The 112,380-nt window shown below is 65.9% G+C and carries 113 protein-coding genes and 1 riboswitch (1 of these 114 cut by a window edge); of the genes, 64 read left to right on the top strand and 49 right to left on the bottom strand.

The window, feature by feature from the left end; translation table 11 throughout:
• The 5 genes in view from AC4ELS_RS14310 to AC4ELS_RS14290 are tightly spaced (at most 10 nt apart) and all read right to left on the bottom strand, a layout consistent with a single transcriptional unit that may run on beyond the window.
• Nucleotides 1-21: the 5' portion of a ferredoxin gene (locus AC4ELS_RS14310; RefSeq protein WP_055110659.1), read on the bottom strand. Its footprint begins 174 nt before the window's first position; only the first 21 of its 195 coding nucleotides appear in the window; it begins with the start codon at nt 19-21; its stop codon lies beyond the left edge, outside the window.
• A gap of 5 nt (nt 22-26) precedes the next feature.
• A complete protein-coding gene (locus AC4ELS_RS14305; protein ID WP_499047835.1) occupies nt 27-1,232 on the bottom strand; it encodes a cytochrome P450 in 1,206 nt (401 codons plus the stop codon).
• 9 nt (nt 1,233-1,241) lie between these two features.
• Nucleotides 1,242-2,048, bottom strand: coding sequence for an alpha/beta fold hydrolase (locus AC4ELS_RS14300; protein WP_499047833.1), 807 nt, complete (start codon nt 2,046-2,048; stop codon nt 1,242-1,244).
• Nucleotides 2,049-2,058: 10 nt separating this feature from the next.
• Nucleotides 2,059-4,065 (bottom strand): MMPL family transporter, encoded by a 2,007-nt coding sequence (locus AC4ELS_RS14295; RefSeq protein WP_064887873.1) that lies wholly within the window; start codon nt 4,063-4,065, stop codon nt 2,059-2,061.
• Nucleotides 4,058-5,650 carry a Na+/H+ antiporter gene (locus tag AC4ELS_RS14290; RefSeq protein ID WP_064887869.1) on the bottom strand — a complete coding sequence of 531 codons (1,593 nt, stop codon included), beginning with the start codon at nt 5,648-5,650 and terminating at the stop codon, nt 4,058-4,060. The genes AC4ELS_RS14295 and AC4ELS_RS14290 overlap by 8 nt, the downstream gene beginning before the upstream one ends.
• 42 nt (nt 5,651-5,692) lie before the next feature.
• Here AC4ELS_RS14290 and AC4ELS_RS14285 point away from each other — a divergent pair, with 42 nt between their 5' ends.
• Genes AC4ELS_RS14285 through AC4ELS_RS14260 form a run of 6 tightly spaced genes read left to right on the top strand, consistent with a single transcriptional unit; the run spans nt 5,693 to nt 9,836 of the window.
• Complete coding sequence (locus AC4ELS_RS14285; protein ID WP_082941935.1) at nt 5,693-5,995, top strand: UBP-type zinc finger domain-containing protein; 303 nt, start codon at nt 5,693-5,695, stop codon at nt 5,993-5,995.
• A 24-nt stretch (nt 5,996-6,019) separates the two neighbouring features.
• Nucleotides 6,020-7,303 carry a formate-dependent phosphoribosylglycinamide formyltransferase gene (purT, locus tag AC4ELS_RS14280; protein ID WP_064887883.1) on the top strand — a complete coding sequence of 428 codons (1,284 nt, stop codon included), beginning with the start codon at nt 6,020-6,022 and terminating at the stop codon, nt 7,301-7,303.
• A 7-nt stretch (nt 7,304-7,310) separates the two neighbouring features.
• On the top strand, nt 7,311-7,766 hold the full coding sequence (locus tag AC4ELS_RS14275) for an Rv0361 family membrane protein (RefSeq protein WP_448444150.1): 456 nt from the start codon (nt 7,311-7,313) through the stop codon (nt 7,764-7,766).
• Nucleotides 7,763-8,176 carry a rhodanese-like domain-containing protein gene (locus AC4ELS_RS14270; RefSeq protein ID WP_448444148.1) on the top strand — a complete coding sequence of 138 codons (414 nt, stop codon included), beginning with the start codon at nt 7,763-7,765 and terminating at the stop codon, nt 8,174-8,176. The genes AC4ELS_RS14275 and AC4ELS_RS14270 overlap by 4 nt, the downstream gene beginning before the upstream one ends.
• Nucleotides 8,177-8,196: 20 nt before the next feature.
• Nucleotides 8,197-9,411, top strand: a complete 1,215-nt coding sequence (locus AC4ELS_RS14265; protein ID WP_448444146.1) for an O-succinylhomoserine sulfhydrylase — start codon at nt 8,197-8,199, stop codon at nt 9,409-9,411.
• 11 nt (nt 9,412-9,422) lie between these two features.
• Nucleotides 9,423-9,836, top strand: a complete 414-nt coding sequence (locus AC4ELS_RS14260; protein ID WP_463794672.1) for a hypothetical protein — start codon at nt 9,423-9,425, stop codon at nt 9,834-9,836.
• Here AC4ELS_RS14260 and AC4ELS_RS14255 read toward each other — a convergent pair.
• Nucleotides 9,833-10,696: an SDR family oxidoreductase gene (locus AC4ELS_RS14255; RefSeq protein WP_498886150.1), complete on the bottom strand. Its 864-nt coding sequence runs from the start codon at nt 10,694-10,696 to the stop codon at nt 9,833-9,835. The two genes, AC4ELS_RS14260 and AC4ELS_RS14255, sit on opposite strands and share 4 nt — an antisense overlap.
• A gap of 73 nt (nt 10,697-10,769) precedes the next feature.
• On the opposite strand from AC4ELS_RS14255, the gene AC4ELS_RS14250 reads away from it, so the two are divergent.
• The 4 genes from AC4ELS_RS14250 (at nt 10,770) to AC4ELS_RS14235 (ending at nt 13,858) form a co-directional block, all read left to right on the top strand.
• Nucleotides 10,770-11,849 (top strand): class I SAM-dependent methyltransferase, encoded by a 1,080-nt coding sequence (locus tag AC4ELS_RS14250; protein ID WP_499047850.1) that lies wholly within the window; start codon nt 10,770-10,772, stop codon nt 11,847-11,849.
• A gap of 87 nt (nt 11,850-11,936) precedes the next feature.
• Entirely contained in the window at nt 11,937-12,440 is a 504-nt protein-coding gene (locus AC4ELS_RS14245; protein WP_498886147.1) for a GNAT family N-acetyltransferase, read from the top strand.
• Nucleotides 12,437-13,537, top strand: a complete 1,101-nt coding sequence (locus AC4ELS_RS14240) for an LLM class flavin-dependent oxidoreductase (RefSeq protein ID WP_064961027.1) — start codon at nt 12,437-12,439, stop codon at nt 13,535-13,537. The genes AC4ELS_RS14245 and AC4ELS_RS14240 overlap by 4 nt, the downstream gene beginning before the upstream one ends.
• Nucleotides 13,538-13,555: 18 nt before the next feature.
• Complete coding sequence (locus AC4ELS_RS14235) at nt 13,556-13,858, top strand: hypothetical protein (protein WP_064961028.1); 303 nt, start codon at nt 13,556-13,558, stop codon at nt 13,856-13,858.
• On the opposite strand, the gene AC4ELS_RS14230 is transcribed toward AC4ELS_RS14235, so the two are convergent.
• Nucleotides 13,855-14,595: an MBL fold metallo-hydrolase gene (locus tag AC4ELS_RS14230; RefSeq protein WP_498886144.1), complete on the bottom strand. Its 741-nt coding sequence runs from the start codon at nt 14,593-14,595 to the stop codon at nt 13,855-13,857. The two genes, AC4ELS_RS14235 and AC4ELS_RS14230, sit on opposite strands and share 4 nt — an antisense overlap.
• Before the next feature lie 35 nt (nt 14,596-14,630).
• On the opposite strand from AC4ELS_RS14230, the gene fgd reads away from it, so the two are divergent.
• Complete coding sequence (fgd, locus tag AC4ELS_RS14225; RefSeq protein ID WP_448444134.1) at nt 14,631-15,641, top strand: glucose-6-phosphate dehydrogenase (coenzyme-F420); 1,011 nt, start codon at nt 14,631-14,633, stop codon at nt 15,639-15,641.
• A gap of 1 nt (nt 15,642) precedes the next feature.
• Nucleotides 15,643-16,605, top strand: coding sequence for an endonuclease/exonuclease/phosphatase family protein (locus AC4ELS_RS14220; protein ID WP_064887844.1), 963 nt, complete (start codon nt 15,643-15,645; stop codon nt 16,603-16,605).
• A 2-nt stretch (nt 16,606-16,607) separates the two neighbouring features.
• Here AC4ELS_RS14220 and AC4ELS_RS14215 read toward each other — a convergent pair whose 3' ends face one another.
• Entirely contained in the window at nt 16,608-17,369 is a 762-nt protein-coding gene (locus AC4ELS_RS14215; RefSeq protein WP_064961031.1) for a GntR family transcriptional regulator, read from the bottom strand.
• A 212-nt stretch (nt 17,370-17,581) separates the two neighbouring features.
• Here AC4ELS_RS14215 and AC4ELS_RS14210 point away from each other — a divergent pair, with 212 nt between their 5' ends.
• The 4 genes from AC4ELS_RS14210 to AC4ELS_RS14195 are packed head-to-tail and all read left to right on the top strand — an operon-like array spanning nt 17,582 to nt 23,731.
• Nucleotides 17,582-19,138, top strand: coding sequence for an APC family permease (locus AC4ELS_RS14210; RefSeq protein WP_064887840.1), 1,557 nt, complete (start codon nt 17,582-17,584; stop codon nt 19,136-19,138).
• A 16-nt stretch (nt 19,139-19,154) separates the two neighbouring features.
• A complete protein-coding gene (locus AC4ELS_RS14205) occupies nt 19,155-20,474 on the top strand; it encodes an aspartate aminotransferase family protein (RefSeq protein WP_064961121.1) in 1,320 nt (439 codons plus the stop codon).
• 51 nt (nt 20,475-20,525) lie between these two features.
• Complete coding sequence (gene pta / locus AC4ELS_RS14200) at nt 20,526-22,604, top strand: phosphate acetyltransferase (protein WP_064887834.1); 2,079 nt, start codon at nt 20,526-20,528, stop codon at nt 22,602-22,604.
• Nucleotides 22,601-23,731, top strand: a complete 1,131-nt coding sequence (locus AC4ELS_RS14195; protein ID WP_499047830.1) for an acetate kinase — start codon at nt 22,601-22,603, stop codon at nt 23,729-23,731. Before pta ends, AC4ELS_RS14195 begins: the two co-directional genes overlap by 4 nt.
• Nucleotide 23,732: 1 nt before the next feature.
• Here the strand turns inward: AC4ELS_RS14195 and AC4ELS_RS14190 are convergent, their stop codons facing one another.
• Genes AC4ELS_RS14190 through glnX form a run of 3 tightly spaced genes read right to left on the bottom strand, consistent with a single transcriptional unit; the run spans nt 23,733 to nt 28,332 of the window.
• Nucleotides 23,733-26,012: a serine/threonine-protein kinase PknG gene (locus AC4ELS_RS14190; RefSeq protein ID WP_064887828.1), complete on the bottom strand. Its 2,280-nt coding sequence runs from the start codon at nt 26,010-26,012 to the stop codon at nt 23,733-23,735.
• Nucleotides 26,012-26,980 (bottom strand): glutamate ABC transporter substrate-binding protein, encoded by a 969-nt coding sequence (locus tag AC4ELS_RS14185; protein WP_419186621.1) that lies wholly within the window; start codon nt 26,978-26,980, stop codon nt 26,012-26,014. The genes AC4ELS_RS14190 and AC4ELS_RS14185 overlap by 1 nt, the downstream gene beginning before the upstream one ends.
• Before the next feature lie 32 nt (nt 26,981-27,012).
• Nucleotides 27,013-28,332, bottom strand: coding sequence for a protein kinase G-activating protein GlnX (gene glnX, locus AC4ELS_RS14180; RefSeq protein ID WP_064878210.1), 1,320 nt, complete (start codon nt 28,330-28,332; stop codon nt 27,013-27,015).
• Nucleotides 28,333-28,464: 132 nt separating this feature from the next.
• Between glnX and AC4ELS_RS14175 the strand changes: the two genes are divergently transcribed.
• A complete protein-coding gene (locus AC4ELS_RS14175) occupies nt 28,465-28,971 on the top strand; it encodes an NUDIX hydrolase (RefSeq protein ID WP_055110634.1) in 507 nt (168 codons plus the stop codon).
• On the opposite strand, the gene thiE is transcribed toward AC4ELS_RS14175, so the two are convergent.
• Nucleotides 28,955-29,626: a thiamine phosphate synthase gene (gene thiE / locus AC4ELS_RS14170; protein WP_499047827.1), complete on the bottom strand. Its 672-nt coding sequence runs from the start codon at nt 29,624-29,626 to the stop codon at nt 28,955-28,957. The two genes, AC4ELS_RS14175 and thiE, sit on opposite strands and share 17 nt — an antisense overlap.
• Nucleotides 29,627-29,665: 39 nt before the next feature.
• Nucleotides 29,666-29,780, top strand: a riboswitch (TPP riboswitch).
• Between thiE and thiO the strand changes: the two genes are divergently transcribed.
• The 6 genes from thiO (at nt 29,771) to AC4ELS_RS14140 (ending at nt 34,372) form a co-directional block, all read left to right on the top strand.
• Nucleotides 29,771-30,787 (top strand): glycine oxidase ThiO, encoded by a 1,017-nt coding sequence (gene thiO, locus AC4ELS_RS14165; RefSeq protein WP_499047825.1) that lies wholly within the window; start codon nt 29,771-29,773, stop codon nt 30,785-30,787. Its footprint overlaps the riboswitch before it by 10 nt.
• Nucleotides 30,784-30,984, top strand: a complete 201-nt coding sequence (gene thiS, locus AC4ELS_RS14160) for a sulfur carrier protein ThiS (RefSeq protein ID WP_055110632.1) — start codon at nt 30,784-30,786, stop codon at nt 30,982-30,984. The genes thiO and thiS overlap by 4 nt, the downstream gene beginning before the upstream one ends.
• Complete coding sequence (locus AC4ELS_RS14155) at nt 30,977-31,774, top strand: thiazole synthase (protein WP_499047823.1); 798 nt, start codon at nt 30,977-30,979, stop codon at nt 31,772-31,774. The genes thiS and AC4ELS_RS14155 overlap by 8 nt, the downstream gene beginning before the upstream one ends.
• An 80-nt stretch (nt 31,775-31,854) precedes the next feature.
• Nucleotides 31,855-32,625 (top strand): SGNH/GDSL hydrolase family protein, encoded by a 771-nt coding sequence (locus AC4ELS_RS14150; protein ID WP_499047821.1) that lies wholly within the window; start codon nt 31,855-31,857, stop codon nt 32,623-32,625.
• A gap of 47 nt (nt 32,626-32,672) precedes the next feature.
• Entirely contained in the window at nt 32,673-33,617 is a 945-nt protein-coding gene (locus AC4ELS_RS14145; protein WP_064878313.1) for an ABC transporter ATP-binding protein, read from the top strand.
• Nucleotides 33,614-34,372 (top strand): ABC transporter permease, encoded by a 759-nt coding sequence (locus AC4ELS_RS14140; protein ID WP_064961037.1) that lies wholly within the window; start codon nt 33,614-33,616, stop codon nt 34,370-34,372. Before AC4ELS_RS14145 ends, AC4ELS_RS14140 begins: the two co-directional genes overlap by 4 nt.
• A 7-nt stretch (nt 34,373-34,379) precedes the next feature.
• Here AC4ELS_RS14140 and AC4ELS_RS14135 read toward each other — a convergent pair whose 3' ends face one another.
• Nucleotides 34,380-35,093 (bottom strand): slipin family protein, encoded by a 714-nt coding sequence (locus AC4ELS_RS14135; RefSeq protein ID WP_499047819.1) that lies wholly within the window; start codon nt 35,091-35,093, stop codon nt 34,380-34,382.
• Nucleotides 35,094-35,432: 339 nt separating this feature from the next.
• Here AC4ELS_RS14135 and AC4ELS_RS14130 point away from each other — a divergent pair, with 339 nt between their 5' ends.
• The 5 genes from AC4ELS_RS14130 to AC4ELS_RS14110 all read left to right on the top strand — a co-directional run bounded on the left by AC4ELS_RS14130 (nt 35,433) and on the right by AC4ELS_RS14110 (nt 41,045).
• Nucleotides 35,433-36,938, top strand: coding sequence for a M28 family metallopeptidase (locus AC4ELS_RS14130; RefSeq protein WP_448444100.1), 1,506 nt, complete (start codon nt 35,433-35,435; stop codon nt 36,936-36,938).
• Nucleotides 36,935-38,371 (top strand): M28 family metallopeptidase, encoded by a 1,437-nt coding sequence (locus AC4ELS_RS14125; protein WP_064878227.1) that lies wholly within the window; start codon nt 36,935-36,937, stop codon nt 38,369-38,371. Before AC4ELS_RS14130 ends, AC4ELS_RS14125 begins: the two co-directional genes overlap by 4 nt.
• Nucleotides 38,372-38,455: 84 nt before the next feature.
• A complete protein-coding gene (locus AC4ELS_RS14120) occupies nt 38,456-39,523 on the top strand; it encodes a type III polyketide synthase (RefSeq protein ID WP_236734614.1) in 1,068 nt (355 codons plus the stop codon).
• The gene (locus AC4ELS_RS14115; protein ID WP_064961042.1) at nt 39,523-40,032 is read left to right on the top strand and encodes an isoprenylcysteine carboxyl methyltransferase family protein; all 510 of its coding nucleotides are present in this window, start codon (nt 39,523-39,525) and stop codon (nt 40,030-40,032) included. The genes AC4ELS_RS14120 and AC4ELS_RS14115 overlap by 1 nt, the downstream gene beginning before the upstream one ends.
• Nucleotides 40,029-41,045, top strand: a complete 1,017-nt coding sequence (locus AC4ELS_RS14110) for an NAD(P)/FAD-dependent oxidoreductase (RefSeq protein WP_064961043.1) — start codon at nt 40,029-40,031, stop codon at nt 41,043-41,045. The genes AC4ELS_RS14115 and AC4ELS_RS14110 overlap by 4 nt, the downstream gene beginning before the upstream one ends.
• Here AC4ELS_RS14110 and AC4ELS_RS14105 read toward each other — a convergent pair.
• Nucleotides 41,026-42,300, bottom strand: a complete 1,275-nt coding sequence (locus tag AC4ELS_RS14105) for a uracil-xanthine permease family protein (protein WP_064878235.1) — start codon at nt 42,298-42,300, stop codon at nt 41,026-41,028. The genes AC4ELS_RS14110 and AC4ELS_RS14105 overlap by 20 nt on opposite strands.
• 63 nt (nt 42,301-42,363) lie before the next feature.
• On the opposite strand from AC4ELS_RS14105, the gene AC4ELS_RS14100 reads away from it, so the two are divergent.
• Nucleotides 42,364-42,537 (top strand): hypothetical protein, encoded by a 174-nt coding sequence (locus AC4ELS_RS14100; RefSeq protein ID WP_499047816.1) that lies wholly within the window; start codon nt 42,364-42,366, stop codon nt 42,535-42,537.
• 33 nt (nt 42,538-42,570) lie between these two features.
• Here AC4ELS_RS14100 and AC4ELS_RS14095 read toward each other — a convergent pair whose 3' ends face one another.
• Genes AC4ELS_RS14095 through AC4ELS_RS14085 form a run of 3 tightly spaced genes read right to left on the bottom strand, consistent with a single transcriptional unit; the run spans nt 42,571 to nt 44,971 of the window.
• Nucleotides 42,571-43,803, bottom strand: coding sequence for an APC family permease (locus AC4ELS_RS14095; RefSeq protein WP_448444093.1), 1,233 nt, complete (start codon nt 43,801-43,803; stop codon nt 42,571-42,573).
• Nucleotides 43,804-43,827: 24 nt separating this feature from the next.
• Entirely contained in the window at nt 43,828-44,466 is a 639-nt protein-coding gene (locus tag AC4ELS_RS14090; RefSeq protein WP_499047814.1) for a PaaI family thioesterase, read from the bottom strand.
• Nucleotides 44,435-44,971 (bottom strand): flavin reductase family protein, encoded by a 537-nt coding sequence (locus AC4ELS_RS14085; RefSeq protein WP_499047812.1) that lies wholly within the window; start codon nt 44,969-44,971, stop codon nt 44,435-44,437. The genes AC4ELS_RS14090 and AC4ELS_RS14085 overlap by 32 nt, the downstream gene beginning before the upstream one ends.
• Nucleotides 44,972-45,096: 125 nt before the next feature.
• Here AC4ELS_RS14085 and AC4ELS_RS14080 point away from each other — a divergent pair, with 125 nt between their 5' ends.
• Complete coding sequence (locus AC4ELS_RS14080; RefSeq protein ID WP_064878240.1) at nt 45,097-45,762, top strand: PadR family transcriptional regulator; 666 nt, start codon at nt 45,097-45,099, stop codon at nt 45,760-45,762.
• 27 nt (nt 45,763-45,789) lie between these two features.
• Here the strand turns inward: AC4ELS_RS14080 and AC4ELS_RS14075 are convergent, their stop codons facing one another.
• Complete coding sequence (locus AC4ELS_RS14075) at nt 45,790-47,493, bottom strand: 3-ketosteroid-delta-1-dehydrogenase (protein WP_448444086.1); 1,704 nt, start codon at nt 47,491-47,493, stop codon at nt 45,790-45,792.
• Nucleotides 47,494-47,595: 102 nt separating this feature from the next.
• Here AC4ELS_RS14075 and AC4ELS_RS14070 point away from each other — a divergent pair, with 102 nt between their 5' ends.
• Both AC4ELS_RS14070 and AC4ELS_RS14065 read left to right on the top strand, forming a co-directional pair.
• The gene (locus AC4ELS_RS14070) at nt 47,596-48,741 is read left to right on the top strand and encodes a 3-ketosteroid-9-alpha-monooxygenase, oxygenase component (RefSeq protein ID WP_448444084.1); all 1,146 of its coding nucleotides are present in this window, start codon (nt 47,596-47,598) and stop codon (nt 48,739-48,741) included.
• A gap of 2 nt (nt 48,742-48,743) precedes the next feature.
• Nucleotides 48,744-49,022: a hypothetical protein gene (locus AC4ELS_RS14065; protein WP_064878246.1), complete on the top strand. Its 279-nt coding sequence runs from the start codon at nt 48,744-48,746 to the stop codon at nt 49,020-49,022.
• 17 nt (nt 49,023-49,039) lie between these two features.
• On the opposite strand, the gene AC4ELS_RS14060 is transcribed toward AC4ELS_RS14065, so the two are convergent.
• From AC4ELS_RS14060 to AC4ELS_RS14040, 5 genes are all read right to left on the bottom strand, one after another.
• Nucleotides 49,040-49,663 carry a TetR/AcrR family transcriptional regulator gene (locus AC4ELS_RS14060; protein ID WP_499047810.1) on the bottom strand — a complete coding sequence of 208 codons (624 nt, stop codon included), beginning with the start codon at nt 49,661-49,663 and terminating at the stop codon, nt 49,040-49,042.
• A 59-nt stretch (nt 49,664-49,722) separates the two neighbouring features.
• Nucleotides 49,723-50,166, bottom strand: a complete 444-nt coding sequence (locus AC4ELS_RS14055) for a nuclear transport factor 2 family protein (RefSeq protein ID WP_064961051.1) — start codon at nt 50,164-50,166, stop codon at nt 49,723-49,725.
• A 19-nt stretch (nt 50,167-50,185) separates the two neighbouring features.
• Nucleotides 50,186-50,968, bottom strand: a complete 783-nt coding sequence (locus AC4ELS_RS14050) for an SDR family NAD(P)-dependent oxidoreductase (protein ID WP_499047808.1) — start codon at nt 50,966-50,968, stop codon at nt 50,186-50,188.
• Nucleotides 50,969-50,985: 17 nt separating this feature from the next.
• Entirely contained in the window at nt 50,986-52,062 is a 1,077-nt protein-coding gene (locus tag AC4ELS_RS14045) for a hypothetical protein (RefSeq protein WP_448444072.1), read from the bottom strand.
• A 131-nt stretch (nt 52,063-52,193) separates the two neighbouring features.
• Nucleotides 52,194-52,811 (bottom strand): TetR/AcrR family transcriptional regulator C-terminal ligand-binding domain-containing protein, encoded by a 618-nt coding sequence (locus tag AC4ELS_RS14040; RefSeq protein ID WP_499047807.1) that lies wholly within the window; start codon nt 52,809-52,811, stop codon nt 52,194-52,196.
• Nucleotides 52,812-53,014: 203 nt separating this feature from the next.
• Between AC4ELS_RS14040 and AC4ELS_RS14035 the strand changes: the two genes are divergently transcribed.
• The 5 genes from AC4ELS_RS14035 to AC4ELS_RS14015 all read left to right on the top strand — a co-directional run bounded on the left by AC4ELS_RS14035 (nt 53,015) and on the right by AC4ELS_RS14015 (nt 56,866).
• Entirely contained in the window at nt 53,015-53,410 is a 396-nt protein-coding gene (locus tag AC4ELS_RS14035) for a VOC family protein (protein WP_499047805.1), read from the top strand.
• A gap of 124 nt (nt 53,411-53,534) precedes the next feature.
• Nucleotides 53,535-54,047, top strand: coding sequence for a TetR/AcrR family transcriptional regulator (locus tag AC4ELS_RS14030; protein ID WP_499047804.1), 513 nt, complete (start codon nt 53,535-53,537; stop codon nt 54,045-54,047).
• A gap of 101 nt (nt 54,048-54,148) precedes the next feature.
• Nucleotides 54,149-55,024: a phytanoyl-CoA dioxygenase family protein gene (locus AC4ELS_RS14025; RefSeq protein ID WP_498886102.1), complete on the top strand. Its 876-nt coding sequence runs from the start codon at nt 54,149-54,151 to the stop codon at nt 55,022-55,024.
• Nucleotides 55,021-55,950, top strand: coding sequence for an LLM class flavin-dependent oxidoreductase (locus tag AC4ELS_RS14020; RefSeq protein WP_499047802.1), 930 nt, complete (start codon nt 55,021-55,023; stop codon nt 55,948-55,950). Before AC4ELS_RS14025 ends, AC4ELS_RS14020 begins: the two co-directional genes overlap by 4 nt.
• A gap of 43 nt (nt 55,951-55,993) precedes the next feature.
• Nucleotides 55,994-56,866 (top strand): phytanoyl-CoA dioxygenase family protein, encoded by an 873-nt coding sequence (locus AC4ELS_RS14015; protein WP_499047801.1) that lies wholly within the window; start codon nt 55,994-55,996, stop codon nt 56,864-56,866.
• On the opposite strand, the gene AC4ELS_RS14010 is transcribed toward AC4ELS_RS14015, so the two are convergent.
• The 3 genes from AC4ELS_RS14010 to AC4ELS_RS14000 are packed head-to-tail and all read right to left on the bottom strand — an operon-like array spanning nt 56,859 to nt 61,342.
• Complete coding sequence (locus AC4ELS_RS14010) at nt 56,859-59,237, bottom strand: PEP/pyruvate-binding domain-containing protein (RefSeq protein ID WP_499047799.1); 2,379 nt, start codon at nt 59,235-59,237, stop codon at nt 56,859-56,861. The two genes, AC4ELS_RS14015 and AC4ELS_RS14010, sit on opposite strands and share 8 nt — an antisense overlap.
• 3 nt (nt 59,238-59,240) lie before the next feature.
• Nucleotides 59,241-60,218, bottom strand: coding sequence for a TIGR03617 family F420-dependent LLM class oxidoreductase (locus AC4ELS_RS14005; protein ID WP_448444056.1), 978 nt, complete (start codon nt 60,216-60,218; stop codon nt 59,241-59,243).
• Nucleotides 60,215-61,342, bottom strand: a complete 1,128-nt coding sequence (locus AC4ELS_RS14000) for an Rv3169 family protein (protein ID WP_448444054.1) — start codon at nt 61,340-61,342, stop codon at nt 60,215-60,217. The genes AC4ELS_RS14005 and AC4ELS_RS14000 overlap by 4 nt, the downstream gene beginning before the upstream one ends.
• 43 nt (nt 61,343-61,385) lie before the next feature.
• Here AC4ELS_RS14000 and AC4ELS_RS13995 point away from each other — a divergent pair, with 43 nt between their 5' ends.
• Entirely contained in the window at nt 61,386-62,030 is a 645-nt protein-coding gene (locus AC4ELS_RS13995; RefSeq protein WP_448444052.1) for a TetR-like C-terminal domain-containing protein, read from the top strand.
• Nucleotides 62,031-62,047: 17 nt separating this feature from the next.
• Here AC4ELS_RS13995 and AC4ELS_RS13990 read toward each other — a convergent pair whose 3' ends face one another.
• The 3 genes from AC4ELS_RS13990 to AC4ELS_RS13980 are packed head-to-tail and all read right to left on the bottom strand — an operon-like array spanning nt 62,048 to nt 64,356.
• Nucleotides 62,048-63,037 (bottom strand): LLM class flavin-dependent oxidoreductase, encoded by a 990-nt coding sequence (locus tag AC4ELS_RS13990; protein WP_448444050.1) that lies wholly within the window; start codon nt 63,035-63,037, stop codon nt 62,048-62,050.
• Nucleotides 63,034-63,420: a nuclear transport factor 2 family protein gene (locus tag AC4ELS_RS13985; RefSeq protein ID WP_448444048.1), complete on the bottom strand. Its 387-nt coding sequence runs from the start codon at nt 63,418-63,420 to the stop codon at nt 63,034-63,036. The genes AC4ELS_RS13990 and AC4ELS_RS13985 overlap by 4 nt, the downstream gene beginning before the upstream one ends.
• A gap of 9 nt (nt 63,421-63,429) precedes the next feature.
• Entirely contained in the window at nt 63,430-64,356 is a 927-nt protein-coding gene (locus AC4ELS_RS13980) for a helix-turn-helix domain-containing protein (protein ID WP_499047796.1), read from the bottom strand.
• Nucleotides 64,357-64,414: 58 nt separating this feature from the next.
• On the opposite strand from AC4ELS_RS13980, the gene AC4ELS_RS13975 reads away from it, so the two are divergent.
• The 4 genes from AC4ELS_RS13975 to AC4ELS_RS13960 are packed head-to-tail and all read left to right on the top strand — an operon-like array spanning nt 64,415 to nt 68,720.
• Nucleotides 64,415-65,662 (top strand): sulfotransferase family protein, encoded by a 1,248-nt coding sequence (locus AC4ELS_RS13975; protein ID WP_448444044.1) that lies wholly within the window; start codon nt 64,415-64,417, stop codon nt 65,660-65,662.
• On the top strand, nt 65,662-66,912 hold the full coding sequence (locus tag AC4ELS_RS13970) for an MBL fold metallo-hydrolase (protein WP_498886092.1): 1,251 nt from the start codon (nt 65,662-65,664) through the stop codon (nt 66,910-66,912). Before AC4ELS_RS13975 ends, AC4ELS_RS13970 begins: the two co-directional genes overlap by 1 nt.
• Nucleotides 66,909-67,658, top strand: coding sequence for an SDR family NAD(P)-dependent oxidoreductase (locus tag AC4ELS_RS13965; protein ID WP_448444040.1), 750 nt, complete (start codon nt 66,909-66,911; stop codon nt 67,656-67,658). The genes AC4ELS_RS13970 and AC4ELS_RS13965 overlap by 4 nt, the downstream gene beginning before the upstream one ends.
• Before the next feature lie 51 nt (nt 67,659-67,709).
• Nucleotides 67,710-68,720, top strand: a complete 1,011-nt coding sequence (locus tag AC4ELS_RS13960; RefSeq protein WP_499047794.1) for a zinc-dependent alcohol dehydrogenase — start codon at nt 67,710-67,712, stop codon at nt 68,718-68,720.
• 10 nt (nt 68,721-68,730) lie between these two features.
• Here the strand turns inward: AC4ELS_RS13960 and AC4ELS_RS13955 are convergent, their stop codons facing one another.
• From AC4ELS_RS13955 to AC4ELS_RS13915, 9 genes are all read right to left on the bottom strand, one after another.
• Entirely contained in the window at nt 68,731-69,669 is a 939-nt protein-coding gene (locus AC4ELS_RS13955) for an alpha/beta hydrolase (RefSeq protein ID WP_448444036.1), read from the bottom strand.
• A 1-nt stretch (nt 69,670) separates the two neighbouring features.
• Nucleotides 69,671-70,534, bottom strand: a complete 864-nt coding sequence (locus AC4ELS_RS13950; protein WP_499047791.1) for an SDR family oxidoreductase — start codon at nt 70,532-70,534, stop codon at nt 69,671-69,673.
• Nucleotides 70,531-71,016 carry a polyketide cyclase gene (locus AC4ELS_RS13945; RefSeq protein WP_463794733.1) on the bottom strand — a complete coding sequence of 162 codons (486 nt, stop codon included), beginning with the start codon at nt 71,014-71,016 and terminating at the stop codon, nt 70,531-70,533. Before AC4ELS_RS13945 ends, AC4ELS_RS13950 begins: the two co-directional genes overlap by 4 nt.
• A 68-nt stretch (nt 71,017-71,084) precedes the next feature.
• Nucleotides 71,085-72,146, bottom strand: coding sequence for an acyl-CoA dehydrogenase family protein (locus tag AC4ELS_RS13940; RefSeq protein ID WP_498886083.1), 1,062 nt, complete (start codon nt 72,144-72,146; stop codon nt 71,085-71,087).
• Entirely contained in the window at nt 72,143-73,258 is a 1,116-nt protein-coding gene (locus AC4ELS_RS13935) for an acyl-CoA dehydrogenase family protein (RefSeq protein ID WP_498886081.1), read from the bottom strand. Before AC4ELS_RS13935 ends, AC4ELS_RS13940 begins: the two co-directional genes overlap by 4 nt.
• The gene (locus AC4ELS_RS13930) at nt 73,243-74,019 is read right to left on the bottom strand and encodes a crotonase/enoyl-CoA hydratase family protein (RefSeq protein ID WP_498886079.1); all 777 of its coding nucleotides are present in this window, start codon (nt 74,017-74,019) and stop codon (nt 73,243-73,245) included. The genes AC4ELS_RS13935 and AC4ELS_RS13930 overlap by 16 nt, the downstream gene beginning before the upstream one ends.
• Nucleotides 74,016-75,446 (bottom strand): aldehyde dehydrogenase family protein, encoded by a 1,431-nt coding sequence (locus tag AC4ELS_RS13925; RefSeq protein ID WP_498886077.1) that lies wholly within the window; start codon nt 75,444-75,446, stop codon nt 74,016-74,018. The genes AC4ELS_RS13930 and AC4ELS_RS13925 overlap by 4 nt, the downstream gene beginning before the upstream one ends.
• 12 nt (nt 75,447-75,458) lie before the next feature.
• Nucleotides 75,459-76,565, bottom strand: a complete 1,107-nt coding sequence (locus AC4ELS_RS13920) for a zinc-binding dehydrogenase (RefSeq protein ID WP_498886076.1) — start codon at nt 76,563-76,565, stop codon at nt 75,459-75,461.
• Between the two features lie 11 nt (nt 76,566-76,576).
• A complete protein-coding gene (locus AC4ELS_RS13915) occupies nt 76,577-78,163 on the bottom strand; it encodes an acyl-CoA synthetase (RefSeq protein ID WP_498886075.1) in 1,587 nt (528 codons plus the stop codon).
• 103 nt (nt 78,164-78,266) lie between these two features.
• Between AC4ELS_RS13915 and AC4ELS_RS13910 the strand changes: the two genes are divergently transcribed.
• The 3 genes from AC4ELS_RS13910 (at nt 78,267) to AC4ELS_RS13900 (ending at nt 82,072) form a co-directional block, all read left to right on the top strand.
• On the top strand, nt 78,267-80,192 hold the full coding sequence (locus tag AC4ELS_RS13910; RefSeq protein WP_498886073.1) for a flavin-containing monooxygenase: 1,926 nt from the start codon (nt 78,267-78,269) through the stop codon (nt 80,190-80,192).
• Entirely contained in the window at nt 80,189-81,076 is an 888-nt protein-coding gene (locus tag AC4ELS_RS13905) for an SDR family NAD(P)-dependent oxidoreductase (RefSeq protein WP_499047790.1), read from the top strand. Before AC4ELS_RS13910 ends, AC4ELS_RS13905 begins: the two co-directional genes overlap by 4 nt.
• 369 nt (nt 81,077-81,445) lie before the next feature.
• A complete protein-coding gene (locus AC4ELS_RS13900) occupies nt 81,446-82,072 on the top strand; it encodes a hypothetical protein (RefSeq protein WP_499047788.1) in 627 nt (208 codons plus the stop codon).
• A 265-nt stretch (nt 82,073-82,337) separates the two neighbouring features.
• On the opposite strand, the gene AC4ELS_RS13895 is transcribed toward AC4ELS_RS13900, so the two are convergent.
• On the bottom strand, nt 82,338-83,318 hold the full coding sequence (locus AC4ELS_RS13895; protein ID WP_499047786.1) for a Dabb family protein: 981 nt from the start codon (nt 83,316-83,318) through the stop codon (nt 82,338-82,340).
• Between the two features lie 100 nt (nt 83,319-83,418).
• Here AC4ELS_RS13895 and AC4ELS_RS13890 point away from each other — a divergent pair, with 100 nt between their 5' ends.
• Nucleotides 83,419-84,624, top strand: a complete 1,206-nt coding sequence (locus AC4ELS_RS13890) for an NADH:flavin oxidoreductase (RefSeq protein ID WP_499047784.1) — start codon at nt 83,419-83,421, stop codon at nt 84,622-84,624.
• Here AC4ELS_RS13890 and lipP1 read toward each other — a convergent pair.
• The 6 genes from lipP1 to AC4ELS_RS13860 form a co-directional block, all read right to left on the bottom strand.
• A complete protein-coding gene (lipP1, locus tag AC4ELS_RS13885; protein ID WP_448444007.1) occupies nt 84,601-85,524 on the bottom strand; it encodes a LipP1 family hormone-sensitive lipase in 924 nt (307 codons plus the stop codon). The genes AC4ELS_RS13890 and lipP1 overlap by 24 nt on opposite strands.
• Nucleotides 85,521-86,378 carry an IclR family transcriptional regulator gene (locus AC4ELS_RS13880; RefSeq protein ID WP_499047782.1) on the bottom strand — a complete coding sequence of 286 codons (858 nt, stop codon included), beginning with the start codon at nt 86,376-86,378 and terminating at the stop codon, nt 85,521-85,523. The genes lipP1 and AC4ELS_RS13880 overlap by 4 nt, the downstream gene beginning before the upstream one ends.
• A 188-nt stretch (nt 86,379-86,566) precedes the next feature.
• Entirely contained in the window at nt 86,567-88,033 is a 1,467-nt protein-coding gene (locus AC4ELS_RS13875) for an FAD-dependent oxidoreductase (RefSeq protein ID WP_448444005.1), read from the bottom strand.
• A complete protein-coding gene (gene bphC / locus AC4ELS_RS13870) occupies nt 88,030-88,938 on the bottom strand; it encodes a biphenyl-2,3-diol 1,2-dioxygenase (RefSeq protein ID WP_499047780.1) in 909 nt (302 codons plus the stop codon). Before bphC ends, AC4ELS_RS13875 begins: the two co-directional genes overlap by 4 nt.
• A gap of 13 nt (nt 88,939-88,951) precedes the next feature.
• Nucleotides 88,952-90,133 carry an acyl-CoA dehydrogenase family protein gene (locus AC4ELS_RS13865; protein ID WP_064878292.1) on the bottom strand — a complete coding sequence of 394 codons (1,182 nt, stop codon included), beginning with the start codon at nt 90,131-90,133 and terminating at the stop codon, nt 88,952-88,954.
• Between the two features lie 98 nt (nt 90,134-90,231).
• Nucleotides 90,232-91,296: a 2Fe-2S iron-sulfur cluster-binding protein gene (locus AC4ELS_RS13860; RefSeq protein WP_499047778.1), complete on the bottom strand. Its 1,065-nt coding sequence runs from the start codon at nt 91,294-91,296 to the stop codon at nt 90,232-90,234.
• A gap of 146 nt (nt 91,297-91,442) precedes the next feature.
• Here AC4ELS_RS13860 and AC4ELS_RS13855 point away from each other — a divergent pair, with 146 nt between their 5' ends.
• Genes AC4ELS_RS13855 through AC4ELS_RS13835 form a run of 5 tightly spaced genes read left to right on the top strand, consistent with a single transcriptional unit; the run spans nt 91,443 to nt 95,978 of the window.
• Nucleotides 91,443-93,041 carry a flavin-containing monooxygenase gene (locus tag AC4ELS_RS13855; RefSeq protein ID WP_499047848.1) on the top strand — a complete coding sequence of 533 codons (1,599 nt, stop codon included), beginning with the start codon at nt 91,443-91,445 and terminating at the stop codon, nt 93,039-93,041.
• Nucleotides 93,041-93,844, top strand: a complete 804-nt coding sequence (locus AC4ELS_RS13850; RefSeq protein WP_499047776.1) for a mycofactocin-coupled SDR family oxidoreductase — start codon at nt 93,041-93,043, stop codon at nt 93,842-93,844. Before AC4ELS_RS13855 ends, AC4ELS_RS13850 begins: the two co-directional genes overlap by 1 nt.
• Nucleotides 93,841-94,674 carry a mycofactocin-coupled SDR family oxidoreductase gene (locus AC4ELS_RS13845; protein ID WP_499047774.1) on the top strand — a complete coding sequence of 278 codons (834 nt, stop codon included), beginning with the start codon at nt 93,841-93,843 and terminating at the stop codon, nt 94,672-94,674. The genes AC4ELS_RS13850 and AC4ELS_RS13845 overlap by 4 nt, the downstream gene beginning before the upstream one ends.
• 26 nt (nt 94,675-94,700) lie before the next feature.
• Nucleotides 94,701-95,195: a nuclear transport factor 2 family protein gene (locus AC4ELS_RS13840; protein ID WP_499047773.1), complete on the top strand. Its 495-nt coding sequence runs from the start codon at nt 94,701-94,703 to the stop codon at nt 95,193-95,195.
• Nucleotides 95,196-95,204: 9 nt separating this feature from the next.
• Nucleotides 95,205-95,978 (top strand): hypothetical protein, encoded by a 774-nt coding sequence (locus AC4ELS_RS13835; protein WP_499047771.1) that lies wholly within the window; start codon nt 95,205-95,207, stop codon nt 95,976-95,978.
• A gap of 29 nt (nt 95,979-96,007) precedes the next feature.
• Here the strand turns inward: AC4ELS_RS13835 and AC4ELS_RS13830 are convergent, their stop codons facing one another.
• Nucleotides 96,008-96,859 carry an IclR family transcriptional regulator gene (locus AC4ELS_RS13830; RefSeq protein ID WP_498886059.1) on the bottom strand — a complete coding sequence of 284 codons (852 nt, stop codon included), beginning with the start codon at nt 96,857-96,859 and terminating at the stop codon, nt 96,008-96,010.
• Between the two features lie 118 nt (nt 96,860-96,977).
• On the opposite strand from AC4ELS_RS13830, the gene AC4ELS_RS13825 reads away from it, so the two are divergent.
• Nucleotides 96,978-97,622: a TetR/AcrR family transcriptional regulator gene (locus AC4ELS_RS13825; RefSeq protein WP_064878299.1), complete on the top strand. Its 645-nt coding sequence runs from the start codon at nt 96,978-96,980 to the stop codon at nt 97,620-97,622.
• Here AC4ELS_RS13825 and AC4ELS_RS13820 read toward each other — a convergent pair.
• Nucleotides 97,619-98,497 (bottom strand): alpha/beta fold hydrolase, encoded by an 879-nt coding sequence (locus AC4ELS_RS13820; protein ID WP_498886056.1) that lies wholly within the window; start codon nt 98,495-98,497, stop codon nt 97,619-97,621. The genes AC4ELS_RS13825 and AC4ELS_RS13820 overlap by 4 nt on opposite strands.
• A gap of 231 nt (nt 98,498-98,728) precedes the next feature.
• On the opposite strand from AC4ELS_RS13820, the gene AC4ELS_RS13815 reads away from it, so the two are divergent.
• The 8 genes from AC4ELS_RS13815 to AC4ELS_RS13780 are packed head-to-tail and all read left to right on the top strand — an operon-like array spanning nt 98,729 to nt 107,917.
• On the top strand, nt 98,729-99,499 hold the full coding sequence (locus AC4ELS_RS13815) for an MlaE family ABC transporter permease (protein ID WP_055110583.1): 771 nt from the start codon (nt 98,729-98,731) through the stop codon (nt 99,497-99,499).
• Nucleotides 99,496-100,353 (top strand): MlaE family ABC transporter permease, encoded by an 858-nt coding sequence (locus AC4ELS_RS13810; protein WP_064878301.1) that lies wholly within the window; start codon nt 99,496-99,498, stop codon nt 100,351-100,353. The genes AC4ELS_RS13815 and AC4ELS_RS13810 overlap by 4 nt, the downstream gene beginning before the upstream one ends.
• Before the next feature lie 12 nt (nt 100,354-100,365).
• Nucleotides 100,366-101,553, top strand: a complete 1,188-nt coding sequence (locus AC4ELS_RS13805) for an MCE family protein (protein WP_499047769.1) — start codon at nt 100,366-100,368, stop codon at nt 101,551-101,553.
• Nucleotides 101,550-102,581, top strand: a complete 1,032-nt coding sequence (locus AC4ELS_RS13800) for an MCE family protein (RefSeq protein ID WP_448443984.1) — start codon at nt 101,550-101,552, stop codon at nt 102,579-102,581. Before AC4ELS_RS13805 ends, AC4ELS_RS13800 begins: the two co-directional genes overlap by 4 nt.
• Complete coding sequence (locus AC4ELS_RS13795) at nt 102,581-103,663, top strand: MCE family protein (protein WP_064878335.1); 1,083 nt, start codon at nt 102,581-102,583, stop codon at nt 103,661-103,663. Before AC4ELS_RS13800 ends, AC4ELS_RS13795 begins: the two co-directional genes overlap by 1 nt.
• Nucleotides 103,660-105,117 carry an MCE family protein gene (locus AC4ELS_RS13790; protein ID WP_499047767.1) on the top strand — a complete coding sequence of 486 codons (1,458 nt, stop codon included), beginning with the start codon at nt 103,660-103,662 and terminating at the stop codon, nt 105,115-105,117. The genes AC4ELS_RS13795 and AC4ELS_RS13790 overlap by 4 nt, the downstream gene beginning before the upstream one ends.
• Nucleotides 105,114-106,349, top strand: coding sequence for an MCE family protein (locus tag AC4ELS_RS13785; RefSeq protein WP_499047765.1), 1,236 nt, complete (start codon nt 105,114-105,116; stop codon nt 106,347-106,349). The genes AC4ELS_RS13790 and AC4ELS_RS13785 overlap by 4 nt, the downstream gene beginning before the upstream one ends.
• The gene (locus tag AC4ELS_RS13780; RefSeq protein ID WP_498886050.1) at nt 106,349-107,917 is read left to right on the top strand and encodes an MCE family protein; all 1,569 of its coding nucleotides are present in this window, start codon (nt 106,349-106,351) and stop codon (nt 107,915-107,917) included. Before AC4ELS_RS13785 ends, AC4ELS_RS13780 begins: the two co-directional genes overlap by 1 nt.
• 86 nt (nt 107,918-108,003) lie before the next feature.
• Here AC4ELS_RS13780 and AC4ELS_RS13775 read toward each other — a convergent pair whose 3' ends face one another.
• Nucleotides 108,004-108,516: an Rv2253/PknI dimerization domain-containing protein gene (locus AC4ELS_RS13775; protein WP_448443976.1), complete on the bottom strand. Its 513-nt coding sequence runs from the start codon at nt 108,514-108,516 to the stop codon at nt 108,004-108,006.
• Between the two features lie 190 nt (nt 108,517-108,706).
• Between AC4ELS_RS13775 and AC4ELS_RS13770 the strand changes: the two genes are divergently transcribed.
• The 4 genes from AC4ELS_RS13770 (at nt 108,707) to AC4ELS_RS13755 (ending at nt 110,896) form a co-directional block, all read left to right on the top strand.
• Nucleotides 108,707-109,039: a hypothetical protein gene (locus tag AC4ELS_RS13770; protein WP_174554334.1), complete on the top strand. Its 333-nt coding sequence runs from the start codon at nt 108,707-108,709 to the stop codon at nt 109,037-109,039.
• Complete coding sequence (locus AC4ELS_RS13765) at nt 109,005-109,490, top strand: Rv2576c family protein (protein WP_498886048.1); 486 nt, start codon at nt 109,005-109,007, stop codon at nt 109,488-109,490. The genes AC4ELS_RS13770 and AC4ELS_RS13765 overlap by 35 nt, the downstream gene beginning before the upstream one ends.
• Before the next feature lie 96 nt (nt 109,491-109,586).
• Nucleotides 109,587-110,264 carry an Rv1363c family protein gene (locus AC4ELS_RS13760; RefSeq protein ID WP_448443972.1) on the top strand — a complete coding sequence of 226 codons (678 nt, stop codon included), beginning with the start codon at nt 109,587-109,589 and terminating at the stop codon, nt 110,262-110,264.
• A complete protein-coding gene (locus AC4ELS_RS13755; protein ID WP_448443970.1) occupies nt 110,261-110,896 on the top strand; it encodes a twin-arginine translocation pathway signal in 636 nt (211 codons plus the stop codon). The genes AC4ELS_RS13760 and AC4ELS_RS13755 overlap by 4 nt, the downstream gene beginning before the upstream one ends.
• Before the next feature lie 34 nt (nt 110,897-110,930).
• Here AC4ELS_RS13755 and AC4ELS_RS13750 read toward each other — a convergent pair.
• Nucleotides 110,931-112,380 (bottom strand): DUF222 domain-containing protein (locus AC4ELS_RS13750; protein ID WP_499047763.1); only part of this gene is annotated, 1,450 nt, incomplete at its 5' end.

The following is a 112,380-nucleotide window of genomic DNA, read 5'->3' as shown; positions in this document are numbered from 1 at the left end:
CCGATCTGCTTCTACTTTCATGGCGCTCACCACGTTACCGCCAACGATTTGAGCCCGTAGATGAAGTGGAAAGACCGGTAGGCGACGTCCTCGAACGGCTCTGCCAGCGCGAGGTTCGGGAACCGTTGCAGGAGGGCCGGGAAGGCGATCCGCATCTCCATGCGGGCCAGCGGAGCACCGAGGCAGTGGTGCACGCCGTGGCCGAAAGCCAGATGCCCGGGCGCGCCGCGGCGGATGTCGAGCAGGTCGGGGGTGTCGATGAAATCGGGGTCCCGGTTGCCCGCGGGTAGGGAGGCGAAGACCAACTCGCCGGCCGGTATCCGCACGCCGGCAACGTCGACCTCGGTGGTCGTGAAGCGCGGGATGGCGTTCTGGACGATGGACAGCCAGCGCAGCAGTTCCTCGACGGCGGGGCCGACGGCATCCGGGTCGTCGCGCACGGCCGCCAGTTGATCGGGATGGCGCAGCAATGCCAGAACACCCAGGCCCAGCATGTTCGACGTGGTCTCATGCCCGGCGAGCAACAGCAGCCCAGCGATGCCGACGAGCTCGTCGTCGGACAGCTCGCCACCATGGTCGCGGACCAGCATGCCGAGAATGTCTTCGCCCGGATCCTGGCGGGCTCGCAGGACGAGGCCACGCATGTAGTCGCGGCTCTGCTGTTGCAGCGCAAGACGTTCCGCGATGGACAGGGACAGGTCGAGCTGGTGCGTGGAGCGGTCCTGAAAGTCGTCGCGGTCCTCGTAGGGCACCCCGAGCAGCTCGCAGATCACCAGCGACGGGATGGGCAGCGCAAAGTCGGCCACCAGATCCGAGGGTGGGCCGGCCGCTGCCATCGCATCGAGTCGGGAGTCGACGATCTCGACGATCCGAGGTTCGAGACGTTTCATCCGGCGGATGGTGAACTCCGCGGTGAGCATGCGTCGCAGCCGCTGGTGGTCAGGCGGGTCAAGTCCCAACAGGTTGCCGGCCCGGGCGCTGGCCAGTTCTTCCTCGGACATCTGGGGCGCCCCGGGCAGGGCGAAACCGGGTGGTCTGCTGTTGGAGAACCGCTCGTGGTCACTCAACACCGCCTTGACGTCCTCGTGGCGGGTGATCAGGTACACGGGATTGCCGAGCGCGCTGATGACCTTGCGTACCCCGTCGGTCTCACGGATCTCACGCAGGTCTGGCGTCGGGTCGAAGGCATTGCGCCGCATGTGTACTGGCGGCAGCGTGATCGGCCCAGTCATGCCCCGACGCTACCCGCGTGCCAGGAAATCCCTGATCAACGTGTTGACGAGGCGGGGATTCTCCAGTGCGGCCAGGTGCGCGACGCCGTCGAGCACCGTCACGTCCGCGCCCGGAATGGCGTCGGCCATCGCGATGGTCTCCGTAAGCGGGAACGTGGCATCTTCGGCACCGGCGACCACGAGGACGGGTGCTTTCACGCGAGAGAACAGAGCCCGCTGATCCGGCCGGCGCGGCACCACGCTCGTCACCGCCCAGGCAGCGGAATCGACGTCGACGCGGTGCACGGCATCCCGCACGAAGGCGACCACTTCGGGACGTGTGTCAAATGTCGTCGGGCCCAGGAAGGCCGCGAGGACCGGGCGGGTGAGTGGACCGCGGATTCCCCTGAGCGCTTTGGCCATCCGCAGCAGCAGGCCGTACTCGAGCTTTTGCCCGCGCCCGGCGGGCGACGCCGTGCAGTTCATCAACACGGCGCGCCCGATGCGGTCCGGGTGCAACGCCGCGAACGTCCCACCGATCATCCCGCCCCAGGAGTTGCCGACGAAGTGGGTGCGTTCGACGCCGACACTGTTGAGGATGTCGGCGACGGTGGCTGCGCAGTCGGTGAAACTGAATGGGGCCGTCAGCTTTTCGCTGCCGCCGTGGCCGGGTGGGTCGACGACGATGACCCGGTGGTCGGGTTCGAACTCCCGCATCTGGCCGGCCCACATGTCCCCGGTCATCAGCAGGCTGGGCCAGAACAGGACCGCGTCGCCGTCGCCGCGGACCTGGACGCGGAGACGGCCGAGTTTCGTCGGGACTCGCAGCTCCTGCACATCTGCCAAGTTAGCGCTCGGCGTGCAGACCCGGCCACCAGATGCGGGGGCCGATCAAGGTGAACAGCGCGGGGATGATCACTGTGCGGACCACGAAGGTGTCCAGCAGGATGCCGAGCCCGACGATGATGCCCAGCTGCGTCAGCACGATGAGCGGCAGGACGCCCAGCACGCAGAACACCGCCGCCAGCACCACACCGGCACTGGTGATCACTGCGCCGGTGGCCGACACCGCCCGCACGATGCCCTGTCGGGTGCCGAACTCGGGGGTCTCCTCACGGGCCCGGGTCACCAGGAAGATCGTGTAGTCCACGCCGAGGGCCACCAGGAACAGGAAGGCGAACAGCGGGGTGCTGTTGTCCAGGGCGGGGAATCCGAACAGGTGGACGCTGGCCCAGCCGCCCAGTCCGAGCGCGGCCAGTGCACTGAGCACCGTCACCCCGACCAGCACCAGCGGCGCGAACACGGACCGCAGCAGGAGGTAGAGCACCGCCAGCACCACCGCGAGGATCGCCGGGATCACCACGAGGCGGTCGCGCTGGGCGGCCGCGGCGGTGTCCCTGGCCTGGGCATCGGACCCGCCCACGAGCGCGCTGGGGTCCGCCGCGTGCACCGAATCACGAAGGGCATCAATGGTTTCGAAGGCCTCATCGGAGGCGGGTTCGCCCTTGAGGACCACCGACCACTGGCTCAGGCCGGAGGGGGACTGACCGGCAGGTGAGGCGGAGACGACGCCGGGAGTATCGGTGATCGCCCGCTGCACCGCACCGCCCTTGGCGGTGGAGGCGATGACGCGGGTGGGATCGGTCAGGCCGCTCGGGAAGTGCGCGGCCAATGTCTGATAGCCGGTCACCGATTCGGCCTGTACCCGGAACTGCTCGGTCTGCGTCAGCCCGATCGGGGTGGACAACAGGGCGGTGCACAGGAGGGCCAGGCCGGCCAGCGAGACCAGAGCCACCCGGGCGGGTTTGCGGGCCACCGAGTCCGCAATTCGGTGCCAGATACCGGTTTCGGTCAGCGGTGTGGCGCCGACCTGGGGAATGAACGGCCAGAACAGTCGTTTGCCGCACAGGGCCAGCAGCGGTGGCAGCACGACCAGGACGAAGATCGCGGCGACCACCAGACCCGACGCGGCCTGCACGCCGAGACTGCGGTTGCTGGGCGCCGAGGCGAACAGCAAGGTCAGCAGGGCCAGTACGACGGTCGCGTTACTGGCAACGATCGCCGGGGCGGCGGCCCGTACCGCGACCACCAGAGCTTCGCGGTGCTGCTCGGTGCGCCCCAGTTCCTCCCGGTACCGCGAGATGAGCAGCAACGCATAGTTGGTGCCCGCACCGAACACCAGCACGCTGGTGATTCCCGAGGTGGAACCGTCCGGGCTGAGCCCGAGTCCGGAGGCCACCGCGGTGCCGACGACGGCGCCGACGCGGTCGGCAAAGGCGATCACCAGCAGCGGCACCAGCCACAGAACCGGTGAGCGGTAGGTGACGATCAGCAGCAGGGCCACCACGGCCGCGGTCACCGCGAGCAGTGTGATGTTCGCTCCGGCAAATGAATTGGCGATGTCGGCGCCGAACGCCGGGCCGCCGGTGATCTGGGCCCGAAGCTCGGCAGGCAGGCCGTCGTTCGCGGTGGTGCGCAAATTCTTGACGGCGTCGTTCAGTCCGAAGCCGGACAGGTCGGCCTTCAGTGGCACGGTGACCACCGCGGCCTTGCCGTCGTCGGAGACGGTCAACGGCGGCCCGGGTGCGTCGGTCATCCGGTGGCGCGCATCGGCGGTGGCGTCGACGTCGCCCATGGTGAGTTCGGCGCCGTCGGCGCGGGTCACCACCAGGATCGCCGGAACCTGATCTCCACCGGGAAAGTCGGCCCGCAGCGCGTCGGCCCGCGCCGACTCGGCATCAGCCGGGACAGCGACCGGTGACTGCGAGGCGGCGTCGCCGCCGCTGAGCAGGCCCAGGAGCGCGCCGGAGACGATCACAACCAACACAGCCAGCCACGCCAGACGCCTAATCACGGTTCAGTGTCGCCTCTTCCAAGTCGAGCCCATGGAGCACAGTACGCAGGACCTCGTCGTCGATGTGGCCGGCATCGCGCTCGGCGATGAACGTGTCCCGTTCGGCGGCAAGCATTTCCAGGCGCAGCCGACGGAATGCCGATGTCGGGCTCTCACCGATGTCGGCGTCGTCGCGGCCCAGACGCTCCCAGGCGGCGTTGCGGCGGCGGGTGTTCCAGGCCCGCAACACGTCGGCGGCGCGCTGGGGCACGTCTGCGGTCGCCGACTGCTCGGCAAGCAACTCATCGAGTCGCTCGGCCGCGGCGCGGGCGGCCTTGTCCTGCGCGGCGGCGGTGGCGATCGCATCGCTGTGTGCCTCGTCGCCCTGGGCGCCGAGGACCCGGATGAACCACGGCAGCGTCAGGCCGTGCAGCAACAGGGTCCCGACCACGACCACAAAGGTCAGGAACACCAACTGCGGGCGGCCCGGGAACGGATCGCCGGACAGCGTGGTGGCTGGGACACCGAACGCTGCGGCCAGGGACACGACGCCACGCATACCCGCCCAGGCCACAACGAACACCTGGGCTCGCGGCGGTTCGGGTTCGTGGTCGCGGATCCGCTTGGACAGCAGGCGGGGCAGATAGGTGGTCGCGTAAACCCACACCATTCGCACCCCGATCACCGTGACGAGCACGGCGGCCGACGAGATGGCGAGCGTGGCCGCCGAGATTCCGGCCAGCTCGCTGATCACCTTCGGCAGCTGCAGGCCGATCAAGAGGAACGCGAATGATTCCAGGATGAGCTGCAGCGCCTTCCACACCGCCTTGTCCTGCAGCCGGGTGGCATAGCTGGCCTGGGACTCACGCTGGCCCAGCAGCAGAGCGGCCACCACCACGGCGATCACGCCCGAGCCGTGGATCTCCTCCGCCAGCAGGTAGGTGAAGAACGGCGCCACCAGGCCGATGGCGCTCTCGACCAGCGGATCGTCGAGCCGGGTGCGGATGAAGTTCACCACCATCCCGATCACCCAGCCCACCACCACGCCGCCGACCGCGGCCAGGGCGAACGTGCTCAGCCCGCCTCGCCAGGTGGCAGCGGTGCCGATGGCCGCGCCGAGAGCGACCTTGTAGGCGGTCAGCGCGGTGGCGTCGTTGAGCAGGCTCTCCCCGCCCAACAGCGTCATGGTGCGCCGCGGCAGCCCGAGCCGGCGGCCGACGGCGGTTGCCGACACGGCGTCTGGCGGGGCCACGATCGCGCCGAGGGTCAGGGCCGCGGCGATGGTGAGTTCGGGCACGATGTGGAAGGCGACGATGCCGACGACGAATGTGGTGGCCAGCGGAAGCCCGACGGCCAGGAACCCGATGGGGCGGATGTTGCGGCGCAGCGCCACGTAGCTGCTCTCCAGTCCCGCCGACCACAGCAGCGGCGGCAGGATCACGAAGAGCACCAGGTCGGGGTCCAGGTGTACGTCGTGGAAGCCGGGTAACGCGCTGCCGGCCAGGCCGGCCACCACCAAGGCCAGCGGCGCGGAGACGTCGAAGCGGCGCGCTACGGCGGCCAGCAGGATTGCGGCCACCAAGGCCGCCAAGAGTGAGGCACCCACGCTGTCAGCCCTCCTTCGTGTGCTTGCTTATCCTTGGTCAACATGTTGAGGAGATCACGGCGGCGCGAGCACAACCCGGCGCCTCGCACCTGTGAGCATCTGAACGCGGAGGTTGCCGAGCCGCATCCCGTGACCCCTGGTCGATGCCAGGAATGTGAGGAAGACGGCGAGGACAACTGGGCGCATCTGCGGATGTGCATGACGTGCGGTCACGTCGGTTGCTGTGACTCAAGTCCGCATCAGCATGCCACCAAGCACTTTCACCAGAGTGGCCATCCGGTGATGCGCTCGGCAGAACCCGGGGAGAGCTGGCGTTGGTGCTATATCGACCACCGGGTCGGGTGACGATCTGGCAGGCTGGTGCGTGCGATGAGTGAATCGATTGAGGACGCGCAGACTGATGACCTGACGGATGATCAGGTCGACGGTGCCGAAGAGGCTCCGTCCCCCAAGCCCACGGAGTCCCCCAAGCCCACCGATCCGGCGGCGACGGTGCTGCTGCTGGGTTCGGGTGAGTTGAGCCGGGAGCTCGCGCTGGCCTTTCAGCGGCTGGGCGGAGTCGTGGTCGCCGCGGACCGCTACTACGCCCCCGCGCACGGCGTCGCGGACCGCTCTGCGGTGATCAAGATGAATGACGCAGAGGAACTCGCTGCGCTGATCGAGCGGGAGCAGCCGCGCTACGTGGTGGCCGAGTCCGGTGTCATCGCTGCTGACGCGCTCGTCGCGGTGGCGGAGCGGGGCGGCATCGAGGTTCTGCCCACACCGCGCAGCATTCGGCTCAGTCAGGACCGCGAGGGTCTGCGCCGCCTGGCGTCGGACGAGCTGGGCCTGCCCACGGTGCCGTTCTGGTTCGCCGGGTCGGTCGACGAGCTGACCGCGGTGGCCGAGCATGCCGGTTTCCCGCTGGTGGTCAAGCCGGTGGTGGGCGCGCAGCGCGACGGGGAGTCGGTGATGCTGCGGTCCGACGACGTCGAACCGGCCTGGCAGCGGGCGACCACCGCCGGACACATCGCGCAGAACCGCGTGCTGGCTGAGTCTGTCGTCGAGGTCGATTACGAGATCACGATGCTGACCGTGCGCACCGCCGGACCGTCCGGTCCCGGGGTGCAGTTCTGCGAGCCGATCGGGCACCGTCAGGTCGGTACCGATGTACTGGAGTCCTGGCAGCCTCAGCCCCTGTCACCGGCTGCGCTGGACGCCGCGAAGTCGATCTCCGCCCGGATCGTCAACTCGTTGGGCGGGCGTGGGGTGTTCGGGGTCGAGCTGCTGGTGCAGGGCGACGACGTGTACTTCTCCGATGTCCGGATCCGGCCGCACGACAGTGGGCTGGTGACACTGCGGTCGCAGCGGCTGTCGGAGTTCGAGCTGCACGCCAGGGCGATCCTGGGCCTGGCGGTCGACACCATCATGATCTCCCCGGCGGCTGCCGAGGTCAGTTACGGCGGAGCCGACACCGGTGAACTGTCGGGCGACATCAGCGGTGTGTTGGCCGACGCGCTGGCCACGTCGGAAAGCGATGTGCGGTTGTTCGGCCGACCGGGTGAATCCGACGCCCCACGGCGGCTCGGGGTGGCCCTGGCCACCGCGCCCGATGTGATCATCGCCCGGGACCGTGCCCGCCGGGTCGGCTCCGCGCTGCGCAAGCTGTGGTGAACCGTTGATGGCTGAGGACACGGAGGAAACGGGGGACCGGCCCACGATGGCGCCGTTCCTCGGCGCGCTGGCCATCATTGTGCTCGTGGTGATCGTTGTCGTTCTGCTCAACACGTTCGGCAGCGACGGGCGCAGCGAGGAGCAGAAGGTGAGCCTCGCCGCAGTCGGCCAGAACGACGCTCTGCAGCGGGAGAGCTTCGGCGAGTTCTCCGATCACACCTGCGTCGCGCAACGTGGCACCGAAGCCGATTTCATTGCCCGGCAGCGTGACTCGGTGGCCAAGCAGGGTGCCAGGTATGTGGACGACGTGACCGGGGTGCACATCGAGGGTGATCGGGCCACCGCAACGGTGGTCTACCACTTCGGCAACACCCCCGACGCCAAGGTGAACAGCGAGACGGCGTTCGTGCGTGAGGACGGCCAATGGCGCGTCTGCTCGAGTATGGGAGACTCACGCCCGTGAGCTATGCAGGTGACATCACGCCTGAGGAGGCCTGGAAGCTTCTGAGCGAGAATTCCGAGGCCGTGCTGGTGGACTGTCGTACCGACGCCGAGTGGCGCTTCGTCGGCGTGCCGGATCTGTCCACCCTCGAGCGTGACGTGGTGTACGTGGAATGGAACCGCACGGACGGCGGGCACAACGACGCCTTCGTCGACGATCTCAAGGCGTCAGGAGTAACGCCGGGTGAGCGTCCGGTGGTCTTCCTGTGTCGTTCCGGCAACCGTTCGATCGGTGCGGCCGAGGCCGCCACTGCGGCCGGCATCGCGCCGTCGTACAACATCCTCGACGGATTCGAGGGCAATCTCGACGAGTTCCGCCACCGTGGCGCTACCGGTTGGAAAGCCGTCGGTCTGCCTTGGACACAGAGTTGAGTAGCAGAGTCGAAAACAACATGACTGACATCCCATCTGTCCGGATACCGGCTGCTCTGCCCGAGGGCGTCAGCCAGGCCACCATCGGCGTGCGTGGCGGTCTGTTGCGTTCGGAGTTCGAGGAAACCGCCGAGGCGATGTATCTGACCTCGGGGTACGTCTACGAGTCCGCATCCGCGGCCGAGAAGGCGTTCACCGGCGAGATCGACCGCTTCGTCTACTCCCGCTACGGCAACCCGACCATCTCGATGTTCGAGGAGCGACTGCGGCTCATCGAGGACGCTCCGGCTGCGTTCGCGACTGCCACCGGCATGGCGGCGGTCTTCACCGCGCTCGGTGCCCTGTTGGGTGCCGGTGACCGCCTCGTGGCCGCCCGCAGCCTCTTCGGATCCTGCTTCGTGGTGTGCAACGAGATCCTGCCCCGCTGGGGTGTGGAGACCGTGTTCGTCGACGGCGAGGACCTCGCGCAGTGGGAAGAGGCACTGTCCGTTCCGACGACCGCGGTGTTCTTCGAGACGCCCTCCAACCCGATGCAGTCCCTCGTCGACATCGCCGCGGTATCCGAACTGGCCCACGCCGCCGGTGCAAAGGTGGTGCTGGACAACGTCTTCGCCACGCCGCTGCTGCAGCAGGGCATGCCGCTCGGCGCGGACGTGGTGGTGTATTCGGGCACCAAGCACATCGACGGGCAGGGCCGCGTGCTCGGCGGGGCGATCCTCGGTGACAAGGAGTACATCGACGGCCCGGTGCAGAAGCTCATGCGCCACACCGGCCCGGCGATCAGCGCGTTCAACGCCTGGACGCTGCTGAAAGGCCTTGAGACGCTTGCGGTCCGGGTGGACTATTCGAACCGCTCGGCCCAGCGGATCGCCGAGTTCCTGGAAGGCCATCCGTCGGTGAGATGGGTGAAGTACCCGTTCCTGAAGTCGCACCCGCAGTACGACCTGGCGCAGCGGCAGATGCGTGGTGGCGGCACCGTCGTCACCTTCGAGCTGAATGCCAATGACGGCAAGGCGCGCGCCTTCGAGGTGCTCGACAAGCTGCGCGTCGTGGACATCTCGAACAACCTCGGTGACTCCAAGACACTGATCACCCACCCGGCGACGACGACGCACCGGGCCATGGGCCCGGAGGGGCGCGCCGCGATCGGACTGGGCGACGGTGTCGTGCGCATCTCGATCGGCCTGGAGGGCACCGAGGATCTGATCGCCGATCTCGACCAGGCGCTGAGCTAGGCGGGCCAGGCGTGTCCAAGGGCTCCGACGCCAAGAAGGCCCGCCGCCGCAAGCGGCAGGCCGCTCGTGACACGCGGTTGGTGCCCCACGAGATGGTCGATGAGTTGGCCGACATCCCGGATGCCGTCGTCGCCGATCTGGCCGAGTTCGACGATCGAATCACCGCGCGCGGCTGGACTTTTGACGAGGAACAGTCCAACGACGACTACGCGGTGTGGTTTTACGAGCCGTCCGGCGCCCAGGTCGACGACGGCCTGCCGGTGACCTCACTGTGGCTGGACGCGGCCGAGGACGGCGAGATCGTCCGGGTGGTGTTCGTCGGCAGCGTCGAGCGCTACGAGTTCACCCACGAGGAACTGCTCGACGGTGCCCTCGACGTGATCGAGGGCTACCGTCACGGAGCCGAGCTGCCGACCTTCGGCTAGCTCTTGCCGTCGGAGTCGATGACGCCCTGAGCGGCCTGGGCCCGGTCCTCGTAGGCCTTGCGCTTGGCGGTGTCGAACTCCAGGAACACGTTGTCCAGGCCCAGCTTCTTGTTCATCCAGCGACGGCCCTTGGGCGGCAGCATCTGCGCCGCCTGCGCGGTGAAGCGCAGCGGCGGCGGCACCGACACGTGCGTCTTGGGCTTGTTGAGCGTTTTGATGATCGCGGCGGCGATGTCTTCGGGTTCGACGGGCTTGATGGCCCCGCCGGACTTGGTGCCCGAGATGAGGTCGGTGTTGGTGAACGGCGGCATGATCACCGAAACGTCGACCCCGTGCGGTGCCATCTCGTCGGCCAGCGCGGTGGTGAGCCCGACGACGGCGTACTTCGCGCCGACGTAGACCACCTGGCCGGGCAGCGGGATCAGGCCCGACAGCGACGCGATGTTGATGACGTGGCCGCGGCGACGCTTGACCATGTCCGGCAGTGCCAGCTGGCAGCCGGTGAGCACGCCGTAGACGTTGACCTCGATGTTCGACCGGATCGACTGCTCGCTCTGCTCCAGGAACGGCCCGACCGGCATCACACCGGCGTTGTTGATCAGCACGTCGATGTGGCCGCCGCCGTCGGTGCGGGCCTTGTCCAGGAATGTCGCGAACGATTCCCGGTCCGTGACGTCGAGCGGGTAGCCGGAGACCTGGCCGAGCTTGGTCAGCTCGACGACGGCCGACTCCTGAAGGGCCACGTCACGGTCACCGATGACGACCCGGGCGCCTTTGGCCAGCAGGGCCTTGGCGGTGGCGTAACCGATGCCGCGGGCGGCGCCGGTGATCGCGATGGTCTTGCCCCTGATGTTGTCCATGGCGGCGAACTTTACACGTGTCAAGTTTTGCGCGGAAGGGGGTGGCCGAGGCGGCGTAGTCTGGGCGGGCGTGATGGCGAATGGCACCGATCAGCAGGCAATTACCGAAACCGCAGAGGATTTCTCCGAACGGATGACCGCGGCGATCGACAGTGCGGGGTTGACCCTGCTGTTGAGCATCGGCCACCAGACCGGGCTGTTCGACGTGATGGCCAAGCTGCCGTCGGCAACCAGCACCGAGATCGCCGCGGCCGCGGGCCTCGATGAACGCTACGTCCGCGAATGGCTCGGCGGGCTGGCCGCGGGACACGTGGTCGACTACGACGCGGAAGCCTCTACATACCGGTTGCCCGAACACCGCGCCGCTGCGCTGACGCGCGAGTCCGGTCTGGGCAACCTGGCGCGTCTGGCCCAGTACGTGCCGCTGATGTGCGAGGTCGAACAGAAGATCCTCGGCTGCTTCCGGGACGGCGGTGGTCTGAGCTACGACGACTATCCGCGCTTCCACACCGTGATGGCCGAGCGCAGTGGCGAGGTGTTCGACGCCGCCCTGGTCAGTGCCGTGCTGCCGTTGGTCGACGACCTGCCGCAACGGCTCGAGAGCGGCATCGACGTCGCCGATTTCGGTTGCGGCAGCGGGTACGCGATCGGCCTGATGGCCGCGGCCTATCCGGCCAGCCGATTCACCGGAATCGACTTCTCGGAAGGAGCGGTCGCCACCGGGGCTGCGGCGGCTGCGCAACGTGGCTTGACCAACGTCTCGTACCTTTCCGCCGACTTGGCGAACCTCGACCTGACCGGGGCGTACGACCTCATCACCGCGTTCGATGCGATCCACGACCAGGCCCAGCCCGCCCGGGTGCTGGAGAACATCTACCGTGCGCTGCGGCCGGGTGGAGTGCTGGTGATGGCCGACATCAAGGCTTCCAGCCGGCTGGAGGACAACATCGGCGCGGTGATGAGCACGTACCGCTACGCGGTGTCTCTGACCCATTGCATGTCGGTCTCGCTCGGTCTGGGCGGAGCCGGGCTGGGGACGATGTGGGGCAGACAGTTGGCGGTGTCGATGCTGACCGACGCGGGATTCGCCGACGTGGAGGTCACCGAGATCGAGCAGGACCCGTCGAACTACTACTACCTGGCCAGGAAATGAGCGGTTCGGCAGGGTTTTGATCAGGCTGAGCCTGTGGGCATATCGCGGCCGTGGTTGCGCGTTGAAGCAGCCGTGAGTATCGGAACGGTGGTTAAGTCAGCCCCCGTGAGTGGTGTGCGGTTCGTCGCGGTCGATCTGGATGATCCACTGGCTGCCCCGCTGCTGGCCGAGCTGTCCGTGGAGTACTCGGGGCGCTACGGCGGAACGCCGGAGCAGATGATGGGTTGGCTGCGTGGGAAGTCGGCCGACGAGTTCGCCCCGCCCGGCGGCGGCCTGTACATCGGCGTGCTCGACGGTATGCCGGTGACGGGCGGCGCATTCACCCGATTCGACGCCGACACCGCCGAACTCAAACGCATCTGGACCGACAGTCGTTATCGCAAGCGTGGCTACGGCAGGGTGCTGCTGGCCCACCTCGAATGTGAGATCGCCGCCCGCGGGTACCGGAGGGTCTATCTGACGACGGGTCACCTGCAGCCGGAGGCCGAGGCGCTCTACGACTCCGCGGGTTACACCCGGCTCACCGCACCTTTGCCGCCCGAGGGGGAGGGGACGGTCTTCCCGATCGCCTTCGAGAAGGAGCTGACGTGACCACCACTCCGCTCTCGATCCTCGATCTGGCGCCGATCAGCGCGGGCAGCGACGCGCAGACCGCGCTGCGGAACACCGTCGACCTGGCCCGGCACGCCGAACAGTGGGGCTACCAACGGTATTGGGTCGCCGAGCATCACTTTGTATCGGTGGCCAGTTCGTCGCCCGCGGTTCTGGTGGGGCAGATCGCGGCGGCCACGGAACGGATCAGGGTCGGCACCGCTGCCGTGCAACTCGGCCACACCACGGCGGTCGCCGTGGTCGAGAGCTTCGGCACCCTGGCAGCGTTCTACCCCGACCGGATCGATCTCGGGGTGGGCCGCTCGGGTCAGAAACGCGCCGAGGCGGTGCGGGACAAGCCGCGCGAGCCGAGGCCGCCGCGCCGGTGGCACGAGATCGACGGTGTGGTGATCCCGACGCCCTACGACGTCAGTGCGCTGATGCGGGACCCGCAGTTGCGGTCACGGATGGCCGTGTTGCAGCAACCCGAAGCGCTCACACCGGATTTCGCCGAACAGGTGGACGACATCCTGGCCATGCTCGCCGGCCGTTACGAGGTGGGCACGGCCGTTCCCGGTGCGGGCGCCGACCTGACACCGTGGGTGTTCGGCAGCAGCAAGGGGCAGAGTGCACGCGTCGCGGCCGCGCGCGGGTTGCCGTTCGTGGCGAGCTATCACATCACGCCCGCCACTGCGCTGGAGGCAATCGAGGTGTACCGCAACGGATTCACCCCGTCGGAGTTCCTGGCCGAGCCGTACGTGGCGGTGTCGGCCGACGTGGTCGTCGCCGACGACGAAGCCACCGCACGGCATCTGGCGTCCAGTTACGGGCACTGGGTGCATTCGGTCCGGGCCGGCGGTGGCGCCATGCCCTATCCGGACCCGGACGACTGTGGGCCGCTGTCCGACGAGCAGTTGGACGTGGTCCGGGACCGTATCGCAACGCAATTCGTCGGTGATCCCGATCAGGTGGCCACCCGGCTGGAAGCGCTGCAACGCCTCAGCGGTGCGGACGAACTCGTCATCACCTCGGTGACGCACCGGCACGCCGACCGGCTGCGCTCCCACCAGCTGCTTGCCGAGCGGTGGGGTCGTTAGCGGCTAGGCTGGCCTGCGATGCCGAGTCTGCAGGTAATCGTGGGAACGCTGCTACTGGTAGCGGCTGCGGTGGTGTTTGCGAGCGGCGTGGCTTTGCGGCTGTTCATCGGTCGCCGGGCGGACTCGGCGGAGTCACGACGGCGGATGCACGCATTCCGCCGGACCAGGTTTGCCCGGGTGCTGTTCGGTTCGGTGTACGACGACGAGGTGTTCGACCCCGACGAACTCGACCAGATGGTCCTGATGCCCACGATCGTGCTGGCCTGCGGTTTGTGCCTGACCGGGTTCTTCCTGCTGGGATACCGGATCCTGCAGCACTAAGCGTGGACGGCCGCGGCGGTGGCGGCGGCGTCGGCGATCGATCCGCGCCACATCGGCCCGTGGCCGGGAAGCATGATGTCGGTACCCAGCACACCGAGCGTCTCGAGGCTGCGCAGACAGCCGTCTTCGTCGTGGTTGAACAACGCCGGAAGCAGTGACGGACCGGTGCGCCGCAGCAGCGGGTGCCCCGTCACCAGTGCGTCGCCGCTGACCAGGGCGCCGCCGACGATGAACGAGCAGTGTCCGCCGGTGTGACCCGGCGTCGGCACGGCGACGGGCGCCCCGGGCAGCCCGGCGGCGATCTCGGGGGTCAGCGCCTGCGCGGTGGGGATACCGGCATGGTTCATCCCGCCTTTGACGGTGATGGTGGCCGCCCACTTCAGCCAGCGGGGCTGCCAGATGTTGCGCACCACATCGGCGGGTGCGGCCTGCTCCAGGTATTCGCGTTTGGCGTGACCGAGCTCGGTTGCGTGGCAGAACACCGGTACGCCATGGGTTTTCGCGAGCCAGATCGCGGTGCCGAAGTGGTCGATGTGAGCGTGGGTGAGCAGGACCGCGGCGATGTCGTCGATGGAGTAGCCGATTTGGTTCACCGAGCCGATGACGTCCTGGCGCTGGCCCGGGAACCCGGCGTCGATCAGCATGACCCGGTCCCCGTCGGTCACCAGCGTCCAGTTGACCAAGTCGGTCTGTGCGAAGTGCACGTGCTCGGTGATCGCGGTCAGGGCTGCTGCCATGTCGCGAGTTTAAGCATAGGAGTAGAAACGAAGCCGTGGCTGAACTGAAACTGGGATACAAGGCATCGGCGGAGCAGTTCGCGCCTCGGGAACTGGTCGAGCTGGCGGTGCTGGCCGAAGCGGCCGGGATGGACAGCGCGACGGTCAGCGACCATTTCCAGCCGTGGCGGCACGAGGGTGGGCATGCGCCGTTCTCGCTGGCCTGGATGACGGCGGTGGGTGAGCGTACCGAGCGGCTCGTGCTGGGCACCTCGGTGCTGACGCCGACGTTCCGGTACAACCCGGCGGTGATCGCGCAGGCGTTCGCGACGATGGCGTGTCTGTACCCGGACCGCATCTTCCTCGGGGTGGGTACCGGCGAGGCGCTCAACGAGATCGCCACCGGCTACAGCGGGCAGTGGCCGGAGTTCAAGGAGCGTTTCGCCCGGCTGCGGGAGTCGGTCAAGCTCATGCGTGAGCTGTGGCTGGGCGACCGCGTCGATTTCGAGGGTGAGTACTACAAGCTCAAGGGCGCCTCGATCTACGACGTGCCCGAGGGCGGTGTGCCGGTCTACATCGCTGCCGGTGGTCCGGTGGTGGCCAAGTACGCGGGTCGCGCGGGTGACGGGTTCATCTGCACCTCGGGCAAGGGTGAGGAGCTCTACAAGGACAAGCTGATCCCGGCCGTGAAGGAGGGTGCGGAGGCTGCCGGCCGCAACGCCGAGGACATCGATCGGATGATCGAGATCAAGATCTCCTACGATCCGGATCCCGAGGCTGCGCTGGAGAACACCCGGTTCTGGGCGCCGCTGTCGCTGACGCCGGAGCAGAAGCACTCCATCGATGACCCGATCGAGATGGAGAAGGCCGCCGACGCGCTGCCCATCGAGCAGGTCGCCAAGCGTTGGATCGTCGCCTCGGATCCCGATGAGGCGGTCGAGAAGGTCGGCCAGTACGTCAAGTGGGGCCTGAACCACCTGGTGTTCCACGCCCCCGGTCACGATCAGCGTCGGTTCCTCGACCTGTTCAAGAACGATCTGGAACCGCGCCTGCGCAAGCTCGGCTGAGTTGATCCGAATTCTCGCGACCCTCTCCGGGGTGGTCGCGGCGGGTGTGGCCGTGGTGGGTCTGGCGGTGCGCTACGTACCGCTGGGCCGCCACGGCACGGTGCTGTTGGCGACGGCATCCCCCTACCTGACCTTGGCCGCCCCGGTGGCGGTGTTGCTGCTGGTGCTCGGTCGGCGGTGGGTGCTGACGGCGCTGGCCGTGGTGCTGACGCTGGCGATCGCCGTGATCCAGGTGCCGCAGTACCTCGGTCCCGAGGCGGTGACGGCGCAGTCGGCACCGGTGCGGGTGTTCACCTCGAATCTCGGTATGGGGCGCGGGGATCCGGCCGCTGTGGTGGCCGCTGCCGAACGGACGGCCGATGTCGTCGTAATACAGGAGCTCACGCAGGAGGCCGCCGACGGGTTGATCGCGGCCGGGCTGGAGAACACCTTCGGCCACCGGATCTTCGACCCCGAGCCGATGGCCGGCGGCCTCGGAATCTGGAGCCGGTTCCCGTTGACCGACAGTGCACATGTCCCGGGCTACTCGATGGTGATGCTGCGGTCCCGGGTCCATGTGCCGGACGTCGCGGTTCCCCCGATCTTGGTGGGGGTCCATTTCGCCGCGCCGTGGCCGCAGCCGATCGAGTCGTGGCGCAACGACATGGCGAAGTTCCCGACAATGCTGCGCGAGTTGGCCGACGAGGCCGGTCCGGGTGCGGTGATCGTGGCCGGGGACTTCAATGCCACCCACGACATGCTGCCGTTCCGGGAACTGCTGGCCACCGGCTATCGCGACGCCGCAGAGCAGGCCGGCGGGGGCCTGGTCCGCACCTTCCCGGTCGGTCCCCGAAGGGTGCCTGCCGTCGGAATCGATCATGTGCTGTTACGCAATGCCGACGCGACCGCGGTACGAACGGAGCTCGTGCCGGAGGCCGACCACATGGCCCTCATCGCCGACATCGTTGTCCCACACGGGGCCTGATCTCAGGCGCTGCACACCGAGCGTTGCACTGCACCGACACCGCCCTGACTGGTGGCGGTGAGCCGGACCCGGTCGGCCCGGAACAAGTCGTAGGCGTACTCGAACGGGCGGCCACTGCTGTCGCGGGTGACCCGCGTGATGGCCAGGAGCGGCCTGCGGTGGGCGATGTCGAGCCACTGCGCTTCGCGGGGACTGGCGCTGACCACTTCGATGGTCTCGGTGGTGGCGGCCGGGGTGAGGCCGTACCGCACCCGCACCAACTCATACAGCGAACCGCCGAGCGGCTGTTCCAGCAGATCTTCCACGTGGGCGGCCACGAAGCAGGCCAGATCCACCGAGAGCGGCACACCGTCGGCGAACCGCAACCTTCGGATCGTGAATATCTCTGCACCATCGGCGATTTCGAGGGCATGCGCCTCCACCGGGGTGGCCGGCCTGCGGTCTGTCGTCAGTACGCGGGTGGCGCTGGTGTGACCACCGGTGCGCAACCGATCCGGCAACCCTGCCAGTTCGGCGGCATTGCGTTCGACGACGTCGGCGCGCACGAACGTGCCGCCGTTGCGCCCGGTGCGGCGCTCCAGTACGCCCGCCTGACTCAGCGGCAGCAGCGCGCTGCGCAGTGTGGAGCGCGACACCGCGAAATTCGCCGCCATCTCCCGTTCGGTGCCCAGCCGTGAGCCGGGGCGAAGGGTACCCAGGGCCAACATGGACAGGATGCGTCGGCGCACGTCCTCGGCGACGGGGCCGCCCGGTGTCAGGGACATGCCCCGAGTGTGAACCAAATAGACGCCGCAGAGCAGACCGAAACCGAACGGTTTACATGACCGCAACAAAGCGATTGACCCGCAACGAGTTTCGAGTTGCCCGACGGTCTGGGCGGGATGACAATGTGCTGCGTCGCATCACAATGCCGTCGGCGACGACAGGAAATCAGACCAAATAGTGGTCCGAAAACCGTCCTCAGTTAGGACCCGCAATGAGTGAGATCATCGATCCACCGGCCCCGTCCGGCGCCTCCGTCCAACGCCTCAAACCCAACGCCGTCGGGTTGGTCGGTGTGCTGTTCATGGCGGTCGCCACCGCCGCCCCCATTACGGCCATGGTCGGCAACGTGCCGATCTCGGTGGGCTTCGGCAACGGCGTCAACGCGCCGGCCGGATACTTCGTCGCGACCATCGTGCTGACCCTGTTCGCCATCGGCTACGCCGCGATGAGCAGGCACATCACTGCCACCGGTGCCTTCTACGGGTACATATCGCACGGGTTGGGCCGCGTCGTCGGTCTCGGCGCGGGATTCCTGACGGCGCTGGCCTACATGGTGTTCGAGGCGTCGCTGATCGGCATCTTCTCGTTCTTCGGGAACGATCTGTTCAAGTCGTTCTTCGGCGTCGACGTGCCCTGGATTCTCTTCGCGGTGGTGATGCTCGCCGTGAACGCGGTGCTGACCTACTTCGACATCAACCTGGCCGCCAAGGTGCTCGCCGTGTTCCTGATCACCGAGATCATCATGCTGGCCATGATGGCGCTGTCGGTGGTCTTCACCGGCGGCGGTCCGCAGGGCTGGTCTCTGGGATCGCTCAACCCGCTCAACGGTTTTCAGAGTCTGTCCGGTGAGGTCGCCGGTGCCGACGGCAGCATGATCACGGTCGCCGGTTCCGCCGGCGTCGGCCTGTTCTTCGCGTTCTGGTCGTGGGTGGGCTTCGAGTCCAGCGCGATGTACGGCGAGGAGTCACGCAATCCCAAGAAGATCATCCCGATCGCGGTGATCAGCTCGGTGGTCGGCATCGGCACCTTCTACGTCCTGGTCTCGTGGTTGGCCATCGTCGGCACCGGACCGCAGAACGCCGTTGCACTGGCACAGGATTCGGCCACCGCGGGTGACATCTTCTTCACTCCGGTGCACGAGCACCTCGGACAGTGGGCCGTCGATCTGTTCAAGATCCTGCTGATGTCGGGCTCCTTCGCCTGCGGTATGGCGTTCCACAACTGCGCTGCGCGTTACCTTTACGCACTCGGCCGCGAGAACGTCATCCCCGGCATGCGCCAGACCATCGGTGCCACCCACCCGGTGCACGGCTCGCCACACATCGCGGGATTCGTGCAGACCGGCTTCGCGACCGCGGTGGTGATGTTCTTCGACATCACCGGACGCGACCCGTACACCGGGTTGTACGGCCTGATGGCATTGCTGGGTACGACGGCCATCATGATCGTCCAGGCGCTGGCGGCGTTCTCGGTGATCTCGTACTTCCATGTCCAGAAGCGCCATCCCGAAACGGCGAACTGGTTCACCACTTTCCTGGCTCCGCTGCTCGGCGGGGTCGGCATGCTCTACGTCATCTACCTGCTCGCCCAGAACGCGTCGTTTGCTGCGGGTTCAGCCGCTTCTGACTGGATCTTCACAGCAATCCCGTATGTTGTCGGCATCGCCGGAATCGGTGGTGTGCTGTGGGCGCTGTTCCTGAAATTCAGGGATCCGGAACGGTATTCCGACCTGGGTCGGACCGTGTTGGAGGAGGCGCACGAACGCTGAGCAGGGGGTGCACGGGATGAGTTTCTCGAACATCATGGACTCCAACAGCTACACCGGTCAGTCGGCCGATCCCGACACCGAAAAGCTGATCGAGGCCCGCACCCACCTGCTGGGCCCGGCGTACCGGCTGTTCTACGAGCGGCCGGTACACCTGGTCCGCGGCAGCGGCAGCCACATGTTCGACGCGGACGGCACGCGTTACCTCGACGCGTACAACAACGTGGTCAGCGTCGGGCACTGCCACCCGCACGTGGTCGCCGCACTCACCCGCCAGGCCGAGACGCTCAACACCCACACCCGCTACCTGCACGAGGGCATCGTGGAGTACTCGCAGCGGTTGCTCGCCACCTTTCCGGCGGAACTCGACCAGGTGATGTATGCCTGCACCGGTTCGGAGGCCAACGATCTGGCTTTGCGGGTGGCCCAGAGGTATACCGGGGCGCGCGGTGTGATCGTCACCCGCGACGCCTACCACGGCAATACCGAAGCGGTGACGGCGATTTCACCGTCGCTCGGCGGTGCCACCACCATCGGATCCCATGTGCGCGCGGTGGCCGCGCCGGACAGTTACCGCTCGGGTGCCGAAGTGGCAGAGCGCTTCCTGGCCGATGTGGAAGCCGCGATCGCCGACCTGGAGGCCGCCGGGTTCGGTCTGAGTGCTCTGATCGTGGACACCTTCTTCTCCTCCGACGGCATCTATCCCGATCCCTCGGTGTTGGCGCCTGCGGTGGCCGCGGTGCGGGCGGCCGGCGGGGTGTTCATCGCCGACGAGGTGCAGCCTGGGTTCGGCCGTACGGGGGAGACGATGTGGGGCTTCACCCGCCACGGTGTCGTGCCCGATCTCGTCACCATGGGCAAGCCGATGGCCAACGGGTTGCCGGTGGCGGCGATGGCCGCCCGCAGCGAGGTGCTGGAGGTCTTCGCCCGGGAGGTGCCGTACTTCAACACCTTCGGAGGCAATCCGGTGTCGATGGCGGCCGCGGCCGCGGTGCTCGACGTCATCGAAGGCGAGGAGTTGATGGCCAACGCGGCGCGGGTCGGCACGGCCCTGCGTGACGAACTGACCCGGCTGGCCGCCGACGATCCACGCGTCGGCGATGTTCGCGGTGCCGGACTCTATGTCGGTGTCGAGATGGTGACCGACCGCGCCGGGGCGGGCCCTGACCGGGCCGCGGCGCACGATCTGGTCAACGCGATGCGGGACCGCAAGGTGCTGATCTCGGTTTGCGGGGCGCAGGGCAGTGTGCTGAAGGTGAGACCGCCCCTGGTATTCTCTCTGTCGGATGTGGACTGGTTCTGCACCGAATTCGCCGATGCGCTGCGTGAGCTGCGCTGAGCAAAAGCAGAGCATCTGGCCGTCCAAACCCTGATGAGGGAAGCTGTATCAGTGCCAGAGGCAGTCGTCGCTACCGCGATCTATATTGCGTCGCCCGAAGGTGACACCGGAAAGTCGACCATTGCGCTCGGCATTCTTCACCGACTTGCCGCGACCGTGCCGAGGGTGGGGGTGTTCCGCCCGATCACCCGTCTGGGCGAGGACCGCGACTACATCCTCGAACTGTTGCTGGCCAGTGCCACGGCCGGGCTGAGTTACGACGAATGCGTCGGGGTCAGCTACCAGCAGGTACACGAAGACCCCGACGTCGCGATCGCCGAGATCGTCGACCGGTTCCACCGCGTGGCCGAGAAGTGCGACGCCGTGCTGATCGTCGGCAGTGACTACACCGACATCGCCACCCCCAGCGAGCTGAGCATGAACGCCCGCATCGCGGTCAACCTCGGCGCGCCTGTCGTGCTCGCGGTCAAGGCCGCCGACCGGACACCTACCGAGGTGGCCCACGTGGTCGAGGTGTGTCTGGCCGAGCTGAACCACCAGCACGCACATGCCGCGGCGGTCGTCGCCAACCGGTGCGACCCGGCCCAGCTGGACGCGGTGGCCCAGGCCCTCAAACCGCTCGGCCCGCCCGCGTATGTGCTTCCCGAGGAGCCGTTGCTGGTCGCCCCGTCGGTCGCCGAACTGCAGGTGGCGGTCGACGGCACGATGATCGCCGGGGACCCCGAGCTGCTGTCGCGCGAGGCGATGGGCGTGATGGTCGCCGGTATGACCGCCGAGCACTGCCTGGAGCGGCTGACCGAGGGCGTCGCGGTGGTCACTCCGGGGGACCGGTCCGACGTGGTGCTGGCCTTGGTGAGTGCTCATGCGGCAGAAGGCTTTCCGTCACTGTCCTGCATCATCCTCAACGGCGGCCTCGATCTGCACCCGGCCATCGCATCGCTGGTGGAAGGGCTCGGGCTGCGGCTGCCGATCGTGGCCACCAAGTACGGCACCTTCGAGACCGCCAGCCGGGTCGCCGGTGCCCGCGGCCGGGTCACGTCGACATCGCAGCGGAAGATCGACACCGCGCTGGCGTTGATGGACAAGCACGTCGACGTCAACGACCTGATCGCGCAGCTGAGCATTCCGATCCCCGCGGTCACCACGCCGCAGATGTTCACCTACCAACTGCTCGACCAGGCCCGCTCCGACCGCAGGCGCATCGTGCTGCCCGAAGGCACCGACGACCGCATCCTCAAGGCCGCGGGCCGGCTGCTCCAGCACGAGGTGGCGGAGCTGACCATCCTCGGCGAGGAGAGCCAGATCCGTTCCCGGGCAGCTGAACTCGGGGTCAACCTGGATGCAGCCGTCGTTCTGGATCCGCTCACCAGTGAGCTGTGCGACCAGTTCGCCGAGCAATACGCCGAGCTGCGCCGCAAGAAGGGCGTGACCGTCGAACAGGCCCGCGAGATCATTCACGACGTCTCGTATTTCGGCACCATGCTGGTGCACAACGAGATGGTGGACGGCATGGTTTCGGGTGCCGCGCACACCACCGCGCACACCGTACGGCCGGCCTTCGAGATCATCCGCACGGCGCCGGGAATCTCGACGGTGTCGAGCATCTTCCTGATGTGCCTGGCAGATCGGGTGCTGGCCTATGGCGACTGCGCGATCGTGCCCGATCCGACCTCGGAACAACTCGCCGACATCGCGATCTCCTCGGCGCGCACCGCCGCGCAGTTCGGCATCGATCCGCGGGTCGCCATGTTGTCGTACTCGACGGGAACCTCGGGTACCGGGGCCGACGTCGACAAGGTCCGGGCGGCAACCGAGCTGGTGCGGCAACGTGAACCGGATCTGTTGGTGGAAGGGCCGATTCAGTACGACGCGGCGGTGGAGCCGTCGGTGGCGGCGACGAAGATGCCCGACTCGCCGGTGGCGGGGCGCGCCACCGTGTTGATCTTCCCCGATCTCAACACCGGTAACAACACGTACAAGGCGGTGCAGCGCAGCGCGGGCGCCATCGCGATCGGCCCGGTGTTGCAGGGCTTGAACAAGCCGGTGAACGATCTGTCCCGGGGAGCCCTGGTGGAGGACATCGTCAACACCGTGGCCATCACCGCGATCCAGGCACAGGGGCAGTCATGACGGTTCTGGTGATCAACTCGGGATCCTCATCGCTGAAATACGCAGTGGTGAAACCGGCTTCGGGAGAATTCCTGGCCGACGGCATCATCGAGCAGATCGGCTCGGCGCAGGTTCCCGATCACGATGCCGCGTTGCGGGCAGCATTCGACGAACTGGCGGGTCAGGGTCTTCACCTGGACACCCTCGGGCTGGTGGCAGTCGGCCACCGGGTGGTGCACGGCGGCAAGGCTTTCTACTGCCCGACGCTGATCGACAGTGAGCTGATCGGCAAGCTCGAAGAGCTGTCTCCGCTGGCTCCGCTGCACAATCCGCCGGCGATCCTGGGCATCGAGGTGGCCCGCAAGCTGCTGCCAGACCTGCCGCACGTGGCGGTGTTCGACACCGCGTTCTTCCACAACCTGCCCGCAGCGGCGGCCACCTACGCCATCGATCGCGAGGTGGCCGAGCGCTGGGACATCCGCCGTTACGGCTTCCACGGCACCTCGCACGAGTACGTGAGCCGGCAGGCAGCCGCTTTCCTGGATCGGCCCTACGAGTCGCTGAATCAGATTGTGCTGCACCTGGGTAACGGCGCGTCGGCGTCGGCGATCGCCGGCGGCAGGCCCGTGGACACCTCGATGGGCATGACGCCGATGGAGGGCCTGGTGATGGGCACCCGCAGCGGCGACATCGACCCCGGCATCATCTTGTTCCTGCGCCGGGCGGCGGGTATGGACGTCGAGGACATCGACACGATGCTCAACCGCCAGTCGGGTGTGCTCGGGCTCGGTGGCGAGAACGACTTCCGCACGTTGCGCAAACGCATCGAATCCGGCGACGAGAACGCGCAATTGGCGTACGACGTCTACATCCACCGGCTCCAGAAGTACGTCGGCGCCTATCTGGCGGTGCTGGGCCGGACCGACGTCATCAGCTTCACCGCGGGCGTCGGCGAGAACGACGCCACGGTGCGCCGCGATGCCCTGGCGGGGCTGTCCGCGCTGGGGATCCAGATCGACGAGGAACTCAACGCGTCACCGTCGCGTGAAGCACGGCGGATCTCGACACCCGAGTCACCCGTGACCGTGTTGGTGGTGCCCACCAACGAGGAATTTGCGATCGCGAAGGCCTGCGCCGCGTTGGCCTGAATCAGAACGTGCTCATCGGCCGCACGCTGTTGGCCAGGTCGATCAGGGCGTAGCGGTGCGACTGGGTGGGGGCGACCCGGGCCAGCGCCCGCAGCGAGGCCTCCACACCGAGCTTGAGACCGTGCTCGGTGAACGGGAATCCGAGGATGTGATTGCTGCTCGCCGTGTTGTCGGCCAGCCAGTCCATCGCGGTGCCCAGTACCAGTGCCCGGATCTGCAGCACGCGCGGCTCGGAGTCGGGCAGTGCCTCCACCCGTCGCGCCGCATCGCGGATGTTCTGCTCGGTGATCTCACCGGTGGACCGACCGGACAGCAGGGTGACCGCGCTGGTCAGCCGGGCGGTGGTGAAATGCCTTGAGGTGGGCGGAACCTGGTCCAGGGTCTGGACCGCCTCGTCCCGTGACCCGGCCACCGACTGGGCGCGGGCCAACCCGAAACCGGCGGAAATCACGCCGTTGTCGGTGCTCCACACGGTGTTGTAGAACTTCAGCTCGTCGGCGGTGCCGGCCAGCTCGGCCGTCGCGGCCAGCGCCAGCTTGGGGGCCAGCTCCCCGGGCAGGGTGTCGAGCACCTCGGTGAAATGCTTTGTCGCCGAGTCGTAATCGGCCGAGAGCATCTCGGCCACCGCGCGGAACCAGACCAGCTGCCAGCGCCAGCCGGCCCAGGTAGCCAGGTCGTCGAGCTTGCGGGTGGCCTTGGCGACGTCGCCCAGATCGAGTAGCGCACGCGCCTCCATCAACGGAAGCTCCACCGATTCCGAGAGGTCCACGCCTTCGGCATCGATCGCGCCGTGCCGCGCGGCCCGCAACTGGTCGAGGGTGTGCACAGGCTGGCTGAGCACACTGGCCACCAGCATCGGAGCGCCGACATCGGTGCGGTCCACCAGTGGCACCGGCAGTGCCCGCACGATCTCCTGCGCGGTCAGTTTCTCCGAATGCACCTGCCCGTCAACGTAGACGTCGGTGTGCGCAACCAGCAGATCCACTCCGAATGTGGACCGAGACGGGCTGAACACGGTCGACAGGCCGGGGCGGGGGCTTCCGGTGTCGGCCGCCACGACCTCGCGCAGCACGCCGAGCAGCTGGGACGACATCTCCTCGGCGCTGCGGAACCGGCGTCGCGGATCCGGGTCGATGGCGCGGCGCAGGAACCGGCCGAAGGAATCGTAGGTGTCGAGCACCGGGTCCTCGGATGGCAGGCCGTCGACGTAGCGACCTCGCCGGGTCCGCAGGTTCAAGGTCAGCGCGGCCAGCGTGCGGCCTACGGTGTAGATGTCGGTGGCCACCGTAGGTCCGGTGCGCACGATCTCGGGCGCCTGGAAACCCGGTGTGCCGTACAGGTATCCGTAGGAATTGAGCTTCGACACCGCACCGAGGTCGATCAGCTTGAGCTGCTCCTCGGTGATCATGATGTTCTCGGGCTTGAGGTCGTTGTAGGCCAGCCCGATCGAATGCAGATAGCCCAGTGCGGGCAGGATCTCGAGCATGTAACCGATGGCCTCGGCCACCGGAAGTCGGGTTCCCCTGGCCTGTTTGAGCGAGGTTCCGCCGACGTACTCCATCACGATGTAGCCGACCGGGTTGCCGTGCTTGTCGTCATGTTCGACGAAGTTGTAGATCTTCACGATTCCCGGGTGGGTCACCTCGGCCAGGAACTGACGTTCGGCCATGGCGATCACCTGGGCCTCGGCGTCACCGGAATGCACCAGTCCCTTGAGCACGACGGGACGTTCGTTCACGTTGTGGTCGAACGCCAGATACACCCAGCCCAGCCCACCGTGGGCGATGCAGCCCTTGATCTCGTACTGGTCGGCGACGATCTCACCCGGCGACAGCTGCGGCAGGAACGAGTAGGCGCTGCCGCAGTGGGGGCACCAGCCCTCCGACAGGGCATGTCCGTCGGACGAGGACCTGCCGACCGGCTTGCCGCAGTTCCAGCAGAACCGCTTCTGTTCGGCCACGACCGGATTGGTCATCAACGCCGTCAACGGATCCCGCTCGGGTACCCGCGCGATCTCGACCAGCCCGCCACCCAGTCTGCGGATCGGCGAGAGCATCCGGGTGGCGATCGTGGCAAGGTTCTGCGGTTCGGTGTCGCCGCCGCCGAACGTCGGATCGTCGGAATCGTCGAACTCCGGGCGGAACACCGCCTGGGTCGCCATGGGCCGCAGGGTCGACTGCGAATCCAACTCGAGGTCGTCGAGGCTCGCCGGCTGCGTCCCGGGGCCGCCCTCGGTGTCGGGATCGGTGTCCGGGAGTCCGCTGTCGTCGGGCTTTTTCATCAGTCGACATACCTCGCGGCCGGAGGCGACGGCGCCGGCCCCAGGACCGTCAACCACTTGCGGTACAAGGTGTTCCAGGTGCCGTCGCGGCGGATGCGTTCCAGCGTCGCGTTGACGACCCGGACCAGCGGCGTGTTGTCCAGGTTCAGCCCGATGCCGTAGGGCTCCTCGTTGAGGCTGGGGCCGACGATGTGCAGATACGGATCCTGGGCCACCAGCCCGGCCAGGATCGAATCGTCGGTACTGACCGCATCGGCCTGACGCTGCTGCAGCGCCACCAGGCAATCGGCCCAGGTCACCACCGAGACGATGATCGGTGACGGGCTGATCTGCTGGATCCGCTTGAGCGACGTGGTCCCGTCCACCACGCACACCCGCTTGCCCGAGAGGTCGGAGGCCTGCGAGATGTTGGAGTCCCGCGCGGCCAGGATGCGTTGGTGGGCCATGAAATAGACCGTGGAGAAGTTGATCTCCTTGCGGCGCTCGCAGGTGATCGTCATGGTCTTGACCACGATGTCGACCTGATTGTTCTGCAGTGCGGTGATGCGGTCGGCCGAGGACAGGATGCGGTACTCGACCTGTGACGGCGTGCCGAAGATGTCGCGCGCGACCTCCCCGGCGATGTCGACGTCGAATCCGTTGATCTGACCGGTGATCGGATCGCGGAACGAGAACAGATTGCTGCCGATGTCGAGCCCGACGACCAGCCGCCCGCGGTCGCGGATCTTCGCCACCGCCGCGTCGGCGTCGGCCTGATTGCTGAACGGCCGCAGACTGGCCGTGCGGTTGCACTCGTCGGTGTCCTGCGTCGGCACCCGAACCGGCTGGGGCGCAAGCTCCTGCATGCCGGCCGGGCTGGGCGGCGCCAGCGTCATCGTCGGCAACGTCAACGCCGGCGCGCTCTGACTGCACCCGGCTACCGCCAGGGTCGCGGTCAGGACGGCCAACGCCTTCTTCATCTTCCTCATCAGCGGCTGTCTCTTCTTCGCGCAAGCGCTCATCAGCGGTACTCACTCAGCCGGGGCCACAGTCCCAACGCCACCGCCAGCGCCGCGGCCACACTGAGCAGCGCGGCGCCCACCGTCGCACCGGACAGCACCCGGCGGGCATTGGCGATGTCATTGCGCAACTGGCTGCGGCTCTGTTCGATGCCCTTGGACAAGACGTCGTCGAGCTTGTCGAAGGCCGACGTGGAATCGTCCTCGCCGGTGCCCAGCGCCACCTGCGTCGCCGCCTGGTAGTTGCCTACCGCGATGTATGCGTTGATCCGGTCATCGGCCGTGCGCCATTTGGTGAGCAGATCTTCGGCACCCGTCAGATCGCTCTTGTCGATGCGGGTGTCACGGGCCAGATATTGGGCGAGCTGCTGCTGCATTGCCTCGATGCGTTGGTAGTAGGACTGCTTACGCAGGTTTTCGTCGCCACGCCGGATCAGCGCCAGTGTCTCGTCGGCCCGGGCCTGCTGGGCAGTGATGGCCAGGTTGGTCACGGTCTTGAGGGATTCGGCGGCCGTGTCCTTGGCGCTGCGGCTGTCCGACGTGGAGATCACCAGCGCCGTCGTGACCCAGATCAGCATGATCAGCACGGCCATCCCGCCGGCCACGAAACCGATGTTGACCCGGCGCCGGGTGCGTCGCGCCAGCCAGCGGTTGGCGAACGCGCCGAACATCAACGTCGCCAGCACCACCAACATCACCGCGGCCGGGATCCGGGTGGAGGCGGTGGTCTCGGCGTCCACCCGGGCCGAGGTCTCCTCGTAAAGGCGTTGCGCGTCGGGCAGGATCTGCGACTGCATCAGCGCCGAGGCTTCCGACAGGTACGACGAACCCACCGGGTTGCCGGCCCGGTTGTTGGTCCGCGCGGTCTCCACCAGGCCGGTGTAGACCGCCAGCCGGGCGTTGATCCGGCCGAGCAACTGCACCAGCGATTCGTCGGTCAGCCCGCTCGACGCACGGGTGACCGCCACGGACGCATCGGTGATGGCTTGCTCGTAGCGCTGCCGGACGTCGCGGGGCTCGGCGCCGGCGATGAAGGCCGTGGCCGCGGCGGCGTCGGCGACCGACAGTGTGGTGTAGAGCTGGCCCGCCGCGAACGCCAGGGGCTCGGTGTGATCGAGCACGGTGGTCAGCGCCTGCTGGCGGTCGTTGATCGTGGTGGAGGTGGCGAACGCACTGGCGATCACAAGTGCCGACAACACCAGCCCGATGGTCAGGATGCGGCCCGGAGTGGTCCACAGAAACCACCACCGCGGATGGGCAGGCGTGGTCGGCGACCGGGACGCGAGCGGTTCGGTCGAGGGATGTGCCAACTCCACAGTCACCTGCGCACGGACCTCATTTATTTCGGTGCTTACGGCTGTTCCCACACTATAAAAAAATTCTAAGAGCGCCCACTTAGGCTCGCGGAGAAATTGAGGTCCACCGAAACACACGACGTTCCCTAAGCTGTACGCGTGCGTGGCGACGGTGACGGCTGGGTGTTCTCCGACAACGGCGCCCGGTATTGGGGGCGTCACGGTGCCGCCGGGTTACTTTTGCGCGCGCCGTGGCCGGGTGGATCTGCCGCTGTACTGCTGCAACACCGCGCACCGTGGAGTCATCAGGGCGGAACCTGGGCCTTGCCCGGAGGTGCCCGTGACAGTCACGAGACCGCCGAGCAGGCCGCGGTGCGGGAAGCCAACGAGGAAGCCGGCGTGACGGCCGAGCAGCTCACCGTGCGGACCACAGTGGTCACGGCCGAGGTGGCCGGTATCGGTGGCACGCACTGGAGCTACACCACCGTGATCGCCGACGTGCCCGAACCGCTGGAGACCATCCCTAATCGGGAGAGTTCGGAATTACGTTGGGTGGCCGAGGACGAAGTCGCGGCACTGCCGCTGCATCCCGGGTTCGCCGCCAGCTGGGAGCAGTTGCGGACGGTGACTGCCTCGCTACCGCTCGAGGTCAACCCGCCGCGCTGATCGCGGTCTTGAGTTCGGCGGAAGCGGCGCGCGGATCCTCGGCGGCGGTGATCGCGCGGACCACCACGATGCGCCGGGCCCCGGCCGCCAGCACCTCGGGCAGCCGCTGCTGATCGATCCCGCCGATCGCGAACCATGGCTTGGCCGGATTGAGAGCCGCCGTCGAGCGCACCAGGTCCAGTCCCGGCGCGGTCCGGCCCGGCTTGGTGGGAGTCGGCCAGCACGGGCCGACGCAGAAGTAGTCCACCTGCTCATCGATGGCGGCCGCGGCTTGCGCGGCGTCATGGGTGGAGCGGCCGATCACCGGACGGTGCCCGATGATGCCCCGCGCGATGTCCAGCGGCAGATCGTCCTGGCCCAGGTGCAGCACGTCGGCCCCGGCCGCCAGCGCGATATCGGCGCGGTCGTTGACCGCCAGCAGTGCGCCGTGGCGGCGCGCCGCGTCGGCCAGGATCTCCAGCGCCTCGAGTTCGTGGCGGGCCTCCAGCGGGCCGAACTGTTTCTCGCCGGCCGAACCTTTGTCGCGCAGCTGGATCAGGTCCACCCCGCCGGCCAGCGCCGCATCGGCGAATTCGGCCAGGTCACCGCGCTCCCGGCGGGCGTCGGTGCACAGGTAGAGGGAGGCGCGCTGCAATCGGTCGGCGGGTGATTCCACACCGCGACGGTAGCCGGTAGCGCCCGAGTACCCTGGACTGGCAATCAATACGGGAGTCCCGGGGACGCGGGGCTGAGAGTGGGCACACGGACCGGCCCTGACCGTCACACCTGATCCGGGTCATGCCGGCGTAGGGAGCGGAGTATGGCAGCAGGAGGAGCCAGGACACTCGCCGTCATCGGCGGCGGTGTGATCGGTCTGTCGGTCGCACGCCGGGCTGCACTCGACGGTTGGACCGTCCGGCTGCACTGCACCACCGAGCGCGGGGCCTCGTGGGTGGCCGGCGGCATGCTCGCCCCGCACAGCGAAGGCTGGCCGGGTGAAGAGCAGATGCTGCAGATCGGTCTGGAATCGCTGAAGCTGTGGCACTCGGGATTCCTCGACGGGCTGGCGCCCGAGGTGGTCACCGCGCGGGAGTCGCTGGTGGTCGCGGTCGACCGGGCCGACGTGTCCGATCTGCACACCGTGGCCGAATGGTTGTCGGCCCAGGGGCAGCCGGTCGAGGTGACGACGGCCGCGCGGGACGTGGAACCGCTACTGGCGCAGGGCATCCGGCACGGGTTCCGGGCTACAACCGAACTTGCGGTGGACAATCGGGCCGTCGTCGACGCGCTGGCCGCACACTGCGAGCGGCTGGCGGTGCGGTGGGCCGGGCCCGTCGAGAACCTGGACGACGTCGAGGGGGACGTCCGGGTGATCGCCAATGGGATCGACTCCCCGAAGCTCCTGCCCGGGCTGCCGGTGCGGCCGGTGAAGGGGGAGGTGCTGCGGCTGCGGTGGCGCAAGGGCTGTATGCCGGTGCCGCAGCGGGTGATCCGGGCTCGCGTGCACGGCCGGCCCGTGTACCTGGTGCCGCGCCCCGACGGCGTGGTGGTCGGTGCGACCCAGTACGAGCATGGTCGCGACACCGCGCCGGTGGTCAGCGGCGTGCGCGACCTTCTCGAGGACGCCTGCGCGGTGGTGCCCGCGCTCGGCGAGTACGAGCTGGCCGAGACCGCGGCGGGGCTGCGGCCGATGACACCGGACGGGTTGCCGATCGTCGAACGGGTCGACGAGCGCACGCTGGTGGCCGTCGGGCACGGCCGGAACGGATTTCTGTTGGCGCCGTGGACCGCTGAGCGGATCGCGGCTGAACTCGAGATGAGTGTGGAAGCGAAATGATCACCATCACGGTCAACAACGAGACCCTTGAGGTGGACGAGCAGACCACCATCGAAGGGTTGCTGGAAACCCGGGGCTTCCCGGACAAGGGCATAGCTGTCGCGCTCGACTGGACGGTTTTGCCGCGGGCGGAATGGGACCGGACACTGGCCGACGGCGCCCGGGTGGAGGTTGTGACGGCGGTGCAGGGTGGCTGACTCCGCGCAATCGGCGGGCAGGAGCGCAGCGACCGGGGAATCAAAACTCAGCATCGGCGGCCGGGAGTTCGGCTCCCGGCTGATCATGGGTACCGGCGGCGCGCCGAATCTGGCTGTGCTGGAAGAGGCCCTGGTCGCCTCGGGGACAGAGTTGACGACCGTGGCCATGCGACGGGTGGACGCCGCGGGGGGAACCGGTGTGCTGGACCTGCTCAACCGGCTGGGCATCGCGGCGCTGCCCAACACCGCGGGTTGTCGCGGCGCGGCCGAGGCGGTGCTCACGGCGCAGTTGGCCCGTGAGGCGCTTGGCACCGACCTGGTCAAGCTCGAAGTCATCGCCGACGAACGCACACTGCTTCCCGACGCCATCGAATTGGTCAAGGCCGCAGAACAATTGGTAGACGACGGGTTCATCGTCCTGCCCTACACCAACGATGACCCGGTGCTGGCCCGCCGGCTGGAGGACACCGGGTGTGCCGCGGTGATGCCGCTCGGCTCGCCGATCGGCACCGGCCTGGGCATCTCCAACCCGCACAACATCGAGATGATCGTCGAGCAGGCGGGGGTGCCGGTGGTGCTGGACGCCGGCATCGGCACGGCATCGGATGCGGCGCTGGCGATGGAATTGGGTTGCGACGCCGTGCTGTTGGCCACCGCCGTCACCCGGGCTTCCGATCCGCCGACGATGGCCGCGGCGATGTCGGCCGCCGTCACCGCCGGATATCTGGCGCGTCAGGCGGGGCGCATCCCGAAGCGTTTCTGGGCGCAGGCGTCGAGCCCCGCGTTGTAACTCGGCGTTGACTCTGCGGTGATGGCGCTGTCTACTCGCACTTTTGCGCCGTGGACGCAGAGTCAACAGGAGGGATCGCTGTGAGCCGCTACGTGGCCCTGGGCAGTTCGATGGCTGCCGGGCCGGGGATCAAGCCCTCGGCAGAAGGCGCGCCGTGGCAGGCGGGCCGCTCGGCACGCAATTACCCGCACCTGGTGGCGGCCGAACTCGGGCTCGACCTGGTGGACGTGACCTATTCGGGCGCCACCACCGCGAATGTGCTGCGCGATCGGCAGAACGGTGCGCCGCCGCAGATCGAGGCACTCGACGGATCCGAGGCGCTGGTCACGATCACCATCGGGGGCAACGACGCCGGCTATGTGCCCCAGCTGATGGCCGCTGCGTTGCCGCGTTTCACCCGGTCCCTGCCCCTGGTGGGGCCGCAGCTTCGCGGCCTGCTCGACCCCGACGCGCGGGAAACCGCGTTGACCGATGTGGCCGATTCTCTCGTGACGGTGGGGCGTGAGGTACGCCGGCGAGCGCCGCAGGCGCAGGTGTTGTTCGTGGACTACCTGACCATGCTGCCGCCGGAAGGTGTCGCTGCGCCGCCGTTGTCGCTGAGCGATGCGGCGCTGGGGCGGCACATCGCGGCCACGCTGGAACGGCTCACCGGAGAGGCTGCCGCCGAGACGGGCTGCGGGTGGGTGCGCGCCGCGCAGGCGAGCCTGACGCACCATGCCTGGTCGGCCCAGCCCTGGACCACCCGGCCGGGGCTGCCCTGGCCGTGCCGGCCCGCGCCGCTGCACCCCAACGCCGCAGGCATGCGCGCGGTTGCCGATCTGGTCGTGGCGCAGGCGGGAATGTTCACCTGATCTGAACCTGAGCAGTCAGAACGACACCGCCTGCAATGATGGCGGTGATGATCGAACTGACCGGGCTGACAAAGCTCTACGGCACCCACCGCGCTGTCGACGATCTGACGTGCACCGTCGAACCAGGCGTCGTCACCGGCTTCCTCGGGCCCAACGGCGCGGGCAAGACCACCACGATGCGGCTGATTCTCGGGCTGGACCATCCCAGTGCCGGGACCGCGACCATCGATGGCAAGCACTACCGGGAACTGCGTGACCCGCTGCGCACGGTCGGCGCCCTGCTCGACGCGCGCCAGGCCCATCCGAACCGCACGGCCCGCAACCACCTGCGCTGGATCGCCGCGGCCAACCGGATTCCGGCGACCCGGGTGGACGAGGTGCTCGAGACGGTCGGGCTGACGGCGGCAGGAGACCGCAACGCCGGGGCGCTGTCGTTGGGCATGAGCCAGCGGTTGGGGATCGCCGCCGCGCTGCTGGGCGACCCGCCGGTGCTGCTGTTCGACGAACCGGTCAACGGCCTGGATCCTGAGGGCATCCACTGGGTGCGCACCCTGATGCGCGAGCTGGCCGCCGAGGGGCGCACCGTGTTCGTGTCCAGCCACCTGCTGGCCGAGATGTCCAACACCGCAGACCGCTTGGTGGTGATCGGCCAGGGCAAGTTGATCGCCTCGACCACCGTGAGCGAGTTCGTCAGCGGCACATCCGCCGACACCGTGCGGGTTCGCAGCCCCCAGCTGGAAATGCTGCGCGAGGTTCTCACCGGCGCCGGGTTCGAGGTGGAGGCCGCCGCCGACGGTGATGCGCTGGCAGTGCACGGCGCGGCCATCGAGGTGATCGGCGACCTGGCCGCGCGCAACGCGATCGCCCTGCACGAGCTGAGCCAGCGGCAGGCCTCGCTGGAGGAGGCGTATCTGAAACTGACCGATGATGCCGTCGACTACCGGGCTGGTGTTGTGATGAGCGCTCGCGCGAAGAACCGAGAAGCACGATGAGCGCGCTGGCCGCGCTCGACGCCGAGCGCATCAAGCTGTCCACGACCCGCTCCCCACTGTGGTCGGTGGTCGGTGTCGCGGTGCTGAGTCTGGGGTTGGCCGCCATGCAGGGCATGACGGTGAACCACTACACCGGGCTGCCCCCGTCCAAGGCCGCACTGGGTGTCGCGGTGTTCGGGGTTCCGGTCCTGATGGTGCTGTCCTCGATGACGATGACCGGGGAGTACCGCAGCGGACTGATCCGCACCACGTTGCTGGCCACCCCGAACCGCACGCAGGTGCTCACCGCGAAAGCGGTGGTGTGCGCGGCGTTCTCCTCGGTGTGTGCGGTGATCATGGTGCTGGCCTCGGTACTGGTGGCCCGGATGGTCGCCGACCCGGTGGTGGGTACGCAGCTGTCCATGGCCAATCCGGCGACCTGGCGGGTGGCCGGCGGGTTCGCGTTGTACGCCGCGCTTGCCGCGGTACTCGGGGTGGCCGTCGGGGCGCTGGTGCGATTCGCGGCCGGTGCGGTGGCGGTCCTGCTGCTGTGGCCGTTGGTGGCCGAGCCCCTGCTCGGCAACATGCCCAACACCGGCCCCAAAATCGGGCCGTGGCTGCCGTTCGCCAACATGTTTTCGTTCCTGCACGTGGAGTGGCTGTTCCCGACGTACTTCACGACGTGGGGCGAGCTGGGCTCGCTGTTCTACTTCATGGTGTGGGTGGCGGTGGCGTTTGTCGCCGCGGCGGTGGTACTGAACAGGCGGGACGCCTGACCCGGAATTACTCCGGGTCAGACGCCTCACCGCGGGTGACCGCGTCGGTGCTTCCCGTGTCGCTACCGAGGGCCAGCACTACCTTCGACCCGTACGGCACCCGCTGGACCAGCTGCAGCTGAGCCAGGGCCGGGTGAGCGTCCAGCAGCTTGCCGGCGTTGGCCAGCGCGCGCAGCGCTGCGGTCTCGGCACGGGCCGCTTCCAGCTTCGCCGCGCCGTTGGCCTTGGCCGTCACCAGCTGCATCGCCGCGGCACGGATCTCGGCCGGGATGATCACGTCCTTGACGAACGCCTCGATCACCTCGACCCCGGTGCGGGCACCGGCCGCCCGCGCCGCCGCAGCGATCGCCCCGGCGTCGATGCGGTTGCCGCGCTGCATCACCTCGTCGGCGGTCACCGCGGCGACGAGATCGCGCAGGGCGATCTGCGCGGCCAGGTACACCGCAGCCATCGGATCGGCTGTGGCCTCCACGTAGGCCACGGCGTCGCTCACCTTGAACTGCAGGGCGACGGTGATCCGCAGCGTCACCGCATCCGAGGTCAGCACCTCCTGCGGAGCCAGCGTGAGCACCTGCTCACGCATCTCGACACGCACCACCGAGGCCGCCACATCAATGCGGTGGCGCCCCGGTGGCAGGACACGACCCAGCGTGCCGTCGCGGTACTCCAGTGCGCACTGGCCTGCGGAAACGGTGATTCGGTTGAACGTGAAGATGCCCATGTCGTGTCCTCCTTCCGGTGTATGTGTCTGCGCGGCAAAGGGATACCGCCGCCGGACGTGATCCGTGACGGGGCGTCACACCCCCGTACCGGCGGGTGCGGGCCACAAGGTCGCTGATCGCGTGGGACCCGGCGGCGGTATCGGGGATTTGTAAGAGAGGATTCGAACCTCAGGCCCTTTACCTGTGCCATGACGCCGCCGGCAACACACAGAAACGTTGCGGTACTCCGCTCGGCCTGCTTCCCTGTCGGCGTCGGGGAACACGATGCCACCACAGCAAATCGCCTGGCAACCGATTTATCGGTCTGGCACTTCGGGACAGCAGCTACCGTGGGTGCAATGCGACGTACTTCGACGGGGGCAGTTCTGGGCGCGCTGGCGCTGACCATGGGGCTCGCCGGCTGTGATGCAAAGACCGAACTGCAGACCGACGGGCAGGCGTCCCGGGAGTCGTCATCGTCGGCGGTGGTGTTCGCCGACCAGTTGCGTGCGCAGGTGTCGACCGACGCGATGATGGGGCATCTGGGCAAGCTCCAGGAGATTGCCAACGCACACGACGGCAACCGTGCGCTGGGCACCCCGGGGTACGACGCGAGCGTGGACTACGTCGCCGGTGCGCTGCGCGACAAGGGATTTGACGTGGAAACCCCGGAGTTCGAGGTGAAGCTCCCGTTCGCCGAGGACCCCCAGGTGACCGTCGGTGGCCAGCCTGTCACCGCCAAGCCGCTCGAGTTCACCATCGGCACGGCCCAGGAAGGGGTGTCCGCACCGCTGGTGCCTGCCAAGGTGGAGGACACGCCGGGATGCGAGGCCGCTGACTACGACGGTCTACCCGTTGCCGGTGCCGTCGTGCTGGTCGACCGTGGCTCGTGCCCGTTCGCCGACAAGCAGGCCGCGGCCGCCGAGCGCGGCGCCGTCGCGATGATCGTCGTCAACACCAACAACGACGAGAAGATGGGCGGCACGCTGGGCCGCAACACCGACGTGAAGATCCCGGTGGTCAGCGTGACCAAGGACGAAGGTACCCGGCTGCGCAACGCGCCCGGCCCCACCACGATCAAGCTCGTGGCCGGGGTACGCGTCGAGCACACCCGCAACATCATCGCCCAGACCAAGACCGGATCGACTTCCGACGTGGTGATGGTCGGGGCGCATCTCGACAGCGTGCCGGAGGGCCCCGGGATCAACGACAACGGTTCCGGCGTGGCCGCCGTACTGGAAACCGCTCTACAGTTGGGCGATTCGCCCGAGGTGGCCAATGCCGTGCGGTTCGGCTTCTGGGGAGCCGAGGAGGAAGGTTTGCTCGGCTCGACCAACTACGTCCAGTCCCTCGACACCGAAGCGCTCAAGGACATTGCCATGTACCTGAACTTCGACATGCTCGGCTCACCCAACGCGGGCTACTTCACCTACGACGGTGACCAGTCCGCACCGCTGGACGAGCAGGGTCGTCCGCGTGTTCCCGAGGGCTCGGCGGGTATCGAGCGCACGCTGTCGACTTACCTGAAAGAGGCGGGAAAGACGCCGCGCGACACCAGTTTTGACGGCCGGTCGGACTACGACGGGTTCACCATGGCCGGGGTTCCTGCAGGTGGGTTGTTCTCGGGTGCCGAGGACAAGATGAACGCCGAGGAGGCGAAACTGTGGGCCGGTGAGGCGGATAAACCGTTCGACCCGAACTATCACAAGAGCACCGATACCCTTGACCACGTGAACCGGGATGCTCTGCAGATACATGGTGAGGGAGTCGCATTTGCTGTCGGGCTGTATGCCCAAGATCAGCGGGGCCGCAACGGTTTACCGGTCCGCGCAGACCGCACGCGCCACCAGATCACCGCGCAGTGAGGGCGCGTCGACTCGCTGCTCTACTGCTCGGTGCCGCGCTCGCGGGTTGCTCGGCCCAGTCGGTGCCGACGCCGGTCGAGCCCCAGGACCTGGCGGGCAAGATCACCGTCGACGCCATGTTCACCCATCTGCGCAAGTTGCAGGAGATCGCCGACAGTCATGACGGCAACCGGGCGGTCGGCAGCTCCGGATACGACGCGAGCGTCGACTACGTGGCACAGCTGCTGCGGGACAAGGGTTTCGACGTGCAGACACCCGAGTTCGAGCGGATGGGTTCGATGCGCGGGGGTAAGCCGGAGCTGAGCGTGTCCGGGCGCAGCTACCCGGTGGACCAGGCGTCGATGCTGGTGATGACGGAACCGGGCGGGCTCACTGCGCCTACGTTGCACCCGGTCAAACCCTCGGGATGTACGGCAGCCGACTACGGCTCGGTCAACATCAAGGGCGCCATTGCGGTCGTGGACGACACCGGCTGTTCTGTTGTGGTCAAACAGAACACCGCCTTGGACAAGGGTGCGGTGGGATTGCTGGTGGTCAACCGTGGGCGCCAGCCCGCTCCGGGTGGGTTGTTCAGCACTGGCTACTACCGGCACCTCACCGTGCCGGTCGGCGTCATCGACGAAACCGCAGATGCGGCACTGCTGGGCACCAGCGCCCCGGTTCGACTGACCCTCGACGGCAAAGCCGACATGGTCAAGTCTCGCAACGTGACCGCGCAGACGAAGACCGGTTCGGCGTCGGACGTGGTGCTCGTCGGCGCACACCTGGACAGTGTGGGTGGCGGCCCCGGTATCAACGACAACGGGTCCGGCGTGGCAGCCGTGCTGGAAACCGCGCTGCAGCTGGGTAGTTCGCCGGCGGCGACCAATGCGGTGCGGTTCGCGTTCTGGGGTGCCGAGGAGATGGGGCTGGAAGGGTCGACGCAGTACGTGCGCAACCTGCCGCTGGACCAACTTGACGACCTCGCGCTATACCTGAACTTCGACATGGTCGGCTCGCCCAACGCGGGGTTCTTCACCTACGACGGCGACCAATCCGGCCAGGCCACCGATCCCAAGCCGATTCCCGAGGGCTCGGCCGGGATCGAACGGACCATGGCGGGATATCTCAACCTTGCCGGGGTGCGGCCCGCGGACATGCCGATCGGCATCAACTCCGACTACCATCCGCTGCTGCAGGCCGGGGTGCCGATCGGTGGCACGACGACCGGATCGTCGCAGCGCAAGACCGAGGTGCAGGCCCGGTTGTGGGGTGGGCGAGCCGGGGTGGCCTTCGATCCGAACTATCACACGCGCCGAGACACCATCGACAACGTCGATGCACGCGCGCTGGGGATCATGGGATCGGCGATCGCATTCACCGTCGGCACGTACGCCCGGTCCATCGAGGGCCCCAACGGTGTACCCGCGCGTGACAAGCGTCATCGCGGTTGATCCGTGAGCTGATTCACAGGCAGGTCGTTTGAACCGCAGCGGGTAGGCCCCCGTTGTACGGGTATGGGAATTAACGTCGCGAGAATGCCCAGCCACAGCACCATTGCCGGTGTCCACGCTGTACTGCCCCCGCACCGATATACCCAGGACGAGGTCACCAGCGCACTGCTGGACATTCCCGGATATGCCGAATCCGAGGACGTGGTGCGCGCGCTGCACAAGAGCGCGAAAGTGAACAGCAGGTATCTGGTCCTGCCACTCGAGGAATACGCCCGGCTCGATGATTTCGGTGAGAGCAACAGCCTGTTCATCGAACACGCAACCGAACTGGGCTGCGCCGCACTGTCCGGCGCGCTCGACGATGCGGGTTTGCGCCCGCAGGATGTGGACCTGATCGTCACCACCACTGTCACCGGCGCCGTGGTCCCTTCACTGGACGCCAGGATCGCCGGGCGCCTCGGCCTGCGGCCGGATGTGCGCCGCATCCCGATCTTCGGGCTGGGTTGTGTGGCCGGCGCCGCAGGCATCGCCCGGCTCAACGACTATCTGCGCGGTGCGCCCGACAAGGTGGCGGTCCTGGTGTCGGTGGAATTGTGTTCGTTGACGCGCAAACACAATCCCTCCATGCCGACGCTGGTGGCCGGCGCGCTGTTCGGTGACGGTGCTGCCGCGGTGGTCGCGGTCGGCGAGGAACGGGCCAGGAAGCTGAACCCGACCGGGCCCGATGTGCTGGATTCCCGTAGCCATCTCTACCCGGATTCGTTGCACGCCATGGGCTGGGACATCGGTTCCGACGGTTTCGAGATCGTGCTCAGTGCGGAGGTGCCGAGCTTCGTGGGCCGTTACCTCGGAGACGATGTCGCCGGGTTCCTCGGGGACCACGGCCTTTCCGTCGACGACGTATCCGCTTGGGTGAGTCATCCGGGTGGACCGAAGGTGATCGAGGCGATCATCGAAACCCTCGGATTACCTGAGGATGCACTGGATCTCACCTGGCAGTCTCTCGCCGACGTCGGCAATCTGTCGTCGTCCTCGGTGCTGCACGTCCTGCGCGACACCATCCGCAAACGGCCGGAGTCGGATACGCCCGGGGTGATGATGGCCATGGGCCCGGGTTTCTGCTCCGAACTCGTCCTGCTGCGCTGGCGCTGATGACGGCCAAGAGATTCACCGCGCTGATCGTCCTCGTCGCCGCCGAGCGGGTACTCGAGCTGGTCGTGTCGAAACGCAACCTGAAGTGGAGTATCGCCCAGGGTGGCAAGGAATTCGGGGCCGGGCACTATCCGGTGATGGTGGCGCTGCACAGCGCCCTGCTGGTGGGCGCGGTGGCGGAGGCCCGCAGGCGTAGGTCGTCGCCCATATTCGGCCGGATCATGGTGGGGGTCGTACTCGCCGCTCAGGCGCTGCGCTGGTGGTGTATCACCACGCTGGGCAGGCAGTGGAACACCAGGGTCGTGGTCGTACCCGGCGCCACGCGCGTCGTCGACGGTCCGTACCGGTTGATTCCGCACCCGAACTATGTCGCGGTGGTCACGGAAGGGGCCGCGTTGCCGTTGGCCGGCGGAGCGTGGCTCACCGCTCTGGTGTTCACCGTGGCCAACGCTGCGCTGTTGCGAACCCGCATCCGGGTGGAAAACGAAGCGTTACAAGGCTTGACGTGATTGATCTGCTCGTCGCAGGTGGTGGCCCGGCCGGGCTGGCCACCGCGGTGCACGCGGCGCGCGCCGGGCTGGAGACCGTGGTGGTGGAACGCCGGCAGGGCCCGATCGACAAGGCCTGCGGTGAGGGACTGATGCCGCACTCGGTCCGGCAGTTGCAGCGCCTGGGAGCTGAGGTAGACGGACGGGCCTTTCGGGGCATCCGTTACCTGGACGGGCGGCGCACCGCCGAGGCCAGGTTCCGCGACGGATCCGGCTACGGCGTGCGTCGCACGGTGCTGCACGCCGCACTGTCGGACGCGGCGTCGGCAGCTGGGGTCCGGGTGGTCCACGGTGAGGTGGGTGCGGTCACCCAGGACTCGAACTCGGTGAGCGCAGCCGGTTTTCGAGCCCGCTACCTGGCTGCCGCTGACGGTCTGCACTCGCCGATCCGCCGCTCGCTGGGGCTCAGTGGCGGGGAGGGCAGGCGGCGGCGCTGGGGGATTCGGCGTCACGTCCAGATTGCCCCGTGGTCGGATTGCGTCGAGGTGTACTGGGGACCCGACGCCGAGGCGTATGTGACCCCCGTCGGCGAGAACTGCGTCGGGATCGCGATCCTGACGTCCGAGCGCGGCGGCTTCGAGCAGCACCTGGCGGCGTTTCCGATGCTGGTCGAGCGGATCAACGGCCTTGAGCACGGCCAGGATCGGGCCGCCGGGCCATTGCGGCAGAAGGTTCGCAACCGCAGCGCGGGGCGGGTGTTGCTGGTCGGGGACGCGGCGGGCTACGTCGACGCGCTGACCGGGGAGGGGATGGGCCTGGCGTTCGGCGCCGCCGAACTCCTGGTGGGTTGTGTGCGGGCCGATCGGCCCGGTGACTACGACCGGCAGTGGCGCGTGCTGACCCGCCGCTACCGGTTGCTCACCGCAGCCCTGCTGCACGGCAGCGGTTTCGGTCCGGTGCGGGCCTGCATCACCCCGGCGTCGGCGGCGCTGCCGTCGGTGTTCGCCCGGGTGGTCAACGCGCTCGGTGAGTAGGTTGTGCCAAGTTGCCGAGGTACTCCAGCAGCCGCATGCCGTGGAACACCAGCAGCGCGGCGATGGATCCCAGCGCGATCCCGGTGAAGGTCAGTGAGCCGAGTTGCCAGGTGAAGTCGGCGATCCCGATGATCAGTGGGATCGCCGCGGTCATCTGGTTGACCGGTTTGGAGAAGTCCACGTGATTGGTCAGCCAGATCCGCACACCCAGGATGCCGACCAGACCGTAGAGCACGATCGTCGCCCCGCCCAGCACGCCCGGCGGGATGGCCGAGATCGCCGCTCCGACCTTGGGGCACAACGACAATGCGATCGCCACCGCCGCGGCGACCCAGTAGGCGGCGGTCGAGTAGACCCGGGTGGCCGCCATCACGCCGATGTTCTCGGCGTAGGTGGTGGTGGCCGACCCGCCGCCGGCGCCGGCCAGTACGGTGGCCACCCCGTCGGCGGCCAGCGCACGGCCGATCATCGGATCGAGGTCGGTGCCGGTCATCTGGCCCACCGATTTGACGTGCCCGATGTTCTCGGCGACCAATGCGATCACCGCGGGCAGGAACAGCGGCAGTACCGCCAGGCTGAACTCCGGCGTGTGGAACTCGGGCAACCCGATCCACGGCGCCGCCGCGATCGCCGCGGTGTCCACGTCGCCGAGGACCAGCGCCAGCAGGTACCCGATCACGACGGCGCCGAAGATCGCCAGCCTGCCGATCAGCCCCTTGAAGAAAGCCAGCGTGGCGACCAGCAACACCAACGTCACCAACCCGACCAGCGGGCCCTTCTCGAAATTCGCCTTGGCCGCCGGGGCCAGGTTGAAGCCGATCAGCGCGACGATCGCGCCGGTCACCACCGGTGGCAAGGTCAGGTCGATCCACCGGGTTCCGATCAGGTGCACCACCGCGCCGATGAGGATCAGCAGCACCCCGACGGCGATCAAACCGCCCAGCGCGCTGCCGGTTCCGTGCGCTGCCACGGCGGCGGTCACCGGGGCGATCACCGAGAAACTCGACCCCAGATAGCTCGGCAACCGGTTGCCGGTGATGAGCAGAAACAGGATGGTCCCGACCCCGGAGAACAGCAGGGTGGTGGCCGGCGGAAAGCCGGTGAGCACCGGCACCAGAAACGTGGCACCGAACATGGCCACCACATGCTGGGCACCGATACCGATGGTGCTGGCCCAATCGAGCCGTTCCCCGGGGTTGACGACGAAGTCGTCGTCGGTGCGGGTCTCGACGTATTTCCAACTCAGCGGAATCACGAGTGTTGACTGAACACCATGAGCGGTCGTCGCGCATGCGGACTACGGCAAGAATCAATCCTGATGAAACCGAACCTGGCGCGTTGGCTCCCCGGACTGGTGCAGTTCGCCGGCTACCAGCGGTCCTGGCTGCGCGGGGACGTCCTGGCCGGGGTGACGGTCGCGACGCTGGTGCCGATGGCCGTCGACGCGCTGCGGTTCGTAGCCGAGCGGCCACTTGTATCACGCTGTTCGTGAAAGTCCGTGTCTTAACTGGCCACTCGGCGACGGTCAGTGCCGGCGCACGGCGTAGATCACCGCGCCGATCGCCACCACCGCAAGCCCGGCGAGCACCGAGGCCAGGGGCAGCGAGAAGGCCAGCACCAGACAGCCGATGAGGCCGGCGGCCGGGATCACGCGACGCCACCGGTTTTCGGGCTCCAGCGTCCACGCCGACACATTCGCGATCGCGTAGTACAGCAGCACCGCGAACGACGAAAACCCTATCGCCCCACGCAGATCCACCACGGCGGCCATGATGGCCACGACAATGCCGACCAGCACCTCGGCCCGGTGGGGCACAGCGAACCGCGGGTGGACGGCGGCCAATGCGTGCGGCAGGTGATGGTCGCGAGCCATCGCCAGCGTCGTGCGCGACACCCCGAGGATCAGGGCCAGCAGCGAGCCCAGCGCCGCCACCGCAGCTCCGGCCCGCACCACGGGTTGCCACTGCGGGGCGCCTGCCGCGGCCACCGCATCGGCCAGCGGTGCGGGTGCGGATGCCAGGCCGGAACTGCCCAGGACCGATAGCGCCGCGACGGCCACCACCGCGTAGATCACCAGCGCGATACCGAGTGCGATCGGAATCGCGCGCGGGATGGTGCGCGCCGGGTCCTGGACTTCTTCACCCAGCGTGGCGATCCGGGCGTAACCGGCGAATGCGAAGAACAACAGGCCCGCGGCTTGGAGTACACCGCGGGCGCCGACATCGTCACCAATATCCAGTCGGGAGAGGTCGGTGCTGCCGGAACCCGCGATGATCACCACGACCGCGGCCAGGACCGCCAGCACGCACGCGACGATGATCCGGGTGAGCAAGGCCGACTTCTGGATACCGGTGTAGTTCACGACCGTCAACGCCACGACGGCGGCCACCGCCACGGCATGTGCCCATTGGGGCCAGACGTAGAGCCCGACCGTCAAAGCCATCGCCGCACACGACGCGGTCTTGCCGACGATGAAACTCCACCCGGCCGTGTAACCCCAGAACTCGCCGAGTCGTTCGCGCCCGTAGACGTAGGTGCCGCCGGACTGCGGGTAGAGCGCGGCCAACCTCGCCGAGGACGTCGCGTTGCAGTAGGCGACGACGGCGGCGACGGCGAGGCCGATGAGCAGTCCGCTGCCGGCCGCGGCTGCTGCCGGGGCCAGGGCGGCGAAAATGCCCGCACCCACCATGGAGCCCAGGCCGATCACGACAGCGTCGGTGGTCCCGAGCCTGCGCTGCAGCCCGCCGGGCGTGGTCACCCCGCGATAGTAGTGCCGTGACTGCTATCCGGCAGGTCGGCGTGGATGAAAGAAGACACCTTCAGCGCGGACCGTGATGCCGTCCGAGGTGGCGAGGTGGCCGACGGCAAAAGTCTTGACTCCCTCTACCCGGTCGATGTGCGCCTCGGCGCGAACAGGTCCGAGCCGGGTCCCGGCTTCGTAGCGGAGGGTGAGTGTGCCGGTCACCGCAGGCCGCCCCGGCTGGTGCGCGGTTGCGCCGAGGACGTGGTCGAGCAGCAGCGCGCAGATCCCACCGTGCACGTGGCCGGCGGGCCCTTCGTAGGCTGCGCCGAGCGTCACCTCCGCCCACACTCGGCCGTCGGGTTCATGGTGGACCACCAACGGTGGAGCCAAGGCATTGCGGAGCCCGATGACGGCGTTCCCCCACGCCAGTGACTGGCCGCCGACTGCCTGTTGGACGCCGAACGAACCAGGGATCAGCGACTGGCTGAGTTCGCCTGCTGCCGCATCGATCTTCGCTTTGGCGGACAGGAGGGTGTCGAGATCGGCTTGACTCCGGATGGTCGCATCGACGAGTCGGCGGACGGAATCGGTGATGGACGCGTAAAGCGCTTCTGGGACATCGGTTTCGCTGTGTATGGACAATCCCTCACTCCGTCGTGGAATCGAGTCGCCGGTCATCGAAGCCACCGTAATCGCCGCGGTAGAACAACAATGGCTGGCCGTCGTGGGCGCTCAACGAGGTGACGTGGGCGACGACGATGGTGTGGTCACCCGCGCCGTGCTCGTACTCGAGGTCGGCTTCGATGGTGGCCAACGTGCCGTGCAGGCGTGGGGCGCCATTGTTGGCCGGGCTCCATTGGACTCCGGCGAACTTGTCCGCGCTGCTGCGTGCGAACTGGGCGCATACCGCTTGCTGATGGTCGGCCAGGATGTTGATACACATCCGGCCGGAAGCTCGGATCAGCGGCCACGTCGAGGAGGATCGCGACGGGCAGAAGGACACATAGGGCGGCTCCAGCGACACTGATGTCACCGATTGACAGGTGAAACCCAGTGGTCGCTGCCCGTCCTGACCGGTGATGACAGCGATGCCGGTGCAGAAGTGGCCGAGCACCGCCCGCATGTCCTGGGGGCCTGGTCGTTGGGGTGGGCTGCCCAGTGTCGCAGTGCTATCGAATCCCATCGCTGCGTCTCCCTCATCTGTTGTCATCAACCAGATTCGTCGAGACATGGACCGCGGGCAACGGTGTCTCCCGGTCAGCGGTTCGGACGGACAAGTGTCGTGACCTCGATTGTTACCCTTGCACCATGGAAGAATCCGAGCAGGCAGCCAAGCCGGCGCTCGCCGCCACCAGCTGGGCGCTGCTCGGGTTGCTGTCGTATGAGCAAGAACTCTCCGGCTACGACATCCGCAAATGGCTCCACTGGAGCATGCGCTATTACTACGGCAGTCCGGCTTACAGCCAGATCTACTCCGATCTGAAGAAGCTGGAAAAGATGGGTTACCTGACCTCGCGGGTGGACGGGACCGGCACGCGAAACCGCCGGCTCTACAAGATCACCGAATCCGGTCTGGATGCCGTCACGCAGTGGGCCAGGAAGACACCGCCGGATCCGCCGTCGTTGAAGCACCCGGCGCTCATGCGGGTGACGATGGGTCACCTGAGTGACCCCGCCACGCTGAAGCAGATGCTGCAGGAGCATCTTGCCTACGTGGATGGGATGCAACGAGATGCCGCCAAGGAGGCCCGTTGGTCCGGAGCCGACCCAGCGTGGGCATATGCCAAGATCGCGTTGGATTGGGCGGATCGCTACTACGCGTCCGAGCGGGAACTCACCCTGCAGCTGATCAAAGATCTCGACGAAGCCGAAGCCAAATTCCCGAAAGTCGGTGAAGGCGCGAAGATACCGTGGCCAGATCCCGCCTACTGGTATGAGATCGAACGGAAAGCCGACGCCGAAGACGCCGACTGAACTCCGTCCTTCGGTATTTCGGGCCGGTTATCTTCCGGCAGCGTCGAGTGCGGCGATGTAGCCGTAGACCAATCCCTGCGCGATGGTCGCCCCGGCACCGGGATAGGTGTGGCCGAATGCGTTGGCGGCGGTGTTGCCGATCGCGTAGAGCCCGTCGATGACGGTGCCGTCCTCGCGAAGCACGTGGGCGTGGGCGTCGGCTCGCAGACCGCCGCACGTACCCAGGTCGCTCAGCACCATCTTTACCGCGTAGAACGGGCCTTTGACCAGCGGGCGCAGGTTGGGGTTCGGTGTGACCGTGGGGTCGCCGTAGTAACGGTCGTAGGCGCTGCGGCCGCGTTCGAAGTCGGGATCCTCACCGGCGAACGAGTTCTCGTTGAATCGCCTGACGGTGGCCGAGAAGCTGTCCTGCGGCACCCGCATCTTGGCTGCCAGCTCGGTGAAATTGTCTGCCTTGACCGCGATTCCGGCGTCGTACCAGGTCTGTGGGATCGGCATGCGTGGAAACAGTTCGGCGGCAAAGACGTAGCTGTTGCGGTACTGCTGGTCGAAGACGATCCACATGTCTTCGACCGGCGTACCGGCTTTTTCGAGCTCCAGGACGCGTTGCCCGAAGCTCATGTAGTCGGCCGATTCGTTGGCGAACCGATGACCGTCCTGGTCGACGATGAACGATCCGGGCAGCGATCGTTCGGCGAGCATCACCGCTGGGGCGGCGCCCGGCAGTGGGGCGACGGCGGGAAACCACCAGGATTGATCCATCAAAGTGATGTCGGCACCGACATCCTGGCCCAATCGGATGGCGTCGCCGGTGTTGGATTCTGCACCCAGGCTGAGATTGCTTCCCAGAGACTCGGATTGGAACTTGTGGCGCATGTCCATGTGGTGATCGAAGCCGCCGGCCGCGAGCACGACACCGCGCCGCGCGGTGACGGTGAACGTCTTGTCGCCATGCTCGACGACGGCGCCGGTGACTCGGCCTCCGTCGGTGACCAGCTCGGTCAGGGAGGTGTCGAGCCAGATCGGGATGCCGGCACGAATTGCTCCGGCGAACAGGCCCGCGGCCAGCGCCTGGCCGCCGGCGGCGTAGCGCCTGCCGAGCGCGAGCCCGCCGATGCCCTGGGCAAGTCGTTTGGCGATGGTGGGCAACCCTTTTCGTGGCACCCGGCTCATCAGGTTCAGCCAGCGGTAGTCGGCACCTGTGGTCGGCATCGGAATCTTGACTTCCATGACACCGGGCCGCAGGTCGGCCAGGTATTCGCCGAGCACAGCCGTGTTGAACGGGCGACATTCACAAGTGCGCCCTGCCGCCGATCCACCGGGTGCCTCGGGGTGATAGTCGGAGTACTCCTTGGCCCAGAACAGCTTCATGGGCGTGGTTCGGCGCAACATTTCGACCGTTGCCGGCAGGTTGTCGAGGTATGCGGCGGAACGCTCCTGTGGCGCGGAATCCCCGACGACCGATTCCAGGTACGTGTGTGCCCGAGACACGGGGTCGTTGCCGCCGCAGTCCTCGATCACCGGGCTCGACGGCAACCAGAGCGCACCACCGGATCGGGCCGTCGAGCCGCCGACGTAGGACGACTTCTCGACGACGAGAACGGACAACCCCTGCTCGCGGGCTGCCAGGGCGGCGGCGAGGCCGGTACCGGATCCGACGACGAGAAGGTCTACGTCGGTGGCGGCAACGGGCAGCCCGGCGGGAATGGTCTTGTGGGTGGTGGCGGTCACGACCGAAGACGATAGGGCGATAACCGGCAAAGTTGATTCTGGTCTCCTGTTGAGCGGAACACTGACCTTCCCGCCGGTGTGTCATCGCAGTTCAATGGGGCCATGACGACGCACGCAGATACCGACGAAATTCGGTTGATCGAGGCCGGTTCGGTACCCACCAGATTCGCCCGCGGCTGGCACTGCCTGGGGCTGGTCCGCGAATTCGGTGATGGAAAGCCTCACCAGATCAACGCCTTCGGGCAGAAGCTGGTGGTGTTCCGGGGGGAGGACGGCGCCATCAACGTGCTCGACGGGTACTGCCGGCATATGGGCGGGGACCTCTCGCAGGGGACGGTGAAGGGCAACGAGATCGCTTGCCCGTTCCACGATTGGCGCTGGGGCGGCGACGGCCGCTGCAAGATGGTGCCCTACAGCAAGCGCACCCCCCGATTGGCGAGAACCGCTGCCTGGCCCACGATGGAGCAGGACGGCATGCTGTTCGTCTGGAATGACCCCGAGCGCAAGCCGCCGCCGGCGGATGTGACTATTCCGCGCATCGAGGGGGCCACCAGCGATGGGTGGACCGAATGGCACTGGTACACCACGGTCGTCAACACAAACTGCCGCGAGATCATCGACAACGTCGTCGACATGGCGCATTTCTTCTACATCCACGGTTCGCTTCCCACGCATTTCAAGAACATTTTCGAAGGCCAAGTCGCGACTCAGTACATGAAGAGTGCGGGCCGGCCGGATATCGGCGATCCCGAGGGGTCCAAGCTGCTCGGCACCACCTCGCTGGCCGCCTACCATGGCCCGTCGTTCATGATCGATGATCTGACCTATCACTACCAGGAGTTCGACCAGCGCACGGTCTTGATCAACTGCCACTACCCGATCGACGCCAATTCTTTTGTGCTGCAGTACGGCATCGTGGTGGAAAAGAATGCTGCCATGCCGGAGGAACTCGCCATGGAGACCGCCATCGCACTCGGCGACTTCGTCAAGATGGGATTCGAGCAGGACGTCGAGATCTGGCGCAACAAGACCCGGATCGACAATCCGCTGCTCGTGGAAGAGGACGGGCCGGTGTACCAGCTGCGGCGCTGGTATGAGCAGTTCTACGTCGATGCGGCGGACGTCGCGCCGGACATGGTGGACCGCTTCGAATTCGAGCTGGACACGACCCGGCCGTATGAGGCTTGGATGAGGGAAGTCGAAGCCAATCTCGCTGCCCGCGCCGCCACCTCCGGGTCCGTGGGGTGAAGATGGCTGTCCGCCCGGACAATCGTCTCGACGACGCGCCGATGACGCCGGTGACGTGCGCGCGCTGTGGCGCCGGTGTCGAGGTGCGCAAGAGCAGCTGGAACCAGACCAGCGTTCAGTGGACCGGTACTGCCCTGGCCCGCTGCGAAGAGCGTTGCACAGCGGCACAGTTGGTCGGCGACGGTGGGCACGGTTTGTTCCTCGCCTGCTCGGCTTTGGGTGTTTCCATCGTCGACGCAGTGAGTTCGGGAGCGTTGAGGGTCGTCGACGAGACGTCGTGAAGCCCGGAGACCGTCGGCTACCCCTTCAGGAGGCCGACGGTACGGGCGATCCGTTCTGACAGTTCCGCCACCGCGATGCGCTGCTGAGCGAATGCTGCGACATTGGACATCCAGACGTCGGAGAGGATTTCGGCAGCGCCGATCTCTCTCGTCGCTGAATTTTCGCCTCCGACGGCACGAACAAAGATCCGAACGGTCTGCCGTCGCACCAGGTCGGCCTGGGTCGCAGCAGCGCCGTCGGCATAGAGGTACGGGCGAATCATGGCTTCGGCAAATTGTGGTGACGAGCAGAGCCTGCCGGTGAGGGCCAGGGAGACCTGCAGCAGACGCTGAAACGGATCCGTGTCGCTGGTGCCGCAACGATACTCAGTTTCGAAATCCCACAGCCATTCGTAAAAACATGCGAGCAGCAGGTCGTCCTTCGATGGGAAGTATTGGTACACAGTGCTGGCCGACATGCCCGCCGTCGCGGCGACTGTACGGATCTGGCATGCGTCGTAGCCCTGGAGAGCCAGTGACGTCGCGGCATTGACGATCCGCTCGCGACGGGCCATCCGGCGCGCCGTGAGTTCTGTTGTCCCCGAGTATGATTCGGGGGTCATCAGGCACGTCGTCTCCACATTCAACTCAGATGACCTCACGATGACAACACTAGGTTCGCCTCAGCTGTTTGAGCACCCGCGCTCTCGCTGACCGGGCACTAGCTACCAAAGATTTCCAGCGGACCCACATGCGCACGGTTGGCCTTGATGCGCTCGGTGATACGCCAACGACCATCGCTGTCCCGCCGCCAGGTGTCGTGGTAGTCGCCCAGCGTGTAGAAGCGGGTCGACGGGTCGCCGGCCGCATTCAGGTGAACGTCGCGGATGTAGGCCTTACTCGTGGCGGTGTCGTCGACGACATCGATGATGATGTTTCCCAACAGATGTTGGGTGGGGCCACAATTGTCGAGGAATCCGCGAATCATGTCGACAATCGCGGCAACGCCCACCAGGCGTCCGGTGCCGAAATCTCCTTCGACATCGTCGGCCAGGATCGCGGCCATCGCCGCCCAGTCCCGGTTGTCCATGGCGCGGGCGAACAGATTCAGCGCCCGTTCGATGTCTCGCTCATCGCGTAGCACCCTCAGGGCGACTGAATCCATGCCAAAATCCTCCCACTGCTCAGGCGTGCGCGCCGCCGTCGACGCGAATCTCAGTGCCGGTGATGAACGCACCGTCATCAGAGGCGACCATGGCGATGACCGATGCTACTGCGCCTGGGTCCCCGAGGATTTCGCTTTCGGTGCCGTGCAACAGCGGGGTCTGCTTGGCCCAGAGGCCCAGGTCGTATCCCTCCGGCATCTTGTCCAGCGTGCTGTTGGCCAGGGCCGTTGACACCCCACCCGGCTGGATGTTGACCGCGCGCAGACCCTGCTTCGAGTACTCCAGTGCCAGTGAGTGGGTGAAGCTGAGGATGCCGCCCTTACTGGCTGCATACGCCGCCATGTAGGGGTGCGCGAACGTCGCAGCGGTGGACGTGAAGTTCACGACGACACCCCGTCCCGATTCCAGCAGCGCCGGGAGCGCCTGACGTGTCATCAGGAAGGTGCCGGTGAGGTTGACCGCCAAGGTGCGGTTCCACTCCTCCAGAGTGGTTTCGTGCGTGTGCGAACAGGTCTGCATCGCAGCCACATTGACCAGGACCTCAAGCCCGCCCAACTCGGCGACGGCAGCGTCTACCGCGGCGATCACGTCCGCCTCGCGGGAGATGTCGAGGACGGCCGTGGTGAGCTGCTTGGCGGTGCCGGCAGCTTCGGCGGCCGCGGCAGTCGTCGCCAGGCCGTCGGCGGAGATGTCGTAGGCGACGACCGTCGCACCTTCGTCGAGCAGGCGGGCCACCGTGGCCGCGCCGATACCCGACCCCGCGCCGGTGACGATGACACGACGATCTGAGAAACGGTCCATCAGATGTCCCTTCGACATCAGGAGAGTTGAAAGGCGGAGATCGGAGCCTCTTCCGGGTAGCTGCTGGGGCCACCGAGGTCGTAGGCGGCGTTGAGCGCTCCGATGAACGCCGGGTCATGCAACGGCTCGCCGGGTACGTCGAGCTTGATGCCCTTGACCTTGAGATCGTCGACCATCATCCCGATGGCGCGTTCGATCGTGATGTCGTCCGAACCGTCCATGTTCTTCTTGAGTTCTTCGTAGTCGGAGAACACCTCGGCAGACCAGTGGACGAGGAACCTCAACTCGTCGGTGTGGTGGCGGGCAATGACATCTTCGCCGTTCTTCAGCAGCCACTGGTCGCGGTCTGCCGGGTCGCCGGTGAACACGGTATCGAACGCCAGGCCGGCCGGAACCTGTTGCTCCAATGGGCCGTTGGCTTCTCCGCGGTGCACCATCATCTCGTTCTGCACGACGACGCCGCGGTTGTTGATCGGCGGCAGTACCCGGGCCGGCGGCTTGAGCGGACCCTCGGGCCAGTAGGTGAAGCCCGAACCTTCGTCGAGGGAGAACCAGGTGATCACCTGAGCCATCTTGATCAGGTAGTCGGTGAACAGGCCGGACTTGCCCATCACGCTGCACAACCAGGTGGGGGCGTTCTCGTGGCGCACCCCGCGGAAGCTGGGGGAGTCCAGGTGCCCGGGATCGCGGTTGGCGCATGGTCCGTTGATGTTGAACAGCATCATTTCCGGCTTGGCGTACTCGGCGTTCCAGTAACCCTTGGCCTCCTCGATGAAGCCGGCGTTGTAGAAGCAGTCGTGCAGCTCGGGGTACAGAACGGCGCCGTAGCTGGCCAGGTAACCGCGGAACGTCGGGGTGAGGAACAGGTCCAGTGACGGGGTGAAACCCTCGGGGAAGGCGCCGCTCATGGTGGCCATCAACTCGTCGGCCGAGGCGAAGTGCTGGGCGATGATCAGCTTCCATGGGCCTTGGGTGTGGGCGACGTCGAGCAGTCTGCGCTTCTGGTCTTCGGTGTAGATGTCGGTGAGCTCGCGCGGTGGGGCGGCGGGACGCAGGATGTCGGACAGCTCAAGGCGCCGTTCGTCGGTCAGCATTCTTGTCTCCTAAAGGCTTTCAGCGGTCTCGCTCGCTCGAGTCTGGAGGCACTGCGAAATTTCGAACGTGGAGGTGACCGCTGATCGGGACACGAATTCAAGACGCCACCAGGGACGTAGCGGTCGTTTGCTCAGCTGCGCGCAGGTGCCGTTGCGCGGCAGACCAGTGCCACGAGGGAGTCGATCTCCTCGTGCGTAAGAGCTCGACCCTCGAAGAGGGAGATGGACACCGCCGGTGCCAACATCATCTGAAGCACGATGGCCGGATCCACGCCGGGGTCCACCTCGCCTCGGCCGATAGCGCGTCCGATCATCGCGAACCAATGGGGGAGATCATTCCGGTACCAGCCCATCATCGCGTCGTTCAGGGACGGGTATCGATCGGAAATCATCGTGGCCATGAGCCCGCGTTCGACGGGATCGGCTGCGAGCGAGCCGAGTTGGGTGATAAGCGCACGAACATCGCTCTCCCACGCACCGGTGTCCGGGGCATCCGTGCGGTGACGGGCATGGAATGCGAGGGCATCGTTCAGCAGCTCTGTAGAGGTGGGCCACCATCGGTATACGGTGCCGCGGTTCACCCCTGAGCGTTCGGCAACCTCGGCGATCGGCAGCTCGACCTTCCCCTCGGTCAGCAGATCCAGACATGCACGCATCACCGATTCACGGACCCGCTCGCTACGTCCGCCGGGCCGAACCCGTGACTTGCCAGCCGAATCCGTCGCGTTGCGACGCGTTGGCGTGCCCATTTTCCTCGACCTCGTAGATCCTCAGACTCTGCCGGGCGCCTGGCGCGCGTCGGTAAAACCAGCCTAGTAATGCCGTTGTCCTCGGTCTATGGAGCATGGCGCGGGCCCGCGATGTCGTCAAATCGCTGGTTCCGCGCTCGCATTAAAGCAACGATGTGTTGCTATAGTGGCCGCCTCCGGCTATCGAAGACAAGGAAGAAAGAATGGAAAGCGACAAGGCGCACTTCAGTCACACCAAGCTCGTCGTCGACGATCTTGAGCGTTGCGCGGACTTCTATCGCGAGGTCTGCGGGATGGTCGAACTCGGGCGGGCCGAGGCGACGATGAACGGCCGTAGCGGCTCCGAGATCATGTTTGCGCCCGCCGACGATGGCGGGCCGATGTTTGTCTTGGTGAAGTTCCACGGCGCGCCTGCGCCGCAGAGCGCTGACGTTCTTCTGGGCTTCATGACTTCCGATCTGGAGGCCTTCTGCGCGCGTGTCGCCGCCGCGGGCGGGCAGGTCGCGCAGGGAATCACCGAGATCCCCGAGCACGGCGCGAGGGCGGCCTTTGCCACGGACGTAGAGGGAAACGTCCTCGAAGTGCTGCAACTCCTGTAGGGCTGAGTCGCAGGTGGCTACGAGCGATGTTCGGCCCAGGGGGCCTTCCCGTGGGCGCATCCGACCGGGCGGGCGGAGTCAGCGGGTCCGTGAATCTGTTCTGCGCGCGTGTCTTGATCTGCTGGTGGAAGGGGCTGTCGAGCTTTCTGTATCCCAGGTTGCCGAGCGGTCGGGAGTGAACCGCGGCACGGTTTACCGGTGGTGGCCCACCTCGACAGACTTGCTCACCGATGCCGTGGCCTTCCATTGGGACTACCGCATGGCGCCTCCGGACATGGGCTCCTGGGAGGGCGATGTCCGCTGGGTCATGACCGAGGTCTCTGAACTGGTGGGAGAGCCTGTCGAACGGGCAATCATGGTGGCGGTGGCCACGGGGAAACACCCAGACTTCAACGAACTCATCATGGACGCGTGGCGGAGGTCGCTGCCGCAATGGTTCGCGATGGTCGAGCGCGCCGTGGCGCGAGGCGAGGTCCGCCCCGATGTTGATCCATATGGCGTCTTGACCCTCATGATGACGCCCTTTATCGCAATGGCATTGCTGGGCGGTATGGAGACATCGCCGCAGCGATTGGAGTCGTTGATCTCGCTGGTCTTGCGGGCCACTGTCCCCAACCTCCCGCTGGGTGGACACTAAAGCAACGAAGTGTTGTATTAAACGGAACGCCGGTGATACGTTCGCCCCCGACGGGCGCCCCTTCCATCTCGGTCGCCAAATCCTCGAAGAAAGGGATCTCTATGAGTGCTTCCAGCGAGTTGTCCACGCTGACGACGTTGCCGGCATCGGCCACCGCGGCCCAGATCAAGGAGATCACCGACCGCGATGGCGGGGTGATCGTCAAGGACGTGCTTTCAGCGGACTTGCTGGCACGGATCAATGCGGACGTGGACCCCTACCTGGTGGGGATGGATCCGGTCCGGGACTTCGGTGCTATGCCGGGCGGTGGCTTCATGCCGAACACAAAACGGCTCGAGGGTCTCGTGGCGAAGAGTGACGCTGTCGTCGAGGCGATACTCGATGACCGGTACCAGGGCTGGGTCGCTTCGGTTCTGACCTGGGGGACGGACCACCAGTACAGTGCCGGGCAGGTCATCGAGATCGGCCCGGGCGAGCCTGCCCAGACTCTCCACCGAGATGACCTCACCTGGCCGGAGTTGGCTGGTGGGCCGCACGACATCATGGCGAGTTGTATGTTCGCGCTCACGGACTTCACGGAGGAGTCGGGCGCCACCCGGGTGGTCCTCGGCAGTCACCGCCCCGACTGCGAGCTCGACCCGTTTGCGCTCGACGTCGACCGGGACACGATCCCGGTGGTGATGGAAGCCGGTAGCGCTTTCTTCTTCACGGGCAAGCTGATTCACGGTGGCGGCGCCAACCGCACCACCGACTACTACCGCCGCGGCATGTCCCTGACCTGCTCGCATGGCTGGATGAAGCCGGAGGAGGCCCAGACCCTGGCGGTATCCCTGGAACGAGCGCGGGTTCTTCCGAAGCGCATGCGTGAGCTGTGTGGCTTCACGGGCTATTTTCCGTACGGGGTGGATGCGGGGATTTGTTCGCACCGCCTTGACATGATCGACCCCTACAAGGTGCTCTTCGGCGAGGACCGTTGAGCACCGCACCGACGGCGGTCCCCGGTCTACGTATCGGAATGGGCCTGCCGACCCACTTTCCTCATGGACGTGAGACGGAGCTGGCGTGGTACCGCAAGATTGACGAGGGGCCGTGGGACGGCCTCGCCACGTGGGATCGCGTGCTTTCTCCGGTCAGTTGGTCGGTCGTTCCGCAGCTCGCCGCTGCGGCAGCGATGACGGAACGGGTGAGGTTGTGGACCGACGTCGTCGCGCTCCCGGTGCGGGAGCCGGTGCTGTTCGCCAAGGACCTGGCGACCATCGACGTACTGTCGGGCGGACGTCTGACTGTCGGGGTCGGGATCGGCGCGTGGGATGAGGATTACCTCGCAGTCGGTAGCCCGCTGCACCGCAAGCGTCAACGCATGGACGAGGCTGTGGCGGCGATGCGCCGGGTTTGGGCCCAAGAGCCTCCCGTGCCAGGGCACCATCCGGTAGGGCCGGTGCCTGCGCAGGACTGCGGTATTCCACTGGTCGCGGGTGTGTACGGACCGAAAGCGCTTGCACGAGCGGCGAAGTGGGCGGACGGGGTCAGCGACCCGGCACATTCACTTCACTTCGACCCCGAGGAATTGGCCGCGCAGCGGGAGCGTGTGGAGCAGGCATGGCGAGCCGAGGGCAGAACGGAACGCCCACACTTCTCCGCTCCGATCTGGTTCGCACTCGGCAAGGATCCGCAAGAACAGCTCAGAGACCACGTCATGGACTTCTGGGGCAGAGACGTCGGCGACGAAGGAACCGATTCGTTCTTGACAGCCCCGACCGCCGGGACGTTGAACTGCGGAGCTGAGGGCCTGCTCACTGCGGTGAATGCCGCGCGCGATGCAGGTCTCGACGAGCTCAGGCTCATCCCGACGACGGCCGACCCCCAAGAGATCGACCGAGCGCGAGAAGTGCTCGGCATTTAGCCCGATCGCACGGTCGGAATACCTTCGAGAAGCGAGAATTTCAGTGAATCTAGAAACCTTGAGGCCTGACTGCGCCGTCGAAGATATCGTCGCGGCGATCGAGCGGGATGGCGCCTGCATCGTGCGTGACGTCCTCTCATCGGAGGAACTGGCGCGCCTCGACGCCGACGTGAAGCCACTGATCGAGCTGACCGAGCCCAGCGGCGACGAGTGGGCCGGACTTAAGACGAAACGCACCGGGGGCCTGGTTGCGCTGTGCCCCGCATCCCGTCCAGTCGTCATGCACCCGCTCGTGCTGAGTGCGGCCAATGCAGTGCTCGGGCCGTACTGTGAGCGGATTCAACTCAACTTGACGCAGCTCATCACCATCCTTCCTGGCCAGCCGGCGCAGCCGTTGCACCGGGATCGGTTCGTCTGGGGTGGGCGGGGAACCGGTTTCGAAGGCAGCGGAGGTCTGCCGCGATCGATCGAGCCACAGTTCAACGCGATCTGGGCTCTGAACGACTTCACGGCCGAGAACGGTGCCACCGCTGTCGTTCCCGGCAGCCATCGATGGGAATTCGACGGTTCGGAAGCGCAGCGTGCCGCAGAGCCGGGTGAATGTGTGCAGGCCGAGATGTCTCGCGGATCGGTCGTCCTCTACACAGGATCGGTCATTCACGGTGGTGGTGAGAACCGGTCGAGGGGGATGCGGATCGGCATGAACGTCACGTATTCACTGGCTTGGCTGCGCCAAGAGGAGAACCAGTTCCTGTCGTGCCCGCCCGATATCGCGAAAGACCTTGATCCCGACCTCACCGACTTGCTGGGTTACACGATGGGCAACTTCGCTTTCGGATTCTGCACGGATCCCAAGATGGAGAGACCTGCTTCGAGCCTTCCCGAGGCAGTTCTCGGACGTTGGCCGCTCAACTAGACGCGAGTCGAGTGATCAGGCCTCGGTCGCCGTCCACCTTGACGCGATCGCCGGTTTTGAGCACCTGTGTGGCCACCAGGGTGTTGACGACGCATGGCAGTCCATACTCCCGTGCGATGACCGCGCCATGTGATACGGAGCTGCCGATGTCGGTGACCAGTGCCGCGATCACGGTGAAGTACGGTGTCCAGCCCACGTCGGTGACGGGTGCAACGAGGATCTCCCCACGCTGCACTTCGCGTGCATCCTGGATCGATTTCGCCACGCGTACAGTGCCTTCCACGATCCCGCGGCTTGCCGGCCGTCCCGGGATCTGGTCGTCGGTGACGGCACCGGCTGGTCGGGCCAGGATGGGTGCGGGCCGTCCGACCGAGACGTCCTCGAACTCCAGGGACTGCTGGAAGGCCAGCGCATCACGGCGCTGCTGCGCACGCTGCACGAGGTCTGCGATGTCACCGTCGCCCACCACCAGGGGCAGCTCCGCGCGATCGAAGAAGAAGACCAGATCGGCATCGGGAAGGCGCCCGGAGTCGGCCAGCACCTCACCCAGGTGGCGGTAACCGAGCTTGAGTCGATGCGCCATCAGCGCCATCTTCGACTTGGTCTCCTCCCGTCCGCGGGCACCGCCCCGGGCCAGACGCGCAAGCAGCCTGACCGTCCGCGACCCCGGAGTTTCCACGCGTTTGCGAATTGGTCTCTCGCCGACGGAATCACGCGCAGCCTGCACCATGACCTGCATCATCGAGCCGAGCCCCTCAGCGTCCTCGGCCCACGCGGGGTCTCGCATGCACAGCTCGCGGTATCCACGGTGACCGTGTCGAATCAGGAACTGCCGCACCGCCGCACCACCGCGGCTCTCGCCGTTCCGTAGTCGGGTCAGAGCGTCCGACGGCGCCTCGGAGAGAAACCGCTCCGCGGTCACGTCGTCGGCGGCGATCTCTCGTACCACCGCGTGCAGTTCGTCGACCATCACGGCACTCTCGACGTCGCTGGCACCCGCCATGAGCCGGACGGCCTCGGCCTGACCCTCGTTCTCGTCGCGTCCGCTCTTGACGGCACTACGCACCAGATAGCTCTCCAGCACGTTCGCGCCCACCGCAGCGCGGGAGGAGGATCGAACGTGGACCAGCGTGACGTGACAGTACAGGTCGACACCGGACTCCAGCTGCTGGAGAACCGTTTTGGCGTCGCGACTGGTGGGGATGGGAAACGCGGCGATCTGATCACCGAGCCGCCGGATCGCCGGCCCGGCGGACAGCGCATGGGACGTGAGCCGAACCGTGTTGATCAGCTTGGAGACAAACGGCTTTGGTGGTTTTGCCTCCAGTTCGTCGATGACCCGCCCGCAGATCGACATCGAGAACTGCTCCAACGAGTTTCCGAGAATCCCCGAACTCAGTGCCGTCCCCTCGGTCATGTTCAAGAACATGTGTCCGTAGAAGTAACCCACTTGGAGCCATTGCCTGTCGTAGCGTTCCTGCGCCCGTGCCACCACCTGGGTCATCTGCATCGCGTAGTCGATCGCATGTCCGGACACCGATGCGGTGAGCGGACAGAACGCCCCCGGCATCATCTCGCCGATATTGCATCGTGTGTAGACGTGCGTGGGGCCTGCCACCGGGGTGTCCATCTCGTTGAGGTCCCCCGGCAGCGTGGTGATCGGCCGTGCCTGAAGCCAGCGCAGCTGCCCGGCCTGGTCGATCGCCCACTCCAGATCCATTGGCCTGCCCCAGTGCTGCGCCGCTCGCAACGCACCGGCGCGAATGTCGGCGACATCCTCGTCGGACAGGACGGGCTCCTCTCCGACCTCGCGCACCACCTGGGTGCCGTCTGACGTCAGCACCAAATGGTCAGAGACGGCGGATCCGTCGACGAGTGCTTCGCCAAGGCCGGCGATGGCATCGATGACCATGAGATCCCGACGGCCGGTCGCCGGGTCCGCGGTGAAGACCACTCCCGCCGCCCGGGCATCGACCATCTGTTGAACGACCACGTGCATCGTCGCAGCGTCTTGGCCGGCGTAGGACGAGGCTCGTTCGGACCCGACGGAGGCAACGCACCGGCGGACAGCCGCGACGAAGTCCTCGATCGAATCGACGCCGAGCACGGTGTCGTACTGCCCGGCGAACGACTGCTGGGCGCCGTCCTCTCCGGTGGCCGAGGACCTGACGGCCACCGGTGACGCACCTGTGTCCTGCATCCGGCTGAACCGGTCTGTCACAGTATCCGGAAGGGTATGCAGGGCAGCCTGGGCGATGACGAAACCCGTTGGGACGGATAGTCCGAGACGTGTCAGCTCGGCCAACCCGAGTGCCTTGCCGCCGAACCGGTCGTCGACGATGTCGTCGAACTCAATTGTTGTGGTGTGCATTCCTCAGCCCAACGCGTCGATGATCTCGGCCAGCGCCTCCACGGCGATGGGCCCGGGTTGATAGAGACAGATCCGGTCCGAGACGCCGTCCACGCGGTCCCGGATGTGCGCGGCCACCTCGGACGGTGTGCCGCAGGCGGCGATCGTGTGCAGCACCTCGTCATCGATCAACGTGGCCATCTCCTGCCACCGCCCCTGCTTGGACATGGCGTTCAGCTCGGGTTGCAGGTCACCCCAGCCGTGCGCATCCAGCACCGGCCGGTAGGCGGGTGTGGAGCCGTAGAAGGCCAGCAGCATCCGCGTCGACGTGTGATCCTCACCCACCGACACGATGATCTCCGGTACCACCGCGAAGTCGCCGGTGTCTCGGCCCGCGGCGGTCAACCCCTCCAGAACGGCCGGCATGGTCTTCTCGTGCAGGAAGCGCTTCGATCCGAACGGCATCACGAGCAGGCCGTCGGCCACTTCGGCTGTGGCCCGGGTCATTCGCGGGCCCAGCGCTCCAAGATAGATCGGCGGCGGCCCGAACGGGTTCGGCCCGGGGTTGAACGTCGGTGTCATCAGGGTGTGGTGGAAGAAGTCACCGCGGAAGTCGAGTCGCTCGCCGTCGTTCCAGGCGGCGAAGATCGCGCGCAGCGCGCCGACCATCTCCTTGATCCGTGCCACCGGGTGGTCGAACTCGGTGCCGTAGCGTTTCTCGATCTGCGCGCGAATCTGGGTGCCGAGGCCGAGGATGAAACGCCCCTCGGAGATCTCCTGGAGGTCGTTCGCCTGATGGGCCAGCTGGATCGGGTTGCGGGGCAACGCAATCGCCACATTGGTCATCAGATCGAGGCCCTTGCCCGCCGATGCCAGCACCAGCGGGGTGAAGACCTCTCGCGGGCCTTCGAAGGTGAAGACGCCGGAGGCCCCGGCCTCCCGCAGGAGTCCTGCCCGTTCGGCCGCATCGGTCGGACCGAACAGGGCTGTCATAACCTTCACTGTGCTGCCCCGGCCACGACATCGGTCCAGTCGTGGAGCCCCGACGGGTGGTGCGGGCCGATGACGGCGTGTTCGAACAGTCCCGCGCCTACGTGCGTGCTGCCGTCCGCGTCGGTGAAGACAGCCCGACCGACGTGGTCGATCAGGCTGAAGGGGGCGCGCGCGAGGACGTCGGGATCGGTCATGTCGTAGGAGACGCGTTCGGTGAAGGGCCCGCCCTTCCACGTCCCGTGCGCCCAGGACGAATCCCCGCCGTACCCGGACCCGAAGGCGATGGGCGCGAACAGCTTCGACTCGACGTCGAGTTGCAGTCGATCTCCCGACCGCGTCATCATCTCGATGTGCGCGCCGTGGGGGATTCGGGTGCCTGGCGTGTAGTGGATGGTCGCGCGCACCCCGTCGAGCTGTTCGACCCTGCCGTCCGGCCACCGCCGGGTGCAGTCGTACAGGCTGCGATGCCCATCCGGGTCCTCCTGGATGATCAGGAAGATCTGATAGTCGTCGAATGCCAGCGGAAGATAGAGCCACCACATTCCGCCGAATGCGGTGTCCGGTCGGCCCGACGGCTCCGGCTCACCGATGGGTCGGATTCCCCACGACCTGTCGCGGCTGCCCACCGTTTTGGTCGAGTCGACATTCAGGCGGTCGCCGTCGACGTCGATCCAACCGTCCCACGTGCCGAGTTGTGCAAAACGGCATGCCTGCAACGTCACTCGTCGCTCGGAGTGCATCTGATGCGGGTGTTCCAGAGCGGCCGGGAAAAGGCCACGCCAGCGGAGGTCAACCTCGATACCCTCGGTTTTCGTCACCGTCAGGTGTAGTTCCTGCAGGGGTTCGACGACGTCGAGCCGGTATCCGTTGACGTTCTGATGGAGGCGGTCGCCGTCAATCGCGTCGCTGAAGCGGACGGCGGTCTGGGTGCCTCCTCGCCGGATGACGACGTATGCGTCCTTGACGCCGAGTCGGGGGTAGTAGCCGATCCCGGTCAGCGCCATGAAACGTCCGTCGCGATCGAGCACATTGAAGTACGAGCGATCGTAGAAGTTGCGATCCGAGGTGGCCGGGGCGCTGATGGGCACCGGCGCCTGATGGATCGGGTACTCGTCGAGCGGACTCAGAAACACGCGGCACTCCCAATATCGATACGATGCGAGTTATATTGTAATTATGAGAACAGATCGACCCGGCGATGACAAGGGTGCAGTCCGGTCGTCCGCTGGTCGGCCGCGCGACACCAAGATCGATGCCGCGATCATCCAAGCGACTCGCGATCTACTGCTCGAGACGGGCTACTCGGCACTGTCGTTGTCTGCGATCGCGACTCGCGCAGGTACCACGACCGCTGCCATCTACCGGCGCTGGTCGGGCAAGGCGCAGCTTGTTCACGAAGCGATACTGCCGGACGAGGCCATGGCCATGCCGAGTGCTTCTGGGGACGCCACGGGGGACATCAGGGCGCTGGTTGAGGCGACACGCACCATGTTCGACCGCCCCGAGGTCCGGGTCGCACTACCGGCGTTGATCGCCGATACTGTCGCCGATCCGGATGTGCACAGCCGAATGATCTCTCGATTCGCCGGCAGTCTCGCGACCTTCCGCACCAGACTCGACCAGACGACCGGACTGCCCAGCGACGACTTGCCCACCAACGAAGGCGAACTCCCGCTACTCGCCGAAGTCGTTGTCGGCAGCGCGATCTTCCGCATCATCGTGCGGCATGACGCCCCGCTGGACGCGGCGTGGGTGGACGACCTGACCAACCTGATCAGCTACGGTTGGACCTCGATGTCGCGGGGTTCGGCTTCTCGGTAGGCGTAGCGAAGCGAACGTCAGTCCAATCGCGGCAGGACTTCGTCGGTCAGCAGCTGTACCGACTTCCACGCTTCGTCGATCGGCATACCCCCGACGAGGGGGTGCAGGACGAGCGCCCCGTAATCAGGGCAATCGCGGACTTCGGCAACCAGTTCGTCCGGTGTCAGGAAGCGGTACCTGCCCGAAGCTCGCACTTCCTCGAGGCTCTGAACGCCGGGCAGGTGCATCGATGACAGTGCCCTGTCACGCGACCACGCACCGTAGGTCACGGCCTCCCACAGGATGTGGTCACCGAACTCCTGCCAGGCCTTGTCCGGATCCTCGCAAAGGTAAACCATGCCGCGATTGACGGCCGCGGGCATGATCAGCAGCGGCTCGACATCAGCCTCCGCACATAGTTCCCCGTAGTACCGAGCCAGGTCTGGCTGATATGCCGGCAAGCTGAGCCCGAGCCCGAACCGCACGGCGCGGCGCGCGGTTGCACGTACCCCGCCGCCGACATAGAGCGGTGGATGTGGCTTGGTCCACGTGGCAGTTGCCAGGCACGCAGTCGGATCGCCTTCCACGATCGAGCTGCCGGACCACGCTGCCAACATGGTGTGCAGCAGGTGGTCCATCAACGGCGCACGTTGGCTGAAATCCGCACCCAGCGCATCGTATTCGACTTCGCGATATCCCAGTCCGACGGTGGTGAGCAATCTTCCACCGCTCACGGTGTCGACGAATGCGATGTCTTCGGCCAGCCGTACAGGGTTCCAGAGCGGTCCCAGTGCGCAGTCGATGCTGAGGAAGAGGTTCTGGGTGCGCTGCAGGAACAGAGCCGCCGCCATGACCGGGTTGCTGCTCCAGCCGTGCCCAGTGACGTGGTGTTCATCGATGCTGACGGCAGCGACGCCGCGTTGGTCGCCCCACTCTGCCAGTTCCATTGCCGCCGAGATGATCTCGCGTCTAGAGGTGGGATCACCTCCGGGTGAGGCGAAGTTGAAACGAAGAATCGGTACGGTCATCCTGCTGCCTGGATGTCCGATGCGGCGAAGAAAGACCTGACCGAGGTGATCTTGCCGTCGGCGTCGAAGGTCATGGTGTCGATCGGCTCGAGTTGCAACGGTCCGTCGCCGGCATCGAAGGCAATCCGAAACTGAAACGCGGCCTCTTGCCTGCAGACGCGCAGCGACTGAAGCGTGGTCGTCCGTTCAAGGGCGCCCAGAGCCGAAAAGAACTCTCGGATCTCGGTCGATCCCACGCGGGGTGTTGTGCCCACCGGATCTTCGACGCTGGCTCCGTCGGCGAAGAGCTCGAGGATCTGATCGGCGCTGCCCGTTGCTATCAGGTGCAGGTACCGGTGCACCGTCTCGGTGATGGTTGCGGTCAGGTCAGGGGTTTCGGTCATGGGTGAACGTTAGGAGCGGATGACGGGTACCGGAGACTCATGTTCCGTTGAGCGGCACAATGTCTCGACCTCGCGGGCGAACTCGACCACGCCGGCGCCGACCGCTTCGAGCTCCTGGCGGCTGAGCGTCCGGTACGGCTGCGCCGAGACGGTCATGACGACCGTGTCGGTGGCGTCGAAGATCGGAGCTGAGATGGTTGCAAGAGGTGTCGCATCCGGTTCGTCAGTCGGTAGCTGATCGACCACGGTCAGATCGGCCACGGCGGCGGCCAGACGCGTGGACAACGGCCCGGGCGGTGAGCCGCTGTCGAGTGCCTTCAGCGCCGTGAACACTTGCAGGAGCGGATCGCTTAGACGCTCGATGCCGTAGCCCCGGACTCGAATCTCTTCTAGCACCTGACTGATTCGCCGGCGAAAGGCCGGGTTGACCGAGCCTGCTGCAGCGATCCAGTCCGCGCGTGCGGACGCCGGTGCCCAGGCGACGAATTCGCGGCCGAAGGGGGCGACGAAGGGAAGCCGCACACCGGCGGGCACGGGTATACGGGTGCCGGGCGCAGCAGCGGACTCGACGACGACGATGGTGCGGTCGTCGAGTGCGGAGATGCACATCGGCATGCCGAGCGAGACGCACAGGCGCTGAAGTGGTTCACGCAGTGAACGGGACGCCACGTTGTCGGGTCCGCCGAGTCCTGACAGCTTGGGTCCCAAGGAGAACCTCCCGCTCAGTGGGTCACGTGACACCCACTGACGAGCGCACAACGTGTGCATGATCGCGTGGCCGGTCGACCGGCTCACGTCCAGCTCACGGCATATTTCGGCCAACGTGAGCGGGTCGGTGGGTCGCTGCAGCAGCAACTCGACGATGTCCACGACCCGGGTGGTCGGGGGTGACAGGTCTTGACCCGTGGGCGCAGACGGGCCTAACTTTCCGTTCATATATTCGGAAAGCATATATCGAATATTCGACATCGATCAACATGGAGGCGTATCGGCCATGCTGGAAACCACAGTCGACGATCTGGTCTCGCCGCGTCTGACGGCAACGCAGCAAGCAGTTCTGGAGCAGGTCGTCGATCTATCCGTTGACCTTTCCCCCGGCGCCTTGATCGATGAGGCGATCGAGCGGGCGGGCGTCAGCGACTTCGGGTCCGATGACTTCCGGCCCCGCCTCGACATGTATGCGGCGGCGATCGACGCAGACGGAGGAAACACGAACCTCAATCGAATCAACCTGCGGCAAAGAATGGTTCGCTTGCTGACTCAGCGCCTGCTGCTGACGGATCTGCTGCGCCGGCATCCCGAGATCCACGACATCGAGATCGAGCGTCCCATCATCGTCGTGGGGCTTCCTCGTTCGGGGACGACCCACCTGGTCAATCTCATCGCCGCGGACCACCGCCGGCGAGCGCTGCCCTACTGGGAGTCTCAGGAACCTTTCCCGCTGAGGGGGGAAGGGCCCGGCGTCGATGGGACGGATCCTCGATTTGCCCGCTGCGCCGCGGAACACGAAGGGGCGCAGGTCATGGTCCCCTTGCTCCAGGCGATGCACGACCGGTTTCCCGCGGCCATCGAAGAAGAAGTCGAGCTGTTGGACCTGGACTTCGCCAGCTACGTCCTGGAGTGGCACGCGCGGGTCCCCTCGTGGCGGGACTTCTATTACGGCTTGGATCAGAACGAGCATTACGCGTACCTGCGCACAATCCTCAAGGCACTGACCTTCCTGCGTGGACCACGCACCTGGGTGCTGAAGTCGCCACAACACTGTGAGCAGTTGGGCCCGTTGATCAACACCTTTTCCGATGCCACTGTGGCCTTCACCCACCGAGATCCCGTCGCGGTCATCCAGTCGGCGGTGACCATGCTGGCCTACGGCGATCGCATCCGCCGCCACGACGTGGATCCCGAGTCTCTGGTCGACTACTGGACCGACCGGGTCGAGACGCTGCTGCGCGCCTGTGTGCGCGACCGCGACCTCATCCCCGCGAACCAGAGCCTCGACATCGCCTTTCACGACCTCAACGGAAAGGAGCTGACCATCCTCGAAAAACTCTATGGACACAACGGCACCGACATGACCGGTGAGGCCAAGGCGGCATTCGGTGCGTATCTCGCCGGCAATCCGCGCGGAAAGCATGGCCGAATGCGCTACGAACTCGAACGCCACTTCGGCCGCTCACCCGAGGACATCCGTTCCCGATTCGACTTCTACTTCGAGCGTTTCGACGTCAGGAAGGAACAATGATGAGCGATCTCGAGCCGATCTACCGCAGCCGCCCAGGGGCCGACTCGATTGTCGGTGCGAATGCTCCTGCAGCCCAGGAGGTTGTCCCCGGCGTCTGGTGGTCTCCGGGACTGTCGAACTCCTTCCTCATCCCGACCAGTGAGGGCCGGATCGTCGTCAACACCGGCATGGGCTTCGAAGCGCAAGTGCACCGGTCGAATTACGACGCGGTCGATTCGACGCCGATCCGCTACGTCATCCTGACCCAGGGGCACGTGGACCACGTGGGCGGAATCGACGTACTGAGCGACCCAGGCACGGACGTCATCGCGCATGCCGACTGGGTGACGTGGCGACGGGACAACGAACTGCTGGCACCCTTCCGGGCCGCGAACTCGTCGTTCGCGTGGGTCGAGAAGGTGATGTCTGCCATTGCCTACTCGACGGAGCGCTTCGGCGGTCCACCGCCTCCTCAAGGCGTGCCCACCCCGACGATCACCGTCGAGGACCGACTCGAGTTGACGCTGGGCGATCGGCGCCTGGAACTGCTCGCCACTCCCGGCGGAGAGACAACGGACAGCCTGGTGGTGTGGCTGCCCGACGAAAAGGTGTGCCTGTGCGGCAACGTCTTCGGGGCGCTCTTCGGTCATATTCCGAACCTGGTGACCTTGCGCGGCGACCGCTATCGCGACGCGCTGACGGTCATCGATTCGATCGAGCGTGTCCGGGCACTCGGAGCCGAGGTTCTGCTGACCGGTCACTTCGGCCCTATCACAGGCCGGGAACGGATCGACTGGGAATTGGGCAGGCTTCGTGACGCTGTGGCCTTCATCCACGACGAGACCGTGGCCGGCATGAACCAGGGCAAGGACGTCCGCACCCTGATGCGCGAAGTGCAGTTGCCGCCCGAGCTCGAAGTCGGACAGGGCTACGGCAAGGTGAGCTGGAACGTCCGCGCAATCTGGGAGAACTACGCCGGCTGGTTCCACCACCAATCCACCGCCGAGCTCTATCCCGATGCCGTGGAACCGGTGTCAGCACATCTGGTGGAACTCGCCGGCGCCGACGCGCTGGCTGACCGGGCCAGGGCGCTGCTGGAGGACGGTGACCCGGTCAACTCGATACGGCTCGCCGAGATGGTCACCGCGGTGCAGGACGACCACGCCGGGGCAATCGGCGTTCTGCGCGGCGCACACGAACTCCTGCTCGAAGAGAGCACCAACTTCTGGGAATCCGCCTGGTTGCGAGAAAGAATCAAGGAGCTGTCATGACGAACGACCTGACCTTCGACTTCACCGGGGCCACCGCGCTGATCACCGGTGGCACGAGCGGGATCGGGCATGTCACGGCGCTGCGGTTGCGCGACGCCGGCGCAGCGGTGACCGTCACGGGTACCAAACCCGATCCCTCCCACTATTCGGTAGAACTCGACGGCCTGTCCTATCGGCAGCTCGACGTGACGGATGTGGACGGAACCGGTGAGCTCGCAGCCGAATTCTCGACTCTGGACATCCTCGTCAACAACGCCGGCGCCAACTTCCCGGGTGGCCTGGACGAGTCGACGGCCACGGGCTTCGAGGCCTCTGTAAACGTCAATCTCCTGGCCCCGTTTCGGCTGACGACAGCGCTGCGCGGCGCCCTCAAGTGCTCAACGGCTGCCGGCGGTGCCAGCGTGGTGATGATGGCGTCGATGGCGGCGATTCGTGCCGTGGCAATGGTGCCCGGTTATGGCGCGGCCAAGGCGGGTGTCCTGTCACTGACCCGCAACCTGGCAGCACAGTGGGCGCCGGACGGAATCCGGGTCAACGCGGTGGCGCCCGGGGTGATCGAGACACCGATGACCGCCCCGATGGACTTTGTCCCCGAGGTGAAGCAGGCACAGGTCGACCACATTCCCCTGGGCCGCTTCGGAATTCCTGTTGAGATCGCCGATGTCATCTTGTTTCTGTGCACGCGCAGTGCGTCGTACTGCACGGGTTCTGCCTTCGTCGTAGACGGCGGCTACAGCGTGCAGTAGCTGCGCGCAGCCTCGACCATTCGTCAACTGACCACCAAACCAGGAGTGCACATGAAGATTTCGATCGTTGACGGCCCAGGCCACACCGATGTGGTCGAACGACCGGACCCGACTGTCGGTCCTCGGGACGTCTTGGTGAAGGTACGGGCCTGCGGGATCTGTGGAACCGACGCGTTCTACATCTCGATCGGCGGACTGCCACCGCATCAGGGCGCCATGCCGCTGGGACATGAGCCTGCGGGCGAGATCGTCGCGGTCGGCAGTGAGGTGACCGACCTCGCGGTCGGTGACCACGTCGTTGTCGATCCGATGGCGTCGCCTGACGACATCATCGGAAATGGCGGCGCCCGTGGTGCTCTCGCAGAGTTGCTGCTTGTGCACGACGCCGTCCGGGGCAAGAACCTGGAAGTCATCCCGGACTACGTGCCGTTCGAGGTCGCTGCACTCAACGAACCCATGGCCGTCGCCCGGCATGCGGTAAACCAAGTTGCGCCTGGTCCGGCTGACAAGGTCGTGGTCTTCGGTGCCGGCCCCATCGGGCTGGGTGCGACGATCGCGTTGAAATCTCGTGGGGTGGGCCATGTCGTCGTGGTCGACGTGCTCCCCGCCCGTCTGAACAAGGCCCTCAAAGTCGGTGCCGACGCGGTTGTCAACTCCGCTGAGGACGATCTTGCGGCCAGGCTGACCGAGCTTCATGGTTCTGGTGACTCGGTGTGGCCGGGTAAGGCCGGCACCGATGTGTACCTCGACGCCGCGGGTGTTCCGACCGTGATCGACAGCGCCTTGGCACTGGCAAAGCGTGGCTCCAAACTGGGAGTGGTTGCGGTACACAAGGAACCGGTAACAGTGGACCTCATCAATGTCATGAGCAACGAGATAACCATTGTCGGTTCGATGGGGTACCCGACCGAGATCTTCGAGGTCACCCGCGACATCGTCGCGGACTGGGAGAAGTACGCGGTGCTCGTCAGCCACACGTTCGGATTCGACGATGTCGACGAGGCGCTGGGCCTGGCTGCCACTCCGGGCGCCGCCGACAAGATCGTTGTCACCTTCGACTGAGGAGCCGCTCTCAGAACGGCATGGGATGCGCGAACTTGGCCTGCAGCAAGGCACCTACTTCGGCCAGTGCCAACCGCCCGCGCGCGGTGGCGTCGGAGCGCATCAGAAAGCCATGGTACATACCGGGATAACGCGTGACAGTGGTCTGCACGCCCGCATCGCGCAGGCGCCCGGCGTAGCGTTCACCCCAATCCCGGATCGGGTCGCACGCCCCGGTGACGACGATCGCCGCCGGCAGCCCGCTCAGGTCGGTGGCATAGGCCGGAACCTGATACGGATCCCGCGGAGCCCCGCCACGGTCGACCAGCTCGTGCATGTAGACGATGTCCTCATGGCGAAGCAGTAGGGCGTCAGGCATCGAGGTGATGGAAGCCGCACCCATGTCGCGATCCAGGCCGGGATACAGCAACACCTGGGCGAAGATTCGTGGACCGCCGTGGTCGCGGGCGGCCAAAGCCACTGCGGCAGCCAGCGATCCGCCGGCGCTATCGCCGACAATTGCCAATCGCCTTATGTCGAGGTTCAGTTCGTCGGCATGAGCGGCAACCCATTCGGTGGCCGCGTAGGCGTCGTCGAATTGCGCTGGTGGCGGCGATTCCGGTGCCAGCCGGTAGTCGACAGCCGCGACAGCAGCGCCGCTGGCCTTCGCCAGTTCGCGGGCGAGCGGCTCGAACGAATGGTTCGAGCCCATCACCAGCCCGCCGCCGTGCAGATACACCAGCACCGGTAGCCCGGGCGCGGGGTTGGGCCGATAGAGGCGTAGCGGTATCGGACCGCGCGGGCCCGTGGCCGTCAGGTCTTCGATGCCCGCCATGGCCGGCATCTCCGGAAGAGGTGCGCCTTCAAGCCCCTCACGGACGGCGGCGAGGCCGCGGGCCCGCATCGGAGCTATCTCGCCGAACGATGCAACCCGTGCGGCGGCGTCGGGATCAAGTGGTGGATAAGCCATTTCAGTTCTTCGCCGGGTCGAAGCGGCGCTCGGTCCGTAGGCGGGGAGCCTCCTGGTTGCTCAGGACACGAGCCCGTTCCGCCATGGCAGATCCTACGTAGTCCGGTTGCGTGAGCAGGAAGAACTTACCTTCGGCAGCCTGGTCGAAGACCACCTCCGCCGCGGCCAGTGGATCCATCGCCTCGGCCTTGATGTCGAGCATCGCGGTGCGTTGTCCTTCGGCCGCGCTCGTGTCCCCCGAGTCCACCCCGCCCGCGGATTCGAAGATGCTCGACACCACGGCACCCGGTAGCACCGCCTGCACGTGCACGTGGTGGTCATGGCCGGCGGACTGCACTTCCAGATGCAGACATTCGGTCAGAGCGAGCACCGCGTGTTTGCTCATGATGTAGGGCGCCTGCAACGGAACCACGGCGACACCGCCGATCGAGGACAGGTTCCAAACCCAAGCTGGGGAGTCCGTGGCCATCATCTTCGGTACGAACGCCCTGATTCCGTGGAACACCCCGCTGATGTTGATGTCGACGACGCGTTGCCAGTTGGAAACCGGGGTGTCCCACAGATACCCGAACTGTTCGATACCGGCGTTGTTCACCAACAGGCGTACCGGCCCGAGGTCGCGATAGACGTCATCGGCCAGCGCCTGCACCGCGTCCGCATCCCGCACATCGCAGACCACGTCGGTCGCCGATCCGCCTGCGGCGTCGATTTCTTCGCGGAGGCCCGCGATGGCCTCGGCGTTGACGTCGACCAACACCACCGTCATACCCAACTGGCTGGCATACCGGGCCAGACCGGCGCCGATTCCGGCGCCGGCTCCCGTGATGACGGCGACGCCGCCACCGAAGATTCCTCGGGCGCTCACGCGGATTGCGCAGCCGCGGCCTTGGCGGTGTGCTCGGCGAGCGGCACCGAGTCCTCGGCGTCGAGAACGACGTTCAGCGAGGTGAAGACCAGACCGTCTTCCGACCGCCGGATGCCGGCATCGACGACGCCACTGGACACCGCGAACGGAACATTGTTGGTGATCTGGTTGACGAACAGATAGAACCGGACATTGGTGACCTCGCCGTCGGTTCCCGTGCGGTACACGTTGGTGATGTGATGGCGGCACGGGTACGGATTCACGTTGCGGTGCTCGATGAGCCAGGCCAAAGTTTCGGCCTTGCCGTGCAACTCGGCGGCGAGCAGGTCCTCGAACGGGCACGCCCCCGAGTCGGAACGGCTCAGGTACTCCATCTCGTCCCCGATGCGGGGGCCCAATTCTTCGAAGTGGCCCTGGTCGTAGTGGAACCAGAAGCCGGAGATGAATTCCTGGACGTCAGACAGGGTGATCTCGTTGCTCATGCCTGCAGTCAACCTGGGATGTGGCGCCGGTAACAGCACCGGTGACCGGTCAGCGGAACGTCAAACAGCTAAGTGCCGGCAATCAACGCCCAGAGCTGTTGTCCGCCTGCCGCAACGGCCGCCGCCGCAACTTGATCGTCCCAGAAGCGCACAGAGCCAAATTCCGAGCGCCAGGCCAGGGCGGCGCGGGTGAACTCGTGCAGTCGATGCTCGTGCGTCGTGCCGATCGCACCGTGCACCTGGTGCGCGTTGCGGGTCACGACCGAGGCGGCATGCCCGGCGCACGATCGCGCGGTCGCGATCTGGAAATCCAGTTGAGCTGACTGCCAGCCCGTCCCGACGGCAGTGTGCAGCGCAGCCTCGGTGGCGGCCCGCGCCAGCGCCGACTCCGCTGCCGCATCCGAGATCAGGTTCTGAACCGCCTGGAACTTCGCCAGCGGGCGTCCGAACTGCACCCGGGACGCCACGTGCTCGATGGACAGCGCCACCGCACGATCGAGCGCCGCGCACACCTGAATCGCCCGTACCATCGCCGATCTGCGGCCGAGCTCGTCCACCAGTCCGGTGGAGACTGGGTGTCCGGTCATTGACGTGGTGCCGACGGTGATCGTGTCGCGCGGTTCGCCGATCAGGTTGGTACCCGGGGTGATCGACAGGTCTGCCGTGCCGAGTTCGGTGAGCCGGTACTCGTCGCCGGCCGGCCAGAGCACGACGATCCGTTCTGCCTCAGCGGCCCACGGCACAGGTGTGGTGGATTCGCCGCTGCGTGGCGCCACATACACCGTTCGCACGGCGTCATCTACGGGTCGGCCGAGGGTCTCCAACAGCCAACAGGCCAGCAAGTCGTGTTCGGCCAGTGGGATGCGGACACCGTGACGGACTGCGGCGCTGAGCAACTCAGCTGCCTCGAGCCAACCTGCGCCGCTGCCACCGGATTCCTCGGCGCCGGTCAGCCGGACCAGACCGAGGGAGTCGAGCCGCTGCCACAGTGCGCGGTCGTACTCGATGCGTTCGCCCGGGCGCCCGGTGGGCGCGGTCTGGCGGTAATCGGAGAAGACACCGTCCATCATGGCCGCCAGGTCGGGGTCCACCGCGGTCAGCGTGCCCAGGGCGAGTTCGGTGGTGCTCATCGCATACCCAATCCCCGCGCGATGACACCGCGCAGTACTTCGTTGGTTCCGCCGCGTAACGTGAAGCCGGGGCGCTGGTCCACTGCTGTGGCGACCAGGTGCGCCCACTCGGCGTCCGTGGCGGCGTCATCTCCGGTCTGCCGGTCTGCGTAGTCGGCGATGTCGCCTTCGACCGTGGTGCCGAGGACCTTGACGACCGCTGCCGGGACATCGGGATTCTCACCGCGCTCCAGGGCGCCGGCCACTGCGGTTGACATGTGATGCAGTCCGGCGACGCGCGCGACCAGACGGCCCAATTCGGCATCATCTGACGTGTTTTCGAGCGCGAAGGCCAGCAGCGGGAAGGTCGACAGGAATCGTTCCGGCCCGCTGCGCTCGAAGCTCAGTTCTGAGGTGACCTGGGTCCAGCCGTGGCCGATCTCGCCGAAGACCATGGCATCGGGAACGAACACCTCGTCGAGCACGACCTCGTTGAAGTGATGCGCGCCGTTCATCGAGATGATCGGGCGGACCTGCACGCCCGGGGCGCGCAGGTCGACGATGAACTGGCTCAACCCGGCATGCCGGTGCGACGGATCGACCGGTTCGGTGCGGGCCAGCACGATGAAGGCATGAGCGCGGTGCGCCCCCGAGGTCCACACCTTGGTACCGGTGATCGACCACCCGCCATCGACCCGTACCGCACGGGTGCGGACGCTGGCCAGATCCGAGCCGGAATCCGGTTCGCTCATCCCGATTCCGAAGAAACACTCACCACGCACGATGCGAGGTAGGAACTCTGACTTCTGCTCTTCGGTCCCGTACTTCAGCAGCGACGGCACGATCTGGCGGTCGGCGATCCAGTGTGCGGCCACCGGTGCCCCGGCAGCCAGCAGTTCTTCGGTCACGACGAACCGTTCCTGAAACGAGCGGCCGTGACCGCCGTAATGGACGGGAACCGTCATGCCCAGCCAGCCCTGCTTCGCCAGGGACGCGGTGAAACTTTCGTCCCATCCGCACAACCACGAATCGATCGACGGCGTGAACGCGCCGGCGGCCAACTGGTCGGCCAGGAAGCCACGGACTTCCCGGCGTAACTCGTCCAGGTGTGCGCCGGTCACGATGTCCGCCACTTCGCGATGCGCCGTTGGTGCTCGGCGTCGTGGTGGGCCAGCGGCTGCATTGCCGCCGCCATGGAGAGCGTCGATTCCAGGGAGCCGGTGATCGATTCCTGCAACAGGCGCTTGGCCATCCGCAGCGCGTGCGGCGGGTTGACCGCGATCCGGTCTGCCAGTGCCCGCGCTTCAGTCAGGAGGTCTTCGTGGGGTACCACTCGGCTGACGAGTCCCCATTCCAACGCCGTTGCGGCGTCGATCCGTTCGCCGGTAAAGGTCAGCTCGGCGGCACGGGCGTAGCCGATGGCGCGCGGCAGGAACCATGTGCCACCGTCGCCCGGGATGAGGCCCAGCTGCACGAAGCTCTCGGCGAAGGACGCGCGCTCGGAGGCGATCCTGATGTCGCACATCATCGCCAGATCGCAACCGGCACCGATGGCGGCGCCGTTGACCGCAGCGATGAGCGGGACTTCGAGCCGACCCAGGGCGCGTGGGATCCGTTGGATCCCATCGATGTAGGCCCGGCGCTGGTCGATGGCATCGAGACCGAACATGCCCTGACGATCGGCCATCTCCTTGACGTTGCCGCCGGCCGAGAAGATCTTGCCCGCACCCGTGAGGATGACCGCACCCACGGTGTTGTCGGCGTTGACCGCATCGACATTGTCCTCGAATGCGGCGATGACGTCCTTGCCGGTGATGGCATTGCCGACGTCGGGCAGGGTGATCGTCCAGATTTGCACCGGTCCGTCGGTGTGGACGTCGAGCGGTGAGGTCACGCACGCTCCTTGAGCTGAAGGGATTTGGTCTGGAGGTACTCCTCGAAGCCGAATCGGCCCAGTTCACGGCCGATGCCGGACTTCTTGTACCCGCCGAACGGGGCGGTGGGGTTGTAGGCGCCGCCGTTGATGTCGAGCTGGCCGGTCTGCACCTGACGGGCGAAGGCGATGGCGTCGTCGTCGGTGGCGGCCCAGACCGCGCCCGACAGGCCATAGGGGGTGCAATTGGCTATGCGCAGTGCATCGTCGGTATCGGTGAAGGGCGTCACGGCCAGCACGGGGCCGAACACTTCTTCCTGACCGAGTTCGGAGTCGGGATCCACATCGGCGAAAACCGTTGGTGCCACGAAATACCCGACATCGCGGATCGGCTCTGCGCCACCGATCAGGAGCCGAGCACCGTCGCGCTGGGCGCGCTCGATGAAGCCACGCACTGAGTCGAACTGCGACCGCGACGCCGACGGTCCGATCCGGGTCGCCGGGTCGCGCGGATCACCCACCGTGTAGCGGGCGACTGTGGATTCGATCAGGTCCAGCGCCTCGCCATATCGACTCTGCGGCACCAGCATCCTGGTCCAGGCCATGCAGGTCTGACCGCCGTTGAGGAAGGCATTGCCCACCCCGACCTTGACCGCGGTCGCCAGATCAGCGCCGTCGAGGATGACGTTGGCCGACTTGCCGCCGAGCTCGAGGGCAACCTTCTTGATCGACTGGCCGGCCAGCTCTCCAACGCGTGCGCCCACACCGGTGGACCCGGTGAACGAGACGAAGTCGACGTCGGGATGTGAGGCGAGGCGTTCGCCGATCACCCGACCGGGGCCTGAGACGAGGTTGATGGTCCCCGGTGGCAGGCCGGCCTCTTCGCAGGCTCCGACGAAGGCGAACACCGAAAGCGGGGCCTCGTTACTGGGTTTGAGCACGACGGGACAGCCCGCGGCGATGGCGGGCAGCACCTTGGCGACCACCTGGTAGAGCGGGTAGTTCCACGGCGTGATGGCCCCGACGACGCCGTAGGGCTCCCTCAGGACCAGCGAGTTTCCGATGCGCTCTTCGAATTCGAAGGTCTCCAGCACATCGGCGAAGCCGTTGGCCACCGCCAGCGGTACCTGCGTCTGCACCGTCTGCGCGATGCGTATGGGGGCACCCATCTCGGCGGTGATGAGTTCGGCGATGTCGGTTAGGCGTTTCTCCATCGCAGCGATGACCCGCTGCACCCGGTCCCGGCGTTCGTCAACGGTGATGAGCGGGTCGAACGCCTGACGGGCCGCGGCCACCGCGGTGTCGACGTCGGCGGCGTCGCCGTTGGGCACGTGGCCGATCACTTCTTCGGTCGCCGGGTCGACAACGTCGATGAACCCGTCCCCCGAGGGGGTGATCCAGCTGCCGTCGATAAACAGTCTGTCGTGTTCGAAAGTGGGCACTGTCATCCTTACCTGGGTTTATGGTGCGATGCTGGCGCGGACGTCGCGCTTGCCGTCAGCTGCGCTGAACGCTTCGTTGATGTCGTCGAGTGAATACGACGCCGCGGCGAGCCGATCGAACGGCAGTTGATGCTGGTGACTGTCCAGGAAGGTCAATGCGCGGGACAGGACTGCCGGGTCGTACAGGGAGACCCCGACCATGGTCTTGTTGGTGAAGACGAACCGTGACGGGTCGAATTCGAACGTCTTGCCGATGTTGATGTTGCCGATCTCCACGTAACGGCCGAACTGGGCGAGCATCTGGAGACCTTCGTCGATGGCCGACGGATGTCCGACAACCTCGACCACCACGTCGGCGCCCTGGCCGTCGGTCAACTTGCGTACTGCTTTGGCGCGGTCCTTGGGCGTGGCGACCTCGTTGAGGTCGATCACCGAGTCGGCTCCGAATGCCGTTGCCAGTTCCAATCTTTCGGGCACTCCGTCGATGGCGATGACGTTGGCTGCCCCGCGTGCTTTGGCCACGGCCACCGCGTAGAGACCGAGTGCGCCGGCTCCCTGAACCACGACGTGCTCACCGAGCTGCAGGTCGACGCGTTCAAGTCCGTACATGACCTGTGACAGCGCACAGTTCGCGCCCGCGGCGATGTCGTCGCTCAGGGTGTCGGGCACCGTGTAAACGACTGCGCCGGCGGGCAAAAGGTAGTAGTCGCCGTATCCGCCGACAAAGTATGGCGGTTCGTCGGCGCGGCCCAACATCGCCATTTTCAGGTTCAGGCAGGCGTTACGGCGCCCCGCCAGACAGTTGCGGCACTGGTGGCAGCAGTAGAAGTACGGGAACACCACTCGCGTGCCTTCGGCCAGGGATTTGCCATTGGAGTCGGCGGTTACTCCGTCACCCAGCACCTCGATGGCGCCCACCATCTCGTGACCCAACACGGTCGGTAGCTGTCCACCCAAGCCGCGCGTGGCGAAGGTGCCATGCCAGGCATGTACATCTGAACCGCAGATGTTCGTCCGCAGGACCCGGACCAGAATTTCCCCGGGTCCGACGTCAGGCAGGGTGACGGTTTCGATCTGGAATGGCTTGCCGGGCTCGTCGAATCGCGCGATCCGTCCCTTGTACATCGTGTATCCCTTCAGTTGCTTGTGAATTCGAGACCGAAACGCTGCCGCAGATCACGTTTGAGCAGTTTGCCGCTGGGGTTCTTCGGCAGAGAATCGACGAAGAACACCTGTTTGGGAGTCTTGAAACCGGCCAGATGCTCGCGGCAGTGCCGCAGGATGTCTTCTTCGGTCAGGGTGGTGCCGACACGAGTCACCACCGCCGCGACGACCGCTTCGACCCAGACCGGGTGTGCCACGCCGAATACCGCGACCTCTTCGATGCCGTTGTGCCGGTAGAGAATCTCTTCGACCTCGCGGCTGGCGACATTCTCGCCGCCGGTTTTGATCATGTCCTTCTTGCGGTCGACGACGTGTAGCAGGCCGTGCTCGTCGTAGTAGCCCAGGTCGCCGGAATGGAACCAGCCGCCGGCGAAGGCCTGGGCTGTCTTATCTTCGTCGTCGAGGTAGCCCAGCATCAGATGCGGGCTGCGGTGAGCGATTTCGCCGACAGTGCCGGGCGTGACCGGCGCGTCGCTGTCATCGAGGATCACGGTTTCGACGTTGACGACAGGCCGGCCGGCCGCCCCCGCGTGGGCGTCCTGCTCGGCTGGCCCCAGGGCTGAGGCCAGTGGGGCCATCTCGGTCTGGCCGTAGAAGTTCCACAGACGCAGATTGGGTAGACGCCTGCGCATCTCGTGCAGGATCTCGGTAGGCATCGGTGAGGCGCCGTAGTACCCCTTTCGTAGGCTGGACAGGTCGACCTCGTCGAACACGGGACAGCGCAGCATGCTGATCCACACCGTCGGTGGCGCAAAGTAATTGGTGACGCCGTGGCGCTCGATCGTCCGCAGTACCAGCTCCGGATCCGGCCGAGGCAGGATGATGCTGGTGGCACCCAGGTAGATGTCGGTAGCCAGGAAGTTGTCCAACTGCGCGCAGTGATACAGAGGCAGGGAGTGGATCTCGACGTCGTCGCCGGACATCGAGCCGGCCACGATGGTGCTGATGTACTGCCACATCAAGCTGCGGCTACTGTGCATCACGCCCTTGGGTCGGGATTCGGTGCCGCTGGTGTACATGACCCGCAGCAGCTGATCGTCGTCGATTCGGCAATCGGGAACGTTCGCGGTGGTGGTGAGCCATTCGGCGAAATCAGGCCAGTCGCCCGGACCTGACTGGCCGGAGGCGACGAGTGCTGCCTTCGTGCGAACTGCTGTCCCCACGGCCATGGCCTGTTCGGCCACCGGGATCAGGTCGGCCTCGACGATGAATCCGGCGGCCCGGCTGTGGCCGAGGATGTACGAGATCTCCTCCGGCATCAGCATGAAATTGATCGGAACCAGCACCACGCCGGCGCGGGCGGTGGCGAAGGCCAGCACCGCGTACTGCCAGCAGTTGCGCGACAGCAATGCGAGTCGGTCGCCGGGGAGTAACCCGTTCTCGTGCAATGCGGCGGCGGCGCGATCCACCAGGTGATCGAACTCGGCAAAACTCAGGGCGACGTCGCCGTCGATGATGGCTGTCTTCTCAGGTTGTTTACGCGCCGACCGGCGGGGGATATCTGCGAGGCTGTGGCTACGGGCCCGGGCGATGACGGCGGCAAGGTCGTCGGAATGCATGGTCGGCAGAGTAGGCAGGCCGCCTGCGGCTGCGGTGGTTCGTCTCCCGCTCAGTAGACAGGGAGGGCGCGGCGGGGGCGTCGACCCTTCGATACTCGAAACCATGACCGCTACCACTGAATCCTCGTCACTCGCGGATCGCGCCCCAGACTCTGACGTCCTGCGCGCCCATCTCCTGGAGGCGGACCCTGGTGTCCTGGTCGCGGTGCTGGCGCAGATGACGGGTGATCCGGCGGTCATCGATCGGTACGCATCCAAGATCGATCACGTTCCCGATCCGCCCGAGCGGGCCGGGACAACCGATACCCAGACCGCCGCGCTGCTGGCCGACGAAATCGTCGCCGCGCTCGGCCGGCCGCGTCCCGTTGGCGCGCCGCCGGTAGACGATCGCGAGTTCTTCGTTCGTCTGCTTCCGGTTGCGCTGGGCGGTCCCGTCGACGACGAGCACGTCGACCTACTGCTCGAACAAGGCGGTTTCCGGCCGTCGCACCCGACGCTGCCGCGCACCACGCCGATTCCCTCGTCCACCACGGTGGCGATCATCGGTGCCGGCATCGCCGGTATCGCGGTCGCGCTGGCCGCTGCCGAAGAGGGCGTGCATTTCGAGATCTTCGACCGCAACGATGAGGTGGGCGGTACCTGGCTGACCACAAGGTATCCCGGCATCGGGGTAGATACGCCTTCGGCGTACTACTCGCTGTCACGCGAGGTGAACCCGGACTGGTCGAATTACTATCCGCAGGGCGCGGAATATCAGGCCTACCTGGTCTCGTTGGCCGACAAGCACGATCTGCGTCGCCACATCCGCTTCGGCACTGAGGTGGAGGCACTGTGGTGGGACGAGCAGCGTCAGCAGTGGGAGATCCACTCCCGTCGCGCTGACGGAACCCGGAGCATCGACTACGCGACTATCGTCGTCACCGCGGCCGGCTATCTCAACCGACCGCGATTCCCCGACATCGAGCGACGAGACACCTTCGCCGGCACCAGCATTCACTCCGCGCAGTGGGACCCTTCGCTGGAGCTGGCAGGCAAGAAGGTGGCCATCATCGGCGCCGGTTGCACAGCCGTGCAGATCGTCGACGCCTGCGTCGAGGAGGTCGAACACCTGACGGTGTTCCAGCGGCAGCCGCACTGGGTCGCCCCTCGCCGGCGCCTGTCCGACGAGGTTCCCGAACATCGTCGCTTTCTGGGCAAGACGCTGCCCTACTACGCGATGTGGCACCGTCTCAAGTCGTACTGGGGAACGGCGGACAACAACTATCCGGTGATTCTGCGGGACTCCGAGTGGTCCGAGACGCACCTGTCGATCTCACCGGCCAACGATGTGCTGCTCAAGATGTGTCAGGAGTACATCGACCGGATGTTCGGGGCCGGAACCGAATTGGCGCGTAAGGTGACGCCGGATTTCGCTCCGTACGGCAAGCGGATCATCCGTGACCCAGGGGGCTACTACGCCGCGTTGACCCGCGACCACGTCGACGTCGAAGCCAGTGAACCCGCTCAGGTCAACGAAAGCGGCATCGTCACCGCCGACGGCCGTCAGATCGACCTCGACGTCATCATCTACGCCACCGGTTACCACCTAGATTTCCTGTCCACCATCGATATTCGCGGCCGCGACGGCAAGACTCTCGTCGAGGAATGGGGCGACAGCCCGCGTGCCTATCGAGGAGGTACCGTCGCGGGGTTCCCGAATCTGTTCATCACCTCGGCGCCGAACTACAGCCCGGGCCATGGTGCAGGCGCCAATTTCTCGATGGAAGTGCTGGCGCACTACATCGTGGAGTGCCTGCAACTGATGGCCTTGCGCGGGGCGTCGACGATGGAGGTCACCCAACGTGCATACGACGAGTACGTCGCCGGGATAGACGAGGCGATGCAGCGCACGGTCTGGTGCCATACGCCCAACGCTCACACCTACTACCGATCGGGTTCGGGCCGGGTTGTGGTGGCCACACCGTTCCGGCTGGTGGATATCTGGCAGCAACACCGAGCGCCGATCGAAGAGGATTTCGTCCTCCGATGAGTCAGATACTTTCCGGCAGAACTGCGTTGGTGACCGGCAGTAGTCGCGGCATCGGGCGTGCCATCGCTCAGAGGTTGGCGGCGGAAGGGGCGACCGTGGCAGTGACCGCGCGCTCCCACATTCCGACACCGTCGACACGGGCTGGTGTCACCGAGGCGATCCCGGGAACGATCGAGGAAACCGTGGCGCTCATCGAACAGGCCGGCGGGTCGGCTTTCGGCCTGGCTGCCGATCTCGAAGACAGCGCTGCCCGCGACGGCCTGATCCAGGCCGTGGTCGAGCGCACCGGAAGGCTCGACATCCTGGTCAACAACGCGGGCTATGCCGATTATTCGGTCATCGAGGACATGCCGGTCGAGACCTTCGACCGCACCGTGGAGCATTATCTGAAGACACCGTTCGCGTTGACGAAAGCCGCTGTGCCGCACATGCGTACCCAGGGTGCCGGGTGGATCGTCAACATCGGTTCGGTGACCGGGGTGGCCCCGGTGCGGCCGTACCGGGACTATAACAAGACGGCGGGCGACGTGATCTATGCGTCCTGCAAGGCCGCACTGCATCGGTTCACCCAGGGGGTGGCCGCCGAACTGCTGGATGCCGACATCGCAGTGAACTGCGTCGGACCGTCGACGGCCGTGCGTACGCCTGGTGCGGCGTCGCTTATTCCGGACAGCTTTCCGACCGAACCGGTCGAATACCTGGCCGAAACGGTACTGGCGATGTGTCACCTGCCCGCCGCGGAGCGGACCGGTCTGGTGGCGTTCAGCCTGCACTACCCGTGGTCGCAACAACTTCCGGTGCACTCGCTGGACGGAAACACGGTATTGCCTCCGCTGCAACCACCTGCGGCGGCGAATCCGAACATCCTGCCTGCGGGGGTGTAGGCGAAGGCCGACAGTTCTTGTCGGTGGTCAGTGCGATACTGGTGCCCTGCCTTCGGTAGGAAGCTCTTTGGCTAAAGGAGATTTCACAGGAAACCTCTAGCCACTCTCGGTGCCGTTAAGTCGCTGCGTCAGCGGTTCGGAGTATTTCAGCGCCGATCATGCACGAGTGATCGGCATCCACAGTTCCACAATGCGCCTGCAACCGGCACTGATCACCGATAACCTTTGCCTTGCAAAAGGTCGACTCTCACTATCTAGTTTTAGTTCAAACAAATAGTAGAGATCCCGCTTATTCCTAGGCGAAATTGAGGGTGTGGATACGTCCGACAAGCCCTAAGGCCAGCTTCCGTTCTACGCTATCGTCTCCCTATGGTTCAGGCGCCGGAAGGCCACGAGCGCGACATACAAGCGATGGAACTTGAACTTGCCCTGCGGAAGGATCACCGCGACTTCAAGCTCAAGCTACGGGACCAGCGCACCGCGTTGATGGCTGTCGTCGCGACCGCAGTCCTCGGCGTCGTCGGCAGTGTCACGACGTTTTTCGTTGCGTCCAATCAGACTGATGCCCAATCCACCCAGTCGGCAATCGACTTCAAACGCGAACAGCAGATCACCGCCTACTCGGAGTTCCTGACCTCGACTGATGATTACGCCGCGGTAGAGGGGGACTACCTGCTCGCCATCGACCGGTGCAGGCAAGGGTCGTCGGCTTCCGAGCTTCCGCGCTACGTCGACCTGATTGGCAAGTACCAGAGCGCAACTCAGAAGAATAACGTGATCCACATAGTTGGTTCACCTGATACGAGAGTAGCGGCTGACCAACTTATGGTGTATCTCGGCACGCTATACAACAACACGTTGATCGTGTGCGAGAACCTGCGGAAGTCACCGCCGGATGAATCGGTGAACGATGACGTGTACGGGTTTAGAGATGATCTCTACGCCAAGCAAAATGTGTTCTCCGAAGCAGCTCGCAAGGATCTGAATGTCGAATGATGTCGGATAGTTAGAGCGGGTGAACTAGCTGAGCCCAACGTTCTCGCCCGCAAGGTTGCAGCTCTGACAGACAGCACCAGATCGAACAGCTGGCAGCTTGCCCTCCCGCTCGTATACCGCCATCCTTTTGCAAAAGTTCAGGGGGTCGGTGTCTAACGTTGCGTCACCAAATGTTCCACCTGCCGCGGCGCCACCGGTGAACGCGCCGATTGGTGGTGGTTTCAGCCGACCAACTGCCACGACCCGCCGCCAACTCGGAAATGGCCTATTCGAGCACGGGAGCGGGAAGGTCGCAGAAGCTGTGGCAGACGCGGTCACGGACGATGATGTCGGTGGTCTCGGGATCGAACCAGCGGTCGACCACCGCCCAGTGGATCGGATGCATGAGGTAGGGACCCATCAAGCCGTCCACGTCGGTGAATTCCTGTTCGAAGACATGGGTCCATTCGCTGGTGCCGACGGCCTGCCCCACCCGGCTGAGCTGCCACGCGGTAATGGTGGGGACGTATCGGGGCATCATCGACAGTTCACTCTCGAATGTTGCGACGGTCTCGGCATCCACCTCCGCGGGTACCCGCAGCAGGAGTGCGCGGTACACGGTGCCACTGCCGCGGCGGAGCGGAGCTCCCTGGTAGGTCACTCCATTCACGCGCGTGATCGCCGGGTCCGCCAGTGAATCGTCGAAATCGCTCTTCTGCCAGTCATCTTCGTTTGCAAACCGGAGATGGACCAGGATATCGCCACCATTGCGTGAACCCGGCAGGGTCGGCTCTACCAACGCTCTCGACGCTCCGCTGTGTTCGGCTGCATCGCGTAGGGCGCCCAGGATGCGGTCGCGGTCGGACTCGTCGACGTCGAGCAAGCGGGTGACCCCGAGTGTGGCAGCGCCGGCTGATGTGACGGGCAGGGCGGGTGAGACATCGGTGATGGCATCGGCAGCGGATGCCACTTCGCGGCTGCGTTCCACCACCAGATCGGTGATGCTGTCCCACCACCGCGCAACGGCAGGGTCGGGCCGACCCTGCCAGGTCATCTGCCACCAGGCCTGGGGGCTGGGCAGCGTCCAGGTAGCGGTGACCACGTTGGATCGGTCTTCAAACCAGACGGGCGGGCTGACCACGACGTCGCGCAGCGTCATGCCGCGATCGCGGGCACCCGGGGCATACCCGGCCAAGTAGGCGTCGATGAACTTCTGGGCGCAGCCCGGCCTGGTGACTACCCGATCGACGACGAAAACCTCAGCCATGAACCGAGATTACGATCGACCGCCTTGACGGCGGCGCAGCGTTCCCGGCCATCGGGAAACCACCGTTGACGACAGGGTGTGTCGGCGCGATGGTGTGGCGATGACCGATCCGTTCAGCCCGGCCCAGCTCGGGCCCGTGACGCTGCGCAACCGAGTGATCAAGGCCGCCACGTCGGAAGGCCGCTCACCCAATGGGCTGGTCACCGATGACCTCATCGAATTCCATCGCAGCTTCGCCGAGGGCGGCGTCGGAATGACCACCGTGGCTTACTGCTGCGTGTCTCCCCAGGGCGCGAGCGCACCCGGCCAGATCGTCATGGACAGCAACGCTCTGCCGGGACTGCGCCGGCTCGCCGACGCGGTCCACGGTGCGGGGGCGGCTATTTCGGCGCAGCTGGGCCATGCCGGGGTGGTGGCGCAGAAAAAGCTGACCGGTGTCACCGCCGTGGCGCCGAGTAGATTCATCAACCCGACCTCTTTCGCCTATTGCCGTGAGATCACCCGCGCCGAGATCGCTCAGGTGATCGACCAGTTCGGCGAAGCCGCGCAGGTGGCTGTCGACGCCGGATTCGATGCCGTCGAACTGCATTTCGGGCATCTCTATCTACCCAGCTCGTTTCTGAGTCCGCTGATCAATCGGCGTAAGGACGAGTACGGGGGTGACATCGACAACCGATCGCGGTTCGTGCGCGAGATTGCGGCGCGGGTACGCGAGGTGGTCGGTGATCGGATCGCGGTGATCGCCAAACTCGACATGGACGACGGGCTCCCGGGCAGCATCTGGATCGACGAGGCGTTGCGGACAGCGCAACTTCTCGACACCGATGCCACCCTCGACGCGATCGAACTGACCCAGGGTTCGTCGGTGTACAAGCCGATGTACCTGTTCCGAGGCGACGTCCCGGTCAAGGAGTTCGCGAAGGTGATGCCGCCGGCATTGCGGCCGGCGGTCCGCCTGGTGGGCAAGCAGACGATGGGTGTCTATCCGTATCGAGACCTCTACATGTTGGAGGCCGCCCGGCAGTTCGTGCCGCTCATGCGCAACACCAAACTGATTCTGCTGGGCGGCATCAACGATCGCGAACACCTTGAGACAGGCATGCGGGAAGGTTTCGATTTCTTTGCCATGGGCCGGGCGTTGCTGCGTGAACCGGACCGGGTCAACACGATGATCGCCGATCCCGACTCACGCAGCCGCTGCAACCACAACAACAAGTGCATGGTGACGGTGTTCAGCCGCACCCATTGTGTGCTCGACCCTGACCAACGCTACGGCGCGGTGCTAGGGGTCGAGCAGATCACTTAGCGCCCGGCCGGCCTCTCGCCGGGCCCGGTGGGCGATGTCGAGCATCGGCATCGTCATGAAACCGTGGATGCCCCCGTCGAAGGGGCGCCGGGTCACTGGCACCCCGGCCTCCTCCAACGCGTTGGCATAGGCGATGCCTTCGTCCCGAAGGGGATCATGGCCGGCGAGAACCACGACGGCCGGCGGTAGACCACTGAGGTCACCGGCCAGCGGTGAGGCGTACGGATGGCGTCGATCGGCGACCTGGGGAACATACTGATCCCAGTACCACTGCAGTGCCGGGCGCGGGTTGTAGAAGCCCTGGCCAAACAGCCGGTAGGAGTCGGTATCGAAATCTGCGGCGATCACCGGGTACAGCAGGAGTTGTGCCGCCAGGTCCGGCCCACCACGGTCGCGGGCCATCAGGGTGGTCACCGCGGCGAGGTTGCCTCCGGCGCTGTCGCCGCCCACAACGACGCGTGACGGGTCGGTGCCGAAATCGGCTGCATGATCGACTGCCCATCGGGTGGCCGCGTAGAGGTCCTCGGCGGCGGTCGGCCAGCGGTGCTCGGGGGCCAGCCGGTAGGCGACCGAAACCACCACAGCTGGAATGAGATTGGCAAGGTTGCGGCACAGCCCGTCGTGGCTGTCGAGATCGCAGAACACGAACCCGCCGCCATGCGCGTACACCAGCAGGGGCAGCGGTTCGGAGGCCTCGGGACGGTAGACCCTCACATCGATACGACCGTTGTCGACAGGTACCTGGTGGTCGGTAACGGAAGCCACATGCTCGGGCTGGGGGTTGGCGACGAACCGGCTGCGGATCGCGGCGCGGGCCTGCGCGCCGGTCATCGTGTGTACCGGCGGGAAGCCTGAATCCAGTGTCTCGATCAATTCCGCGATCTGTGGATCGAGCGTCATGCCGGGACCAGCGTGGCAGAGGTCCGCGGCGCGACGGGGCCACCTACGCGGAGCGGCCGGACAGGTTGCAAGGTGGGGACCACTCGATGAGGCCCATCTTCGGCATTGCGCCAGATACCCATGGCCGTCATCCGCACCGGAGCAGCCAGCCGCTGATCGAATGCCATCCGGCTCATCGGACCACACACCGACACCGCCGCGACGGCGGCGCCGGCCGGACCGATCGGTGCTGCCACACAACCGAATCCGGTGAGCGATTCCTCCCGCTCGAATGCGACGCCGTGGGCGCGGACCTTTGCCAACTCGGCTTCCAGTTGTCGTTCCGTGCTGATCGAAAACCGCGTCAACCGTGAGGCCAGATTGACCTCGACCGATGAATTGTCGGCCAGGATGGCCTTGCCCACCGCCGTACAGTGCGCGGGCTGCCGCCCCCCGATACGGGTCGGAATGGCTGCCACCATCTGACCGCCGATCTTCTCCAGGTATACGACGTCGGATCCGTCGAGTACCGCCAGGTGGACGACCAGTCCGGTGGCCCGGTGCAGATCGCGCAGCAACGGAATCGCGGCACGGTGGATGCGGTCTTGGTGCAGCGCCAGCGATCCCAGTTCGACGAGTCGCATGCCCAACTCATAGTCGCGGCCATCACGGCGGAGCCAACGAAGGTGCACCAGGCGCTCGAGGAGTCGGTGGGCCGACGATCGTGGCAGACCGGTCCGGCGCACGATCTCGGCCAACGTCAGTCGGGCAGATCCCTCGAAGGCATCGAGAACCAGGGAAACCCGGTCGATGACAGCACTGGGCGTCTCACCCGGCTTCTCGGCAGCCAATGTCTTCTCGACAGCCATTGTCATGAGGACCTCCCATATCGAGCCGCATGCCTGGACGGCATATGACTATTAGTCATATGACTGTTTGTAGCATATCGATGTGGGTGCTGTCATATGAACGACTGAATGCGAGCGGGGTCATGCCAAAACCCCCGCCGCGATGCGGCGGGGGTAAGGCGATATCAAGTTGGGGGAGCGGCAATGACCAGCGGCTATGCCTCTGCCGCGGCCCGGCCGGCGCGCCGACCGTAGAAACTCCCGTCACCCAGTGACACACCGCTGGCATATCCCCAGGCGGCCAGGCCTGCGGTGCAGCGCCCGGCAGCGAACAGCCCGGGAATGGGGTCGCCACTGACATGCAGCACCTCGGCGTCGAGGGTGGTGTGCAGCCCGCCGAGGGTGAAACCGCCCGTGCTCTCGCGGAGGTCGATGGCGCCCACCGGGGACTTGATCGGCTTGAGCCACTGCGACTTCTTGTGCAGCAGCGGATCCTCGCCGCGCGACGCGCCCTCGTTGTAGGCATCGACGGTGGCTTGCAGCGAGTTCGGTGGTAGCCCGATCTCGGCCTCCAGGTCGGCGACGGTGTCGGCCACCCACGTCGGCGGCCGCATCATCAGCTGGGGAGTGAGCGAGGCCATCGCCTCCTCCTGGGCGTCGCCGTCGATGATCAGATAGGCCGTGTTGTTCTGGTGATACAGCGTCAGCTGGCCGGCGCGACCGGGATAGGTGTCCTCGGCGACATAACGCTGACCACGTTCGTTCACCAGAATCCCGCGCACCAACTGCTGGGGATCGATGAACAGGGCGACCTCGGTGGCGTCCATGTGCGCCAGGTCGGCACCGAGCGCCTGAGCCATCCGGATGGCCTGCCCGTCGTGCTGCTCGATCGAGGCGGCCGGGCGCCCGGCGATGCGCGGGGCGTACCTGGCGACCATGGCGTCGTTGTAGGCGAAACTGCCGGTGGCCAACACAACTCCACGCCGTGCCCGGATATCCATCACAGTGCCGTAGCGCCGGGTCCGAATGCCGACGACGCGGCCGTCGGACTCGACGATCAGCGACTGCACCCGCACGTCATACAGCGACCGTGCCCCGACTGCGGTCGCAGTGTCGACGAGGCCCTTCATCAGCATGAAACCCGCGCTCGACTCGCCCTGCTTCTTGTTCTGCATCTGCGGGACGTGCCCGCGCGGGGCCGGCGTTGCGATGGTGTTGAACGGGTACGAGTTCTCCCCACCGCTGTACATGAGGCCCTGGTCGCCCATGGGCTCCCAGCCGGGCTCGCCGAAGAACTCGGCCTTGAACGGCACGCCGCAGCCCACGAGCCAGTCGAAGTGCGCGACGCTGCCTTCGCAGTAATCCGCGATGCGCGCGGCATCAGCGCCGGGCCCCATCGCCGCGTTGAGGAATGCTGCCATGTTGTCGACGGAATCTTCGAACCCGCAGGCCTTTTGGATCTCGGTCCCACCACCGAGGTAGATGAAGCCACCTGCCATCGAGGCGGCTCCGCCCCATGAGCCGGTGCGTTCGAGTACCAGTACGTCCGCGCCCGCGCGTGCCGCCTCGACCGCTGCGGCGGCGCCGGCCACGCCATAACCGGCGATCACCACGTCGGCCTCGTCGGCCCACTCGGTGACCGCGTTGACCGGGATCGGCAGGATGTCGTCGGTGAGTGTCACGGTTGCATGGCCTTCGGTAGATCGGTGACCCACTGGTGTCCCCAGTAGCTGTCGGCGGTGATTTCCTCTGCCGTGTAGTAGGTTTCGTCGACCCGCATGCCCTCGGTGCCGAATTCGATGTCCCAGTCGCCCGGAGCGCGCACGTAGAACGACACCATCTTGTCGTTGGTGTGCCGACCCAGTGTCGACGACAGCTGGAAACCTTCGGCATTGACCCGGTCGAGAGCCTGGCCCACGGCATCGAGGGTGTCGACCTCGACCATGAGGTGGATCAGCCCCGGATCGCGCAGCGTCTGCGCGGGACAGATCGCCAGGCTGTGATGGCGCTCGTTGACGCCCATGAATCGGACTCGCACCGGTCCGAACTCCGGCGGCACCGGAACGCGGAACGCTCCACGGGACTTGAAACCCAGTACCTCGGTGTAGAACTCGAAGAGCCCGTTGACGTCGAGCGCGGGCAACACCACATGCCCGAGCCCCTGATCGCCGGTGACGAACTTCGCGCCGAACGGCGTGATCACCGGGGAGTGGTCGAGGACCGGGCCGTGAAAAACTTCCAGCGCCGTGCCGGCGGGATCCTCGAACGCGATGGCCTCCTCGACCCGCCGGGCATCGGTCTCTTCGAGTGAAAGCTGCTTGAACGGCACACCGGCGGCATCGAGCGCTGCTTTCACCCGCTCCAGGTCGGCGTGGTCGCGGACCTCCCACCCGACGGTGAGGATCTTGTCGACATCGCTGGGCACGACGATGATGCGGGCGGCGCGCTCATCCATCCGCAGGTACAACGCGGACTCGTCGGGCCCGGCACCGGTGGCGAAGCCGAGCACGTTGAAGGCGAAGTGCCGCCAGCGCTCGATATCGGAGGCGGCGACGGTGACGTAGCCGAGGCTCTTGATCAGTCCCATATGTGCTGTCCTCTCAGATCATCGCTCGCAGGGGACCCTGCGGGTCCACACCCAACGAACTCAGGGCCGACGCGTGATAGACCGTGCTCGGAACGTGAATCGCGTGGGCCTGGCCGACATGCACATCACGCCAATACCGTTGCAGCGGTTTATCCATCCGCGCGGCATTGCCGCCGCAGCGGGCGAAGATCTCGTCGACCGCCGACACCGCGCGCCACACCGCCCGCACCTGGGTGCGCCGGCCCGCGGCCCGGTCCTCGAACGACACTTCCTTGCCCGAGTCGACGATGTCGTAGATGCGGTCGGCGTTGGCCAGCAGCTCCTGGCGGGCCGCGTTGATGTCGGCGGCCGCCTCGCCGATCGCATACATGACGTAGGGGTCGTCCTTGATCGCCACACCGCTGGAGTTGACCCGCTCACGCTGGTAATCGAGCGCGGCGGCCAGGGCGCCCTCGGCGATGCCGATGGTCGCCGAGCTGATGCCGAGAGGGAACATCGTCGACCACGGCATCAGGTACAGCGTTTCGGTCATCCCGGCCTCGCGCTGGGCGGTGCCGTCCATGACCTTCATCGCGTCCATCGTCCGGTACGTCGGTACGAAAGCATCCTTGACGATGACGTCCTTGGAGCCGGTTCCGCGCAGCCCCACGACATTCCACGAGTCCTCCACGATCTCGTAGTCCTTGCGCGGCAGGATCATGTGCAGCATCTGCGGCGGCATCAGTGGTTTGCCTTCAGGGTCGCCGAGCATCGCGCCCAGGAAGATCCAGTCGCAGTGATCGGTGCCCGAGCTGAACTGCCAGCGGCCGTTGAAGATGTAGCCCCCGTCGACGGGCGTGGCCACACCCTGCGGCGCGTAGGGAGACGCGACCCAGGTGTCGACGTCCTCGGCCCAGATCTCGGCAGCGACCTTCGGGTCGGCGTACGCGAGCTGGTACGGGTGCACGCCCACCACGCCGTTGATCCATCCGGCCGAAGGGTCCAGTGCTGCGGTGGCCATCACGGTCTCGGCGAACTCGCGCGGATGGACTTCCAAGCCGCCGTGAGCCTTGGGCTGCAACAGGCGGATGTTTCCCGCCGCCTTCATCATCTTGACGGTCTCGTCGGTGAGCTTGCCGATCTTTTCGGCTTCGGCGCCCTGGTGGCGCAACTGGTCGGCGAGGTCGCGCACCCGGTCGATTACGCGCTCAGTCATGGTTCGGTCCTATCGTCGAGGGCTGTACTGATGGTGTACCGCTTTGACCCGGGCGGCGGGGGCCAATCCCGGTCAGTGGAAACGTGGAGACGGACGGCTCAGAACTCGATGTGGACGTCGTCGGAGACCGGTCGTGCCTGGCAGCCGAGGATCACCCCGTCGGCGATATCCTCGGGTTCGAGAATGTCGCAGGCGGCCATGTCCACCTCGCCGCGAACCACCGTGGCCGCGCACGATCCGCACTGTCCCTCCTTGCAGGAATACGGAACGTCGACACCCGAGCGGATCAACACGTCGACCAACGTCGCCTGGCGCGGCCACCTCAGCCGGTGACTGGTGCCGTCCAGATCGACCTGAAGGTCGGCGGCGTCATCTTCGTCGGAAACTGTTGCCGGTGCGGTGGTGTCATCGGCGAACGGGTCACCGAACAGCGACTGGAACACCTCGAGGTGAATCCGGTCCCGCTCGACACCGGCCTCGAGAAGAGTCTCCTTGATGACCGCCATGAACGGGGCCGGCCCGCAGACGAAGGCCTCGAATCCCGTGGACCCGGCGAAAACGGTGTGGGCGAATCCGCTCAGCTGGGCGTGGGTCGGCAGGCCCTGAATCGATTCCAGCCAGTGCAGCACCGTCAGTCGGCTTGCGTAGCGGGCGGCGAGTTCGCGTAGTTCGCCGGCGAAGATCACCGAGCGTTCGTCGCGGTTGGCGTAGCACAGGACCACCCGCCCGGTGCCGGCCGACAACACCGACTTCAAGATCGACATCACCGGAGTGATACCACTGCCCGCTGCCCACAGCAGAAAGTCGGTGTCGAGGCTTGCCGGGGTGAACAACCCCGACGGCGGCAGTACCTCGAGGGTGTCGCCGACATCGACGTTGTCGCACAACCAATTCGAACCGTAGCCGTCGGCGGTGCGCTTGACCGTCACCTTGGGGGCGGGATCGGTGTGCGGTGAGCTGGCGAGGGAGTAGCACCGGGCCACCGATCCGGTCAGCTCGCTTGGCACCCGTAGCGTCAGGAATTGTCCGGGTCGATACGAAAATCGCTCCTGCTGGTCCTGCGGCACAGTGAAAACCAGAGATCGAGCGTCGGGGCTTTCATCGATGACATCGGCCACCGTGACAACGACGCTCCGTCTGGTCTGGAGGCTCGGGTCGGTCATGGGCCGAGATTCTCGCCGATGCAGCCGATGAGGCAATCCGCCGATTCCGGTGGTCGGGACGTCAGGTCTTGCGGTCCGGTGACCGGGAACTGTGGCGGTCGCGCGCGTGATCGGCGCCTACCGTTCGCCCTGTGAGCAGTGGATCGATGAGCGTCGTAGATGTTGTGGTGGTGGGCGCCGGCTTCGGTGGCCTGTACGCGTTGCACAAGTTCCGGTCGCAAGGGTTGTCGGTGCGAGTCTTCGAGGCCGCTCCGGAGGTGGGTGGCACCTGGTACTTCAACCGCTACCCGGGTGCACGTTGTGATGTCGAGAGTGTCGACTACTGCTACTCGTTCTCCGAGGAACTCCAACAGGAATGGACCTGGACCGAGAAGTACGCCACCCAGTCCGAAATCCTGAAATACATCAACTGGGTGGCCGACAAACTCGATCTGCGCCGCGACATCACGTTCGAGACCAGGGTGAGTTCGGCGGTGCTCGACGAGCAGACACTGCGCTGGACCGTCACCACCGATACCGGCGAAACCGTTGACGCGCGGTTCGTGGTCATGGCCACCGGCCCGTTGTCGGCGGCGATGACCCCTGACTTCCCGGGCCTGCACAGCTTCGCCGGCGACGTCTATCACACCGCGCACTGGCCCCATGAGGATGTGGATTTCACCGGCAAGCGCGTCGCCGTCATCGGCACCGGATCCTCAGGGATCCAGTCCATCCCGATCATCGCCGAACAGGCCCAGCAGCTCTATGTCTTTCAACGGACCCCGAATTACAGCGTGCCGGCCGGTAACCGACCGCTGACGGAGGAGGAGGTTGCCGACACCAAGGCCAACTATGCCGAGCGGCGCCGGATGTCCTGGCGCAGCGGCGGTGGCTCGCCACATGTCGCACACCCCAAACTCACCATGGAAGCCACGCCCGAAGAACGTCACGAAGCCTTCGAAAAGCGTTGGGAACTAGGCGGAGTGCTGTTCTCCAAGACGTTCACCGACCAGATGGTCTCTCTGGAAGCCAACGAGGAAGCCCGCAAGTTCTACGAGAACAAGATCCGTGCCGTGATCGACGATCCGGATCTGGCCGAGTTGCTGATTCCCGACGATCATCCGATCGGGACAAAGCGGATCTGTACCGATACCAACTACTTCCAGACGTTCAACCGTCCCAACGTCGAGCTTGTGAGTGTCCGTAAGACGCCGATCGAATCGATCGACGAAACAGGAATCAACACATCCGGCGCGCACTATGACATCGACGCGTTGGTGCTGGCCACCGGGTTCGACGCGATGACCGGCACGCTGGCCAAGATCGACATCGTGGGCAGGGGTGGCAGGAAGCTGGCGGACGACTGGGCCGACGGGCCCCGCACCTACCTGGGTCTGGGTACCGATGGTTTCCCCAACCTGTTCCTGGTGTCCGGTCCCGGGGCACCGGCGGTGCTGGCCAACATGGTTCTGCATGCCGAAGCCCATGTGAACTGGATCGCCGACGCCATCGAGTATCTCGACCAGAACAGCTACGCGGCAATCGAACCGACGCCTGATGCCGTGGACAGTTGGATCGCCGAATGTGCCGAGCGCGCCGACGCCACGCTGTTCACCAAGGCCAACTCCTGGTACATGGGCGCCAACGTGCCCGGCAAGCCTCGGATGTTCATGCTGTTCATCGGCGGCTTCGGCGTGTACCTCGATATCTGCAACGAGGCAGCGGCCGATGGATACAGAGGATTCGAACTGCTGAAGGCGCCCTAGTGCCGGGTCTGGCGGACAAGGTTGTCCTGGCTACCGGCGCCGGTGGCGGTACCGGGCGCGTGCATTGCGAACGCTTTGCCGACGCCGGTGCAGACGTCATCGCGCTCGACCGGACTGAGGCCACCGACGACCTACGAGAGACGGCCGAGCGAGTGCGGCACCGTGGCAGGCGTTGTGCCATCGGTACGGCCGACATCGGCAGTCTCGCCGAGGTCACGTCCGCGGTCGATTCGGGTGTGACGACGTTGGGCCGACTCGACATCATCATCGCCAATGCGGGTATTCACACGGCGAACAGGCCGGCGTGGGAGATCAGCCCCCGGGAATGGCAACGCAATCTGGATGTCAACCTGACCGGCGTCTGGCACACCGTCAAAGCCGCTGTGCCCCATATTGGTTCCGAAGGCGGAACGATGGTGATCATCAGCTCGACCAATGGATTACGCGGCACCGCCGGAACCGCCCCGTACACGGCCAGTAAGCACGCGGCGGTGGGGCTGGCCCGCACCCTCGCCAATGAACTCGGGCCGCAACGTATCCGGGTGAACACGGTCCATCCCGGGGCAGTCGCGACGCCGATGGTGCGCAACCCCGACACCTATAGGCGGTTGCGGCCAGATCTGGACAACCCCACCGAAGCCGATGCAATCGAAGTGCTCACCGCGCGAAACCTGCTCCCGGTGCCGTGGGTGGAACCTATCGATGTGGCCAATGCCGCGGTTTTCCTGGCTTCCGACCAAGCTCGATACATCACCGGCACCCAGCTCGTCGTCGACGCCGGCCTCACCCAGAAGACGACATGACCGGCCGGTTGAAGGGCAAGACCGCGGTGGTCACCGGTGCTGCGCGCGGCATCGGCCGCGCCCAGGCCGTGCGCTTCGCGGAAGAAGGCGCGGACATCATCGCCGTCGATGTGTGCGGGCCGATCGACTCGGTGCAGGTGCCACCCAGCGCACCAGAGGATCTCGCAGAAACTGCTCGCCTTGTCGGGCAGGCGGGCGGTCGGATCGTCACCGGGATCGTCGACGTCCGGAACGCGGACGAACTCCATGACGTTGTCGACCGCGGCGCCACAGAGTTCGATGGGATCGATATCGTCTGCGCCACTGCGGGAATCACGTCGCGAGGCGCCGCCGTCGAACTTTCCGAGGCGGCGTGGCGCACCATGCTCGACATCAACCTGACCGGAGTGTGGAACACCTGCGCTGCCACTGCGCCGCACCTGATCGAACGCGGCACGGGCTCGATGGTTCTGACCAGTTCGATCGCGGGTCTCCGAGGATTGGTGGGCGTCGCGCACTACACCGCCGCCAAGCACGGCGTCGTGGGGCTGATGCGTAGCCTTGCCCATGATTTGGCGCCCCATGGTGTGCGGGTCAACTCTGTGCACCCGACCAACGTCGACACACCGCTGATCCAGAACGACGCCGTGCGTAGCGGTTTCCGGCCCGACCTGGACCGTCCGCCCACCCGCGAGGAATTCGCCGCCGCCGCCACGCAGATGAACTTGCTCGCCGTGCCGTGGGTGCAGCCAGTCGACATCGCGAACGCCAGCTTGTTCCTGGCTTCGGACGAAGCACGGTACATCACTTCGGTCAGCCTGCCCGTTGACGCCGGAAGTACCCAACGCTAGGAGGCTGACATCGAGGAGCAGTGTTCATGACCATCCAACAGCAGATACTCATCCGGCTACAGCGCCTCGAAGATGAGCTCGCGATCGCGAAACTGCTGGCCTCATACGGCCCTTCGGTGGACGCCGGCAACGCTGACAATGCGGCCGTACTATGGGCGGTCGACGGAACCTATGACGTCGAGGACTGGCTGATGACCGGCCGGGGCGGCGTGCATCAGATGGTCAGGTCGACCGGCCACCAGGATCTGGTCGCCACGGGCTGTTGTCATTTCCTCGGGCCGGCGGTGGTCACCGTCGACGGCGACCGCGCTGTCGCGGTGTGCGAATCGCTGGTCCTGTTACGCGAGGGCGAGAGTGGCTATCGCGTGTGGCGGGCGACCGCCAACCACTTCGCGCTGGAACGTCTCGAAGGGCAATGGCAGATCACGACGCGCACGAGCAGATTGCTCAACGGGAACCCGTACGCGCACACTCTATTGAACCTTGGATTGGCGGGAGCGCCTGTCCCCGAGCAGATCTGAGAGGCAGCGATGTCCGCTACTGATTGCCCGCTGGTGTTCTTCTCGTTTGTTGCACTCGGTGGCGGGGGAGCCGAGGAACACCGGCGCTACAACGAATGGCATCAGCTGGACCACCGGCCGGAAAATCTCGCACTCCCCGGAATCGCCTGGGGAGACCGGTGGAGCCGGCCGGCGGCATGCCGCGGTGTTTCCATCGCCGAACCCGCACAGGCCGATACCGACTATGTCGCGATGTACTGGTTCCGTTCTCCCGTGGAGCAGTCGGTGCGGGAGTGGGAGCAGCTCGGTGCGGACTCATTTCAGTGGGGTCGCGGACCGATGATCCCCGGCGTGCGCCGCACTGTGCTCGCATTCTTCCGGCCGGTCAAGGGCTACGCCGCTGCCTCGGCGTTGGTGTCGCCCGGAGTGATCCCGTACCGGCCCAACCGCGGGCTACATCTGACGATGACCCGGTTTGCCGAACCCTACGGCGCCGAAGCTCACGAGCATCACCGATGGGAGGACCGGGTGGCGATCCCGGCTCTGGTGGAACTGGACGGTGTGGCGGGGGCGTGGACTTTCGCATTGGATCGCCACCAGAACAACGGGCTCGGCCTCCGTTCCTCGGAGGCGGCAGATCCGCCGGGCGGCCTGCGCATCCGTCTGCTCTACCTCGATGACGATCCGGTTCGCGTCACCGGCCGGATCAGGGAACGGCTGGCCGACAAGGCACCTGAACCGGCCGCGGGAGAGTGCGTCATCGATACGCCGCTGAACACGATCATTCCCTGGCAGGACTGGTGAACATGGGTACGCGCGCCGCTAGGTTCTTGTCACCTACCCCCGACGGCTGCCACTGTGGGCTCGCCGGTTCGATGGATCATGGCCGGCGTCACCACGCGATGCGCTGCTCGTGACTGGCTCGCGCCGTTGCGCGGCACATCTGAAAGGCTATGGCAGATAGCCCATGACGCGCTGTGTACAGCCGCGGCGACGGGTTCGATCCGCGTCGACCTGGCGGGCCCGCACAGCGACAGCGCGAATTGATTGCCTCCCTCGCTCACGCTGATCGGAGCGGCCACGACGGTGACTCCCCGCTCACAACCCTCGGCATCGACGGCAACCCCGCCGCGAGCGCGTACGGCGGCCAGGCTTCGATCCAACTCCGCCCGGTTGCGAATTCGGTACGGCGACGTCACCGCGTACCGCAACTCTGGCCAGGCTGACTCGTCCATCTGCGCCAGGAGCGCTCTTCCGGCGGCACTCTGTTCCACGGGCTGCTTGAAACCGACCTGCCAACAACTGCCGGAGCTGGGCCACATGCCGAAGCGTTCGATGTGCAGCACGTGTGAACCCGACAGGACGCTGAGATGCGCCGTCAGGCCGGTACGACGGTGTAGGTCCGCCATCACCGGCAGTGCCGCTTCGGGAACTCGACGCTGCCGTACTGCCTGGCGGCCGAATTCGAACATCTTCAGCCCCAGTGTGTATTCGGCGCCATGGCGTTCGATCCAGCCGAGCTGGACCAGTCCCTGCAGGATGCGATGAGTCGACGAGCGGGGAACGTTCGAATACCGGGTGATTTCCGCCAGTGTGAGTGTTTGGCGCGCGCCGAAGACCTCCAGAAGCGCAGCCGCCCGATTGAGCAGCGCTATGGGAGCAGCGTCGTCATCCGACGTTGGCACAAATCCCTCCATACCTGTCATACTCTGCACACATGTCACAACGTGACAGGTGTGAGTCTAGGCACAGCGTGCCTGCGAAGTAAAGGAGACCGCGTGCCGGTGCGACGACAATCAGCGAATGCCCAAAGGTAAGGGGCCGACGCTCACCGAGCGTCGCGCTGAGGAATTGCGGCTCAACATCGCCAGGACCGCATGCGACATCTTCATCGCCGACGGCGACACCACGGCAACCGTGGAGCGCATCTGCGCCGAAGTCGGCATCGCGACGCGTACGTTCTACCGCCACTTCCCGGTAAAGGAAGACGTACTGGGGCCGTTGTTCGGGCGAAGCGAGACAAACATGCGGGATCTGTTGTCCTGTGCTGCAGCCGATTCAGACCCCGTAGATGTTCTTGTCGACATGTTCACGGTCGAGGTTCGGCATCGCCAGTCGGCTGGGGTCCAGCATCGGGAGTCGGTGGACAAGGCGCGGAAACTGATGTCCCTCGTTGCCGAGACTCCGCAGTACCGACTGCGATGGATGGAATGGAGCGAGAACCTCGCCGACGCCATCACCGAGTTCCTGGCGGGGCACTTCGACTTGAGCGACGACGTGTTCACGCGCTCATTGCCGAGCAGGCTTGTGGTCCATGTCAGCAGTAACGCCTACATCTGGTGGACCGACGCCAAGGAACCGCACGAACTCGACGAGTTGATAGCGGCGCACCGGTCCGGCATCGCCATGGTGCTGGCCGGACTGCAACGGTCGGACGTAAGTCGTTAGACCCGTGCCAGGAAGTTCGTGACCACAGACTCGAAAGCGGACTTCGCCTCGATCATGGCCCAGTGCCCACAGTTGGGGAACACGTGAAGCTCGGCGTTGGGTATGGTCCGCATCGGAATCAGCGCCATGTCAAGCGGACTCACGCGATCATCGCGTCCCCACGTCAACAGTGTCGGTGCCGATACCTTGTGCATCCGTGCCCAGGGCATGGGCAGGTCTGAAGCGGCCATCGACGCCATCATCGCTGCAAACGCCGCCTTCCCGTACATGCGGCGTGCGGCGGCCAACGTCTCCGGGTCGGTCGCCAGCGTCCAACGCTCCTCGATGAGCTCATCGGTGACCAACGACCGGTCGTAGACCATGGAATGAAGCCAGTCGATCAAGCGCTGCCGAGTCGGGTCCTCGGTGAATTCCTGGAGCAGACGGATTCCCTCGCTCGGCCCGGGGGAGAAGATCGTGGTACCGATCCCCCCGATCGTCACGAGGCGGCCGACCCGTTCGGGCGCGTTGATCGCCGTGTTTATGCCGACTCCGCCGCCCATGGAGTTGCCGACGATGTCCACCCGTTCGACGCCGAGCGCATCCAGGAACGGAGTGACGGCGCCCTGAGCGGTGACCATCGGGTGCCCGCCCCAGTCATCGGAAACTCCGAATCCGGGGAACTCCAGGACCAGGCAGCGGAAGCGTTCCGCGAACGTCGGTAGTACCCCGCGGAAGTTGCGCCATCCGGTTACGCCGGGACCCGATCCGTGCAGGAACAGAACGGTCGGACCCTGGCCGACGTCGTAGTACCGCAAAGTTCCTGCACTGGTGTCGATCTCACGCAGCGCATCCGTCGTACCGACACCGGTGGTGGTCGCAGCAGAACTTGACACGTGTCTTCTTTCCTTTTGCCGGGCTCGTTGCATCCAGCCTCACACGCTGTCCAAAAGGTCGGCAATGGGATGTTCCGCTGACTGGTGACTAGCAGCGGCGGGGCGGTATTCCCGGTGGGTGGGACACGCGATGGTGCGCTCGGTTGTGAACTGCGATGGTTCCCCGGTCGAGACGTGTTCCAGGTCATACCGGTCACCGGGTGACCCCCCCACGCAGAAAAGGAGAACCCGATGCTGCAGCGACAACTCGCCGGCCCACTCGAGGGGGTGGGTGGGTTGTTCGCCATGTCGGTGGATGCCGCCAGATTCACGGTGCGCAGACCATTCCAATGGCGCGAATTCCTTGACCAATCCTGGTTCGTGGCACGGGTTTCCATGGCGCCGACGCTGTTGGTCGCGATCCCGTTCACGGTTCTGGTGTCGTTCACCCTGAACATCCTGTTGCGGGAACTGGGGGCGGCCGACCTTTCCGGTGCGGGCGCGGCGTTCGGCGCCGTGACCCAGGTGGGGCCGATGGTGACGGTGTTGATCGTGGCCGGTGCCGGAGCGACGGCGATGTGCGCGGATCTGGGGTCGCGGACCGTCCGTGAGGAGATCGACGCCATGGAGGTGCTGGGCATCAACCCGATCCAGCGTCTGGTCACCCCGCGGATGCTGGCCTCGGGTCTGGTGGCGCTCCTGCTCAACAGCGTCGTGGTGATCATCGGAATCCTTGGCGGATACCTGTTCTCGGTGTTCGTCCAAGACGTCAACCCCGGCGCGTTCGCCGCAGGTATCACCCTGCTCACCGGCATTCCGGAGGTCATCATCTCCTGCGTCAAGGCGGCCCTGTTCGGCCTGATCGCCGGACTGGTCGCGTGCTACCGCGGTCTGACCGTCTCGGGTGGCGGTGCCAAAGCGGTGGGCAACGCCGTCAACGAGACGGTGGTCTACGCCTTCATGGCGTTGTTCGTCGTCAACGTGGTGGTCACCGCCATCGGCATCCAGATGACCACGCGATGACCGCCACGGCAGTACTTCAGTCGGCGTACCCGCGCCTGTCCCGGGCCGTACGTCGGCCGGGTGCCGCGCTGAGCGGCATCGGTGACCATGTCCTGTTCTATGGGCGGGCGCTGGCGGGCATGCCCCATGCGGCGGTGCACTACCGCAAGGAAGTCGTCCGGCTGATTGCCGAAATCAGCATGGGTGCAGGCACATTGGCGATGATCGGCGGAACCGTCGTCATCGTCGGGTTCCTGACCCTCGCGACCGGAGGGGTCCTGGCGATCCAGGGCTATTCTTCGCTGGGCAACATCGGCATCGAAGCGCTCACCGGGTTCCTGGCCGCCTTCATCAACGTTCGGATCTCGGCGCCCATCGTCGCCGGAATCGGTCTCGCCGCCACCTTCGGCGCCGGCGTCACCGCGCAACTCGGCGCCATGCGGATCAACGAGGAGGTCGACGCCCTCGAGGCGATGGCGATCCGGCCCGTCGAGTACCTGGTGTCCAGCCGCATCGTGGCCGGGATGATCGCGATCACCCCGTTGTACTCGATCGCGGTGATCCTGTCCTTCGTGGCCAGTCAGTTCACCACCGTCGTGTTACTCGGGCAGTCCGGTGGCCTGTACGGGCACTACTTCGGCACGTTCCTCAACCCGATCGACCTGCTCTGGTCATTCCTGCAGGCGCTGCTGATGGCGTTGGCAATTCTGCTGGTGCACACCTACTTCGGCTTCTTCGCGACCGGCGGCCCGGCCGGTGTCGGCGTCGCCGTCGGCAACGCGGTCCGGACGTCGCTGATCGTCGTCGTCTCGATCACCTTGTTGATCTCGCTGGCCGTCTACGGCTCCAACGGCAACTTCAACCTCTCCGGCTAAAGAAGGCATCCGATGTCGCGTGACGCTAAACGTCTTCTGGTCGGGCTGACCACGGTCGCGGTGATCGCCGCGCTCGTCACCGGCGCGATCGTGCTGTTCCGCGGCGGGGTCGCGCCCACCGCCTCGGTGACCGTCATCTCGCCGAGGGCCGGTCTGGTGATGAACCCCGATGCCAAGGTCAAACTGCACGGAGCGCAGGTCGGCAAGGTCGTGGCCATCGACACGCTGCCGGACGGGCAGGCAGCACTTCGGCTGGCGATGAATCCCGATGATCTGCAACTGATTCCGTCCAACACCGGTGTTGAGATCGCTTCCAGCACCGTGTTCGGTGCCAAGTTTGTCCAGCTCGTGCCGCCGCCGGAGCCGTCGAAGAATTCGATGTACGCCGGACAGGTGCTCGACGCCACGCACACCACCGTCGAGATCAACACGGTGTTCGAGCAGTTGGTGTCGGTGCTGGCACAGATCCAACCGGAAAAGCTCAACGAGACTCTCGGCGCGATGGCCCAGGCCATCGACGGTCGCGGCGACAAGCTCGGCCAGACTCTGGTCGATCTGGACGACATGCTGGCCAAGTTCGCCCCCAGCCTCGGCACGCTGAGTCATGAAATTGCCGTCGCACCACAGGTTTTCAATGCCTACGCCGACGCCGGACCGGACCTGGTCGAGTCCATGCGCAGCGCGGTGCGACTGAGCGATACCGTTGTCGATCGCCGCAATGATCTGGATGCGTTGTTGGTCAGCGCGATCGGACTGGCCGACGTCGGCAATGAGGTGGTCTCCACCAACAGCGCCGGCGTGAGCGACGCGATGCGGCTCTTGGTGCCGACCACGAATCTGCTGAACCAGTACAACCCGGCACTCAACTGTGTGCTCAAGGGAATGGTGCCGCTGGCGATGGGACCGCCACAGCCGCTACCTGGCGTCATGCTGCTGGACTCGTTCCTGCTGGGCACCGAACGCTATCGCTACCCGGGCAACCTGCCGAAGGTTGCCGCCACCGGCGGCCCGCAGTGCCAGGGCCTGCCCGAGGTCGGCTTCGAACAACGGCCGCCGTTCGTGGTCACCGACATCGATGCCAACCCGGCGCAGTACGGAAACCAGGGGATCCTGTTGAACTCCGAGGGTCTCAAGCAGGCGCTGTACGGCCCGCTCGACGGTCCGCCCCGCAACACACCTCAGATAGGACAACCGGGATGACGCGCAGCATCGGCACCGCGATCAAGTTCGGCGCGTTCGGCGTGACGATGTTGCTCCTGACCGCAGCGTTGTTCGCGATCATGGGCCAGTACCGCACCGGATCCACGAATGGATACTCGGCTGTGTTCAGCGACGCGTCCAGTCTGAAGGTCGGCGATTCCGTGCGGGTGGCCGGTATTCGTGTCGGCACGGTCAACGACGTTGCGCTGCAACCTGACAACACCGTGCTGGTCCGCTTCGACTCCGACCGCGAAGTCGTCATGACCACCGCGACCAAGATCGCGGTGCGCTATCTGGATCTGGTCGGCAACCGCTATCTCGAGCTGCTCGACAGTCCGGGATCGACCAAGATCCAGCCGGCGGGTTCACAGATCCCGCTCGAGCGCACTGAGCCGGCACTGGATCTCGATCTGCTGCTCGGTGGGCTCAAGCCCGTGATCCAGGGACTCAACGCCCAGAATGTCAACGCGCTGACCAACTCGCTGATCCAAATCCTGCAGGGCCAGGGCGGCACGGTGGAATCGCTGATGGCGCACACGACCTCGTTCACCCAGGCGCTCGCCGACAACGGGCAGACCGTGCAGCAGCTGATCGACAACCTGAAAACCACCGTGGCAACAGTTGCCAAGGATGGTGACAAGTTCTCGGGAGCCGTCGAGCAACTGCAACAACTCATCACCGGTCTGTCCCAGGAGCGCGATCCCATCGGCGAGGCGATCACCGCACTCGACAACGGAACCGCATCTTTGACAGACCTCATGACCCAGGCTCGGCCGCCCCTGTCAGGCACCGTCGATCAACTCACCCGGCTGGCGCCGCTGCTCTCGAATGAGGACGACATGGCGCGGATGGACCTTTCGTTGCAGAACGCTCCCAAGAACTACCGCAAGCTGGTCCGGTTGGGGGCCTATGGCAGCTTCATCAATCAGTACCTGTGCGGCATGAATGTCCGGGTCACCGACCTGCAGGGACGCACCGCGTACTTCCCGTGGATCATGCAGAACACCGGACGCTGTGGGGAGCCCTGATGCTGAAATACCGTGGATCGCACCTCATTCGGAGCGGACTCATCGGGATCGTGCTGATCGCGATGATCATCGCCGTTGGGCTCCAGCCTCAGGCGCTGTGGTCCTGGGCCACGTCGGTGAAGTATCACGCGCTGTTCGCCGAGGCCGGTGGGATCACCACCGGTAATGATGTCAAGATCTCCGGCGTCACCAAGGGCCTTGTCACCGACGTCAGCTTGAGTCACGGCAAGGCGCTGGTGACCTTCACTCTCGACAGCAAGGTGCGCCTGGGCTCCGCCACCACCGCGCACATCCGCACCGGAACCATGCTCGGTGCCAGGATGCTCACCCTCGAACCGGCCGGCGCGGGCACCATGCGCGCCTCGGACACCATCCCCATCACCAGGACGGCGTCGCCGTATTCGTTGACCAACGCCGTCGGCGACTTCACGAACAACACGGCCGGCACCGACACTGCTGCGCTCACGCAATCCCTCGATACGTTGTCGGACACCATCGATCGCATGGCGCCGCAACTGGGACCGACGTTCGAGGGTCTGTCCCGGCTGTCGGAAACCCTGAACAGTCGCAACGAGTCGCTGTCCAACCTGCTCAAGAGCGCTGCCGACGTGACCGGCATCCTCTCGAAGCGCAGCGAGCAGGTCAACACGCTGCTGCTGGACGCGAACGCGTTGACCGGGGTGCTCGACCAACGCCGGTACGCGATCGTCAACCTGCTGGCCAACACCTCCGCGCTGTCCCAGCAGCTCTCCGGACTCGTCCACGATAACGAAGAAGAGCTCGCACCCACCCTCAAGCAGCTGAACTCGGTGACGGCGATGCTGGAGAAGAACCGCGACAATATCGCGGGCGCGCTGTCCGGTCTCGCCAAATACCAGGTGACCCAGGGTGAATCGGTGAACAACGGCTGGTATTACAACGCCTTCGTCGGGAATCTCCTGCCGGCGCAGACCCTTCAGCCCTTCCTCGATTACGCCTTCGGATTCCGGCGCGGTACCAATGCCGGACAACCGCCGGACAATGCCGGCCCGCGCGCCGAATTCCCATGGCCCCACAACGGCATTCCTGGAGGAAGTCGATGATCGCCCGCAACCGCAAGCGGATCAGCCGCACCGTGTTGGTGCTGCTCGCCGCGCTGGCACTGGCCGGCACGGTGGTGATCGTGCGGCAGACCGCCTTCAAGCCGACCACCATCACCGCGTACTTCACCTCGGCCACCGCGATCTACCCGGGTGACGAGGTCCGCGTGGCAGGCGTCAAGGTCGGCTCCATCGAGAGCATCGAACCGGTCGGCGGGCAGGCTCGGATCACCCTCGCCGTCGATCACGGCGTGAAGATTCCGGCCGACGCCAAGGCGATCCTGATGGCGCAGAACCTGGTTGCCGCTCGTTATGTCCAGTTGGCCCCGGCCTATGAGGACTCCGGACCGACCATGGCCGACGGCGCGCAGATCGGTGTCGAGCGCACCGCCGTTCCTGTCGAGTGGGACCAGGTCAAGGATCAGCTGATGCGGTTGGCGAGCGACCTGGGGCCGATCAACGGCGCGTCGGCCACCTCGCTGAGCAGGTTCGTCGACAGTGCCGCCGCCGCCATGAACGGCAACGGTGAGAAACTGCACGAGGCGATCAGCCAGTTGTCCGGTGTCGCAAAGATCCTCGGCGAGGGGAGCGGCGATCTCGTCGGCACCATCAAGAATCTGCAGGTCTTCGTGACGGCACTGCGGGACAGCAATGCCCAGATCGTGGAGTTCCAGGGACATCTCGCCAATGTCACCAGCGTTGTCGACGGGAGCCGCTCCGATCTGGACGGTGCGCTGACCAATCTGGCCGATGCTGTCGGTAACGTCCGGCGGTTCATCGCCGGCACTCGCGATCAGACTGCTGAGCAACTGGAGCGGCTGAACAACGTCACCCAGAATCTGGTGGACAACAAGGCCAAGCTGGAGAACGTCCTGCACGTGGCACCCAACGCGATCGCCAATGGCTACAACATCTACAACCCCGACAGTGGGACCGCCGTCGGCGCTTTCGCACTGTCGAACTTCGCCGATCCGGTTTCGGTGGTCTGCTCGGCGATCTCGGCGGTGAAGAACGCCACGGCATCCGAATCCTCCAAGCTGTGCGCCCAGTACCTCGGACCGGCCCTGTCGTTGATCAACTTCAACTACCTACCGATGCCGTTCAACGCCTACCTACGTAAGGCGCCGAGCCCGGAGAACCTGGTGTACACCGACCCCAACCTCGCACCTGGCGGGGCCGGCGGGCGTCCGCAGCCGTACGCGGACCAACCGCCGGCGGTGTCGGCCTTCACCGGTGCCAATGACGTGGCGCCGCCGGCGGGATGGGGTGCGCCCCCGGGCCCGCCGGGCTCCTACGCACCCAACGGATTCCCCGCGAACCCCTCACCCGCGGCGTACCCCGGATCGCCGATCGTCTCGGACACACCGGTACAAGCTCCGAAGTCGTTGGGGGACATGCTCCTACCCGCCGAGATGGCTCCGCCCCCCGCACCCTCTGCCCCAGGAGGCACCCCATGAGCGCTCGGAGGTCATTGACGCGCCTGGCCGTGACAGCTGCCTGCGCAGCGGCGACCCTGACGGGCTGTGCGTTCCACGGACTGAATTCGCTGCCGCTGCCCGGCACGGTGGGGCGCGGGGCTGACGCCACGACCTATCATGTTGAGCTCGCGAATATTGGTACGCTGGAGGCTAATTCGCCTGTCATGATCGGCGATGTCATCGTGGGCAGCGTCTCCCGCATGGTGGTGAAGGGCTGGCACGCGGACGTGGAGGTCTCGGTCAAGCCCGACGTCGTCGTTCCGGCCAACGCGGTCGCCACCGTCGGTCAGACCAGTCTGCTGGGGTCCATGCACATAGCACTCGACCCCCCGCTGGGGCAGTCGCCGTCAGGACGGCTGTCGCCGGGCGCCACGCTCGAGCTCGACCAGACTTCGACTTATCCGTCGACCGAACAGACGTTGTCGTCGCTATCGGTTCTCGTCAACGGCGGTGGTCTGGGCAAGATCGGCGACCTGGTCACCGAATTCAACGCTGCGCTGGGCGGCCGCGAAGACCAGATTCGCGATCTACTCACTCGCCTCGACGACATCGTAGGGATGTTCGCCAACCAGCGCGACGACATCAACGCTTCGATCACGGCACTGAACCGGTTGGCGGGCACGCTGTCCGGACAGCAAGAGGTGATCACCACGGCGCTGCAACGGATCCCTCCGGCCTTGGACGTCCTGGTGAAGGAACGCCCGCGCATCACCACGGCTTTGGAGAAGTTCGGTCAGTTCAGCGACACCGCGACCAAGCTGGTCCATGCGACGAGGGACGACCTGCTGACCAACCTGCGCAACCTTGAACCTACGGTGAAGGCACTGGCCGACGTCGGCCCGAATCTGGGCACGGTGTTGGCCTACGCACCGGCGTTCCCCTATCCGCAGAACTTCATCGACCGGGCGATTCGCGGGGACTACCTCAACCAGTTCATCACCTTCGACTTCACCGTCCCGCGACTGAAGAGAGGGTTGTTCCTGGGGACCAGATGGGGCCAGGAGGGCCTGCCGTTGACGCCGGCGCCCGGCGATCCCTGGTTCTCGAACTACACCAAGGATCCCCTGAACATGCCACTGACTCCGCCACCACCCGCAGTGGCGACGATGCCGCCGCTGGTCGACCCGGCTCCGGACCAAGGGCAGTCCGATCCGCCGGCTGTAACGCCGCCTTCCGACCCTGCAGCAGCGCCGAACGGAGGTGGCAACTGATGCTCACCCGTTTTGTGCGAATTCAGCTGGTCATCTTCGCGGTGGCGTCGGTGATCGGGATGGCTCTGATGGGCATCGTGTACATGCAGGCACCGACCCTGTTGGGAATCGGGCGGATGACGGTGACCCTGCAACTGCCCGGAACTGGTGGGCTGTACCAGTTCTCGAACGTGACGTACCGAGGCGTGCAGATGGGGAAGGTCACCGAGGTGCGGCCCACCCGTGACGGAGCGGTGGCCACGCTGTCGCTGAACACGTCACCCAAGGTGCCCGCTGACCTGCACGCCGCAGTTCTCAGTGTGTCGGCAGTGGGCGAGCAGTACGTGGATCTGCAGCCCCGCAACGACTCGGGACCGTATCTCCACGACGGGTCGGTCATCCCGGCATCCAGCACGTCGATTCCCCAAGCGGTGGGGCCGATGCTCGATCAGGTCAGTTCACTCATGGGCAGCATCCCGAAGGACAAGATCAGCCCGCTGCTCGACGAAACCTTCAAGGCGTTCAACGGGACTGGAAATGACATGGGAGCGCTGTTGGACTCTTCGTCGAGACTGATCAACGAGGCGAATGCTGCCTCCGATCAGTCCCGGGCGCTCATCGACGATGGTGCACCCTTGCTGGACGGGCAGGCCGAGTCGGTCGATGCGATCCGCACCTGGGCCCGGAGCATGGCCGGAATAACCAAGCAGGTCGCCGACGACGACCAGCACGTGCGCACCCTGCTGAAGGACGGGCCGGGAACTGCGGACGAAGCGTCCCGCTTGTTCAATCAAGTCAAACCCACGTTGCCTCTGTTGCTCGCCAACCTCACCAGCCTGGGTCAGGTCGGGGTGACTTATCACCCCTCGCTGGAGCAATTGCTGGTGCTGCTGCCCCCGGTCGTGGCCTCTACACAGTCCTACGGTGCGCCGAAGAACAACCCGGTTGGAATGTCGCTGGGAGACTTCACCCTCAACATCGGAGATCCGCCTGCATGCACCGTCGGATTCCTACCGCCGTCGGCCTGGCGATCTCCGGAGGACACCAGCGACATCGACACTCCCGACGGGTTGTACTGCAAACTGCCGCAGGATTCGCCGATCGGTGTCCGCGGAGCGCGCAACTACCCGTGCATGGGGAAACCCGGAAAACGTGCCCCCACCGTCGAAATCTGCGACAGCGACCGGCCTTACGAGCCACTGGCGATGCGACAGCACCCGCTCGGCCCGTACCCGATCGATCCCAATCTGCTGGCACAGGGCATAGCGCCGGATTCGCGGGTCGATCGGGACGGGGCCATCCACGGACCGGTCGAGGGCACCCCGATGCCGCCGCCTGCCGCGCCTGCCGAGGCGCCTGTCGAGGCGCCTGTCGCACCGCCGGCAGATGCGGTGCCGCCCAGCCCGGATGCGCCGATGATGGCACCGAGTGCGTTCACTCCCAATGGATCTCATGGTCCGTCGGTTGCGATCGCCACCTACGATCCGCGCACGGGGCGGTACGCCACACCGGACGGCAAGGTGTACCGGCAGACCGATCTGGTGCCGCCGACCGGCGACCCGACGTGGAAAGACCTGTTCACCACCTGATTGCCCGTGAATGTCAAAACCCCCGCAATGGAATCCGTTGCGGGGGCTTTGGCATTACCTGACCGAGTAGCTGAGAAGCTCTCCGTTCAGGCCGTTTTCACGAGTTTGAACGGCATCGTGATGAAGACGACCCTGCTACTGCCACACGACCCGCTGACGCCGGTGGTCGAGTCCTCGCCCAGCAATGTCGTCGACGCCGGATCGGTTGCGGTGGCGTCCGCGTTCGAGGGGAAGAAGCGGAATACCTGCAGGCCGGGACCAGCGGTGCCGTCCCCGCACGGTTGCCAGTTGTCGACCGTCTTCTTGACGAACCAGACGCCGCTCTTCTTGTAGATCGGCGCGCTCCATCCCCAGTCGGTGTCGACGGTGCCGGTGCACTCGCTGGGATAACTGCACGTCGTGGAGATCGTCCAGGTACCACGAATGCTGGCCTCGTCGTGGAAGATGTCATTCGTTTTCGCCCACTCGCCGTTCGACGTGGCGGTGTACGTGCCGTTGAGGCCCCAACTCGGAGATGCCGCGGCAACCGGGCTGCACAAGCCGGCCACCCCGGTGGCGGTGAGCACCGCCGCCCCAATGAACGCAGTCGACACCCGCATGACCAAACTCCTCTGTACGCCGGCCACCGGTGGTCGCCGCGGCAGTGTTCACTGTGCAACTTCTTCCGTCTTCTGACGGACAATGTCCCACCTAGTGGGCCATGAGCTGGCGGCCGGATTCAGCCGTGCCACAGTGTCGTACGTGCGAATACCGGTGGTAGCCACGGCAGGCCTGCTCGTTGCGGCGACGATGATCGCTCCGTCGCCGGCGGGCGCAGAACCTGTCGGCTGCAGTGAACCCTCATGCGTACCCGGGATCACCGGTGGCGTCGTGCTCGGCGCGCCGTGCTCGGACACCGCGTACTACGTCTTCGGCACCACCTCCTGGGGCCGGGTGGTGTTCTGTGGGTCGCCGCGCCGTTACGAGCCGCGCTACTTCCGGTCGCCGCCGCTCAAAGGTATTCGCGAGGAGAACACCCCATGCACAGGTTTCGAGAACACCGTCGCACAGGCGCCCGACGGGCTGTTCCTGAGCTGTGTGTCGAGCGATGGAACGAGCAGGTGGCTTCGTGGTGACCTGTGATTCGCGGGACCGCGCGGTGTTGAAGCGTTGGCGCGCAGGCACCGTCAGCGCGCTTCTCGCGGTCGGCCTGGGTGCTGGTACGGCCGTGGCGACCCCGGCATACGCCGACGAGGAGCCGATGCCCCACCACGTGACCTACACGGTGACCGCGGAGCAGCCGACGACTGTCGGCATCTACTTCCGCGAGGTCGACCCGCCGACGTGGGCCGACTACAGCCACAATCCCTACGAGTTCAGTCCTAGGGACGATCTGACGCTTGAGCCCGGCAAGCCCTGGATTCGCGAGACGATGCTCGCCGACCCCATGAAATGGGCCATGGTTACCGTCACCACGGCCGGCTTGGCTCCGCAACCCAGCCAGACTCTGCGTTGTGAGCTGGCCGTCGACGGGATCGTCGTCCACCGCGCTGCCGGCCCCAAAGGCGCGTTGTGCTCATTGCGGAATTGGTGATTTCGTCAGAACGGATTTGTCCGCTGGGTGGGACACCGCCGTCGGCGCCGGTTCCGGCCGCATTAGCGTGCGGCCGAGACCAACCGGAGGTGCACTATGCGGTTACTCAGCCGCCCCGACGAGGAAACTGAGCCGACCGTGCTCGATGACGTCGACGACACCGACTCGCCGCTGAGCGACGACGATTCACCGCTGCATGACGACGCGGAGTTGCCAGATCAGGCCCACCCTTCGGACGAGGACGATACTGAGGACCAGCCACCGGCTTCGGACGAAAAACGCAGATGGCGACCGAAACTCGCGACGGTGCTCGCCGGTGTCGCCATCCTTGTCAGCGGTGCGTTGCTGGCAGCCAGCGGATACCTGATCTGGTTTCACCAGCAGACCGACCGTGAGCAGCAGCGCCGCGCGGAATTCTCGGCGGCGGCCTCGCAAGCCGCAGTCACCCTGATGTCGATCGACAGTGCCAAGGCGGAGGAGAACGTCAAGCAGATCGTCGACAACTCGACCGGACAGTTCAAAGAGGACATCGAATCGTCGGCCGAGGACCTGGTGAGAGCCGCGCAGGATTCGAAGGCGACGACGAAGGCCACGGCAAAGGCCACCGCTGTCCAGTCGATGGACGCGGACTCCGCAGTCGTCCTCGTCAGCACCGCAACCACGGTCAGCAACTCGGCCGGCGCCAATCAGCAGCCGCGCAACTGGCGGCTGAGCGTCACGATGGTCCGAGACGGGGGACAGATCAAGATGTCGAAGGTGGAGTTCGTCCCGTGAATACCAGCACAGCAGAACCAAGTACCGGTACCGAACCTGACGTCGAAATCCCTTCGGAGACCGAATCAATCCCCGAGGAGCCGCAGGCCGCCGAAGTCGACGCGAGCCTCGAGGAGGCTCCACAGGATCAGGAGCGGTGGATCCATCGCGTTGCCCGGCGGTGGCGACCGATCGCCGTCGTCTGCCTACTGCTGGCCTCGGCGAGCTCGGCGGCAGCGCTCTATTTCGGCGTGTACCGCGCCGACCATGGGAGTGTCGCAGCGTCTGCGACGGTGGTCGATGCGGCCTCTGAAGGTTCAGTGGCGCTGTTGTCCTATGCGCCAGACAGTTTGGATCAGGACTTCGCTACGGCGAAATCCAAACTGACCGGTGACTTCCTGGATTACTACAGCGAGTTCGCCAACAAGTTCGTCGCGCCGGCGGCCAAGGAGAAGGACATCCGCGCCACTGCGTCGGTTGTTCGCGCTGCTCCGATCACCGTGCAGTCCGACACTGCGGAGGTGTTGGTCTATCTGAACCAGGCGACAACCAGCCGCGACAACCCCGAACCGGCACAGGCCGCCAGCGCTGTGAAGGTCGGGCTCACGAAAATCGATGGGGGTTGGCTGATCTCGTCGTTCAACCCGATCTAGGGACCAACTCGACGGCCCCGGATGTAATGCCTAGCTAAGGTCCGCGTACTGCCTTGCCTCCGGTGGTGCGGTGGTTGTCGATGCGTTGCCATGGGTCGGGGTGGTCGAGTAGGTCCCAGGCGGGTGGGAGTCGGGGGTGGGCCGGTTCGGGCGCGGACAGGTCTGGGTGTGACGGGTCTGTGGTGAACGGGTCTGTGTCCCAGAGGTAGTCCGGGTGGGGTGGGGGTGGGTCGAAGTCGTTGTCCCACTGCCGGTCCCAGTCGGGATTCCACTGCCGGTCCCACTGCGGGTCCCAGTCCAGGTCCCGCTCGGGGTAGTGCTCGGGTTCGGGCTCGCGGGTGAGATCCGGTGGCTGTGGCTGTGGCTGTGGCTGTGTCAGGTCGGGTTCGGGCGTGAGGTCGGGGTCGGGCTCACGCTCCGGCTGATTGCCGGGTGGGGTGAGCAGCAGTTCGGGGCGGTGAAGGTAGTTGATGCGGTTTTGGCCGTGATCCAGCTCTGGCGGTGGGTGCCACTGCACGACACCGTCGGCGGTGATAGTGGTGCTGTAGCCGCCGTGGTCATCGACCAGGCGATTGTCGGATCCGCAGGCCAGCGCCATCACGTCGACATTGGTGTTCCCGCCGGCAGCCCAGTCGGCCTCGCCGTGATGGGCTTGACAGCCATAGACGCCGACGGTGCAGCCCGGTTTGGTGCAGCCCCCGTCGCGGGCGATGAGCATGATGCGTTGAGCCGGGCTGGCGACACGCCGAGCCCGAAAATAGTTCAACGCCGCCCCGGTGGCCCGATCGAACACCGCCAAGTAATGACTGGCGTGAGCACCCATGCGGACGACGTCGCGGATGGGGATCTTCGTCCCACCCCCGCTGACCCCGATCCCGGCACGCGATTCCAGGTCTTGCAAGGTGGTGCGCACGATGATCGACACCGGTAACCCGTTGAGCTGGCCCAGATCCGTCATCAACGCGATCCGCCCGATCACGATCAGCGCGTCGTGCTGACGCTGAGCCAAACTGCGCTGATCCTGCTCGATCTGGGCCTGGGTGGGGGTGCCCGACGTGCAGGGCTGCTCATCATCGGGGTTGCACATCCCGGGCGCGGCGAACTTGGCGAACAGCACCTCCCACACCGCCGCCGCTTCGGGTGTCAGGTTCGCCGTCAACGGGGTCATGGCATCGCGGCCCTGCTTGCCGACACTGACCCCGCGTTTGCGGGCCCGTTCGGTGTCATCAGGTTCGGGGCCGTCCTGATCGAGCAGGAACAGGCGCAACTCGGCGGTGTCTTTGAGTTCTTTGGGACCCACCCCGACCGCGACCCGCACCAGGTCGGCTTCGAACTGCTCACGAGTCGAGACGTCGACGAATCCCGGTAGCCGGTGCACCGCATCACGCAACACCTTGACGTGATCGGCGGTGATCAACCCCGCACCTTGCGCGGCAGCCACCACCGGCAACACCGCAGGCAACGGGTCCCCGGTCAACGAACGC

Source organism: Mycobacterium shunyiense (genome assembly GCF_058270035.1).
This window is presented reverse-complemented; position numbering and strand designations above follow the sequence as displayed.

Excerpts from the sequence above, each read along its gene's own strand:
- AC4ELS_RS13780 (WP_498886050.1), top strand. The coding sequence starts at position 106,349 with ATGCTCACCCGTTTTGTGCGAATTCAGCTGGTCATCTTCGCGGTGGCG.
- AC4ELS_RS13970 (WP_498886092.1), top strand. The coding sequence starts at position 65,662 with ATGAGCGATCTCGAGCCGATCTACCGCAGCCGCCCAGGGGCCGACTCG.
- AC4ELS_RS14085 (WP_499047812.1), bottom strand. The coding sequence starts at position 44,971 with ATGGGATTCGATAGCACTGCGACACTGGGCAGCCCACCCCAACGACCA.
- AC4ELS_RS13800 (WP_448443984.1), top strand. The coding sequence starts at position 101,550 with ATGACGCGCAGCATCGGCACCGCGATCAAGTTCGGCGCGTTCGGCGTG.
- AC4ELS_RS14100 (WP_499047816.1), top strand. The coding sequence starts at position 42,364 with ATGAAACCGAACCTGGCGCGTTGGCTCCCCGGACTGGTGCAGTTCGCC.
- AC4ELS_RS14090 (WP_499047814.1), bottom strand. The coding sequence starts at position 44,466 with ATGACCGGCGACTCGATTCCACGACGGAGTGAGGGATTGTCCATACAC.
- AC4ELS_RS14055 (WP_064961051.1), bottom strand. The coding sequence starts at position 50,166 with ATGGATTCAGTCGCCCTGAGGGTGCTACGCGATGAGCGAGACATCGAA.
- AC4ELS_RS13845 (WP_499047774.1), top strand. The coding sequence starts at position 93,841 with ATGACCGGCCGGTTGAAGGGCAAGACCGCGGTGGTCACCGGTGCTGCG.
- AC4ELS_RS14250 (WP_499047850.1), top strand. The coding sequence starts at position 10,770 with ATGGCGAATGGCACCGATCAGCAGGCAATTACCGAAACCGCAGAGGAT.
- AC4ELS_RS13925 (WP_498886077.1), bottom strand. The coding sequence starts at position 75,446 with ATGACAGTGCCCACTTTCGAACACGACAGACTGTTTATCGACGGCAGC.
- AC4ELS_RS13980 (WP_499047796.1), bottom strand. The coding sequence starts at position 64,356 with ATGAACGGAAAGTTAGGCCCGTCTGCGCCCACGGGTCAAGACCTGTCA.
- AC4ELS_RS14230 (WP_498886144.1), bottom strand. The coding sequence starts at position 14,595 with ATGGCAGCAGCCCTGACCGCGATCACCGAGCACGTGCACTTCGCACAG.
- AC4ELS_RS14185 (WP_419186621.1), bottom strand. The coding sequence starts at position 26,980 with ATGAGGAAGATGAAGAAGGCGTTGGCCGTCCTGACCGCGACCCTGGCG.
- AC4ELS_RS14035 (WP_499047805.1), top strand. The coding sequence starts at position 53,015 with ATGGAAAGCGACAAGGCGCACTTCAGTCACACCAAGCTCGTCGTCGAC.
- AC4ELS_RS13985 (WP_448444048.1), bottom strand. The coding sequence starts at position 63,420 with ATGACCGAAACCCCTGACCTGACCGCAACCATCACCGAGACGGTGCAC.
- AC4ELS_RS13775 (WP_448443976.1), bottom strand. The coding sequence starts at position 108,516 with ATGCGGGTGTCGACTGCGTTCATTGGGGCGGCGGTGCTCACCGCCACC.
- AC4ELS_RS14210 (WP_064887840.1), top strand. The coding sequence starts at position 17,582 with ATGAGTGAGATCATCGATCCACCGGCCCCGTCCGGCGCCTCCGTCCAA.
- AC4ELS_RS13760 (WP_448443972.1), top strand. The coding sequence starts at position 109,587 with ATGCGGTTACTCAGCCGCCCCGACGAGGAAACTGAGCCGACCGTGCTC.
- bphC (WP_499047780.1), bottom strand. The coding sequence starts at position 88,938 with ATGGGACTGATCAAGAGCCTCGGCTACGTCACCGTCGCCGCCTCCGAT.
- AC4ELS_RS13790 (WP_499047767.1), top strand. The coding sequence starts at position 103,660 with ATGATCGCCCGCAACCGCAAGCGGATCAGCCGCACCGTGTTGGTGCTG.
- AC4ELS_RS14120 (WP_236734614.1), top strand. The coding sequence starts at position 38,456 with ATGCCCAGCCACAGCACCATTGCCGGTGTCCACGCTGTACTGCCCCCG.
- AC4ELS_RS14205 (WP_064961121.1), top strand. The coding sequence starts at position 19,155 with ATGAGTTTCTCGAACATCATGGACTCCAACAGCTACACCGGTCAGTCG.
- AC4ELS_RS13855 (WP_499047848.1), top strand. The coding sequence starts at position 91,443 with ATGAGCGTCGTAGATGTTGTGGTGGTGGGCGCCGGCTTCGGTGGCCTG.
- AC4ELS_RS14065 (WP_064878246.1), top strand. The coding sequence starts at position 48,744 with ATGGCTGTCCGCCCGGACAATCGTCTCGACGACGCGCCGATGACGCCG.
- AC4ELS_RS13860 (WP_499047778.1), bottom strand. The coding sequence starts at position 91,296 with ATGACCGACCCGAGCCTCCAGACCAGACGGAGCGTCGTTGTCACGGTG.
- AC4ELS_RS14255 (WP_498886150.1), bottom strand. The coding sequence starts at position 10,696 with ATGGACAACATCAGGGGCAAGACCATCGCGATCACCGGCGCCGCCCGC.
- AC4ELS_RS14215 (WP_064961031.1), bottom strand. The coding sequence starts at position 17,369 with ATGTCCCTGACACCGGGCGGCCCCGTCGCCGAGGACGTGCGCCGACGC.
- AC4ELS_RS14305 (WP_499047835.1), bottom strand. The coding sequence starts at position 1,232 with ATGACTGGGCCGATCACGCTGCCGCCAGTACACATGCGGCGCAATGCC.
- AC4ELS_RS13920 (WP_498886076.1), bottom strand. The coding sequence starts at position 76,565 with ATGTACAAGGGACGGATCGCGCGATTCGACGAGCCCGGCAAGCCATTC.
- AC4ELS_RS13880 (WP_499047782.1), bottom strand. The coding sequence starts at position 86,378 with ATGACAATGGCTGTCGAGAAGACATTGGCTGCCGAGAAGCCGGGTGAG.
- AC4ELS_RS14145 (WP_064878313.1), top strand. The coding sequence starts at position 32,673 with ATGATCGAACTGACCGGGCTGACAAAGCTCTACGGCACCCACCGCGCT.
- AC4ELS_RS13765 (WP_498886048.1), top strand. The coding sequence starts at position 109,005 with ATGGAACGAGCAGGTGGCTTCGTGGTGACCTGTGATTCGCGGGACCGC.
- AC4ELS_RS14285 (WP_082941935.1), top strand. The coding sequence starts at position 5,693 with ATGTTGAGGAGATCACGGCGGCGCGAGCACAACCCGGCGCCTCGCACC.
- AC4ELS_RS13965 (WP_448444040.1), top strand. The coding sequence starts at position 66,909 with ATGACGAACGACCTGACCTTCGACTTCACCGGGGCCACCGCGCTGATC.
- AC4ELS_RS14140 (WP_064961037.1), top strand. The coding sequence starts at position 33,614 with ATGAGCGCGCTGGCCGCGCTCGACGCCGAGCGCATCAAGCTGTCCACG.
- AC4ELS_RS13825 (WP_064878299.1), top strand. The coding sequence starts at position 96,978 with ATGCCCAAAGGTAAGGGGCCGACGCTCACCGAGCGTCGCGCTGAGGAA.
- AC4ELS_RS13895 (WP_499047786.1), bottom strand. The coding sequence starts at position 83,318 with ATGGCTGAGGTTTTCGTCGTCGATCGGGTAGTCACCAGGCCGGGCTGC.
- AC4ELS_RS13960 (WP_499047794.1), top strand. The coding sequence starts at position 67,710 with ATGAAGATTTCGATCGTTGACGGCCCAGGCCACACCGATGTGGTCGAA.
- AC4ELS_RS13770 (WP_174554334.1), top strand. The coding sequence starts at position 108,707 with ATGATCGCTCCGTCGCCGGCGGGCGCAGAACCTGTCGGCTGCAGTGAA.
- AC4ELS_RS13905 (WP_499047790.1), top strand. The coding sequence starts at position 80,189 with ATGAGTCAGATACTTTCCGGCAGAACTGCGTTGGTGACCGGCAGTAGT.
- AC4ELS_RS13900 (WP_499047788.1), top strand. The coding sequence starts at position 81,446 with ATGGTTCAGGCGCCGGAAGGCCACGAGCGCGACATACAAGCGATGGAA.
- AC4ELS_RS14025 (WP_498886102.1), top strand. The coding sequence starts at position 54,149 with ATGAGTGCTTCCAGCGAGTTGTCCACGCTGACGACGTTGCCGGCATCG.
- AC4ELS_RS14050 (WP_499047808.1), bottom strand. The coding sequence starts at position 50,968 with ATGGACCGTTTCTCAGATCGTCGTGTCATCGTCACCGGCGCGGGGTCG.
- AC4ELS_RS13835 (WP_499047771.1), top strand. The coding sequence starts at position 95,205 with ATGTCCGCTACTGATTGCCCGCTGGTGTTCTTCTCGTTTGTTGCACTC.
- lipP1 (WP_448444007.1), bottom strand. The coding sequence starts at position 85,524 with ATGACGCTCGATCCACAGATCGCGGAATTGATCGAGACACTGGATTCA.
- AC4ELS_RS13995 (WP_448444052.1), top strand. The coding sequence starts at position 61,386 with ATGAGAACAGATCGACCCGGCGATGACAAGGGTGCAGTCCGGTCGTCC.
- AC4ELS_RS13865 (WP_064878292.1), bottom strand. The coding sequence starts at position 90,133 with ATGACTGAGCGCGTAATCGACCGGGTGCGCGACCTCGCCGACCAGTTG.
- purT (WP_064887883.1), top strand. The coding sequence starts at position 6,020 with ATGAGTGAATCGATTGAGGACGCGCAGACTGATGACCTGACGGATGAT.
- AC4ELS_RS13805 (WP_499047769.1), top strand. The coding sequence starts at position 100,366 with ATGTCGCGTGACGCTAAACGTCTTCTGGTCGGGCTGACCACGGTCGCG.
- AC4ELS_RS14045 (WP_448444072.1), bottom strand. The coding sequence starts at position 52,062 with ATGCTGACCGACGAACGGCGCCTTGAGCTGTCCGACATCCTGCGTCCC.
- AC4ELS_RS13915 (WP_498886075.1), bottom strand. The coding sequence starts at position 78,163 with ATGCATTCCGACGACCTTGCCGCCGTCATCGCCCGGGCCCGTAGCCAC.
- AC4ELS_RS13815 (WP_055110583.1), top strand. The coding sequence starts at position 98,729 with ATGCTGCAGCGACAACTCGCCGGCCCACTCGAGGGGGTGGGTGGGTTG.
- AC4ELS_RS14235 (WP_064961028.1), top strand. The coding sequence starts at position 13,556 with ATGCCGAGTCTGCAGGTAATCGTGGGAACGCTGCTACTGGTAGCGGCT.
- AC4ELS_RS14275 (WP_448444150.1), top strand. The coding sequence starts at position 7,311 with ATGGCTGAGGACACGGAGGAAACGGGGGACCGGCCCACGATGGCGCCG.
- AC4ELS_RS14080 (WP_064878240.1), top strand. The coding sequence starts at position 45,097 with ATGGAAGAATCCGAGCAGGCAGCCAAGCCGGCGCTCGCCGCCACCAGC.
- AC4ELS_RS13945 (WP_463794733.1), bottom strand. The coding sequence starts at position 71,016 with ATGAGCAACGAGATCACCCTGTCTGACGTCCAGGAATTCATCTCCGGC.
- AC4ELS_RS13940 (WP_498886083.1), bottom strand. The coding sequence starts at position 72,146 with ATGAGCACCACCGAACTCGCCCTGGGCACGCTGACCGCGGTGGACCCC.
- AC4ELS_RS14135 (WP_499047819.1), bottom strand. The coding sequence starts at position 35,093 with ATGGGCATCTTCACGTTCAACCGAATCACCGTTTCCGCAGGCCAGTGC.
- AC4ELS_RS13785 (WP_499047765.1), top strand. The coding sequence starts at position 105,114 with ATGAGCGCTCGGAGGTCATTGACGCGCCTGGCCGTGACAGCTGCCTGC.
- AC4ELS_RS13890 (WP_499047784.1), top strand. The coding sequence starts at position 83,419 with ATGACCGATCCGTTCAGCCCGGCCCAGCTCGGGCCCGTGACGCTGCGC.
- thiO (WP_499047825.1), top strand. The coding sequence starts at position 29,771 with ATGGCAGCAGGAGGAGCCAGGACACTCGCCGTCATCGGCGGCGGTGTG.
- AC4ELS_RS14130 (WP_448444100.1), top strand. The coding sequence starts at position 35,433 with ATGCGACGTACTTCGACGGGGGCAGTTCTGGGCGCGCTGGCGCTGACC.
- AC4ELS_RS14195 (WP_499047830.1), top strand. The coding sequence starts at position 22,601 with ATGACGGTTCTGGTGATCAACTCGGGATCCTCATCGCTGAAATACGCA.
- AC4ELS_RS13910 (WP_498886073.1), top strand. The coding sequence starts at position 78,267 with ATGACCGCTACCACTGAATCCTCGTCACTCGCGGATCGCGCCCCAGAC.
- AC4ELS_RS14115 (WP_064961042.1), top strand. The coding sequence starts at position 39,523 with ATGACGGCCAAGAGATTCACCGCGCTGATCGTCCTCGTCGCCGCCGAG.
- thiS (WP_055110632.1), top strand. The coding sequence starts at position 30,784 with ATGATCACCATCACGGTCAACAACGAGACCCTTGAGGTGGACGAGCAG.
- AC4ELS_RS13955 (WP_448444036.1), bottom strand. The coding sequence starts at position 69,669 with ATGGCTTATCCACCACTTGATCCCGACGCCGCCGCACGGGTTGCATCG.
- AC4ELS_RS13840 (WP_499047773.1), top strand. The coding sequence starts at position 94,701 with ATGACCATCCAACAGCAGATACTCATCCGGCTACAGCGCCTCGAAGAT.
- AC4ELS_RS13975 (WP_448444044.1), top strand. The coding sequence starts at position 64,415 with ATGCTGGAAACCACAGTCGACGATCTGGTCTCGCCGCGTCTGACGGCA.
- AC4ELS_RS14070 (WP_448444084.1), top strand. The coding sequence starts at position 47,596 with ATGACGACGCACGCAGATACCGACGAAATTCGGTTGATCGAGGCCGGT.
- AC4ELS_RS13795 (WP_064878335.1), top strand. The coding sequence starts at position 102,581 with ATGCTGAAATACCGTGGATCGCACCTCATTCGGAGCGGACTCATCGGG.
- AC4ELS_RS13990 (WP_448444050.1), bottom strand. The coding sequence starts at position 63,037 with ATGACCGTACCGATTCTTCGTTTCAACTTCGCCTCACCCGGAGGTGAT.
- AC4ELS_RS14040 (WP_499047807.1), bottom strand. The coding sequence starts at position 52,811 with ATGGGCACGCCAACGCGTCGCAACGCGACGGATTCGGCTGGCAAGTCA.
- AC4ELS_RS14265 (WP_448444146.1), top strand. The coding sequence starts at position 8,197 with ATGACTGACATCCCATCTGTCCGGATACCGGCTGCTCTGCCCGAGGGC.
- AC4ELS_RS13810 (WP_064878301.1), top strand. The coding sequence starts at position 99,496 with ATGACCGCCACGGCAGTACTTCAGTCGGCGTACCCGCGCCTGTCCCGG.
- AC4ELS_RS14010 (WP_499047799.1), bottom strand. The coding sequence starts at position 59,237 with ATGCACACCACAACAATTGAGTTCGACGACATCGTCGACGACCGGTTC.
- AC4ELS_RS14190 (WP_064887828.1), bottom strand. The coding sequence starts at position 26,012 with ATGAAAAAGCCCGACGACAGCGGACTCCCGGACACCGATCCCGACACC.